Consider the following 115,343-nt stretch of genomic DNA (forward strand, 5'->3'; position numbering starts at 1 on the left):
AATTGCGTTGAAACGTAAAACAACGAGTACTGCAAAAGTAACAAGTACATCGGGTAAAGCAAAAAATATCAACGTAGAAGTACGTAAGAAACAAGTTTTTGCGAAACCGAATCCAGAGTTACTTGCTGCAGAAGCAAAAGCGCGTGCAGAAGCGGATGTGAAAGCACGTGTTGAGCAAAAAGTACGTGAAGAAGCTGAGCAAAAAGCACGTAACAGTGCGGAACAAAAAGCCAATGCAACGTTAGAAGCAATGCGTGCAGCGCATACTTCTGATGGTTCAGGTCAAACAACTGCAAAAGCAGCTGTTGTGGTGAAAAAGCGTAATAGCGATAAAGTAATCAAAGCCCCTGTTATTCGTCCAACAGAAACACCTGAACAAAAGAAAGCACGTGAAGCTGAAGCTGCGAAGTTAAAAGCAACTGAAGAAGCAGTACGTCGTAAAGCGGCTGAAGAAGCTCAACAACGTACACTTGAGCAGATGCGTAAAATGGCATCTAAATACTCAAGTGATGATGCGACGACAACAATTCGTGTGATTGATGATTCTCCATTGGCTGCGGGCCTTGTTGGCCAAGCATATGAAGACTCATTTAATCAAGAAGACCGTGAAATTAAACGTGGTGGTGCAACTAACCCGCGTGGTCAGAAGAAAGGTGGTCGTCATAATCAAGAAGAGCAAAACTTCAGCCGTCAACATCACAAACGTGGTTTAAAGACCAGCCAATCAAATAAACATGGTTTTGAAAAACCTGTTAAGAAACAGATTTATGATGTAGAAATTGGTTCAACCATTGTTGTTGCTGATCTAGCGCAAAAAATGGCTGTAAAAGTTCGTGAAGTTATCAAGATGCTTATGAAAATGGGCGAGCTTGTTACTCAGAACCAATCAATTGACCAAGATACAGCGGTATTAGTAGTTGAAGAATTAGGTCATAACCCAATTCTTGTTTCTGATACACAAGCAGAAGATAACTTACTTGAAGCGGCTGAAGAAGCTCGTGGTGAGCAAACAACTCGTCCACCAGTTGTAACAATCATGGGGCACGTTGACCATGGTAAAACATCATTATTAGATCGTATCCGTCGTGCTAAAGTAGCGGCAGGTGAAGCGGGTGGTATTACCCAGCATATCGGTGCTTACCATGTTGAAACTGAGAAAGGTATTATTACTTTCTTAGATACACCTGGACATGCTGCGTTTACGTCTATGCGTGCTCGTGGTGCGAAGGCGACTGATATCGTTGTTCTTGTTGTTGCTGCTGATGATGGTGTGATGCCACAAACAGCTGAAGCGATTGATCATGCGCGTGCTGCAGGTACGCCAATCATCGTTGCGATTAACAAGATGGATAAAGAGTCAGCTGATCCAGATCGCGTGTTAAATGAATTAACAACTAAAGAAATCGTTCCTGAAGAGTGGGGCGGTGATGTTCCAGTTGCTAAAGTATCGGCACATACAGGTGCGGGTATTGATGAGTTGCTTGATCTGATCTTGATCCAATCAGAAATGTTGGAGCTTAAAGCATCTGCCGAAGGTGCAGCACAAGGTGTTGTTATCGAAGCGCGTGTTGATAAAGGTCGCGGTGCAGTAACTTCTATTCTTGTACAAAATGGTACGTTGAATATTGGTGACTTAGTATTGGCTGGTTCATCTTATGGTCGTGTTCGTGCGATGTCTGATGAAAATGGTCAACGTATCACTTCGGCTGGCCCATCAATTCCAGTGGAAATTCTTGGTTTACCTGAAGCGCCAATGGCGGGTGATGAAGTTCTTGTTGTCAATGACGAGAAAAAAGCACGTGAAGTTGCTGATGCTCGTGCAGATCGCGAGCGTCAAAAACGTCTTGAGCGTGCAAGCTCGATGCGTCTTGAAAACATCATGGCTTCAATGGGCAAGAAAGACATTCCAACAGTTAACGTTGTGCTTAAAACAGACGTACGTGGTACGCTTGAAGCATTACATGTTGCGCTTGATGAGCTTTCAACTGATGAAGTTAAAGTACGCGTAATTGGTTCTGGTGTTGGTGCAATCACAGAATCTGATGTAACTTTGGCAGAGTCTTCTGAAGCTGTATTATTGGGCTTTAACGTACGTGCGGATAACACAGCGCGTCAGAAATCTGATCAAGATGGCATTGATATTCGTTACTACAGCGTGATCTATCAATTAATTGATGACGTAAAAGCAGCAATGAGCGGTAAGCTTGCACCTGAACATCGTGAAACGATCTTGGGTGTTGCTGAAGTGCGTGAAGTGTTCCATTCAAGTAAGTTTGGTGCTGCAGCGGGCTGTATGGTTCTTGAAGGTGTATTACACCGTAACAAGCCTATTCGCGTTCTACGTGATGACGTGGTTGTGTTCCAGGGTGAGCTTGAATCTCTTCGTCGCTATAAAGAAGTGGTTGAAGAAGTTCGTGCTGGTATGGAATGTGGTCTTGCAGTCAAAGGCTATAAAGACATCAAAGCACAAGATAAGATCGAAGTGTATGATGTTCAGTTAATTAAACGGAGTCTTTAATGGCGGGTAGCCAACGCTTAAAGCGCATGGCGGATTCTGTACAACGTGAGTTGTCTGAGCTAATCCGTCAAGAGCTTAAAGATCCTCGCTTAGGTGGTCTAGTGACCATCTCAGCGGTGAAAGTCAGTGCTGACATGGGATATGCTGAAGTTTATGTCACAGTAATGGGGCGTGAGCTTGGTGATGAGCAAAGTGAAGCAGCGAATAAAGAAACTTTAGATGTATTGAATAAAGCTTCTGGTTTCTTGCGTCATGAATTGAGTCGTCGTATCAAGACACGTATTACGCCGAGATTGCGTTTTCATTATGATAAAACCAATGCATATGGTAACTACATGTTTGGTCTGATCGCTGAAGCCGTAAAGGATCTGCCTGAACAAGGGCAAGATGAGAAAGAATAAAGAAAAAAGCCACCTAAGGGTGGCTTTTTTTATGTAATAAATAAAAAATATTACGACAGATTAAATTGCTAATATATTGTAAAAAAACATGATTTTTTGTTATTGTGAATCCGTGTTCTAAAATTTAAGAATATAAAAATTATTTAAAAATATTGTATAGGGGAATTTAGGTGGAACTACATAGCCGTCTTTACTATAAGCATTCAGATGATCAGGTCATGAAACAACTAGAGGCTTTATTTACCACACATCATGGTGATGAAGAAAAGTTTATTCAGTCAAGTTTAGTGATTAATCCAGAAGCAGGTGATACAACGCAAGAGTTGCTTGATCAGATTGATTCTGTTGAGTATGACCTTGCACCAGAAAGTTTGGTTTATGTTGCAGGTTTTGCTGTACTTGATTTTACTCACGGCTCAAATGGTGACGAAAATATTGAGAATATTTTATTATTTTTAAAAGAATTATTACCTGATATTCATGTGCAAGCACGTGGTCAGGGAGATGATGATCCTTGGGAATTTTGGTTTAAATTTGATGGTGATGAATTGGTTCGTGAAGATGATGAACCATTCAATGATCCAGAAGATGATGAGGAAATTAAAGCCTCAATTTATCAATGGTGGCATGAAGGAATGCCAGAACAAATCAAAGAAGGCTTTTTGAATGAAGACTAAGGAGAGAGTTTTGGCGAAGCGTAAAGCACTGCCATAGACAGAAGAAGACCAACTATTGTTGGTCTTCTTTATTTGTGACACGACGATAACGCTGCCACGGTAATGGACGATTTAAAGCTTCAGGAACTTCGCCACTATTTGAACGTAGGCGTAAATGAATCGCAGCTTGCGCCATCAAATTTGCCGATACTGGTGCAGTAATAAAGACAAATAAAGTAATTAATAATTCAGCAAAACCAAAACGACCTTGCGTTGCGCCAAAGATCATTGCTGCAATTAGAAAACTTCCTAATCCTAACGTACTCGACTTCGTTGGGGCGTGCAAACGCATAAATAAGTCTGGTAGTCGAACCATGCCGATCGATCCGACCAGCATGAAGAAAGCACCGAATATAAGGAAGAAAGAAATAATGATTTCAATGATTAATTGCATAGCTCATCTCCTTAGTCAATGACATGACCCGTTGTGAAATAACGAGCAAGCGCAGCTGTCGAAACGAAGCCAAGCATTGCAACCAATAATGCTCCTTCAAAGACATTGGTACTTACCCAATACACACCTAAAACAACAATAAGACATGTCGCATTTAAAAATAGTGTGTCTAAAGCAAGTAGGCGATCGATGACAGATGGGCCGATAATCAATCGGATCAGGCATAGAAACATTGAGATAGTAATGGCAATTAAGCTAATGCCAAGTGCATAAGGTAAAATTGTCATTTGCTTGCTCCTTCTTCAATCTTTACATCAAAGATTTCGAGTAAAGGTGTTTCGTAGCGTTTTTTGATTTCTTGAATATCGAGTTCAGTGTCATCTGAGCTGAGTGCGTGGACGAGAATATCGCCACGCTCTTGATCAATCCCTGCTGAAACCGTACCTGGTGTCGTAGTAATGATCATCGCGAGAAGAGTATTCACTTCTTCATGCTCAGTTTCTAGTGGAACGCGATACCATCTCGGATGGAGTTGATCCATTGGACCCAACACCATTTTTGCCACGCGGAAGTTTGAAACGATAATATCCCAAAGCACAACAAAAAATAGTTTTACTGCTGGTGTCCAGTGAATGTGTGGCGTTCTAGAAATAAATGGTCCAACTAAACGTGGAATAATAATCGCCAATAGGATGGCCACTAATATATCCGTTAAGTCCAGACTATGCGACAGCATTAACCAGCTCAGAAAAACCAAAAAAGACACGAAAGGGTGGGGGAACCAACGGTCAAGCAAAGCTACTTTTTGCATGTTAGTGTTCCTCCATTGGTTTTAACTGAGTGGTATTTGGAATCGTTGGTGCTTCTAACGTTTGTTCTGCAATTTGGCGTTGCTTATATTCAGAGATGTGCTCACCTTGCAGTGTTGGTTTGGAAATCACATCAGGAATAAGTAAAGCATTATGATCTTCTACTTCACCACCATATTTTGTTTCTGGCAAATAGCTTGGATCATAAGGTTGAACGCTGATCGCACGGCCTTGGTTATCCGTCTTTAAAATGGCTTGCTGATAAAGGGCGTGATTTTGGATTTGCTGTGCAGTCAAAGCCATATAGTTTTGAATTGGAGCAGCAAATACTACATAAGCCATTAAAGTACCCAATAGAATATAAATCGCTTTATCATTTCGTTTTGGAGCTACTTCTGGTAAAGCTTGATAAACAGCATAAGCTTCTTCGTTTGGATTTTCCTCTGGTGGTGTAGCTCGCCAGAACAGAATGAAACCAACGCGGGTAAGTGCGATGATACTGAGCAAGCTGACAATTAAAATAACGGCAATAATCCAACCTTGATAAGCTGTTTCAGCAGTTGCTTGTAGGATGAATACTTTACCAAGGAATCCACTAAAAGGTGGTAAACCAGCAAGCATTAAGGCAATGGTAAAGTAGGTAAATGCCGCAGCCTTTTCCTGTTTCATTTTAGGGGAAACTTTGAGGTGGTCTTTAAATGCACCACGCTGTGATGTAATCCAGCCACAGAACAAATAGAATGCTGCTGCAATCAATGTGCTGTGAACTAGATAGTAAAGACCTGCTGCCCATGCTGCTGTATTGAACATCGAGATTGCAATTAGCAATGTTCCGATAGATGACAGCACCATGAAACCTACAAAGCGACGTAAACGATCTACACCGAGTGCGCCAATAACACCGTAAATGGAAGTGACTAGACCGATGACTAATAGACAGTTTTTAAGAATGTCTTGTGCCATTGCATCATCAAACACAGTGCCATTTACACGTAAAATGGCGTAGATGCCAACTTTGGTCATGATGGTAAAAATTGCAGCGACAGGCGTACTCGCAACAGCATAGGTTTTAGGTAACCAGAAGCCTACAGGCAGCATCGCTGCTTTAATGCCAAACACGACAAATAATAGTAAGCCACCTGCAATCGCAAGTTTATGCTGATCATTGTCTAATGTTGGAATAAGGCGACCGACATCAGCCATATTTAAGCTACCGACACTACCGTAAATCATGCCTAAGCCGATTAGAAAGAGTGCAGATGCAAGCAAATTGATGGTGACGTAATGCACACCCAGCTGAAAACGTGGGCGCCCTTGTCCATGCAATAAAAGCACATAAGATGCCATCAATAGAATTTCAAAGAAGACAAATAAGTTAAATAAATCGCCTGTTAAGAATGCACCAGATAACCCCATTAATAGGAAATGGAACATGGCATGGAAATAGCGACCACGCGTATCCCAGTTTTCACTGGCATACCACATAACAGGTACAGCGAGGGCATAGGTCAATAGCAGCATGAAGGCTGAAAGACGATCAAGCACTAATACAATACCAAAAGGAGCAGACCATTCACTGAGTTGATAAACCGTGATTTGTCCTGTACTCGCAATTGAGAAGTAACTTATTGCCAGCCCTAAACCGATTAACGCTGAAACGAAACTAATGCCTCGACGCCAAGGTTGACGCCAGTCTTGCTTTAAAGAACCTGAACCTGGGTTTCCAAGTATCAATAGGATAAAGCTGGTAAAAGCTGGAACTAAGATACTGAGAATAGGAGTATGAGTAAGCCAAAAATTGTAAAAATCGAACATTATGGCTCATCCTCACGTGGGTCATAAGTCAAGGTGGGTTCTTCTTTAGAGTCGACATGATCTGTACCAGATTCATATCGGCTACGCAGTGCAAGCTGTACGATAAATGCAGTCGTTGCAAAGCCAATCACAATTGCAGTTAACACAAGTGCTTGAGGCAGTGGGTCTGTAACTTTGGTTGCTTCAGTCAAGATAGCTGGAGCATTGACCTGTAAACGACCCATTGCGAATAGGAACAGGTTGACAGCATAGCCGATCATGGCCAAACCAAGAACAACAGGAAAGGTTCTCGCACGAAGAATTAAATAGATTCCTGTCGCGGTCAGTAAGCCAATCCCAGATGCAAGTAAAAATTCAATACTAACCATTATTTATCTCCACTTGGGATTGGGCCAGACATGCTTGAATGGCGTGAGTCACCTAAGACTGAAATCAATAACATGGTTGCACCTACAACAGTGATATAGACGCCTAAGTCGAAAGCTGCTGCTGAAGCAAGGTGCATTTTCCCAAGTAGGGGCGGCTCGACATAGATATGTGCACTGGTTAAGAATGGGCGTGCCCAATACCATGCTGCAATACCCGTTAAACCAGCAATGGTTAAACCAGAACCAATCCAAATCTCATATAAACGACCTGATTTGGCTTTTAGCATCTGCTCAGTTTTGTCTTGCCCTAGAACAATGTACTGAATGATCAGTGCCATCGAAGTAATCAAACCCGCAATGAATCCACCACCCGGATAGTTATGGCCACGCAAGAAGATATAGACACTGACAACAAGCGCAAGTGGCAAGATCCAAGAAGCAGTCATTCTTAGCATTAGTGGTGATGGATTAAAACGGTAAGTCAGACCTTGGGTCATGGTGGTGCCATGCGCACGCATACCATCCATCAAGCAAAGCGCACCAATACCTGCAATGCCCAATACGGCGATTTCGCCAAAGGTATCGAATCCTCGGAAATCGACGAGGATCACGTTCACTGCATTTGAACCACCACCGAGCGGAATGGCTTGCTGCATAAAGAACCAAGAAATTGAATTGTGATCTCGAGTTAATAATAACCACGCAATCCAACCAATACCTAAGCCACCTGCGATTGCTAAGCTTGCATCTCTCCAGCGACGTGAACGGCTTGATTCATAAGGTGTAAGTTGTGGCAATAACGACAAACTCATTAATAATAAGACGGTAGTTACAATATCAACGGTGATTTGCGTTAGGGCTAGATCGGGTGCAGATAGAGTTACAAAAGTCATGGTGACAACCAAACCAACTGCACCACTAATCAACACCGCCTTAATACGTTCGTGGTGAAACCACAACATCATCCAGCAGCCAGAGAATAGTGTTAGCCAAAGGACAATCGCAACCCACGGTGCATGTGTCAGTTCACGAGTGCCCGTAGTGAGACCTTGATTGAACAGCGGTAAGCCAACCATCAAAGTACTGAACAAAACGATCCATAGCAGATAGCTTTGTAATGAGCCATTTTCTGTTGCTTGTTTAATCTTTCTGCTATTTAACAGTAAATGTTTTAGGAACAACTCAAATATGATCTTGCCTTGAAACTTACCTAGATAAGGATCAAGGTCAATTTTGCGGATACGCCCATCTTTTGCTAAAGCGAAATAGAAGATAGCACCGCCAATCAAAGCAATCACACTCATGAGTAGTGGTGCATTGACTCCATGCCAAATCGCGAGGTGAACGCCTTCAAATTCAGGTTGTGCCAAGCTTGAGCGAGTCACGCTATTGACCATCGTGCCTGCAAGAAGAGCTGGAAGAATCCCGACTAAAATACACAAAGTTGCCAAAATGATTGCTGGTAGACGCATTCCTAATGCAGGCTCATGTGCATCTTTATTTGGGACTTGTTTACCAACTTCACCATCAAAGAACACGCCGTGAACCAAGCGAATTGAGTAGCTAACCGCAAAGATCCCTGCCAAAGTTGCAACAATTGCCGAAATGACCATCACTGGACCAGACAAGTTTGCAAGTAGTTCAGTAAAGAACATTTCTTTGGAAATAAAACCATTAGTTAAAGGAACACCTGCCATTGAGGCAGCTGTGATCATGGTTAATGTGCCTGTGAAAGGCAGTAATTGCCAAACACCGCTAAGCTTGCGTAAGTCACGTGTGCCCGTTTCATGGTCAATGATCCCAGCAATCATGAACAGTGCAGCTTTAAATGTAGCATGGTTAATGATGTGGAAAATCGCAGCAGCGACAGCAAGGGGAGAACCGATCCCCAGTAAACATACAATTAGACCTAAATGGCTGATTGTTGAATATGCTAACAGACCTTTGAGATCTTCTTTGAAAATTGCAAAACCTGCCGCCATACACAGTGTGAATAGACCGACAAAGGTGACGATATTGTGATACAGCGCAGCACCAATAAAAATAGGTGCTAAACGTGCGAGCAGGAAAATACCTGCTTTAACCATGGTTGCTGAATGCAGATAAGCGGAAACAGGCGTTGGCGCAGCCATCGCATTGGGTAACCAAAAGTGAAATGGGAACTGCGCACTTTTAGTGAATGCACCCAATAAAATTAATAATAAGGTTGGTACAAAAAGGTAATGCTGTTGAATGGTATCTTTCATCAGCACAAGCTGATCTATTTGATAAGTTCCTGTGATTTGCCCGAGTAAGACAAAACCACCGAGCATTGCAAGACCGCCCATTCCTGTAATGGTGAGTGCCATACGAGCGCCGCGTTGCGCAGCATCATATTGACTCCAATAACCCACTAAAAGGAATGATGAAATACTGGTTAATTCCCAAAATACCAATAAGATAATGAGGTTATTGGAAAGTGAGATACCAAGCATTGCCGCCATGAACAGCATTAATAATTGATAAAGTTTACTAAGAGAGTTTTTCGGACTCAGATAATAATAGGCGTAAATATAAATGAGTGTACCGATACCGCTAATCAGCAGACCAAACAATAAACCTAATGCATCTAGGCGAAAACTTAGATTGATTCCAAGTTGAGGAAGCCAATCCCAGCTTTGTTGCAGAGTATTTCCCTGAAGAACAGTTTCTGCCTGAGTAAAAAGTAAAATGAAACAACTAAGGCTGATGCCAATTGCCCCTAGTGCCGTCATGCCCCGCGAAATACGTTGCAATTGTGCGACAAGGGTGGTGCCGAGTATGAGCGGTAATAAGATAATAATCGGTAGCACACTGGTATCCATGTCGATGATTTAGGTCGGGAGCGACCTAAGGGTGAATTTTCTTTTCGAGACTCACAGGCATTCAAAGAGAGCGCCAAAGTTTCAAATCTCGAAACCCAATCAAGTTAACGGAGGCAGCAAGTTGTATTGCACAACTTGAAAATAAAATGAGCTTTATCTTACTATAAAATATGAACAAAAACCCGATGTTATTACATGAAAATAACAACATCAGGCTGAGTTTGGTCGGGAAAATTCAGTCGATAAAACAAATGATTAAAGCGGTGTTTCTTCGGGGGTATCATCAATTTTTAATAAGCTTAATAAATCATTTTTTTCTTGAGGGTTAAGCTCCTGTATTTGATGAAATAATTCATCCACTCGGCTAATCAGTGTTTCTGTTTCCAGTAAGTTGTGCGTTTGCGCGATGTTATTTTCTTCAGTCCAAACTAGTTCGTTATACAGTTGAGAGAGTTGTTGTTGTGACTTTTCTACATTGATTTCGTAGATTTCTTTGGCATCTAAACGTAAACATTGATAATCCACGGCATGTTCAAGCAATTCATCTCGATTGCCTGAAGCGATAATTTGTAGTCTTGGAAATGCTTGATGAAGCCGTTGCAAAATCTCAGCACAATTATTTTGATCAAGCTGATGGTCGATCTGATCAATTAATAAAATGCCTTCACCCTCTATACATGGATCAAAACAATGCGGATTGAGTAAGCACATGCGACGAGTAATATCACCAACAAGTGCAATCCATGTTTTGAGTGAGGCTGAGAGCTGTTGAAATGGAATTAACTGATCACGATAACGTACGATCAATTGTAATTTTGGAACATATTGAATGTAGAGGTCTGTCAAGTCAGGAAAAATGGTATGTAAGCTTTTTTTCAATGCATAAAGATTTGGGGCAGATAGTTGCTTTGGATGATTAGCCAATTCTTGCTGTAATTGATTTAATATTTCCAATTGATTTTGTTGGCTAAAATCATTCCCCATTAAGCGTCGAACAATATGAGCTGAGTGGGCATTTTCTACATCACTTATTTCACGTAACCATTCAAAAAAACGCGCAAAAGTGGTGTAGGGAATCGCCGTAAGATCATAAGCAGAGATTTCTTGTAAAATTCCCGGAACATTTTTGCTTTGTAAATTGATTTCATGGACAAAGCGTTCAGCAGGATAATAAGCAATCAGTGGTAAGCCAAATAAAGGATCTTGTAAGCTGGTTTTTTGATAAAGCGTAACCATTTGATCAAGCTGCTGTGTCTCGACTTGACTGATACCGACACCTTGACTATTAAATGTCTTAAATAATTTCCAAACACAGCTTTGAGTATCTGTTTCTGCGGCTGAGCTGCTTTCCGCCAAACTACCAGTCAGTTCAGTACTCATACGAACTTGCATTTGAATTTTTGCTTGGAGTCGGGTCAGCATAATGTCTTGATCAGAAATGACCACGCCCGCTGTTCGTATATCTTTATAACGTGCCGAGAACCACGTTAATGTTTGGTAAATATTTTTTAATAGCGTGGTTTTGCCTGTAGCTTGATCACCCAAAATAAGTGTGACAGGACGCTCAGCCTGAAATTCGACAGTTAAGTCTCGAAACATTCCAACATGCTTGAAGAGAACAGATTCAAGTTGCATAGGCTCTCACCTCAATCTAAGCGCTTTAACCTGCTGACTGACGAAGACTTGAGGGAGCGCACCGTTTTAATTGTTGTATTAAGTCAAAAAGATGGTGAATATTTAAACTTACTTTAGCACGAGTACAGGCAACGTAAAGTAATCTTAATTCTTCATCTGTAATTTTATGTTCCAGTCCATTCACTTTGAATTGGTAATCATCTTCGATATGGACACGATTCCATTCCAGTCCTTTGGCTTTATGTGCCGTTGAGATCACATAATCAGCTTGTTCAATCGGTGTGATTTTGGCAAGGGCTTTTTTAAGTGGTTCTGTGCCGTGATCATCGACCAATTTAACCAATGGTTTAATATCGCTGCCGTCATTGGTCTCACAATATTCATGTACATCATGCCATGAGTTAAACCAAGCCAGCTCAGGGACATCGGTAATGCGTTTACCTTGTTTCAATAAGCTTGCCGCATCAACAAAACGACTGAGTTTTTGATGATCTGCTTGTAAGCTGACTTTGTCGCCATGCACCAGACCTGAAAGCAGTAACTCCATCGCGCGGGCATTGGTACGGCACAGGATGGCATCACGCATTTTGGTGTGCGGTTTATTCACCACACTCGATTTTACATTTGGATTGCCGAGTAGAGGAACGGTTTCATTGAGTGCACCAAGCAAACTATTTGCCACATCTGCGATTGCATCACCGAAACGGAACGAGGTGGTCAAACGGCTTTCAGGTAGTGGCATTTGTTGCATCGCATTGATTGCACCACGCCAAGCATAGATTTGCTGATGTGCGTCACCGACATAAATCACTTGGGTACTTTTCTGATGCAACAAAATTCCTAACATCAAGGGATCAGCATCTTGTGCTTCGTCAAATAGCACATAATCCGCAGGAATATTCGGTTCAGACAATGCCCATAATTTCAGATAAATGTCATGCCCAATGCCTGCTTGATGATTAGGATCAATCGATTCTAACCAGCGGCGTTCAACAGCTGGATAAAGATGCTGTTGTAAAGATTCGATATCGTCCTGATGCAACCAGTTGGGTGCTTGGATATGACGAGGTGCGGGGTATTGTGAACTGGTTGAACAGAAATAGCTCACCGCATTGGCAACTAGGCTCGCTAAACGGCTTGGCATCAAAACGTATTTTTCATAACGTCCACCCATGAGTCGACGCAATGTAATCGGTTCTAGGCGATATTCTTTGGCCATAAAACTTGGACTAAGACGTGGTAAACGTAATTTATCCGTTACCCCACGTGGCACACTGCGAAAAGCGAGTGAGTGGAATGTTCGACAATTTACATTGCCGTGAAATTTACTCTGCGCTTCTGTTGCGATGGCTTTGTTAAATGCCAAATACATACCACGCCGTTCAGGCATGGCATCACTGATCATTTGTAAGGTTGTCGTTTTACCTGTGCCAGCATAGGCAATCACTTTAAAGGATTGTCCTAAACGAGCATTGTCTATGGCAACAGCTTGCTCATAAGTCGCTTTGGGTTTCTCGATACTCGACACAGGCGATGCTTACGCTTCTTTGCTACGATTGGCTTTTTCGACTAAACCTGATAAGCCTTGGCGACGTGCAAGTTCATCCAACACGACTTGAGGGTCGAGATCAAAGTAGCCAAGCATCACAATGCTGTGGAACCAAAGGTCAGCAACTTCATAGATCAGGTCATGTTTATTTTCAAGTGAAGCATGCACCGCATAATCTTTTGCTGCGATGATGCTTTCGACACTTTCTTCGCCGACTTTTTCTAAGATTTTATTGATACCTTTTTTATATAAACTTGCAACATAAGAGCTATCAGCTTCAGCATTTTTACGTTCTTGCATTAAGCGACCTAAATAGCCCAAAACATCGATTTGTTCGCTGTGGCTATGGTCATGCGCTTCTGTTTTTGCGGATGCACCATAAATTGCAGTTGGATCTTTCAGTTGGGCATCAACGATTTCCCAGCCTTGAGGTGTGAGTTTTCGATAAAAACAAGACTCTCGACCTGTATGACAAGCAATACCGCCGTGTTGTTCTATTTGAAGAATAATAACATCAGCATCGCAATCGAGACGAATTTCATGCACTGTTTGAAAGTGTCCTGATTCTTCGCCTTTGTGCCACAATTTTTGACGTGAACGTGAGTAATAGACTGCCTGATTTTTTTCAGCTGTCAGTTGTAAAGCCTCACGATTCATCCACGCAACCATTAACACTCGACCAGTTTGATGATGTTGTGCAATGGCAGGAACAAGACCATTGGAATCAAATTTAACTTCATCTAACCAGTTTGACATGAGTGGAAATCCATTTGGTGGAAAGCCGTTAGTGTAGCGTTTGTGGCTAGGGTTGGCTATGCTTGTGGGGTAAAAAATCGGTTTGGTATTTTTTGCGTGATACTGATACAAAGAAATTTATATTTTATAAATAGTATTTAGTTCGCTTATTTTTTAGTAAGAAACTCTTTTCTTTGACTAAAATGCAGAGGCATGTAAAAAGATTATATGAATGTTGGCTAAATTAAGAGGATTGAATATTGAATAATAATGAAAATTTGGCTTGTCGTGTTTGTGGGCTTATCCAATGTGAAGAACCGTGGGGGGAAGACGGTAAAATACCTAATTATGCCATTTGTGCCTGTTGTGGAACGGAGTTTGGATATGAAGATTACACAAAAGAATCAGTATTGATCCAACGTAAAAAATGGCTAGATGCAGGTGGAGGTTGGTTGGAGTTAAAAGATAAGCCAAATAATTGGAATATTAATGAGCAGTTGAAAAATATCCCGATAGATTACAAATAACTCAGGTTTTTTCGTAGTTCGAAATTTCAATCAAATTTTGATCGGGATCACGAACATAAACAGAAATAATTTTTCCTACAGCACCCGTTCTTTCAATAGGTCCTTCAATAATTTCGACATTCAGTAATCGTAGATGCTCAATGACTTCATCTAACGGTGTTTCTGCAATAAAGCATAAATCAGCTGAGCCAGCAGTGGGTTGATGAGCTTTAGGTTGAAACTCTTTGCCTGTTTGATGCAGGTTAATTTTTTGAGTGCCGAATTTTAGGGCCTTACGGTTATCACCAAAGGTGATAACTTCAAAATTCAAGGCTGATTGGTAAAACTGACAAGTTATTTCAATATTAGCAACAGTCAGAACTAAATGATCTAAATGGCTAATTTTCATATTTAATTCAAATCCTATTTTTACACTTAGTCATATTCAGGTAATGATTGATTATTTTCAATCAAGACATTTTGATTGTGTTGGTATGCCGCAATCTGTTGATAGCTCATTTGTTGGAACATACCTGTTTTTAAACCTGAAATAGTGATTGCCATTTCTTTACGGAAATACGGGATTTGATACAGCCAAGGGAAAACGAGGTCGCGTAATCCACCTGCCCACCAATGATTTGATTGATAAAGAGGGGTGAGGAGTCGACTGAGAAATTGGTAGAATTGGGTCGAAGAACGACGGTGTTGGTGATACTGTTGCCATAATATCATCCAGTCGATCTGCTGGTTTTTTTGAGCAGTTTGCAAGGACTGAGAAAATGCCCATGCATCCAAAAGTGCCATGTTAGCACCTTGGCCAAGCTGCGGACTCATCGCATGTGCCGCATCACCAATGACCCCGATTCGACCTTGTCCATATTGAGACATCACCACATCACGATATTGGGCAGAAAGCCATTGCGGTTGATGTTGTTCACTCAATAAAAGCTGCTCTAGCCAATCAGCAACATCTGGCCAACGATTAGAAACCTGTTTCAACCAATGTTGCTTTGCCTGTTCATTTTGCAAGAACGTACTTAACTGCGAAGTCGGCAAACTCCAAAACACACTGGATAGCCGTTGTTGTGGTGCGGATGGAATTGCACCTGTAGGCAAGACGCCCATCATAATTTTGGAACGATCATAAAATTGATGCAGAATCTTAGGGTCTAATACGGCGCACTCAGGCACGATACTCCATGCTGCTCCCCAAGGATAAGCTTGATCTACTTTGACCCATGCTTTAGGGCGTAATTGACTCCGTGCACCATTCGCAATCAGTACAGCATCAAAACAAGTATCGAAACTTTGCTGTTGGTAAGAGCCAACTAGACGAACTTCGTTATGGCGTTCTTCGACCTGATCAATGCTATGCCCCATACACCATGTGATTTGATTTGCGTATTCAGCCAGTTTTTCAGTTAATACGTGACATAAGGTCGCACGATGAATCCCGATACCGTAGAAATTTGAGCCAGCTTGATGATAGTGGCTGTTCACTAGCAGTCTTTTGTTAGGAAGTTGCCCCTCTAAGCCTGTAACTTTTGCGCCAAGTTTTAGGGTATGGTCGAGTACACCAAGATGTTCAAAAACAGCTAAACCTGCTGGTTGTAACAGTAAACCAGCACCTACAGGACAAAGCTCATCAACTTGCTCAAAAATCGTAATTTGATGACCTTGTCTAGCAAGTAAAATCGCAGTCGCCAATCCAGCTGTACCTGCACCAATCATTGCAAAATGGACTGTTTTCATTATTTATTCTTTTAAGGGCGTTATAAATTGGTTGAACGGTGATTTTAACTGATCGTAATTAATTTTTGAAAATTGATATAAAAAATCCTCTGCGAAAACAGAGGATTTTTGCTTTATTTCGCCATACGCCATAGCGCTAAAAGACTACTTAACACAATAAGAATAATCGATACAAACCAAGGTGTAATAATCGCAATGGTAAGTAAAATCAACATGATGCTGCCAAAAATCCAACTGCGGCGTTGTTGATGTTGCATTTGCAGGCGCATTTGTTGAATTTCACGCAATTGTTTGTCATGCCATGCAGACTGATTTTTCAATCCATTTAGACTGTCGATGATCAGGCTTGGTAAGTCTTGAGCACCAAGCAATAAATCTGGAATCTGTTGTCCGATTTCTTTGACATTTTTAACGGGGTTCATATTGGCTTTGACCCATTCTGTCAGAATCGGTTTCGCCAGTTTCCAAATATCAAGCTGAGGATAAAGGTCTGTGCCTAAACCCTCAACATGAACCAATGTCTTGAGGAGTAACATCAATTGCGGTGGAATTTCCAAGTGGAAACGACGCGCAATATCCATGACTTGAATCAAGATGCCTGCAAAATCCAGTTGATCCATCGGTTTTGAAACCATAGGGCCGACCGTACGACGCATTTCACGAGCCAGTGTATCTTGATCTGTACCCGGTGGAATCCAGCCTGCTTGATGCACGATTTGAATCAATTGCATGAAGTTGCTATTCATCACAGCAAGCAACATGCGTGCAACGGTCATTTGATCATGTTTAGACAATTCACCCATGATGGCACAGTCCAGCGCGATAAAGCGTGGATTACTAGGGTTAATCGTTTCAACGAAAACATTCCCTGGATGCATATCTGCATGGAAAAAGTTGTCACGGAATACTTGGGTAAAGAAAATCGTCAGACCTTTTTCAGCGAGATCTGCACGATCCATACCTAAACGATCAAATGTTGCCGTATCAGAGATAGGAACACCCGTGATCCGTTCCGCTACCATCACATCTTTACTATCCATATAAACTTCAGGCACATACATCATGCTTGAACCTGTAAAGTAATGGCGCATACGGCGGGTATTGTCTGCTTCTAAGCTCAGATCAAGTTCATTTAAAATGATTTGACGATAATCTTGGATGATCTCTGATAAATGTAAGGCACGTGCAGCTTCTACACGATTTTCTAACCAATCACCCAGCCATGCCAAGATTTCAAAATCTTGCAGAATCTGCCCCCGAATATCAGGACGTGTGACTTTAACAACCACTTCACGACCATCATGCAAAGCCGCAGTATGTACTTGTGCAATAGATGCGGCAGCTAATGGTTGCTCATCGAAGCGTGAAAATAAGGTGCTGACATCTGCCTTAAGTGATTCTTGGATGCGTTGTTTAGCAAGTTGTGTATCGTAAGGTTTGACACGATCTTGTAATAATACCAACTGAGATAAGACTTCAGGTGGAATCAAATCTCGGCGTGTTGATAATAATTGACCCAACTTAATTGCAAGTGGGCCCATTTCTTCCAAAGCTTCCTTGAGCTTAAGTGGATTTTTCTTTTCTCGACTCGACCAAGCAGCGGGGTGCATTTTAATAATATTTAATGCATGACGCGCTTTAACAGGCAATTCTTCCGCGGGGAACAAGGTGTCAAGGCGATAATGTGCAGCAATACGCCAGAGTTCGTGTAACCGTTTAACATGCGGAATCATATAAAATCTTACCTAGTTTTGAGTGGTTTGCTTTTGTTGGTTGAATTGAGTTTGTAACTGTTGCAATTGAGCTTCGAGTCGATCTAATGATTGATTGAGTTGACGCGTCTCTCGATTGAGATCATCCATTTGCCAACGTGGAGCAAATAAACCGCTATCTTCTTTTAAGGCGTCTTCAACAAAAAAAAGCTGACTTTGCAAAGAACGTTTCAGTTGCTGTGGTGCAAGCTGAATTTTACCTAACTCATGTGCGAGTTGAGGGCCAATCCAAGGAGAGAGATGTGCGGCGAGATCAGGTTCAGCTTGCTGCATAATTCGCTGAATATCTTGTAATAAGTGATAATCGCCTTGTAGCGGAATATTACCAATTTGATCCATATCACTGAGTAATAATTTGACCAGTTCCACTACATTTTCAACATGTAATGTTGCTGTTGCATCTGTGATTTTCTGTTGAGGATCAAATGGACGCTGTTCAAAAATAGAGGGGCTTTGGCTTTGCCCTGTGACTGTAGGCTCTAAACGAACTTTATTTTCATCAAAAAACACATCAACTGAAAGTTGTGGACTGTCGATAACCACGCGTAACAGTTGACCTTGTAATTGATTGAGTTGAATGCGAGTAATCGCATCCAAGTCAATCACATGATGAATGAGTCGTTCAACCGCACCGAGTGCTAAAATCGACCACATTGCAAATTCCTTAACGTCAAAACTTTAAAGTTTGAATCCGCGGTGAACCGCAACGATACCACCTGTTAAGTTATGATAGTCACAGCTTTGGAAGCCTGCATTTTCCATCATGCCTTTTAAAGTACGTTGATCTGGGTGCATACGAATCGATTCAGCAAGGTATTTATAACTTTCAGAGTCATTTGCAACGAGTTTACCCATAATCGGAAGTGCCGTGAATGAGTAAAGGTCATACAATTTAGAAAATGGTTCAAACACTGGTTTTGAAAATTCAAGTACCAATAAACGGCCACCTGGCTTCAGCACGCGATACATCGCTTGTAGTGCTGCATCTTTATCCGTCACGTTACGAAGACCAAAACTAATGGTCACTAAATCAAAACTATTGTCTGCAAATGGTTCTAATGTTTCTGCATTGGCAAGAACGAAATCAACGTTGGTGCAGCCCGCATCAATCAGGCGATCACGACCAACATTTAACATTGATTCATTAATGTCAGAAAGAACAACGTGTCCTTGTGGACCGACTTCACGGCTAAATACTTTGGCAAGGTCACCTGTACCGCCTGCAATATCAAGGACATGTTGCCCACGACGAACGCCAGACATGTTGATCGCAAAACGTTTCCAAAGGCGATGAATACCAAATGACATCAAATCATTCATGATGTCGTATTTGCTTGCAACTGAGTGGAAAACTTCTGCAACTTTTTGGGCTTTATCATCACTGCTTACAGTTTGATAGCCGAAGTGTGTAGTTTCTCCAACATTACCTGTATTCGCACCGCGAGGTAGGTTGTATTTTGGAATCGAACCTGTTGGTGTAGACGCAATATTTTGTTGTAAAGATTGTTGCTGACCTTGAGGTGTGCCTTGAGGAAGCGGTGCGCTTAGGAATGGGCTAACTTTGTCTGAACTTTGAGTTTGCTCAACTTCTGGGGTAGGCTGTTGGTTTTCGTTAGACATTGTGTTCTCCTAAACTTTTTGCTCTAGCGGCACGAATCAGCATGCATGATGACAGATTTTGTAATTTTTTACAGGGCTTAGCATATCATTGTTGTGAATAATATACAGAAAGTCACGATCTCAAAAGTGTTTTCATTTTGGTTTTTTGAGTTCTTAAATAAAAATCCCTCTTAAGCGAAGAGGGATTTGAGTAACGAGTTTATGCACGAAATGGATCAGGGTGGCCTGCATGTACTTTGTCGATTATCTCACGCTCTTTTTCGGTAAATGTTTTGATAAATACCGCGGCTGATTTCATCGGTTTCATTGCGGCAAAGCCTTCTTGGATGAATTCATACATTCGATCGAATTGATATTTATGTGCAATACCTTTACACATTTTAAAGGCGGCAAACATCATGGTTGAACGCATGTATTTATCAAGTGTTTGGCCAAGTTCATCCAGTAAATGAAGCTGTTCATAACGTGCCTCACCTTGATCAAGTTTCACAAGGGTTTGACGCATGATGTCATCAGTCAATGCCGTTTCTAATGGATAATCTTCCAAAAGTTGCATTGCAACTTGCTCATCCAGTTGAGTTGCGAGGACTGCAAGGCTGACAGACTTAGTACCCGTTTTAATTGCATTTTCAGGGAGTAAGCTTTCTGCTTTATGAGCATACTTTAATAGGCGTTCGATTTGCTGTGCCATAGCATCAAAATCAGGGCCGCCGTATAAACGATTGAGAAAATATTGCGCCATAAGTTGATTTTCTGGACGGGCAAAAAATTCTTCATGCGTTTGAGCAATACGCTCTTTCATCCATGCTTGTACTTCGTGCAGACGTTGGGCAATCGCTGGGTTTTGGTGATAGTTCAAAGATTGGTATTGTAATAAAAGTTGATCAAATGCAGCGAGTTTTGACATGTTTGAACTCAAAGAAAATAAAACCATAAAATCATAGGCTGCATAATAACGAAGAACCATGACAGCATAAACCGAAAATGTTTAACAATTGGTCACTGTTGTCATTCACTGATTTAACTCTACATAAACTGTACAAGGGTTCTGTAAAGCTCTAAATCGATTTCATTATACTTATTCTTAATAATTAGCCATTTAGAATTAAAGATGAGCGCACAACAACCAAAATTTGAAATACGAGATGAAGATGAACTGTCTTTAGATCTGATTGAAGCACAATACGCTTTAAAAGATAGTCGAGATAAGAAGAATGCCAAAAGTGTTCTGATTTTGGTCAGTGGCATTGAAATGGCGGGCAAGGGCGAGTCAGTCAAGCAATTGCGAGAATGGCTCGATCCGCGATATTTAAAAGTGAAGGCGGATGCTCCAACGCTGCTTTCATCGAACCAAGTATTTTGGCAGCCGTATACCCGATTTATTCCTGCCGAAGGGCAGATCGTGGTGATGTTTGGTAATTGGTACAGCGACCTACTTTCAACTGCGATGCATGTATCAAAACCTTTAAATGAAGAGTTGTTTGATGCCTATGTTGAGCAGATGAGAGCTTTTGAGCATGACTTACAACACAACAATGTGCATGTAATTAAAGTTTGGTTTGACTTGTCATGGAAATCATTACAGAAACGTTTAGATCAAATTGATGCTTCAGAACAGCACTGGCATAAATTACATGGTTTGGATTGGCGCAATAAAAAACAATACGATACCTTAGCGAGTCTAAGTCAAAAATTTACAGATGATTGGTTTGTGATTGATGGTGAGGATGAAAAAGTAAGAGATCAATGCTTCGCACAATATGTGTTGCAAACGTTGCGTGAGCTACCTGATCACCAAACCAAAATTACAGAAAAGTGGCAACAAGCTAAAGTTCCGAAAACCTTACTTGAACCATCCAAAGACAGTTTAGATAAAGATGAATATAAGGAAGAGCTAAACAAACTAACCAAAAAAGTAGCTGATGCGTTGCGTTATGACGAACGTAAAGTGGTGGTGGCTTTTGAGGGAATGGATGCGGCTGGAAAGGGTGGTGCGATTAAGCGCATCGTAAAAAAACTCGATCCTCGTGAATATGAAATTCATAGTATTGCTGCACCAGAGCGTTATGAGTTACGTCGTCCTTATTTATGGCGCTTTTGGAGTAAGTTAAATGATAGTGGCAAGATCACAATTTTCGATCGTACATGGTATGGACGTGTTTTAGTTGAAAGAATCGAGGGCTTTGCTAGTGCTGTCGAATGGCAACGTGCTTATGACGAAATTAATCGTTTTGAACAAAGTGTTGTCGATAGCCAAACCGTACTTGTGAAAATTTGGCTCGCCATTAGTAAAGATGAGCAAGCAGCGCGTTTTAAAGCGCGTGAACAAACGCCACATAAACGCTTTAAAATTACTGAAGAAGATTGGCGCAACCGTGAAAAATGGGATGATTATTTAAATGCGGCTGCGGATATGTTTGAACGAACGAATACTGATTACGCGCCGTGGTATGTGATTGCGACTGATGATAAAAATACTGCAAGGATCGAAGTGCTGAAGGCAATTTTAAAACAGTTGAAAGCGGATTAAGCTTTCAACTGAAAGATATAAAAACATTACGTTTAAAAGTGATTAAGCCACAATGGTATTACGGCTTTTCTGCTGAATACGTTTTGCCAAGTTATAGCAATCTTGAATATGTGCTTCGGTAATTTTACGCATCATGAAATAACCAAGGCTTGCTGCTACAAGTTGACCACCGAGAGGAATAAACTTGGTCACTTGTTTGGTCGCAATCTTGGTAAAAAAACCATTAAACGATTTTTTCATCGCTGTACGTGCTACTACAAAACCTGAAAATTCAAAGCCACGTTTACGTAATTCATCCCAATGTACTTTCTTGGTTTCTGGGTCATAGACACTGATATGTTCAGGCGCTAAGCCAAAGCGAGCATTCACATAAGGAATGATCTGGGTCAGCATGCCTAAATCGACCACAACATCAAAAAATGGAATAGGGACAATTGCTGCACCTGCTGACCAATACGCACGCTTTTTTGTAAGCTCTAAACATTCTTCGCGGATTTGATCCAAGTTCAAGCTCGGATCAATTGAGTCAGGAATTTTTTCAATTTTCATAAAGTTATACCTAAAGTCTATCCCTCGATAGTACATTCAATCGTACTGAGTGGTGAATTTCAAAACAATTTTTTTATTTCCTTGTGTGTTTAACGTGACATAGTTCGATGAAGTTGTATAGTGATGATTGTGTACGGTTTCGTGCAACACAATGCTGATTTATTGACGAGGTTGTAGTTACGCATGGGGATTCATGTTATTCAAAGTCAACGCCTTGATGTGTTATTGCAAGGTGTGATGGCATCAATTAATCAGCCGAGCAACTCGCCATTTCAAGTCTTTAAAACGCAGCATTTTATTGTACCGAGTCCCGCGCAGGAGCAATGGCTCACGCAGAAAATTGCTGAACAACAAGGCATGACTGCCAATTATCAATTTCATCAACGTATTCGCGGTTTTCAATGGTACGCTTATCAACAAGTCCTAGAAAATAAAGAAAAAGTACGTAAAGCCAATATTCCTCGATTGATTTTAAAATGGCGCATTCATCAAGCCTTACAATCTTTTATTCAAGCGGATCAAATTAATCTTGCTGAAGATCATCCTTTATATTCAATCGTACAGCGTATTTACGATAGTGCCGATCAATTAAAACAGGGTAGAGAGAAACAGCTAAAAAAACAAAGTATGTTGTATTGGGTGGCTGAGCAAGTTTCACAACTATTTAACAACTACATGATTTATCGTGGGACTTGCCAACGTGCATGTGAGGGCGAGTGTACCTGTTCAGGTAATTGGTTATCGGCTTGGGGCAGAAACCAAGCCTTGAATATCGAACAACTCATCTCAACCACAGATCAACAAACCTCGGCATTTAGCTTAGATCAAACAGAAAAGCTCGAGGCATGGCAACGTTGGCTATGGCAGAACTATTTCCATGATGACTTTGTCGAGATGCAGAGTATTGATGCTGACTTTTGGCATATTCTTGATCAACCGCACAAACGTGATCAAGCGTTAGCGCAACTGCCCAATCAGGTGATTGTATTTACCATTTTGGATTTACCACCGAGCCAATTGCAGTTTTTACGCCGCTTAGGACAATATTTAGATGTGGTTATTTTGCACTATAACCCGTCTCAAGAGTATTGGGCGGATAGTGTCGATCCTTTGTGGAAGCAACGCTACGATTTAGGGGTGAAAGAGCGCTTTATTGCCAAAAATCCCAAAGCAACGGATGAGGAAATCACGGCGTTTTTTGAACAATTTACGCTGTTCTTTAATGCGCAAGCACGCGAGTCACGTCATCCTTTGCTGACTCGCTTAGGGAAGCAGGCGCGTGACCATTTCTCTTTATTGTCCCAGCTTGCAACAGGTGAGGAAGGCAAGTGGGTGGATGCTTTTGTTGAGCAATTTCCTGAAACTTTATTAGGGAAAATCCAGTCTGATATTTTCTATCTCGCTGAACCTCAAGCTGCGCAATATGAACTTGCCATTGATGATCAATCGATTCAATTGCATGTTTGCCATTCCAGCTTACGTCAACTTGAGGTACTTAAAGAGCAATTGGTCAATTGGCTATCTCAGTCTGATGTCATGCCGCGTCGTCCAAGTGATGTGTTGGTTTTAACGCCAAATCTCGCTGAGCTAGAACCATTGATTCGTAGTGTATTTCCTGCGGTTGCCAATGATCAGGAAGTTTTTTTACCTGTCAAAATTGCAGGTGTCGCCCAGCTTGATGCTTTGAATGCTTGGCGTGCGGTGCTAGGTCGTTTGCAATTGACACAAGGTCGCTTTACCCAAGATGATTTCGCTGACTGGTTAAATTTATCTGCAACGCAACAGCGCTATGGTTTGGATTATAGCCAAGCACAACGGATGTTGGATTTACTCAATGATGCGGGTTTTAAGCGTGGTTTGGATGCAGAGCATCTGCAACAAAGTTTGAGTGAAACCGATCAAGACTATCGTTATAGTTTTAAATTCGCCTTAGATCGTTTGGCGCTGGGTATTGCGGTGCCTGCGCATGTAATGGTGCAACAGACGCTTAGTTATGCGATGGTTCAGTCTAGTGATTTTGAGCTGATTGGAATTCTGATTCAGATTTATCAAGATTTATCTGCGCGACGAAATTGGCTGATGGCACATGAACATGGTCAGCGGTTGCCTGTTGAGGCATGGTTAAAACGACTGAAAGATGATGTGCAGGAGTTTGAGCAAGCGGAGATTGTCGCGTTAAAAGCTGTACGTGAAATCATCCAAAAGCAAGAGCGTATGCTGACTTTGGCCAGTTATTATGAAGATGCTGAAACTGAGCTGCGTCAAATTTCATTGCCATTGCCTTATATCATTGAAGAAATCCAACGAACTTTAGAAAGTCAGTCTGCACAGGTTGAACCAACAGGACAAATCACCTTTAGTCAGATCGGGCAAATCCGTCCAATTCCTTATCGTTTGATTGTGCTATTAAATTTAGATACAGGTAAGTTCCCAAATCGAGACAGCCATATTCCTTTTGACTTAATGGATGCATTGCGTCAGCAATTGGGTGATCGTTCTCGTTTAGAGGATGATCAGGGCGCATTTTTAGATGCAGTATTGCTAGCGCAGGAGCAATTGTGGCTGTTCTATAATGGTTTTGATATCAATGATGGAGAAGTGAGAGAGCCTTCAAGTGTGTTGCAAGGCTTTCGAGATCATTTGGCGTTGATTGTTCAATCCTCCCCAATGCCTCTGTATGAAAGAGGGGAGAGTGAAGAAGTTCCTATGTTTATCAAAGAGGGGTTAGGGGAGATTTGCCCACCTCAACTTTATCCTCTCTATCATGTACACCGTTTGCAACCTTTTGATCCGCTCGGCTTTACGATGGATCGACCTGTACGTTTCCAAGATCAATGGTTTAAGGTTGCTTCACAGATTCAGAAAGCGAAAGGTGAACGACAGGCATGGGTAAATTCAGCGTATCCAGTTGAACAGAGTGAAATGACCATTTTGGAGAGTCAGCAATGGATTCAAGATGTGACCTTTCCAGCACGGCTATATTTAAAAACGTTAGGGGTGGAAAATTTAAGTGCCACTGAATTGGTCGATCAAGCCGAGCCTTTGTTATTAGATGGTCTAGGCAAATATGCGATTCGACATTTTTTACAGCAGCACGATGAAAAAGTGTCACCCAGCATCTTGCAAGATCAGTTGCCTGTCGGCAAGGTACAGCACAGTGCATGGCAGCAAAGCCGTTTAGAACAACAACGTTTAATGGAACGTTTACAGCAATATGCAGCCGCGCCGACAGAAACTACGCAACGTATTTGGCGAGTTTCTAAGCATTTGCAAATGAGTTGTATCACCCCCAAGCAAGATGTGCAGGATTGGGTGAGCTTAGATGCTTCTAGTGCGCGTGCCAAACGTTTGGCTAAAGTGTGGTTGGAATATTTGCTCTGGCTGGTTGTTTCGAATCAGGGCCAAGCCATTGAGAAACGCCGTATCGTGGTGTTCAGTAATCAAACGGTGATTTGTGAAGGCGTAAGTTCAACCCAAGCAAAAGATTATTTACAAGCATGGTTACAGCTTTGGCAAAATGCGCAACAACAACCCGTGGTTTTGCCAGCAGCACTATTATTAAAACCTTTGGAAAAAGCCAAACCTTATGAATGGATTGAGCAAGATACTCGACAAATTTTGGATGAAAATAGTCAAAAACAAGTGTTAAAAGATTGGAATGATACAGGCGATTTTTCAGGTTTTGACATGACACAAAATGAAGCTTGTAAATTACATCGAGATTGGCAGTTTATTTTACAAGAGCAAGATGCCACTGCTTTATTGAACTATGCTTGTGATCAGTATTCATTTGTCTTGTATCAACCGATTTTTGAATTTTTGCGTGTGGAGTAAGGCATGAGCTCTCTATATCCAGTGTCTTATCAACCGATTCGTGATATTCAATTTCAAGGGTTGCATTTGATTGAGGCATCGGCAGGAACAGGTAAAACCTATACTTTGTCCAGTTTGATGGTACGCATTTTTTTAGAAAAATATTTACCAAATCAGGTGATTGCAACGACATTTACTCGTGCTGCTGCTGCTGAGTTAAAAACGAGAATCCGACTACGTCTCGTTGAAACTTTAGATTATTTAGAACCTTTCCGAGATGTACTCGAGCGAGATATTCAAGTTCAGGCAGCACAAGAATCTGATCCTTTGAAACAGCATGTGCTACAGCATTTTGCGCCACGGATTGCCTATGCCTGTGAACGGCTCAAGTTGGTGATTGATCAACTCGATGAGTTATTTGTTGGGACACTGGATAGTTTTAGTCAAAAGTTATTGCGAGAGTTTGCTTTTGAAAGTGGTAAAATTGAAAGAGCACAAATCACAGAAGATGCGAAAACCTACACACGACAATTGATTCATGATGTATTACGTGAATGGATTCAAACACAACCGCAGCAAGTGATTGATGCACTTTATAGTGTCGGTAGTTTAAAAAGTGTTGATCATTTTGTCGGGATGGTGGAAAGCTCGCTGAACTTTAGTTCGGCGCAATTTAAATTACCTGATCTACCTGAAATTGAGCTAACTCAATTGCAAGCTTGGCAACATCAGGCGCAGCACATTGATTTGAGTACCTTGTCTGATTATTTCTCATTGGATGGCGCATATTATTCACATATTAATGGTACCTCTTTCCGTAATCATGCCTTTCACAAACTCTTTGCGGAATCTCTACCATTACTATTAGATGCATTATCAAGTGTTGAAAATGTGCAGGTATTTGATGCGTATTTTGCCAACGCGCGAGATGCGGTATTTAAGTTTTTAGATAAGCTTGAACAGCAAAAAATCTTTAAAAAATGCCCAGCAGACATTAGCGATACTTTTTATCAACATGCAACGGTATTGCAGATTCAGTCGTTATTTCAATCTGTGCTGCAAACACAACAACAGTTTGAGCAGTTGGATGTGTTTTTAAAAGCTTATTTGTGCATTGAAGTGAAAAAGCGCTTGCCGCAAGTGTTACAGCAAAAAGGCGAAACCACCTTTGCCCAACAAATCAAAACCTTATCTGATGCTTTAAAAGGGGAGCAAGGGCAACGTTTTGCTGTCTTTGTCCAAGCGCGTTATCCCTTAATTTTGGTCGATGAGTTTCAAGATACCAACCAAGATCAGGATGATATGCTCGCGAGTATTTGGCGACATCCGCAGCGTTTCCAGAAAGGCTGCATGATTATGGTCGGTGATCGTAAACAAGCGATTTATGGCTTCCGTGGTGGCGATATGCTGACCTTCCTGAATGCCTACCAAGATATTATGGCGAAGCAAGGGCATGAATATAAATTGATTCATAATCATCGTTCGGTCAAAGAGCTGGTGGAAGTGGTCGATGTATTATTTCAGCGTCAGATGGATTTTGGTGAGCAGGTCATGTATGACCCGATTCAAGCAGGTTCACGACCTCATCCTGCTTTGATTGAACAGCAGCAATCCAATCCAAAGCCTTTACGCTGGTTGCAGTTGCAAGAGGGGAATGAACAAGCCACGCAAGTCGCTTGGCAAATTCAGCATCTATTGAATCAAGCGCATTTAAAACAACTGTATTTACAGAATGATCAGCCGATAGTAATCGCTGAAGATGATATTGCGGTGTTGTCGCGCAGCCATCGCCAACTGGATGAAGTGCAATATGTGTTGCAGCGTATGGGTATTCGCGTCAATCGACCTACCAAACGCAGTGTATTTGATTCCGCTATTGCGCAGGATGTGGGCGCATTACTCACGGCCTTGCTGCATCCTTATGATGAGGCGAAGTTGAAACGCGCTTTACTGAGTCGTCTATTTGGCTTCGATCTAAAACGATTGATGGAGTTAGAACACAGTGCAGAGGGTTTAAGCCATTATATTCAGCAGTTCGATGAGATTCGTGAAATTTGGCTCAATCAGGGATTTTTATCTGCATGGCAACGCTGTCTCAATCAGTTTGGTATTTGGCAGCAATTGGTTGCGACACAAAGCCGAGACAATGAGCGAGCCGTAGTGAATCTACGTCATCTCACCGATATTTTGAGTCAACATAGTGAGCACGTACAAGGCATTCAAAACCTTTATCATTGGTATTTAAAACAACTGCACTCACCGAGTGATCGTGATTGGGAACTTGAACATAAGCTTTCCAGTGATGCAGGTGTGCAACTGATGACGATACATCAGTCCAAAGGTTTAGAGTTTAAAATTGTGTTTTTATTATGCGCAAATAAACCCTATTCAGAAATACAAAAGACTTTAAATTTTTCGATGACAGAGGTTCAATTGCCTGAAACGGGGCAAACTCGAACTCAACGTGTTGTTGCGATTGCGGATAAAAATTTCCTACAGCAAACTGAGATTGATCAGCATCAACAACGTGCTTTAGCAGAACAAAATCGCTTATGGTATGTGGCTTTGACCCGTGCCAGTCATCGTGTTTATGCCGTATTTGAGCCTGAAAAAGGTGAGAAAAATAAGTTTTCAGGTCTCGCTTTTTGGAAAAATCAAGGTGAGCATTTTCAACATACCTATAGTGCCGATGAAGCTTTAATTTTAGAGCGACCTCTCGCAGTTCGAACACAGCAAGAGCAACAGCACATGATATTGAATGCTCAACCCTTACCAGAACAACGCTTTTATGCACGTGGCAAAACCAGTTTTAGTTATTTGGCACAGCATTTAAAACATAAGGTCAATCGGACTGATGTATTGGCAAATATGGATGCAACGGTTGAGCAGGCTGAGGATGAGCTGGATATTTTTGCTGTAGAACAACAGATAACCCAAACTGAATCAATCGCATGGATTAAGCAGCATTTCCCGAAAGGGACTTTAGCTGGTAATTTTCTACATGAAATCTTTGAACAGATTGATTTTCAACAACCTCAAACTTGGGGTGAGGAAATTCGTCGTCGTTTTAAAAATGCCTATCAAAGTTTATGGACAGCTTTGTTGGAAACCTATCAGCAACATTTTCCAGATCAGCAAAATAGTGAACAACAACTATATCAGTGGATTGCGGATTGGATTGCTGAAGTTGTACAAACACCATTGAATCAAGATTTTCAGTTGCAGCAACTCAGTACAGGGCAATACCTATCCGAGTGCCCATTCTATTTGGCGTTATCCGATCGTGTCCTCGCGATGCAACGGGTGCAAAAGCTATTTGAGGAATATGGAATCGAAATGCCTGAATTACTTGAGGCAAAGTCTGCACGTTATCTCAATGGCTCTATCGACTTAGTTTATTTTGACGGGCAGCGTTATCACATTGCCGATTATAAAAGTAATTATCTAGGTGCATCGCAACTTGATTATCAATCAACACAGATTGCAGAAAGTATGTCGCTTTCGAGTTATTGGTTGCAGGCCGCTTTATATTTAGTTGCGTTGCATCGTTATCTCAGCATTAAGTTGCAAGATTATAAGATTGAGCAACATTTGGGTGGCGCATCTTATCTCTATTTACGTGGTATGAATGGTCAAGCTCAGCAAGGCTATTTTTACTGGAAACCTGAGGATGAGTTTATCCTGCGTTTAGACGCAATTCTTGGGTATTTCTCTGAAGATAAACCAGGGAAAGTGGTGTAGATAAAGTGGATATTTTTAAATTAAACAAAAGCTTATCTTGTGAATAAGTATGTTTATAACCTTGTGGACAAGCGTGTGGGTAAGTTTGAGGATAACTCTGTGGACAATAAAAGTAATGCTCAATCGGAGCAAATGACTTGGTTAAATATGTGGAGTCACTACCTCACACAAGCACCATTTACTCAGTCTGCTCAACCAGAAACCGCTGCACAGGTGTTGCAACAATTGGTTGAAGCGAGCCTGCAAGGGGATAGTTGTATTGATGTTGATTCAACACAGCTCGAAGCGCTGGGTGATTTGGCGATTTCTAGTGATATCGCAACAACCCAAGTTGCTCCATGCGTCTATGATCAGCAGGGCTTGGCATTATACCGATATTGGCAGCTAGAGCAACGCCTCGCTCATCAGATTTGTCGATTAAAGCGACAAATGGTGCCTCATATTGATGTTTCTATTTTTCAAACCTTATTCAGTGATCAACATCAACAAGCCGCTTTAACTATGGTCATGCAGCAGTGGCTTAGTATTATTACGGGCGGGCCTGGGACTGGAAAGACCTATACACTGGCAAGGATTATTGCTGCGCTCAACCAAACGATTCCAGATATCCGAATTGCAATGGCAGCACCGACAGGTAAAGCTGCACAACGAATGCAAGAAGCGCTGCAAAACTCATTCAATGATCCAAAGCTTTTGGAATCAGGTCTGATCACGGATGAACTTCGTCATCAAAATACGCAGACTTTGCATCGTTTATTGGGAATCGGGAATCGGCCAACACCACGTTTTAATCAAAAACAACCGTTGCCTTATGATGTGATCGTCGTTGATGAGGCTTCAATGCTCGATTTGAATCTAGCGACATTACTATTTGAAGCGGTTCCTGAACATTGTCGAATTATTTTATTGGGTGATGCCAATCAGTTGGCCTCTGTAGATGTGGGTTCTGTATTGGCAGATTTACAACACGTTGAGGCTTTGGCTGAAAACCGTGTCCAATTGATGACCAGCCGTCGATTTTCAGGGGATGCCAAGATTGGACAATTTGCAAGATTCATCCAAGATCAGCAAGATTCGGCTGAGCATCATACCGTGTTGGAAAAACTCGAACGCGACATCGTCAAGCCAACTGTACTCCAAGCCATCACATTAACGCTGGGGATGCCTGATCAGATTCAATTGGAATATTTACCTGAGCAGCTAGAGGGTGATGCTGAACAATATCAACAAAAGTTGATGCATGGTTTTCAGGGCTATGTAGATGCCTTGCTGACGTATCTAAAAGCCGATGATACTGAACAAGACATGATGACGGTGATACGGGCATTTGATGATTATCGAATCCTCACTGCTGTTCGACATGGGCCGTTAGGGCTAGAGCAACTGAATCGTTATGCTGAACAATGGCTGAATCAGCAACTCAAACAAATCGCCGTTGGGGATTGGTATATTGGCCGTCCTGTGATGATGACGTATAACGACTATCAGTTAGGGATTTCAAATGGTGACATTGGGATTTGCTTTAAGCACAGAACGCAAGCTCAACAATTTGAAGTTTTCTTTCCTAGTCTAAATAAATGGATTGCAGCACATCGTTTGCCACGTAATATGCAAACAGCTTTTGCACTAACAATTCATAAATCACAAGGTTCTGAATTTACGCATACTGCGATTGTGTTAGATGCACATGCGGAGAAATTATTGAGCCAAGAGTTAATTTACACCGCGATTACGCGTGCGAAAAAAGTGGTTACACTTTTGGCTGATCAAAAGTCGTTACAACAAGCACTGACAATTCGTACAGTACGTCGCAGTGGTTTAGTGCAAAAGATCAATTTGAATAGATTGTGAACTTATTCTTTAAAATTCACTGTTTTGTAAGTAAAAGCTTACATGGATTCGAGATATTGTCGCTAGAGTGAGACAGGTGTTTTTGAGATTATGTACACACAAAGAGCCTAGCAAGGAAAGTTAGGTAAATCGCAAAAATATAATAATAAAGTCAGTAGACAGCGAACTTACAGTGAAGTAAGTGATAAAAGAGGAAACTTACAGCCGCTAAGCCTTGTAGTTTTGGGAGAGACTACAGGGCTTTTTTATTTGTTATAAATTTTAATCACAACATGCTGATATTTATTGTATTAATTTTAATCATTTAAATCTGATTTCATTTTAAAAAATTGATCCATATTTCGACAAAGATTTACTGGTATTAATTTGCTATTCAGTGGAAATGTATCAGAATCTACAAAAGTTATAAGGCTATTGTCAGACAGTTTTTTTTCATTATTAAGTTAAATGTTATACAGACCTGTACGTTTTTGCTTACACAGAGATAAGAAAAATGCTATTTTTCTCCACAATTGATTCTGACAGAATAGCAACTATAGAGAGGGGAACAAGCTCTACAACAACAGAACGTAAAAAGATGATGATGTGTGAGAAGCATCCAGAGGGTTCGAGTGTTATTAAATAAAAAGACAAAAAATAAAAATAAACTAAAATTATAACGATAAAAACTAAGCGCAAAGGCCCAAGCGAAAACTTGGGCTTTTTTGTGCGCGTTTGAAAGTAGATTAAACTAAATCGGCTTCGGTACGGTCTGTTGCAAACAATGAACGACGTTGATTTTTTGGAATTTTCGGACAATTGGTGGAGATTTGATACAGCGTTTTGGCTAAAGCTGGTAAATGCGTACCGACGACTGATTTCCCTGTCGTCAGCAGTGATACACTGATGTCACGCTCAGGGTCAGCCCAACATAAAATATTCGAGAAACCAATATGACCAAATGCTTGCCCAGACATTGGCCCGAATAAACCAACAGGATTACTCCCTAACATTGGGCCAAGTGCGTAGCGCATAGGTGCAAGTAGTGTACGATCTAAGCTAATCCCAGAGGTTGGCAGCGTAGAGCGGAACACAGTTTTGGCACTCATGATTTGTTTACCTTGATATTCACCACCACTGAGCAGCATTTCAAAGAAACGACCAACCTGATCAGCACTGGTATAAATGTTTCCTGCTGGGCAGATAGTATCCATGAAACGGTTGTCATTGGTCACATCAACTGCCAGTTGTAAACCACCACCGAGTACATGATTGAGATATTGATCTGTACCTAAACTGGGATGTACACCAGTTGCATAATTCATTGCAACATCTGCACGATATTCAGGTTTTAAACCATAGTTGAAATAATCCAATCCCATTGGTTTTTCAATTTGTTCTGCTAAAAACTCACGAACGCTTTGCCCTGTAACACGATGAACGATTTCACCTAAGATATATCCTGCTGTAACAGCATGGTAGGCAAGATGAGTACCTGAAGGAGAAACGGGTTTAGCTGCACAAAGACGTTTTAAAATTTCATTTTGATCGAATAAAAGTTCAGGCGTGACTTCGCCTTCTATACGTGGAATTCCACCACGATGAGAGAGTAAATGGAAAATAGTGGCGCGACGTTTACCATTTACACCGTATTCAGGAATGTAATAGCTAATCGGATCAAGTAAATTCAGATCACCGCGTTCATCTAGCATATGAATCAACATCGCTGTAACCATTTTTGATGCTGAAAATAGGCATACAGGCGTGTCTGGCGTTGCAATTTTGGCATCAGATGCTAAGCCATCAGGAGAGTTTCCTTGTGCATAGCCAATACTGCGATTTAAAACGACTTGCCCCTGACGACGTAAACATAGTGTGATGAGTGGATAGTTTCCTGTTTTATATAAACATTCCACACTATTCCAAATTTTTTGAACTTGTCTTTCAGTCATCCCACCTAATGCTGCCGCAACTTCATCTTTTGAGCGAATCACTTGATTGAGGTCATGTGGTACATAACAGGTATTTGTTGATAAAATTTTCACGATTCCCTCGCAATATTTTTCGTTTTCTTTCGTCTCTGTCATAAATTGAAAACAGACTCATGATAGTGTGCCTATTTTGTTCAATGCTGTCAGCTGCCGAATTGCCAGCAAACACAAAACATTTTTGCAATATAACGATAGATCACTTAAAATAGGCGACTTGCTGTAGTGATGCACGGCAGTCAGTTGGCTTCAACTGATTATTATCATTTTTATTTTTTAAGCATCTCGGAGAAATCGAATGGCTTTAACTAACGCAGATCGCGCAGAGATCATCGCTAAATTTGCTCGTGCTGAAAACGACACTGGTTCACCAGAAGTACAAGTTGCTTTATTGACTGCTCAAATCAATGATTTACAAGGTCACTTTAAAGCTCACAAACACGACCACCACAGCCGTCGTGGTTTGATTCGTATGGTTAACCAACGTCGTAAATTACTTGACTACTTAAACGGTAAAGATCACGGTCGTTATGTTGCTTTGATCGGCGCATTAGGTTTACGTCGTTAATTCGATTTTACTTTGTTTTCGGTATTTCGCATGTTGCTATGCTTTATTGCTGAAAAGAGAGTCTCATCTAATTTACTTTAGATGACTTTAGAAGGGGCGCTTGTTCGCTCCTTCTTTGCGTTTAATATTTTTAAAATATTTGGTCTAGTGTGATGGCTTCTAAGCTTTGTCATTTATCTATATTGTTGTAGTCTGAATGCCAAACCTTAGGGGTCTCACTAGAATAACGTTTTAAAAGAAACTAGGAAAATACAATACATGTCAATGTTTAATATCGTTCGTAAAGAATTCCAATTTGGTCAACATCAAGTTGTTTTAGAAACGGGTCGCGTTGCACGTCAAGCAAATACAGTTTTAATCACAATGGGTGGTGTAACTGTTCTTGTTGCTGTTGTTGCACAACCAAAAGCAAAAGCGGGTCAAGATTTCTTCCCATTAACTGTTAACTATCAAGAAAAACAATATGCAGCTGGTCGTATCCCTGGTGGTTATGGCAAGCGTGAAGGTCGTGCATCTGAAGCTGAAACTTTAATTTCACGTTTGATTGACCGTCCAATCCGTCCATTATTCCCAGAAGGTTATTTCAACGAAATCCAAGTAACTGCAACTGTTGTTTCTTCTGACAAAACCATGGATGCTGACATTGCTGCAATGTTAGGTACATCTGCTGCATTGTCTATTGCAGGTACGCCGTTCCGTGGTCCAATTGGTGGCGCACGTGTTGGTTTGATCAATGGTGAATATGTTCTTAACCCAACACTTGAACAACTTGCACAATCTGACCTTGACCTTGTCGTTGCAGGTACAGAATCAGCTGTACTTATGGTTGAGTCTGAAGCGAAAGAACTTTCAGAAGACCAAATGTTAGGTGCTGTACTTTTCGGTCATGACGAAATGCAAATTGCTGTACAAGCAATCAAAGAATTTGCTGCAGCTGTTGGTGCGAAAGAATCTGAGTGGGTTGCTCCAACACACAACGAAGAATTACGTGCAAAATTAAAAGAAGCTTTTGAAGCAAAAATTTCTGAAGCGTATACGATTGCAGTAAAACAAGATCGTTATGCAGCTTTAGATGCACTTTATACAGAAGCAAAAACTCAATTCGTTCCTGAAGAAGATGTTGATGGCATCGCAGACGAAGTTGATTTCTTATTCGAAGATCTTAAATACCGTACCGTACGTGACAACATCTTGTCTGGTAAGCCTCGTATCGATGGTCGTGATACTAAAACCGTTCGTGGTATTGACGTTCAAGTGGGTGTATTAGGTCGTGCTCATGGTTCAGCATTGTTTACACGTGGTGAAACACAAGCACTTGTAACTGCAACTTTAGGTAACACACGTGATGCCTTGATGGTTGATACCTTAGCGGGTACGAAAACTGACAACTTCATGTTGCACTATAACTTCCCTGCATACTCAGTAGGCGAAACTGGTCGTGAATCAGGTCCTAAGCGTCGTGAAATCGGTCACGGTCGTTTAGCACGTCGTGGTGTTCAAGCAGTTCTTCCGCCAGTTGATCGTTTCCCTTACGTACTTCGTATCGTATCTGATATTACTGAATCAAATGGTTCATCTTCTATGGCGTCTGTTTGTGGTGCATCTCTTGCGCTTATGGATGCAGGTGTTCCACTTAAAGCACCAGTTGCTGGTATTGCAATGGGTCTAGTAAAAGAAGGCGAGCGTTTCGCAGTTCTTTCTGACATCTTAGGTGACGAAGACCATCTTGGTGATATGGACTTTAAAGTAGCAGGTTCTGCAAACGGTATTACTGCACTTCAAATGGATATCAAGATCGAAGGTATTACTGAAGAGATCATGGAAGTTGCATTAAACCAAGCATTTGCTGGTCGTATGCACATCTTAAATGAAATGAACAAAGTCATTTCACGTGCTCGTGCTGAAATCAGTGCTCACGCGCCAACATTTGAAGTGATCAACATCAATCCAGACAAGATCCGCGATGTAATTGGTAAAGGCGGTGCAACAATCCGTCAAATTACAGAAGAGACTAAAGCTGCGATTGACATCGAAGACAACGGTACAGTTCGCGTATTTGGTGAAACTAAAGCAGCGGCTAAAGCTGCAATTGCAAAAATCCAAGCGATTACTGCTGAAGTTGAGCCAGGAACGATTTATGCAGGTAAAGTAATTCGTATCGTCGAGTTCGGTGCATTTGTAAATATCCTACCGGGTACTGATGGCTTACTTCACATTTCGCAAATCTCAAATGAGCGTATTGCCAACGTGACTGACGTATTAAAAGAAGGTCAAGAAGTAAAAGTACAAGTTGCGGATGTCGACAACCGTGGTCGTATCAAGTTAACAATGAAAGATATCGAACAAGCTTAATCGTTTCGATATACAAAAAGCCCGCCTTGCGCATCGCCAAAGCAATTGCTTTGGCTTGCTCAGGGCTTTTTTTATGGCATTATTATTTTAATTAAAATATTGAATATTATCGTTATGCAGCTTTATTATTTTTATCGTCATAACAGTGAAAACACAATTTTTATTAGTGCAGAACAACAAACAGAGCATAGCCTTGAGTTTCTTTGGGTTGATAGTTTAAGGCAAGATCTTGTCAATCATACTGAGACTTGGCAGCAGAATATTTATGAACATACAGGTTTGACGTTAAATGAATTCCATATGCGCGATCTACTCAATATTGAACATCCATGCGCATTTGATACGGTAGAAGAATATGATCTATTGGTTTTTAGGAAACTGATCAGTCCTGATGACCAAATCTATGAAAATGATAATTCAGTAGAGTCGCATGAAAGTGTTTTTGGATTAGCGACGACACCGATGAGTTTTGTGCTCAGTCAAAATATTTTAATTAGTCTCAGAGAGCAAGGTAACAAAGCAGTCGAAAATTATATTCAACGAATCCAAACGATTATGGAGCGTCCGACAGCTGAGCAAAACAAACCAAGAAAGTTACCGAATACACCCGCTGATTTGTGTCTACGGTTACTAAATAGCATGATTGATGGTTATTTGAATTTACGCACGCCATTGACGCGTCGTGTTGAGCATTGGCAACAACAATTATTGCAAGGAAATCGTCGTTTTAAGCAATGGCATCAATTATTCCATGAGGATATGGCATTCCAACAAATTGAAAACTTATGCGAAGAGCAAATTGAAACCTTACAAGAGTTTCGGGATGAGTTGGTTGATAATTATCATCATGTCGTGGGTGAGCATAAGCATAAATCCCAAGACATCTTATTGGTACGTTTAAATGATTTAATGAGTCATGTGGAGCGTGTGCAAAAACATACTTTACGGCTGAGAAATGCGATCCAGTCTGCTATAGATTTACACTTTTCTGCCATCGCCAATCAAACCAATGAGAATATGCGTATCTTGGCGATTATTACGGCTGTGTTTGCACCGCTAACTTTACTGACGGGTATTTATGGAATGAACTTTGAGTTTATTCCTGGATTAAAATCACCTGTTGGGTTTTGGATTATGTTGGCTGTGATGCTTCTGAGTACGGTGTTATTGCTTTACTATTTTTATCAGCAACATCTGGTTGGACGAGGAGAGCGTAGTGTGATTGATCTGCTAGCGCAACAACATAAGCAGCGTAATTTAAACCTACTTTGGTTTTTAGATTATGAACCGATCAAGCAAACCTTAAAAGAAGTGGAGAAAATGACTAAGTTGAAATAGATATCACTTAGTCATTGATATGAGTTTAATGAAAATGCTTCAGTTGTTTACGGAGCTGCTGTACTTCATCAATTAAATCCAACATCACCGCGACAGCAGATAAACTCGCATCAAAGTCACGTTGTAAACGATAGGCACGTCTTGCGCGACTGACATCTTCACCAATGAATTGATAATTTTGTGGATCAACTTTGATCTGCAAAATATCATAATCAATTAACTTCAACACCCAGTCAGTACTTTGACCGCAAGCTTCTGCGAAGTGCTCAAGATCAAGTGCCAATTGTTCATCAATGATTTCAACTTGGCAGTGACCGTCATATTGAATTTCTTTGTATTGAATGGTTGTCATGATCTTACTCCTTATGAGGCACGTGGTCTAAATGAAGCAAAGGCATCGGCAAATTGTTGATAAGCTTGCTGCTCTTGCTCACTGTGCGCTGGCGGTAAAACAATATTAATAATTAGATAGAGATGACCAGCAGTTTTATTCGGAATCCCTTTATCTTTTAAACGTAGTTGTTGTCCATTTTTGGCATTTTTCGGTAAATTCACTTTCAAGTGCCCAGCAGGTGTATTTACTTCAATACTTTGTCCTAGTCCTGCTTCCCATGGACTTACATCAATGGTTTGATAAACATCAGCGCCTTCTACACGGATGCGATCGGTATCCTTATATTGGATTTCAATATAGAGATCACCATTTTCACCGCCGTTGATTCCAATTTGACCTTGTCCATTTAAGCGGATTTGCTGACCTTCTTTCATTCCTTTTGGAATTTTAACTTCTAAAGTTTTACGCTGGACTTCAGGTTCACCATATACATTATAGGTTGGGATTTGTAAGGTGATTTGTTGAGTTGAACCATGATAGGCGATGTCTAAATCAACCTGAATACTGGCATGTTGGTCTTCACCCTTGTAACTACGTTGCTGGCGTTGAGAACGTTGTTGACCGCCACCAAAGCCAGAACCAAAACGGCCAAATAAATCTTCAAATCCACTGAAATCAGCACCATCACCAGAACTTTGGCGATAGAACTGAGAACCATCAAATCCGCCTCCTCCTTGGTTGAATCCTCCTGCGCCTTGTCCAAAGCCACTAAAACCTTGTGGATGATCCAGCATTTGATCATATTCAGCCTTTTTAGTGGCATCGCTTAGCGTGTCATAGGCAACATTAATCGCTTGCATTTTTGCTTCAGCATCGGCTTCTTTACTCACGTCTGGATGATATTTACGGGCCAGTTTCCGATACGATTTTTTAATTTCATCTGCTGAGGCATCTCTGGAAACACCTAGCTCTTCATAATAATTTTTTGCCATGATATTTAATTAAGATAATTATGTGTTTCCTTCATTATGAAACGAATCCGAGCAATTTCAATAGCTACGATTGTATAAGACTTGTTGTTTAGCGATGTTGATTGTTGGCGTATTGGCTAAACCAAATACTTACTAAAACCAGTATGATTCCGATGATCTGTAATGTTGTAAGCGACTGGTCTAAGAACCACCAACCGAGTAAAACTGCTGTGAATGGGCTAAGCAGTGAGAGTGAGGAAATCACATTGGCATTTAAAAATTGAAGACCTCTAAACCATAGACTATAACTAAATGCAGCTCCCATGAGACTAAGCCATGTTAATCCTAGGAGATTAAGGGAAGAAGGCATATGAATGGGCTGATCAAACAACCAAATCAGTGGTAATAGCAGTAAACCACCTGCGGTAAGCTGCCATGCACTGAGGGTTAAGGCTGAAACGGGTGCTTGCCATTTCTGAGTTAAAATCATACCGAGTGCCATAGAGGTCGCCCCCGCAAGACCTGCAACAATACCGATTGGGTCAAGTGTGGTGTCTGCTGTAAGAACGAGCAGTGAAACACCACCCATTCCGATTAGTGCAGCAAAAATAGCCAAAGGTCGAATTTTACTTGAGAGCAAAACAGCCGAGAGCATAATAATGATCAAAGGTTGTGATGACAGCACAGTACCTGCGACACCACCAGGCAAACGATAGGTAGCAACAAATAACAAGCTAAGAAAAAGTGTGATATTTAAAGCACCGAGAATAAATGCATATAACCACCAACGACCTGTTGGAAGCTGCCGAGTCAGTAGTAGGAGCAACAATCCAGCAGGCAAAGCACGCAACATAGCAACGACCATCGGGGAGAAGTTAGCTAAAGTCGCTGTCGTAACAATATAGGTACTGCCCCATATCAATGGGGCAATTGCTGTGATTAAAAGATTGGCATGATGCGTTTTCATAGGATATCTAACACCTCACTGAGTGGGCGGCGTGGTTTTTGCGGCCAATTACCATCTACTGAGCGTCCGACTGGGAGCATCAGTACTGGAATTTCATCTGCTCCAAGTGAAAATAGGTTGCTGACTGCTTGGTGATCAAATCCAATCATAGGGCCTGAATTCCAGCCCATTGCTTCTGCTGCATACATCAGCGTTGCTGTTCCTAAAGTTGCTGAACGAATTGCTTCATCTCTTGCAGTTTCAGGATGACTGTAAAGTGCTTGTGCATTCTCTTGCCAATCATTTGCCATGGTGTTAGGCATGAGGCCCGTTTCTAGAAATGGCTCTAGGCGTTGAGATAGATGCTCCGCATTCGGAAGCTGACCACAAATGATAAAAGTGACAGCTGCATCCATGACTTTTCTTTGCTCATAACTCAAGGTAAATAGTTGTTGTTTGAGCGTTGTACTTTGAACTGCGATGAAACGCCAATTTTGTAGGTTAAATGCGGTCGGTGCTCGAGTCGCCAATCGAACAAGTTGTTCAATTTCTTGCTGCGATAAAGTGTGGTTTGGGTCAAAGCGGTTCACAGAAACACGCTGTTCAATGAGTTGGAGAGCTTGCTGCATAGTGATTTACTCAATTCAAAAGAATAAAAAAAGTATAGGTACTTGCTCATTAGTGAACAATTGGGTAGTTTTGAAATTAACTATTTACTCATTGGAAATAATAGAGTGGATCGATATACATTATTTCAAGTGTTTCGGCAGGTTGCGGAACAGGGAAGTTTTGCAGCAGCAGGACGTCAGTTAGGCCTATCCGCTCCAACAATCAGTAAAAGTATGGCTGAGTTGGAAGCGCATTTGGGTGTGCGTTTAATTCATCGAACGACGCGTCGCATGTCTTTAACGGAGGAAGGTAAAATCTATCTAGAACACTTAGTTCGTGGGCTTGATGCTTTGATTGAAGCTGAAGAGATGATTTTTAATGCCAAAGCATCACCGCATGGCGTGCTTAAAGTCAGCGCTCCCATGACTACAACCTTAATTTATCTTTCTGAAGCCATTCCTGATTTTTTATCTGCTTATCCTGACTTAAAGCTTGAGATGCATTTGGATGATCGGCGAGTTGATCTCGTACAGGAGGGTTTTGATCTTGCAATTCGAGGTTATGGTCAGTTGGATGACTCTCGTTTGGTTGCAAGAAAGCTGACGGTTATGCCATTAGTGTTATGTGCGACACCATATTTTTTTGAAATACACGGTACACCGCAAACGCCTATTGATTTGCGAGAACTAGAACACATCCGTTTTCCCTATGGACACCAAGCCGATGTATGGACATTTCGTAAAAATGATCAGGTGGAGGAAGTTTCGGTAAAGGCACGTTATTCTGTGACATCAAGTTTAGCGGTTCGAGATGCGTTAAGGGCGGGTTTTGGAGTCAGTTTAATCCCTCGGCCGTATGTACAACAGGATTTACAAACTGGCGTTTTGCAGGAGGTATTACAGGACTGGTCAACAACGGAGGTCACACAATATGCAATTTATCCATCAAGACAACACTTAGCACCCAAGATCCGTGTTTTTATAGATTTTTTAGTTGAACAATTTAAAAAGATGGATAACTGATAATGCCATTGTATGTATTATTTTTAATATTGATAAAGGATTGAAGCGATGGAGAAAGCAAAATGTACTTTCTCCACCAAAATTGATTAACTCAAATGTTCACCAAATAAACCCAATGCTTCTTCAGCAGTGAATTCATAACGGGTATTACAGAACTGACAGTCCATTTGAATTGGATTCTGTGCTTCTAAAGTTTCATGTACGGCATCGACACCAATTTGGATCAAGGCATTGGCACAACGCTCTTTAGAACAAGTACAGCCAAACTTTAATTGTTCAATCTCTGGGAGACGAACTTCTTCTTCATTGTAGAGACGGTACAAGATTTCATTCGCCGAAAGATCAGTTAGTTCTTCTGGTTTTAGCGTTTCAGTCAGCATGGTCAAACGCGGCCATAGATCTTCATCAACAAGTTTTTGCTCTTCTTCATCATTACGAGGCAATAGCTGAATCAGTAAACCACCTGAACGTTGAGCATTAGTTGCCAATACAATCCGAGTCGGGATTTGTGCAGACAAATCATAATATTGCATCAAACAACCCGCCAATGTGGGTTGGTCAAGCGGTACGATCCCTTGATAGCGTTCGCCGTGTTCAGGTTCAATATTGATGAACAGCACAGGATTTGAAAGTGCAGCAAGTACAGTTCTGCTATCGCTACCCTCTAAAAACCGTGGATCTTCTTCATAATCAGCAAGAGCACGAACTTCACCGAGATGATTACACTCAGCCATTGCCCACTTGAATGTGCCATTTGCCTGAATTTGTAAGCTAATTCGGCCACGAATTTTAAGCGTACTTGCGAGTAATGCGGTTGCACTGAGCATTTCACCTAACAGGCTTTGTACCGCAGGCATATAATCTCGTTGTGCAAGAATAGTTTGTAGTGTTTCTTCTAAATGAACCACTTCACCGCGAACAGGGCAGTCTTCGATATAAAAGCGTTGGCGTAAATCAGACATATTTTTCTCCAATACCCCGTATAGGGAAAACAAAGCAACGCTTTGCTTTGAAAAGCTCTTTCAGCTTTATAAGAAGGTGAATGGTTATGCAGTCAATAATGGTGTCTGTTTAGCAAAACTCAAGTTGTTTCATTGGATGAATTTGCATCACTTTGTTTGTTTTGGTTACTGTTCAAACGATCCTGAGACAAAGTTTTTGTATTTTCAAACAAATACTCAAGTTCAGCGATTGCATTTGGATAAGTCTCAACCGAATCATCATCTTGATGTGATCCATGTTGCTGCTCCAGTAAGCTTTGATCTTCTACGCGGAAACATTCGATTTGCGTATGTGCATCAGTTGCAGATAAGCCTGTTTCAATTAAAGCTTGTGCTGCCATTTCAAGTGATGATGCATAAGTTTCACGCCATACGTGTTGAATACCTAAGTTATCTAATAGATGAGCATGATGGCGATCACGTGCTCGTACAAAAAGATTCAGATCAGGGTAGTTAAGACGTAAATGTCTTGCCAGATTCATGCAATCTTCGACATCGTCGATTGCTAAAATCAGAAGCTTACAATATTCAATTCCAGCTGCGCGTAAGTTCTCAACTTGAGTGACATCAGCATCTAAAAAATAATGCCCATATTGCTCAATAAATTCGGCATCAGGTTGGTTACTGTCAATGACGCTAAATTTTAGACCTTGAGCATGCAGCGCCCGCCCAATCACTTGCCCAAATCGACCAAAGCCAACAATGACTATAGGATGCTGAGGAACTTCTGCTACTGTGATAGGTGCTTTTTTCTGAATGATGGGTAATATTTTGTTATGCATGAGCCAGTAAAGGAGTGGCGTCAGCAACATAGAACCTATCGCGATTAAGAACATAGGTTCTAGCAGATCTCTGGAGAGAAGCTGCTCATCTTCTGCAAGTTTGAACAAAATGAGTGAAAGTTCACCACACTGTGCCAAAGCGACGGCAACAAGCAGACTGTTCTCCATTCGGCGATGTTGGAAATAATAAATCGTACCAATCACGAGTGCTTTGACTAAAACCAGCACAAGGATTGCAACGAAGATAAAAATAGGCGATTGATACAATGGAACTAATGAAATACTTAAACCAATCACAAGAAAAAATAAGCCAATTGCAATGTCTTTAAAGGGTTCAATAACCCTTGCAACTTCAGCTTTAAACTCAGTTTCAGCTAAAAGTAATCCCGTAAGGAATGCACCAATCAACACATGGATATTTAAAACCTCCATGAGCAGAATCACCGACAAAACCACAAATAAGCCGAGTGCAGGAATCAATTCAACGCTTTTACGACGAACTAAATAACGAAATGCAGGGCGAACAATGTAGCGACTGGCGAGAAATAAGCCCGAGATTGTGGCAATAATTGCTGCAAAATACGCGATTCCATGACGTGTTGAGGCTGTGTCTTCAAGCAGAGGAAACAGAGCAATCAAAACCACGGTCACAAATATTTGAAATTGTAGCGAAGCTAACGATGCCTGCCCAACGGATGTATTGAGTTGTTGCTTTTGCTGTAATAATTGTTGGACGATATTGGTGGAGGCAAATGCCAACATACATCCAATCAGAATACTGCTGAATAAATCATGAGTGAGCGCAAAACTTATACTGCTGAATAGGACGGATAAAACAGCAAGTGCTAAACCGCTATTTTTAATGATACTACGACGCTCTATCCATAGTTTTTGTGGACGGAAAGCAAATCCAGCAAAAAACATCAGCATAATCATTCCAAGATGCATGATTGGCTGAATAAGCTGTTGGTCGTCGATGAACCCTAATCCTTGAGAACCAAGCAACAGCCCTGCAATTAGATAACCTAAAACGGTGGTTGAGCTATAGCGTTTTGCGAGCGGAACAAGAATTAAAGTCGCAATCAGTAAAAAAATGATTTGTAGCAGTAAAGACATTTATTGCCTCAAATTTTTATGTTTTTAAATAGAGAATTTAACTAAACTCTTGTGGATCAACGTCAATCGATAGCCTGAGCTGATGCTGACGAGGTAAATGTACCACTTGTTGCCACCATTGACGCAAATAAAAATGCAGTTTTGCTCGATCGGCAGATAAAATCACCATATGCGCACGATAACGTCCTGCTTTACGCTCCATTGGTGCAGGGATAGGGCCCCAAATATCGACAATTTCAGCGGCCATTGTTCTCAGCTGTTGTGCTGCTTCACTCAAGAATTGTTGGCTATATTCTCGATTTTTTGATTCGACTCGTACCAATGCTGCATATCGATAAGGTGGCAGCATAGCAATTTTACGTTCAGCCAGCATTTGCTTTGCCACAGTTCGATAATCATGCTCAATCAATGTGGTCAGCATAGGGTGATCGGGACGTAAGCTTTGTAGATAAACATTACCTTTATGTTCTCCACGACCTGCACGCCCCGCGACTTGGACAATTAACTGTGCTGTACGTTCAGGTGCGCGAGGGTCAACACTCAGTAAACCTGCATCAATATCTAAAATCGCAACTAAAGTGACATGTGGAAAATGATGCCCTTTCGCTAGCATTTGTGTGCCCAATAAAATACTCGGCTTATTTTGTTGGATACGATCGTAAATCTTCTGCCAACTGCCGACCCGACTGGTGCTGTCTCGATCTACCCGAATCACATCATGATGTGGAAACAGCTCCTGTAAATGTTCTTCCAGTTTTGCTGTGCCTGCACCGATACTTTTTAAGGTTGGTTTTTGGCATTCAGGGCAATGATCAGGTAGGCGATGAATCGTACCGCAATGATGGCAATGCAAATAATGATAAGGCTGAGAATGCAATGTAAAATGCGCATCACAATGTGGACAGTTTGCTTGCCAACCACAACTTTCACACATCAAGATCGGCGCATAGCCACGTCGATTTAAAAAAATCAGCACTTGTTCTTTTTTTTCTAACGTCAGTTTGATTTGATCAATCAAGTTTTGGCTGATGCCGTGCTGCTTCTTTGCGATTTTTAAATCAATCACATGCATTTTGGGTAATACCGCAATACCTGCACGCTGATTCAGCTCAAGCAAATGTAATTTGCCTGATTCTACGAGATGGTAGCTATCTAAGCTTGGGGTCGCTGAACCTAAAATCACAGGGCAACCTTGTAAATGTCCTCGATATAATGCGACATCTCGTGTGTGATAGCGGAAGCCCTCTTGCTGTTTAAAGGAGAGGTCATGTTCCTCATCCAAAATAATCAAGCCAAGATTTGGCATCGGTGTATAAATTGCGGAACGTGTACCGATCACAATCGATGCTTTGCCGGTCTGTGCATGTTGCCATGCTTGTAATCGTTTCGAGTCATTTAACCCTGAATGGAGTAAGGCCACATCACAATGAAATCGTGATTTAAATCGAGCAACAGTTTGTGGCGTCAAGCCGATTTCAGGAACGAGTACGAGAACTTGCTTGCCTTGTTTTAGTACCTCATGCATAACTTGTAAGTAGACTTCAGTTTTACCACTTCCCGTCAAACCATCGAGTAAAAAGGCTTGGTAATGATGCTGTGCTTTCACGATCTGTTGGATCGCTTTTTTCTGATCTTCATTTGGTGTCAACGGCATTTGCGCCAGTTGCACAGGCATCGGCGTAAAATCATGTGGTTCTAAACGACATTCAATCAGTTGCTTCTTTTCTAATGCTTTGAGTGTGGCAGTTTCGACACCACTCAGGTTGAGTACATTTTCGGTTGTACCATGTGGGTGTAATTTTAAGACTTGATAAGCATCATATTGTTTTTGAGAGCGTTTCAATAATGCATTCGGGTCATCGTGGGGCAGGATTTGCCATTGATGAAATAAAATATCCAGTGCGCGACCTTGCCTCAGTAAACTGGGTAAGGCACTTTGCATGACTTCACCAATTGGAAATTGATAATACTGTGCAGACCATGTCAATAAAGTTAAAACTTGTTGGTCTAAGATAGCTTCCTTATCGAGTAATTCAGTGATGGCTTTTAATTTGAACTGTCCTGTAAAAGCTTCGTCGGGATCGACCTTTTCGGTAATGATGCCAACTAGATTTTGTCTTCCGAAAGAGATTGCTACACGCGCGCCGATTTGCGCTTGGGCATATTGCTCCGCGTTGACTGTATAGTCAAAGGTGTCATAGACATATACGGGTATTGCAACTCGAATACGGTAGAGCGTCGCGTTAGAATTTTCGGTAGGCATATAGGCTTCATTCATGTTTAAAATCGCATGACTTCATGTCATAGAATTATGCTAAAGTGCTGCTGGTTATGTCGATGAATTTCTTGTGGAACTCTCGTTCCTCATCCGCAATACGGATACCACGGTAACAACAACTATTTTGGGACAATTAGAACAGAACCATGCCTGCTTATCAATTTACTGCATTAGATGCTTCTGGAAAGCAACATAAAGGCGTACTTGAAGGGGATTCTGCACGCCAGATTCGTCAACAGTTGCGTGATAAAGAATGGACACCCATTTCAGTTGACGCCGTTGAGCAAAAAGATAAGCAACAACAACGTGCTTGGTTTAGAAAGAGTTTTAGTGCCTATGATCTTGCTTTAATGACTCGTCAGCTTTCAGTGCTTGTCGCAGCAGGTATTCCACTGGAAGAAGCACTCAGAGCAGTAAGTAAGCAAAGTGAAAAATCGCATGTTCAAAATCTTCTCATTGCAGTGCGTTCGAAGGTACTGGAAGGTCATTCACTGGCACAAAGTATGCAACAGTCAGGTCGCTTCCCTGAGCTGTATATTGCAACGGTGGCAGCAGGCGAACGTTCGGGGCATTTGGATTTAATTCTAGACCAACTTTCTGACTATACTGAAAACCGTTTTGCCATGCAGAAGAAGATCCAAGGTGCAATGATCTATCCGATTATCTTAATGCTCATGTCATTTGGAATTGTGATGGGATTAATGACTTATGTTGTCCCTGAGATCGTCAAAACTTTTGAACAAAGCAAGGAAGCATTGCCGTGGATCACTGTAGTTTTAATGAAAGCAAGTGCATTCATTCGGCAGGCATGGATTGCGATGCTGATTCTTGCTGTGGTTGCGATGATTGTATTTACGCGATTTTTGAGAACAACAGCAGGACATTACGCATTTGACCGATTAACACTCAAATTGCCACTATTTGGTAAACTTTCGCGTGGTATAAACGCTGCACGTTTTGCTAGTACGCTCTCTATTTTGACGCGTTCAGGTGTTCCTTTAGTTGAAGCATTACGAATTGGTGCAGAGGTAAGTAATAACTGGGTAATTCGGGATTCCATCGAAGTTGCCATGGAGCGTGTAACAGAAGGTGGTAATTTGGCAACACAGTTAGAACGTTGCGGTTATTTCCCCCCAATGATGGTACAAATGATTCGAAGCGGTGAGGCATCGGGTGAGCTAGATCGGATGCTAGACCGAGCATCGACGATGCAAGATCGCGAAGTCACAGCTTTTATTTCGACATTGTTGGCGTTGCTAGAACCTTTGATGCTGATTTTTATGGCTGCGATTGTGTTGGTGATTGTGATTGCGGTAATGTTGCCAATTATTAATATGAACAATATGATCTAGGAAATTTGATGTTTGAGATGAAAATGAAGAATTCAATCCATGAACAGCATGCTGAGAATAATTTTAATCCTGCCACTCGAAGCATGGCTTCTCGCCTTGCGGTATCTTGCCACTCGAAGCATAGCTTCTCATCTTGCGCTGATGATCCTCGCACTCACAACACAGTTGCTCGTCTTGCGACCCGACCGAGCAATACTCGGTTTTCTCGGGTCTCAGGATTCACCCTAATCGAGGTGATGGTGGTGATTGTGATTTTAGGCGTTTTAGCTGCACTGATCGTCCCGAATGTAATGGGACGTGGTGAAAAAGCAAAAGTAGATACCACAAGTATTACTTTAAAAGGTGTTGCTGGCGCATTAGATCAATACAAATTAGATAATGGACGTTACCCATCAATGCAAGATGGTGGTTTGGATGCATTGGTCAATCAACCTGCTTCTGCAAAGAATTGGTTGCCGGGTGGTTATGTCAAAGGTGGTTATCCTAAAGATAGTTGGGAAAACGATTTACAGTATGTCATCCCAGGTCGAGATGGGCGCTCATTTGATTTATATTCTTTTGGCGCTGATGGTAAAGAAGGTGGCGAAGGGAATGACGCTGATATTTATTATCAACCTTAATATTTGATTAAAACAATCACTTCATTTTTAATTAAATAAATTGAGAGTGAAGTGATAATGTTTCTTGATTCGATAAATGTGTTTAAGGCCTTAAAAAATATATATTTATTATAATAATTGATATGTGAGATTTATAATAAGAATTATTCCCATATTTAATAGTTACAAGAAACAGAAAATAAGAAGAAAAATAGACTTTTTCTTTATATCAAAGCTTTGCATAATAAATTCAGACCATTTAAATCAGGTATGGGGGAGTCGGATGAAAGCATTTTTTGTGTTGAATGAACTGAATCAGTTTCATTGGGCAATGCTCAAATCTGTCGCCCTTATTCTCAGTTTATTACCAATGAGTCAAGCTGCATTAAGTTTATGGCAAGCGGCTGAAGGCAGTAGTCAGATTATGATAGGGTTCTTCGCGTTGACGATGTTAAGTGCATGGTTTGTACTTTGTTTCTTGAGTGCTTTAAAAACAAGTGTTTGGCATAACGAGGAAATGATCTCAAAATATGAGCAAATATTATTTAAAGCTTATGGTTATGTGCCAATGCTATTTTTATCAAGCTTAGTGGCTTATTTATCAGTTCAATTATCACTGGCTTTATAGTCTAAACAACAAAAAATTTTCATTCATCAAAAAAGAGCGTTTTATTTAAAAACGCTCTTTTTATTTTATCGACGAGATTTGAACGAAATATCTACTTTCTTCGGGCGATAAATCCAACCCATCATCAGTAATAACAGTGAGAAGATTAAAATCGGATAATCACTGAGTCGGTTGTAAAGTGTTTGCCCTTGCATAGCAGGTAATTCACCGCGTAACACAAACTCTTCATCCATCGGTGCTTGTTTGACGATATGACCATTCTGATCAATAAATGCAGTCACACCTGTATTGGTGGCACGAATAAACCAGCGACCATTCTCTTTCGCACGCATTTGTACCATCTGTAGATGCTGCCAAGGTCCAGCTGTTCCTGTAAACCAAGCATCATTGGATACGGTAATTAAGAAATCACTATCTGATGCATTACGACGAGTTAAATTAGGATAAGCAACTTCATAGCAAATCGCGGCTGCCAAGGCGTGTCCTTTAACCATTAACGGTTTTTGATTGGCTTCACCGCGTGAAAAACCACTCATACTCACGTCATTTTGCATTGCTGGAAGCACCCATTTCAGTAAACCTGACAATGGAATGTACTCGCCAAACGGAACTAAGCGTTGCTTTTTATATAAACCATAGGAATCACTGCCTGACGCCATGATACTGTTGTAATACAGTGGTTCACCAACTTGCTGTGATTTTGCCATATCCCAATAGGGAATACCTGTCACCCAAGCAGTATCTGATTTTTTCGCTTGAACATCCATTGCTTTTAAAAACTCTGGAATATCAGTTTGGAAGAGTGGAATAGACGACTCTGGCCATACAATCAGATCACGTCCCCATTCAGCTCGACTCAAAGCGGCATAAATTTCTAAAGTCTTAACTTGATATTCCGTTAACCATTTAAGGTCTTGAGGAATATTGCCTTGAATTAACGAAACGCTGAGTGGTTTTGCTGCTTTGGGTTGCACGAATTGAATAAATCCAGCTCCCCAAGCACCTAGAACCAGCAGAGCAGAGGGAATAACCCAAAAGAAACGTTTATTTAGGATTTCAACTAAAGCACATGCAAGTACGATCACAACGAAGGAAACCGCATACACCCCAAATAAAGGCGCATAGCCGTCAAGTAATCGCTCAGTAAATGCATAACCTGCAAACAGCCAAGGGAAACCAGTAAATACCCATGTTTTCGCCCATTCAAAGAGTACCCAAAGTGGCGCAAAGGTCAAAGGTGTTTCTGGAAAGAACCGACGATAGAGCCATGTTTGAAACGCTGTAAATAAGCCCATTGCTGTTGCCATAAAGACAATCATCAAAATGCTTAAGAACGCATTGGTATCACCGTAGGTATGAATGGAGGTATAGAGCCAAAACGCGCCGACAAACCATAAACCAAAGCCATAAGCCCAACCTAAAACAAAGGCTTGTCTAGGCCCTCGCTGGCGTAAAACCGCATACAATAATGCTGGTGATAAAATCGCAAGCCACCAAAAATAATAAGGTGCGAGCGCCAAGCTAAAGATTGCACCCGAAATGAGTGCAATCAAAAGTGGAAAAATAAAAGGGAGCTGTTTTTGTGATTGGGATGGATTTAACAGCTTTTCAAAATAGCTTCTCATTGACGTACAGCTCGAATCAGATGAATAGTGCGTGCATCTGCTTCGATAATGGTGAATTGCCAATCGCCAAGTTCAATCGTTTGTCCTTGTAGATCGCTGACGAGACCAATTTCTTGTAGAAGCAGACCGCCCATAGTTTCAACTTCATCGTCAGAAAAATCTGCATCTAAAATAGTGTTGAAATGTTCGATTGGTGTAAGTGCTTGAACAATCCACGTATTTGCAGTTGTTGGGTCATTGTCTGGAACAATATAGAGCGCTTCTTCATCTGCAATATCATGTTCATCCTCGATTTCACCGACGATTTCTTCAAGAATATCTTCGAGTGTGACTAAACCAGAGGTTGACCCATATTCATCAATGACGATTGCGATATGTGTTTGCGTATTTTTAAGCATACGCAACACTTGATCCGAACGCGCACTCTCGGGTACGAAAACAGGTTGGCGCATCAATGCACGAATATCAACATTGACATTACGTTCAGTGAGAAATGGTAAAAGGTCTTTTGCTAGTAGAATACCAACCACGTTGTCACTTTGATCAGCCGAAAACACAGGGAAGCGTGAATGTGCTGATTCAATTAAGACATCTAAAATATCAAAGAGTTGATCATCCTCTTGTAAGCTAATAATTGCTGTACGTGGGGTCATCACCTCTCGAATTTTTGTTGCTGGTAGATCTAGAACACCCTCAAGCATAGCAACAGTATCTGGCTCTAAAAAGCGACGCGAGTTTTGAACTAACTTGAGTAATTCATCGCGGGTTTCAGGTGCGGTACCTAACCATTTTCTTAAGCCACGCATACCCCACGACGGACTGGATTCCTCGACCATGATCTTTCCTAAAGACTCTCTATATCAATTAGATGATTTTCATCATACCGAAGATAAAGCGGATATGCATCAATAAAACGATGCAAAAAACGTACAGTTTTTCAAAATATTGTTGGTGATTTTTATATAGTCACTTTATGTTAAAATATGAAAATTAGAATATTTGAGTTTAATGATGTCTGAAGCAGCAAAAGTTCCTAGTGTTCAGCTAAATACCAGAGGTCTACGTTGTCCTGAGCCTGTAATGATGTTGCATCAAGCAATCCGTAAAGCCAAAGCAGGTGACATTGTTGAAGTATTGGCAACTGACCCTTCTACATCTTGGGATATTCCAAAATTTTGTATGCATTTAGGACATGAGCTTTTGCTCAAAGAAGAAAGCCTTGATGAAAATAGCAATACTGAATATCGTTATTTGGTGCAAAAAGGCTAATTCTTTTTTTTAATATTACTTACCTCCCGTATTGGGAGGTATATGCAAAATCATATTGCGAACAGCGGTTATTTTTCACCATGAAACTTTTCAATCCAGTGATTTAACCAATAATCCACACTCACATAACGACCACCACCCAGCACAATTAACGCAAGTAACATCACAAAATAGGTTGCTGCAAACTCGATACCATTATTTAAAATAACAAATGAGCCACTCGATGTGAGCCAGTCATAATTGCCATAAGTCATTAAAATCTCTCTTGCTTTCTCTAATTTTTCAGCAGACTCCATCACTTGCATATTGGCAAAAGGTGCTTGTGGGTCGGCAATCGCTTGCCAACCATTCGGTAGATGCACAGTAAATATCGCGACGAGCATTGTGATCATCAACGGAATACTGATCCATCGAGTTGCTAAACCCAGTGCAAGTAAAATAGCACCACCTAGCTCAGCAGAAGTTGCTAGTGTTGCCATCAGTGTTGGAAAGGGTAAGCCTAAGCCCCAATCGGGGTTACCAAACCATTCAACGGTATCTGCAAAATGAGCAAGCTTATTCGAACCTGCCATCCAAAACACTGGGACAAGAAATAACCTTAACGAAAGTGCTGCAATTCCGTCGAAATGTTTTAAATGCGAACAAAAATTCTGATAGCGTAACAATAAAGGATAAATAAATTTATTCATGAGGATTTCACACCGACTCGTATTGAATAGTTATTAGTCGGTTGAGGATTTAGTTTCTTACAAGAAAAAAATTATTTTTTAACTGTAATAAATTGAGTGGTCGCTCGTCTAATAACATGTACCTAAGTACAAAACCCCAAATTGATTTAAAAGGAACTTCAAAATGAATAAGTTAAATTCGATGACTTCAGTCGCTGCTTTAGTTGCACTATCTATGGTTGGTGCAACAACACATGTCTCTGCGGCTTCAACGACAACTGAAACCCATGTGACCAAAGCTGCTGATGGTAAATGTGGTGAAGCAAAATGTGGTGCAAATAAAGCCAAACAACAGCACAAAACAACTGAAGCAAAATGTGGCGCTGACAAAAAAGCAGCTGATGCGAAATGTGGTGCTGACAAAAAAATGGCTGATGCGAAATGTGGCGCAGATAAAAAAATGGCTGATGCAAAATGCGGCGCACACTAATCAATTAAATAATCGGTGATGACAACAACTTTAATAACGTTGTTGTCATCATTGAAAAGGAATGCAAATGGTTGCTTTCACTGGTGCTGGACTAGGTTTAAGACGTGATTTTATTGATACGTTTTTACAAGCAGACCAACATCCTGATTTTATAGAAGTTGCACCTGAGAACTGGATGGGTTTTGGTGGGCGACATGCAAAGTTATTGGCGCAATGTTTGGAAAAGTCGCCATTAGTTTGTCATGGGCTTTCCTTATCTATCGGTGGGCCGCATCCACTTAATCTTGAGTTTGTGCACCAAGTACGAGATTTTTTAAAACAACATCATGTACTGACTTATTCTGAGCATTTGAGTTATACCAATGATGGTGGTTATTTATATGATCTGTTGCCGATTCCGATGACAGAAGAAGCCGTGGACTATGTGGTTGAACGGGTCTTGCGTGTACAAGATATTTTAGGACAACGTTTAGTTCTGGAGAATGTTTCAACGTATCTCATGCCGAATGCAGAAATGAGCGAAAGTGATTTTGTTCATGAAGTGATTACACGCGCAGACTGTGAATTATTGCTTGATGTAAATAATGTCTATGTGAATAGTAAGAACCATCAAACAGATGCATATGCTTTTATTGATGCGATGCCGAAAGATCGGATTCGATATTTACATATTGCTGGTCATGAACAAGTGAGTGATGATTTGTTGATTGATACGCATGGGGAAAATGTCTGTGATCCTGTGTGGGAATTGTTGGCATATACCTACCAAACTGGTGGTGTAAAGCCGACCTTGTTAGAACGTGATTTTAATATTCCGACGTGGCAGCAACTTCAGCATGAGCTAAATATAATCAAGGATTTACAACATCAATTTAGCTATCCACAATCACTTCATACCAATACCTTAAATATTATAAATGAGGTAAAAGTATGAAGATGAATGAACGTCCTTTGCAGCAAACTCAGCAGGCATTTTGTGCATGGGTTCGTGACCCTCGATCAGATCTTCCAGCAGAATTTGCAACAGAGCGAATGCAGGTTTATCGAACCTTATTGTTCAATAATGTCAGTTCATTTATTAACTTGGTGTATCCGATTGCCCGAACGCTATTATCTGAGACGAAATGGCAGGCTTTGCTGCAAGATTTCTTTCAAAATGCTCAAAATCAATCACCATTTTATAATGATATTTCGTTGCAATTTAGAGAATATCTGGATGAGCAACAACATCCAATCTCACAAGAATATCCGTGGTTAGCAGAGTTATTACAATTTGAATGGCTGGAACTCTATTTAGATACGGTTGAAATCGAAGAAAAGACATTTTCACAGACTTCCGCTTGGCAATTGAATACACACATTTGGATTTTGGTGTATCAATATCCTGTTTATCTTTGGACGATGGAACATCAGGACTTTGAGTATTCACCGAGCGCAGTGATGGTTTGGCGAAATCATCATGATCAGGTTTGTGTTGAAACATTATCTCCATTATTCGCTTGTTTGATTGAACAACTCAATCAGAAAGCCTTGACTAAACCAGAGCTTAAGCAGTTGATAGACACGACGTTGCCAGACTTATCTGCACCAGAAGTAGAGCAACAACTGAAGCTATTATCTGAACGATTAACTGAGTTAGATTTATTGTATATCCCAGAACAATAGGATGAGGTCAGGAGATGGCTCAGGCTGCTACCAACAATGACGAGTTCATTCAACAGCTACAAAATCCTGTTTTTTTGCATGATTTAAGGCAGCAAATGATGAAGTTTGCAGTATTGCAGCTTTCCTCATTTCATCAAGCGGAAGACGTGGTGCAAGAGGCTTTAGTGAGTGCTTTGCAGCATGTTGAATCATTTTCAGGGCGTGCAGCATTTAAAACGTGGGTGTTTGCGATTCTGAAAAATAAGATCGTTGATTCGATTCGACAAAAAACACGTCTGGTTAGCATGAGTGAGCTATTTCATGATGATGACAGCGAGTTAAGCGTGGATGCGCTGTTTGATGCTGCTGGACATTGGCAAAAATCAGAGATGCCAAAAGCATGGCAAAATCCTGAAGAAATGATGGAGCAACAAGATTTTTGGATGATTTTCGATGCTTGTTTGAATCATTTACCTGCAAAGTATGCACAAGTTTTTATGTTGCGGGAAATGATAGAACTCAGCTCTGATGAAATATGTGAAAAGCTGGAACTTACGGTTTCTAATCTCAATGTTTTAATGTATCGCAGCCGAGCACGATTACGTGAGTGTTTGGAAAATAAATGGTTACTTCAGGAGGATTGCTCATGTTGACCTGTCGACAAGCAACGCAGTTACTTTCTGAACAACAAGATCGACAACTGTTGTTGAAAGAACAGAGTGGTTTGCAATTTCATTTGATGATGTGTCGTTCATGTCGACGTTTTGGTAAGCAAATGAAAACGATGAGTGTATTGTCTAAAGCATATAAACGATTTGATGAAGAGCAGAAAGATTAAAATAAAAAGCCTCAATGAATTGAGGCTTTTTATTTAATTATGTGGCAGACATTATGCGTTACCACATGATCTAAAAATTACATGTTCGGGTATGAGAAGCGACTAAAGCTTCGCAAGAACTATCCGAATATTACATATTCGGATAGTTAGGACCACCACCGCCTTCAGGCGTTACCCAAGTGATATTTTGTGACGGATCTTTAATGTCACATGTCTTACAGTGGACACAGTTTGCAGCATTGATTTGGAAACGTTTAGAACCGTCATCATTTTCCATGATTTCATAAACACCAGCAGGGCAGTAGCGTTGAGCAGGCTCATCCCATTTTGGTAAGTTCACATCTACTGGAATAGATGGATCAGTCAACTTTAAGTGTGCTGGCTGATTTTCTTCATGTACGGTATTCGATACGAATACAGAAGATAAACGGTCAAAGGTCAACTTGCCATCTGGTTTTGGATAGTTTGGTTTAAACGTTGACGCATCCACAGTTTTCAGTGCTGCAAAGTCTTGTTTAAGATCATGCAAAGTAAATGGCACTTTAAGGATGTTTTGATCGATAAAGTTAAACGCACCACCAATCCACTGACCAAACTTGTGCATTGCAGGCCCAAAGTTGCGTGAGTTATATAACTCTTCTTTTAACCAAGAGTTGTTATATTTGTCAGTATAAGCAGTTAATTCTTTGTCGAAGTGATCGTCGCCTTCAAGAACACGAGCAATCGCAAGATCACCACCTTTTGCAACACCCGCAGCAATCGCTTCGAATACTGCCTCACCACACAACATACCTGACTTCATTGCAGTGTGTGAGCCTTTGATTTTTGAGAAGTTCAAGAAACCAGCGTCATCACCAATCAAGCAACCGCCTGGGAAAGTCAGTTTAGGTAAAGCATTAAAGCCACCTTTCACAACAGCACGAGCGCCGTAAGAAATACGTTTACCACCTTCTAGGAATTGCTTGATGGTTGGGTGTGTTTTCCAGCGTTGCATTTCCATGAATGGATACATGTGCGGATTTTCATATGATAAATCCACGATCATACCCAAAGTCACCTGATTGTTTTCAGCGTGGTATAACCACCAGCCACCAGATGAACCTGTTTCAGATAATGGCCAGCCAGCACCATGCATGACTAAACCTGGCTTATGTTTAGCAGGATCGATTTCCCAAAGTTCTTTAATCCCGATACCGTAGTGCTGAGGATCAGCATCTTTATCAAGATTGTATTTTGCAATCAGGCGTTTACCAAGGTGACCACGGCAGCCTTCAGCGAACAAGGTATATTTAGCGTGAAGCTCATAACCCGGTGTGAAGTTGTGTGTTGGCTCACCATTTTTGCCAATCCCCATATCACCTGTTTGAATGCCTTTTACCGTACCATCTTCGTGGTAAAGTACTTCAGCAGCAGCAAAGCCTGGGAAGATCGAAACTTCTAATTCTTCAGCCTTTTGACCTAACCAACGCACGACATTACCAAGAGAAATGACATAGTTCCCTTCGTTGTGCATTGATTTAGGAACCATCCAATACGGCATCTTTTGTGCTTTGGTATCAGACAATAAGAAATAAGTTTCGTCGCCCGTAACAGGAACATTCAGCGGAGCGCCTTCTTCTTTCCAGTTCGGGAACAATTCATTCATGGCACGCGGTTCAAGTACAGCACCAGAAAGGATATGCGCACCAACTTCAGAGCCTTTTTCAACCACACAAACAGAAAGATCTGGTAGGTTGTTTTCAATCGCTAATTGACGAATTTTAATCGCAGCAGATAAACCCGCAGGTCCAGCGCCTACGATCACTACGTCAAACTCCATCGCTTCGCGTTCGATGTGTTCCATGTAGGACTCCTCATATTTTAAGGGTGGCAACCGTAATCATTGCTATTCGGTGCTGCCATGAGTGTTCTTAATTGCCAAGCACAAAAACTAGCTATTGCGCTTGCAAACGTTTGGGATAGTATAGTTTTAAACCTTGATCTCGCCAATTGGCTGAGCGGTCATATTTTCTCGTCAGCAAGGCATAAACTATGATAAATGAAAATGATTCTCCACAAAACTCTTTAGAAAATCAGGGAAAAACCGTGTTGTCTGATGATAAAAACTTAATGAACATTACACAATACTTAAAAGATGTACAGCAAAGTCACAAAAGGTCAATTCCACCTTTAGACCAATGGCATCCAAAGCATTGTGGCAAAATGGATCTACGCGTAAAAGCTAACGGAGAATGGTGGCACGAAGGTCAATTGGTCAAACGCCAAGCACTGTTAGATCTGTTTAGCAAAGTGCTTTGGAAAGAAGATGGAAAATTCTACTTAAAAACCCCTGTTGAGCAGATCGAAATTGAGGTAGAGGATGAACCTTTATTGATCAATCAGGCTGATCAAGTTGAGATTGAGGGTAAGCTTTATTTACAGTTGACCACAACCAATCAAGATGTCGTGATCGTAGATGAGGAACATCCGATTTTTATGCGGGAATATCAAGGGGAATTGCGTCCATATGTGCATGTACGCTTTGGTATAAATGCATTAATTCAACGACAAAGTTTTTATCATCTCGTGAATTATGGCTGTCTGTCAGAAACTGAAAATGGTGAAGCTGTTTTAACGTTAAAAAGTGGTGATTTGGTATTGCATTTGAGCACCTGAGGTTTAAGCTTAAAAGAGTGAATTAATCATTGTGTCAATATATCTGTATGACTGCCGTTCAACCTATTGCTGAAGTACTTCATCCTATGCCACATGCATCATCAGATGCACCAATTGGGGTTTTTGATTCAGGAATAGGAGGGCTTTCGATAGCACAGGAAATTGCACGACATCTGCCAAATGAGCGCATCATTTATTATGCAGATACGGCGCACGTTCCTTATGGTGCACGTTCTGACCAAGAAATTCGTGAATTAACGGCACATGCAATTGAATGGTTATATCGGCAAGGCTGTAAGATTGCTGTAGTTGCTTGTAATACTGCATCTGCGTTTAGTTTGGATTATTTGCGGGAACACTATGGGGAAAATTTTCCTATTGTTGGGTTAGTACCAGCGTTAAAACCAGCTGTGCTGCAAACACAATCTAAGGTTGTCGCTGTGTTAGCAACTCCTGCAACATTCCGAGGTCGATTGATCAAAGATGTGATGACGAAGTTTGCTGAACCTGCGGGGGTAAAGGTGTTAACCGTGACCAGTTTGGATCTTGTTCCGTTTGTAGAAGCTGGGCAGCAGATGAGTGATGGTTGTTTACAGGTATTACAGCAGATATTACAACCTGTTGTAGACCAGGGCGCAGATTTTCTCGTACTTGGTTGTACGCACTATCCATTCTTGAAAGATGCTATTCATCAAATTTTTGCTGAAAAGCTGAAATTAATTGATTCAGGACAGGCAGTTGCGCGACAAACAGCATATATTTTGATAAAAAATAGGTTATTATGTGACAAAATAAGTCATAATATTACACGTATTGAATGTTTTGTTAGCGGTCAAAATGCGGTTGAGTTGGAGCCAGTACTCCAACACTTGATACCAGAACAACTGACATGGACGATTCAAGATCTGGTTGAAGTTTAGTTTTTTGATTCTAAATTTCTAACCATACTTAAGATTTTATGGGGTTATCTGTTCATAAATTACAGGCTCAAGGGCTTGGGTTTATAGATAAGTAAAATGAGGCTCAGCCTATGCAAGATACTCGTTATCAAGTTTTTATTTCTACGTCTGGCAATGAAATGCAACCAGAGCGGGCAGTATTAACTCAAACTTTGGTTGGAATGGGGTTCTTTTCGTGGGGCTTGGAACAGCGCACACCTTTAAGTACCTCGATTGCACGTCGTCAGATTGATGACTGTGATTATGTCGTGATCCTGCTAGGTAGTCAGTATGGTGAGCAGTCAGTCTCTGGTGTTGGCTATATGCATCTAGAATATATCTATGCAATGACCAAACAAAAACCAGTGATTGTTTTCATGCATGAAGATCCTGATTCACGTGAAACTGGTTTGCATGATAATAAACCTGAGCTGAAAGAAAAATTTAAAGAGTTTAGAAAACAACTTCAGCATGAGGTTGATCAAGTTTTCTGTTATCGGACATTGAGAGATTTAGAGCTTGCTGTGCGTTCGAGCATGCCACAAATGTTGGAGCGCTATCCGGTTGTGGGTTGGGTTCGTCCTCAAAATACTCAAGTCTTACAAGACGAAATTGATGCATTACGTACCAAAGTCAAACAACTCGAAGCAGAAGTTGGTGGGCGTGAAGCTGATCCAATTGCTTCCGTACCAAAAGTTTCTATGCATGAACTGTATTCATTTGAATATCGTATGCATGCTTACCAAGATGGCAATTTCAAAGAAATAAAAACCTTTCGTAAAATAACTTGGGCACAACTACTCAATGTCTTAGGTGCGTCGTTTATTATTCCAACACCAGAAGAATATTTTTCAAAACGTATGAATGAATACTTAAATGAAACTGGTTTAGAGGATGCACGTAAAGAGATGCCACGAGCGCATGCCGTATCTCGTGCGCAGATTAATATCCGTGCTTTGCATGAGATCAAATTGCAGATGCGACAAAATGAGTGGATTGTTCCTGCTGGGCGTGATGATCGACAACGGATGTTATGGCAGTTGACGCATAAAGGTCAGAAGCTATTGGAAAGTAATATGTTGGATAGTAATCGGGTTTTTCAGTTTAAGACCATGCATTAAACCAATTTAAAAAAAAATCCTAAAACTGCTAAAGTAATGAGAGAAATTTACTTATAGCGGAAGCGGTTAATGTCAGCGATACAAAAACCAAAAGTCACTGTGGTTTTGGCTAATTTAGGTACGCCAGATGAAGCCACTGTGCCAGCAGTGCGTCGTTTCTTAAAACAATTCTTATCTGATACGCGAGTGATCGAAATTCCAAAACCAATTTGGTGGGTGATCTTGCATTTATTCGTTCTGACGTTTCGCCCAAAGCGAGTGGCTGAAGCCTACGCCTCAGTATGGTCAAAAGATTCACCGATGCGGGAAATTGTGCTTGAGCAAGCGCAGTTAGTCAAACAACGCTTACAAGATGAAAATCATCAGTTTGATTTAACGGTTGTACCTGCCATGACTTATGGTCAACCGAGTATTTATGACGTACTGGATCAATTAGAAAAAGACCCACAAGAACATGTCATTTTATTACCATTATTTCCGCAATATTCAGCAACGTCGACAGCACCACTTTATGATGCTTTTGCAAAATGGATTCCTAATCAACGCCATTTACCTGGTTTGACGTTGATTAAAGATTATTATCAGCATCCCCTATTTATTCAGGCACTTGCCGAAAGTGTTCTTGAATATCAAACGCATCATGGCAAAGCACAGAAACTCCTCATGTCTTTTCATGGTATTCCTCAGCCTTATGCTGATAAAGGCGACCCGTATGCGGATCGTTGTCGAACTACAGCAGGTTTAGTCGCTGAAGCGTTGCATTTAAATGATGATGAATGGGCGATTAGTTTCCAATCGCGATTTGGTAAGCAAGAGTGGGTGAAACCTTATACAGATCAATTGCTGCAACAATGGGGTGAGCAAAAAGTAAAATCTGTACAGGTACTTAGTCCTGCATTTTCAGCAGATTGTTTAGAAACACTTGAAGAATTAGCCATGCAGAATAAAGAAATTTTCCAACATGCAGGTGGTGGAGAATATGCATACATTCCTGCCTTGAATGCGCAACAGTCGCATATAGATTTGCTTGCGAGTCTAGTTCAAGCTAATCTTGATGCTCTTACTCATACCTTAGCCCATCGTTAAATCGACGCTTATTTCGCCAGAGGTTTTTATGCTGCAAGTCAAAATTGTGCCCGTAACTGCATTTGCTCAAAACTGTTCCATTGTTTGGGATAGTGAGAGTAAAGAAGCTGTTTTGATTGATGCGGGCGGTGATGCAGCGGTACTCAAAAAAGAGGTGGAAGCATTAGGTTTAAAGGTCAAGGCACTTTGGCTAACACATGGGCATCTTGATCATGCAGGTGCGGTGGGTGAGTTGGCTGAGACATGGAAAATCCCTGTGATTGGGCCGCATAAAGAAGATCAGTTTTGGTTAGACATGATCCAAGAAGTGTCGGCACGTTATGGTTTTCCGATTCCTCAACCTGTCAAAGTTGATCAGTGGTTGGAGGGTGGAGAAGTCCTTAAACTGGGTGATGATGAATTTGAGGTTCGCTTTGCACCAGGGCATACCCCTGGTCATGTGATGTTCTATAACGCTCAACATGGTTTGCTTTGGACTGGAGATGTACTGTTTAAGGGTTCGATTGGACGTACAGACTTTCCGAAAGGCAATCATCAACAGTTACTTGATTCGATTCAACGTGAGTGCTTTAGCTTGCCTGATGAAACGCAGTTTATTTCAGGTCATGGCCCAATCAGTACCATCGGTTATGAAAAGAAATTTAACCCGTTTGTTGCGAGCAAAGCGGGCTAATCCTCATAGTCATCTTCGTGACGTTGTAAGCCTGCTTGAGGTGCATCTTGAGTGGGCAATTTATATTCTTCACTTGCCCAAGCACCTAGATCGATTAATTTGCAGCGCTCAGAGCAAAATGGGCGAAATTCATTGCCTTCCCAAGTGCTAGCTTCACCACAACGTGGGCATGGAAATGTACGAGGCATAGAAAACTCCTACAGCAAAACTAAATACATTAGGCAAAAGCAAAGTGACTTGTTAGACTTATGCCCGATTTATAGATAGTTTGATGTGATTATGTCGATTCGTCAATTTCAAGCGCATAAAATGCAAGCTCCACGAGATTTTCAGCAAATTCCAAATACACCAATTTGCGTTGAAATTGGTGCTGGTAAAGGTAAGCATGCCTTACTTTTTACAGGACAAAATCCTCAAACCACGTTATATGCAATTGAGCGTACTAAAGAAAAATTTTTGGCGATGCAAAAACAGCATCAACTTGAAGTGCGTGAATATTTAAACCCGATTCATGCGGATGCATTACCGTGGATCGTCCATGCTTTATTTCCAGCACAAGTTGAACATTTCTTTATTCTCTATCCCAACCCAGAACCTCATAATCCAGCACAACGCTGGTTAAATATGCCTTTTTTTGAGTTTCTAATTTCGCGCTTAAAGCCGAATGGTACGATTACATTTGCCAGTAACATTCCCGAATATATTGATGAAGCGGAACAGCAACTAATTGAATTGTGGAAGCTGCCGTATGAAAAACAAAAAATTGCTAGCGATTCGGCACGGACTCATTTTGAAATTAAGTACCTAGAACGCGGTGAATTATGCCAGCAATTGCTGATCACTAAGCCTCAGGAATATGTCACGCGTTTTGATGATTTCATGCCATTACAAGGGCAGATCATGTCTGAGAGCAGTGATGCCGAATAAGCGCATTGCCATTATTGGCGCTGGCCCAGCAGGTTTGATGGCAGCCGAAGTGCTCAGTCAATATGACTATACGATTGATGTGTTTGAGCAAAAACCTTCTGCTGCACGCAAGTTTTTGATGGCAGGCAAAACAGGATTGAATATTTCCCACAATGAGCCTGTCGCGGATTTTATTCAACGCTATGATCAAGCGGAATGGCTTGCGCCTTGGATCAAACAGTGGGATGCAGCGTGGATTCAAAATTGGATGCATGGTTTAGGCATCGAATCCTATATTGGCAGCTCTGGACGAGTTTTCCCCGTTGAAATGAAAGCAGCGCCTTTACTTCGCGCTTGGCTAAAACGTTTGATGACAACGAAGGTAAAATTTCACTATCGCCATCGCTGTGTAGAATTATCTAAAAATGAACTCACGATTGAAAATCAGACTCAGCGTTTTACGGCAAGTTATGATGCGATAGTTTTGGCATGTGGTGCGGTGTCTTGGGCACAGTTGGGCAGTGATGGCTTATGGCAAGATTGGTTAGCAAAGGACGAAATTGAAACTTTTCAACCCAGCAATGTTGGAGTACTGAAAACATGGTCGCCATTCATGCAAGATTGTTTTGGGCAACCACTCAAACGCGTTGATGCATGGGTGAATGCAGAAAACAAAACGCATGGCGATATTGTGATTACACACTACGGTTTAGAAAGTGGTGTGATCTATAAGTTAGGGCGTGATTTAAGAGCCTTAAATGCCAACCATCAAGCCTTACAACTTTATTTGGATTTGCTGCCCGATGTCAGTCTGGAGCAGTTAGAAAATAAGTTACAAGGTAATAAAAAGCAGTCCTTAACCAATATTTGGCGTAAAGCGGGCTTAGATCAAGTCAAAATCAATTTAATTCGTGAAGTCGTTGCTAAAGCGCAATGGTCTGATGCTAAACAAATGGCGCAGCATGTTAAACAGTTATGTATTCCTTTGGATGGATTCCGTCCTATTGAAGAAGCCATTAGTTGTGCAGGCGGCGTGAAGCAAGCGGCACTGTCTCAGCAGTTACAATTGCAATCTAATCCTTATGTGTTTTGTTGTGGTGAAATGTTGGATTGGGATGCACCCACAGGTGGTTATTTACTGACAGCTTGTTTTGCAACGGGGCGGGCAGTAGGACAAGGTGTTCATCAACTTTTGAGTGACTGAAACAGCTCACTTTTTTATGCTATATCCGATATTATTTTGACTAAAAATATTCTAATTTATGACGAGCTAATATGAATACTGAACACACTTTAGAAGAGCAAAATACAGAAATTATTCAACCATTTCATCCAAAAAATTTATTCAATTTATTTTTTAAACCTAAGACATTTTTCTCGCAATCCAATCACTATCACCATAAAAGTATTATGCTGATGGCCTATTCGATTGGTGTTGTCGCTGTAATGGATCGCATTGATCAGAAGCTATTAAGTTCTGAGCTTGGTCAATCTTCATCTTTTACAGATTCCTTGACAGAGACATGGTTCGCATACTGGCTTTGGGTGCTGGGGATGGGCATTTTGTCGGCTGCATTGGCTTGGGTCATACAAGGCTGGTGGTATAAAAAGCGTCTGCAATTTTCTGGTGTTCAGGATGCTGATCCGCAACTTGCTCGACATGTGTTTGTTTTGCAGGCATTAGTTTATGTATTGCCGATCATTGTTGTCACTTTGATTCAAACATTTCTCTATAAAAATTATGTCGATGCCTATAATAATTCGACGTTTTTAGCTGTGATAACAATTCCATTTTTATTGCTTTCATGTTGGGTAAGTTATCGTGGAGCGACACAGGTTTTTAACACCAATGCTTGGGCTAAGTTTTGGTTCTTGGGCATGCCTGTCGTTTTCTACATTACGATTGGTGGTTTATTTGCAGCATTAGTAAATTAATTTAAAACGTAATGCTTTTCAAAGTTCTAAGCATAGCATTCAAATTTTCAATACTTTTGTTTTTACCATTTGCTTGTTATTTCTATTTTATTAATGCTAATTTTTAGAAAACTTTGATTGGGATAATAACTATGTCTTTAGCTGCGCCGATTTTTCAAGGAAGCTGTTTGTGTGGTGGTATTCATTATGAAATCCACGGGGAGATCGGTGATGTTATACAGTGCCATTGTCAGCGCTGTCGTAAAGCTAATGGCACAGCTTTTGCGACCAATGCACCGATCAGTAGCGCAGCATTTAAAATTACTCAAGGCGAAAATTTAGTTAAAAAATTTGCAGCATCAGGTGTATATCGTTGGTTTTGTGGTGAGTGTGGTTCTCCATTGATTAGTTCACGAGATGCACAACCTGAGTTATATCGTTTAAGAATAGGGACCTTGGATACACCTTTGCAGCAAAAGCCTCAGATGCATATTTTTGTTGGCTCTAAAGCAGAGTGGGACTGTATTGCAGATGATTTACCTCAGTTTGAGGAGCGCCCATAAAGTAAGCATTGCTTTTTGATGATTCGGCAATGTATTTGATTTCTTGGTCCGTGTTTTGGGTATAAATATGATTTTTGATACGGCATCACTTTCGCCAACAGAGGTTTATCGGTTATTGGTTGGAGGCATCACACCAAGACCCATTGCGTGGATTAGTACCTTATCTACTGAGGGTGTAGCCAATATTGCCCCTTATTCTTTTTTCAATGTTGCAAGCTGTAATCCTCCGATTCTGTGGTATTCACAAGTCAATCCACAAATTGGTCAAGATAAAGATACTTTGAGAAATTTAATCGCAACGAAGCAATGTGTGATTCATATTGCCAATACTGAATTATTGGAAAAGATGAATTTATCCTGTGCACTGTTGCCGCCGGAACAGAGTGAATTTGAGTTCGCTAAGATTGAATCTTGTGAGAGTCATTCTGTTCAGCCATTGGCTGTAAAAGATGCACCGATTCGATATGAATGCCAATTAAGAGAAGTTTTACAACTGAGTAGTTTAGCTTCTGGCGGTACAGTTGCATTGTTAGATGTAAAGGCAATTTATGTGGCTGATCATCTTTGGGATGGCACAATGATTGATCAACAGAATTTACACAGTGTTGGGAAAATGGGTGGGGATTTTTATAGCTTAACCAATGAATTGCGTAAGTTATCTAGACCATAAAACTCAATTTCAGAGTTAATAAGGTAGGAAAAAATCCCTGCTTAATGATTATTTTGCAGTTAAAGCATCATTTTTAAAGCTTACTTCTTCCCAGCCAATTTTCAGAAATTGACGAACTACACTGGATAATGCTGGCGGGCTAATCTGCGTGATTTCAATAGATTGGCACTGATTAAACTGAGCAAAGCATTGTAAGGTATCAAAAAATGGCGGCAACCAAGATGACATGTCAATCTGTGTATTTTCGATATGCAAATGAATAAGTTCAAATCGACCATTTTTACGATGTGCTTTGCAATCTACTCGACCAATAAAAATATCGCCAAATAAGATCGGCAAACAAAAATATCCATACTTACGTTTGGCTTGTGGCGTGTAGCACTCGAGACGAAAATCAAAGTCAAAATGGGTTTTGATTCGTTCACGATGAATAATGGCATTGTCAAAAGGCGAGAGCAGTGACAGATTGCTATGTGGTGTATTTTTGATTTTATCTTGCAAACCAGTCAGGACGTAGATTGTAGGAAATTCAGCAATATTTAATTTTTGGATTACACCTTCTTCAAGCATGTGCTGTAAAACTAATACAACATTTTTCCGCAGGGTCGGCTCGGTTTTTAAATGGGTGATTTGTTTGATCGTCGTAAAGCCATAAGCGCGTAAATAGGTCTTAACCAAGTATTCAGCATATTCAAGCGGGTCTGGACATGTAGTATTAATATGATTGGGCAACACTCTTTCGCTCAAATCATAGACTTTCTCGATGCCGTTTCGAGCACTAATCATCAAATCACCTTGCATAAAAAGCTGCTCAAGCGCCATTTTGGTTGGTTTCCAATTCCACCAGCTGCCTTGCTTTTTGCTTAAGCTTTCAAAGTCTCTCGCTTTTTGAGCGCCTTCAATGCGGATTCGATCATAAACATGACGCATGACTTGTGCGTCCGCTTGATAATAACGTGATTCTCGATTTTTGATGCTGTGCATTTTGGGCAGCGCGTATCTAAAATCTTGTATCGGCAAATAAGATGCTGCATGAAACCAATATTCAAAAATCTGACCCTCTGCAACCAATTGGTCGAGCCATTGCGGTTGATAGTCAGGAATACGTGTCCAAAAAGTGTGATGATGTGCTTTTGCCACCATTGATAAGGTATCAATTTGCACATAACCCAATTGTGTCAGTGTTTGAATGACGGCTGCCTTACCTGTTCCAAAGGCTAATTTTTGATGAAGGCCTTGTGCTGCTAAAGTGATGTTCCTGAGTTGTTGTAATACATTGTTTTGATTGATCAGCATTATTTTTCTCAGATTATTTTTAAAATTATGCAGTGGACAATATAAATGCTCAAGGGAGCATCAAAGCAAAGCAGGCGAACAGTGTTCGCCCCCTAGCGTCATGGCTGTCTTGAGCCAATAAGATCATTATTTTGCAGTTAAAGCTTCGCCTTCAAACTTTACGCCATTCCAGCCATTTTGCATAAACTGACGAATGTTTTGATGGTCTGTTGCTTCTGGCGTCGCGAGAACAGATGCATAATGTTCTGCAAATAAGCTCAGCGTATCTTGTTGATTTAAACCTTCTAGCTTTGCAAAAGTGAGTACTTTAGCGCTGCCTTGATTCTCGGTTGCTGCATTGAATTGTGCACCATTCTGAAAAGCCGTAGGTGTATGTTGGTAACGTGCTTCAATAAACGCCAATACATCTGCAAACTTTGCAGAACCATCTTTAAGTTGTGCCAATAAGCTTTGAGCCATTTTAAATTCCATGTTGATTGAATCAATGACAAACATGATAGCATTGAAAAGAACGAAGAAAAGCATTCAACTATATTTGAAAGGGGGCATCATTTTAATTCAACTATTAACGAAGTATATATTATTAAATATCATCTAAATTTCTTTTAAATTCCTTTAACTCACATATTAAATTCTTAATATCAATAGAATCCCAACCTCTTTGCAAGCAAGAGTCGACTAGTTTTTGAGCTGAATTTTTCAATATTAAACCAAAATCTTGTTTTTTAGCTATACATTCGACTTCAATAAAATCATTAGTATTGCTTTGATTCATACATGAAATTTTAATTAAATTAAAATCAATCGCCGTAATATTTATCACCATTGGACCGTCCATAAATAATAAGTCCACTTTTTTTTCGCAACTACTGAGTAACTTTGAGTATGCAGTTAACCACCACCCCATAATTACAACAGCAAAATCAGACCAATTATTTTCTGGAAATTGAAAATTATCTAAATCAAAAAAAATTGGTGCTGTTATCAATTCTTTTTTTGATTTTCTTAATAAAGAAAAGTCAATAATCAAGTCTAGATTTGTATTATTTAGTATTTTGGTCATGCTATTTTCAATCTCTTTGGTCTATGTGTTTAATATACTTACCAAAAGATCTTTTTCAAAGACACAGTTTTATGCGGTTGAAGAAAATGTTTTGTCTGTATATAGCTAAATTGTGGATAACTTTATGTTTATACACAGTGTTGAGTTGTCTAAAAAATATGTTATTTTAGAGCAAAGGAGATGGTATTCCTCCTATCACAAACCGCTCCATTTTTTACTAGATGAGAGCTAATGATGCCTACGTTACCCTGAACAGGGGCGTAGGTTTGTGCGTGCTCTGTTCTTCATTTTGGAGTTCGCAGATGATCAGTCCTCAGAAAAATAAACCCATGTTGAATGTTTATTTATCTCCAAATCAGTGTTTGGAGTGAGTCATGTATTATCCTTTAATTTCGATTGCATTAGGTTCAATGTTTGGTGCTTGGTTGCGCTGGTTTATTGGACTCAAGCTCAATCCAATTTTTCCTAATATCCCACTGGGAACAGTCGCCGTAAATTTTGTTGGTGGTTTTATCATTGGATTTGCAATTTCATATTTTTCTCAAAGTTCACTCAGTCCCAATTATAAACTTTTTGTGATTACAGGCTTTTGTGGTGCGCTTACAACATTTTCAACCTTTTCAGCTGAGATCGTGACCTTATTACAAAGTGGTAAATTGGGTTATGCATGTGCCGCAATTGCGATTCATGTTTTAGGCTCATTGTTATTTACGATTTTAGGAATGAGTTTACATCAGTGGTTAAGCGCGGCCTAGTTGGGGGAATAGTCAAAATGAATGGATTTTTAATTACTTTTTATACTGCCCAAAATCGAACTTATCAGGGGCAGTCCATGAATGAGTGGTTGTTTAGTGTCGCGAAGCAAATGAATCTAAGAGGTGCAACAATGTTAAGTGCTGTCGAAGGTTTAGACCATCACGGTCAATTGCATTCTGGACATTTCTTTGAACTTGCGGATCGCCCAGTACAAGTTCAGTTTGCTGTGACAGAGGATCAAGCAAAGGAATTGTTAGATTATTTGAATAGCAAAGAAATCTCTTTGTTTTATGTCAAAGCACCCATTGAGTTTGGTTTCGTTGGACAATCTGAAAACGAGATTTGAATTTTAGGCATAAAAAAAGAAGTCTAAGCGGAGGAGATTGCCTTAGACTTCGAATAATTACAGCCTAATGGGTGAAACTTAAAATAAGATTAACCCTTGCGGTTAAAACGACCAAAGCGTTTATTAAAGCTTGCAACACGACCTTCATTGCTCGCCTGACGTTGTTCACCTGTATAAAACGGGTGTGATGCGCTTGAAATATCCAGCGTAACGTATGGATAAACTTTACCTTGATATTCTTTAGTTTGCTTGGTTTGAAGCGTACTACCAATTAAGAAATAAGCATCCGCATTGGTGTCATGAAATAGAACTTGTTGGTATGTAGGGTGGATATCTTTACGCATTTTCAAATACTCCTAATTTATAAGGAAATGTTATAATATAACAATATGTGGAGTCAATTTATGAAACTTCAAGCTGTATTATTTATACATTTAAATAATACAGCTTCTTTTAAATTCGCCGATGAAAAGTAGGATGGGTTTAATAATTTGGTACCAGTTCTTCAAAAAGATCATTCAAATTGTCATGCACTTTCAGGTGAATGAGATTCCAGTAATGCCCAGAAATCGTTCGATTCACCATCAGCGTATCAGGTGATGGTTTAAAGACATCCCAATATTTTAATGATTTCTTCACCAGTCTCATGCCATCGTGATGAGATGAATTTTCAGCAAAATCGTAATGTGTGCTTAATGGACGCAGCAGGATTTCGATCCACTGGACATAAAGCTCGCTTGGAAATTTTTGCTTTTCAGCAATCGAATGTAGCTCAACCAGTAGATTTTCAACCTGATTAATATCTTCTTGGCGAGCTGCATTTACCAATGCTTTAAAATGCTGAATGATTTCAGGTGAAAGGGTTTTTACACTGCCGTAGTCATAAATGATGATGCTGCCATCTTCTCGGAATGCAAAATTCCCTGGATGGGGGTCACAGTGAAAACGTTTTAAGAAAAACATTTCTTGACCCAAAGCACGAATTAAACGTCGACCAATTTGATTGCGTGTTTCGACTGACCATGTACTCGCCGTTTCAATAGATTCGCCTTGCTCTAAGCTGAGTGTGAGTACGCGACGAGAAGAATACTCTTTATAGACCGTCGGTATAATGACTTGGTCATCGAGTTTTTCATGAAATGTTTTAAAGACTTCGAGATTTTGTGCCTCAATTTCATAATTAAGTTCAGCAGATAAACTATCTTGAATTTCTTTAAAAAGTTGGTCTTGTAATTTTTTATCAATTTTTAAAACACCCATGAGACGAAGTGCAAGGCGGACTTGTTTTAAATCACTTTCACATGCATCGTCGACCCCTGGATATTGTACTTTTACCACAACTGATTGACCATTCGGTAGCACTGCACGATGCACTTGTCCAATTGATGCAGCAGCAAAAGGCTCTGCTTCAAAAGAGCTAAATACTTCAGTTAAGGGTTTACCTAGCTCTTTTTCAACTTGCTGTTTAATTGCAGTGAAAGGCATTGCTGGCGCTTGGCGTTGTAGTTTGGCAATTGCTTTAGCGACTTCGGGTGGGAAAATATCTTTGTACTGTGAGGCGATTTGACCGACTTTCATTACCGCGCCTTTCATTTCACCTAAGGTATCAGCAATTTGTAATCCGATATCTTGAAAGAGTTGGCTTCGTGCTGCATTTTTTTGTTCTTCGTCTGCATTGAGATTGCGAATGGAGTTGGCGACGCTTTTGGTCGCAATACTTGCGGTCATACCAGCGAGTTTTAGAAAACGTTTACTGGGTGAACTTGCATGCTTCGCCATTTCGCTTGACCTCATACGATCCAGTTTTAAATTGATACTTTGATCATAGGCGACAAAACTTAAATTGCCTATAACAAAATGTTAAGTGATGTAATTTAAAAATCTCCCCTAAATTATCTTTAAAAGAGGGGAGTGCTTGAGCATCTAAGGTGATTTTAGGTTGTTGAGTACATTTTATTTTTATTCTTCTTGATATTTTAATTCTCTTGAGAGCTGTGGTGAGACTCACAGCTTCACTAGAAAAAATATCTAAAGGAGGTTGGCTAAGCGTTTATTGTTTAAATACAATCGCCCAATAAGTAATACACATGCGATGGTTAAACCAATAATCAATCCTAACCAAACACCTGCGACACCCCAAACGGTATAGCGTGCTAAATACAGCCCGATTGGAAAGGCGATCACCCAATACGCCATCAACGTAATCCACATCGGTGCTTGTGTATCTTGCATACCACGCAAGCATCCTGCGGCACTGACTTGCCAAGCATCCATGAGTTGATATGCCATGGCAAACCAAAGTAAATACATAGCAACAGGAATCACTTGAAGGTCATCTGTGTAAATTGCCACGATGTATGGGCGTGCAACCGCGATCAATGTCATCGTACAGGCTGCAAAGAATGTTGCGCTCAATAACCCTACTTTTTGAACTTGTCGCATGGCAAGCCAATTCTTTTCACCATAATACATTCCCACACGAATGGTGAGTGCAATGGCTAGAGACAATGGAATCATGAACAATTGAGAAGTCACGGAAATGGCAATTTGATGTGCAGCAATTGCATTTTCGCCTAATGGGCTGAGGACCAATGCGCCTGTACTGAAAATACTAACTTCGAAGAAAACTGCGAGTCCAATTGGAAAACCAAGCTTGAGTATTCTTTTGACCCAATACGGATCAATTTTTTCCCATTGAGTGAAAATAGGTGCTTGTTTATATGCTTTTGCTTTAGAGATGTAGATCGCCAAAGTGATGAACATTAACCATTGTAGAATTGCTGTAGCAAAACCGCATCCAGCACTCCCCAATGCAGGAATTGGCCCAAATCCATACATAAAGATAAAGTTCAGCGGGATGAGGACAAGTAACGCGATTAGGCTAATTGCCGTAACAGGACGTGGATGGCCTAAGGCCTCGGAGTAACTGCGTAATGCTGCATACATCATTACCGCGGGCATACCAAAGCCAATCGCATGCAAGAATAAGCTCGCTTTAGGTAATAAGGCTTCTGGTACGCCGAAAAGTGGTAGAAGCATTGGCATCGCCTGCAAGATCAGCATTGCCAAAATACCGAGGATGAAAGCGACCCACAAAGATTGGCGAGCAATCGTTGGAATTTTTTCAGGTGTTTTCGCACCACGCGCTTCCGCAACGAGCGGCGTAGCGGCAATCATAATCCCTGCAAACAGCAACATAACAGGAATCCATAAACCGACACCAACAGCAATCGCTGCAAGGTCAGCAGCGGAAAGATGCCCTGCCATAATGGTATCAATCAGGCCTAAACCAGCTTGAGCAAATTGAGTAATCAGAATAGGAAGCATCAAATGGAATAATTGCTTCAATTCATAGCGCGTCGTGGAAGTGTGAGACACAAAAAATACTCTTATAAAAATAAAGGAGAGTTAGGGGCTACGGCCCTAACGCTGTAAGGTGAGTAACACACCGATAAAAATAATAATACCGCCAAGCAAACGCTGCCAGTTTATAGGCGTTTTGTCCGTACCTATCCAGCCAAAATGATCAAGTAACATTGAAATCACCAGTTGCCCAAAAATGACTAAACCAGAAAAAGTCAAAAAACCGAGCTTAGGCGCAGTATAAATGCTCATACTAATGGCATAAACCCCAAGGCAACCGCCGATCCATAAATACCACGGAATATTTGAAAGTTCACTTAAATTTGGTTTAGATACATCCTGAAAATAGACTAAAAAAGCCAAAATAACTGTGCCAACAAGAAATGAAAGAAATGCGGCCTGAAGCGGAGAATGTAAATGTTCTCGGAATTGAGCATTGATTGCTGTTTGAAATGCCATTGCAATTCCAACACCTAACGCAAGGGGGAGAATAAATAGCAATTGGCTAGAGATTTTCATCATATTATCAATCTAATTGTTCTTTGTAATCACAGTCTAACTGAATCGTGAAGTGATGATAATAAGCTGATTGAGAGAGTCATGTTAAAATAGAAAAGTTCTGTTATTGAGCTTCTACTTTGAGTCATTTAAATCCAGCAAAAATTCCACTTTCTCTGTATATCCATATGCCTTGGTGTGTGCGTAAATGTCCTTATTGTGATTTCAATTCGCATGCTGTTCCTGATGGGCAGTTATCTATGGATTTGGAGCAACAATATCTTGCGGCTTTGGTGGCTGATTTTGAAACACAGATAGAAATGGCTCAAGGTCGTGCAATTCATAGTGTGTTTATTGGTGGTGGAACGCCGTCTTTAATCTCAGCACAAGGCTATCAGTGGTTATTCGATCAACTTAAAACTCGATTGGATTTTGAAGCCGATTGTGAAATTACACTGGAAGCCAATCCGGGAACAGTTGAGCATGATCCTTTTGCAGATTATCTTGCGACTGGAGTTAATCGTTTATCGCTCGGTGTACAAAGTTTTGATGCTGATCATTTACAGCGCTTAGGGCGGATTCATTCAGCAGATAATGCTTTGGATGCAATTCAGCAGGCGCGTCAGGCAGGCTTCGAGCGTGTCAATGTCGATTTAATGCATGGTTTACCAGAGCAGACAGAAGAACAAGCGCTCAAAGATCTAAAATTAGCTGTAACGCATGGAGCGACGCATATTAGCTGGTATCAGTTAACCATTGAGCCAAATACTGTTTTCTTTAGAACTCAGCCTATATTGCCACAAGATGAAGTTTTAGAGCATATTCAGGAGAAAGGTGAGGCCTATCTTATTGCAAATGGCTATGTAAATTATGAAGTCTCTGCATGGCGTAAGGAAAAGCCATCTACACACAATCTAAATTATTGGCAGTTTGGAGACTATTTGGCAATTGGGGCTGGGGCACATGGTAAAGTGACGCGTTCTGATGGGATTTACCGCTTTCAGAAGACACGCTTGCCCAAAGATTACTTAGCTAAAGTTCCTGCTGATCATGTGCAAATGAAACGAATTGAATCAGACGAATTACCCTTTGAATTTATGATGAATGCGCTACGTTTAAATGAAGGTGTGCCTGCTGAACTTTATGAAGAACGGACAGGTTTAGCGTTGCGTGATTTGGATGATGTTCTAACACAATTACGCGACAAAAAATTATTGCTTGAAGACCCTGCTATCTTAGCTTGCACAGCACAAGGGCATATTTTCTTAAACTCAGTCCTAGAAGCATTTTTATAATGTAATGATAGGAATGCTTTGAGCAAGGATGCTTAAAGCAATTTAAATTTATTTGTCATCATTTGGAAAAATAAATTAGACAAAATAAAAAGCCTCATCATTTATGATGAGGCTTTTTAGAATATGGTGGGTCGTCCGCGACTCGAACGCGGGACCAACGGATTAAAAGTCCGCTGCTCTACCAACTGAGCTAACGACCCTGAACGAGGATAAGTAAAATATTTTTTACTTTGTCATAAAGGAAAATCTATGATTTTCTATGACGTTAAACCTCTTGCAGGCATTTGTAAAATACATTTTACAAACTAACAAAACATTAAATGGTGGGTCGTCCGCGACTCGAACGCGGGACCAACGGATTAAAAGTCCGCTGCTCTACCAACTGAGCTAACGACCCATCTCGTTTTGATGTTGCGTATTCTAGCAACTTATTCAGCTAACACAAGAGGAAATTTAAAAACATGTGCATGATTGTTTATAAAAAGCACGATTTCCTCTTGTTTAGCTAAAAAATAAACTAGAAACGGTATTGATAACTTTGAATATTGTCAAAAATCTCAGTACTTACATCACAATAACTTGTTGCGCTCGGTAATAAAACCAATAAACGTTCAGAAGTTTTGCTTGGATTAAACGCTTCTTCTTTAAGTTTATTCTTTTGGTATTTGAATGTACCTGTCGTTTCAACTTTTGCTTGTATGCGTAAGAAAACAGGAATTGCGTATGACGGTAAGCATTTTTTAAATACGTTCACCATCTCTGCTAAATCTGTTTCATTGAGCTCTACACCGTCAACAAGCGTGATTGCTGCCATACCAGCACGACCATTGGTATTTGGGATTTCTACACCGTATACGACAGCCTCAGCGATCTTGTCATATTCACAAACCATGTTTTCAACTTCGGTTGTAGAAACATTTTCACCTTTCCAACGGAAAGTGTCGCCAAGACGGTCTACAAATTGTGCATGGCGGAAACCGATATCACGTACCAAATCACCTGTATTGAAATATGAATCACCTTTAGTGAACACATCTTTCAAAATCACAGATTTATTTTTCTCAGGGTCTGTATAGCCATCAAAAGGAGAACGGCTAGTGATCTTACCGATAAGTAAACCAACTTCGCCTGTTTTCACTTTCTTGCAGTAACCTTTTTTGTCACGTACAAGTTCATTTTTCTCTTTATCAAATTCAACGATTGCATAAGGCGTTGGAGAAAAACCTACAGTATTATCAAAGTTGAAAATATTACTGAAGCCAACGTTACCTTCGCTTGATGCATAAAGTTCGAGGACTTCTTGAACACCAAAACGATCTTTGAATTTGCCCCAGATATTTGGACGCATACCGTTACCAATCATTTTGGTTACACGGTGAGCACGATCCAACTCTGTTTCTGGTGCATCAATTAAGTAACGGCAGAGTTCGCCTACATAACCAATCGCAGAAGCATTGAATTTTTGAACATCTTTCCAGAAGCCGCTAGTCGAGTATTTACGACGTACCGCAAGTGTTGCGCTGCCTGCAATCACACCACACCAACACACAACAACACCTGTTGCATGATAAAGCGGTAGTGTTACATACATCACATCATCTTTACCTAGATTCAAGATATGGCCATAAGTTCCATATGCCAATGTCCAACGGCTGTGCGTAAAGATCACTGCTTTTGGTAAGCCTGTCGTACCAGAGGTGTAAATATAGAATAAGCCATCTTTACCCGTAACCGTACGCGTGGTTGATGGATTGAACTTTGGAAATTGATCAATTTGTTGAGCAAGGTTGATATAGCCTTGAGGGGCAGTACCTGAATTTTTACGCGTTTCTTGATCTGCAAACCAATGAAAACGATCTGGAGCAACATTTAAGTCTGCACGGGTTTCGTCTATCGCTGCGCGAACTTCTTCACCCGCAATGACTGCAATTGGATTAACCAAGTTAATACTGTGAGCCAGTACTTTACCAACTTGTGATGTGTTGACTAATGCGATTGTGACGCCGATTTTGGCTAAAGCCACGATCGAAGCAATCAGTTCAGGACGGTTTTCAACCATCACTGCAACAACATCACCTTTTTTAGCACCAATAGATAAATAGTAATGCGCAATTTGGTTTGCCCATTCATTTAACGCTTGATAGCTGTAGCTTTGATCTTCAAATAACAGTGCGATACCTTGTGGATTACGTTTTACAGCTTTTTCAAAGGCAATCCCCAAACCCGCTGGAGAAGTTGGTGTTCGCAAGTATGCTTGTTTAAGACCATTCAGGATATGAGGTACTTTAGTGATGAAGTTTGGAAGTCGAGTTGCGACATCACCAAGAGTAATAATATCGGTCTGCGTAGTTTGGCTCATATCAATCCTATTTATTTTTCGATCAATCCAAAAATGGCTATCTGTATGGAACACAACCATTTAACATCATTGTTGTTGATGCTGTTTTTAATGGTAAGTCCCTAGAGCAATCAACCTAATTTGACAAAATAACAAAAAAGCCTAGTCATCGAAATGACTAGGCTTTTGCTTATTGTGTGCAATTTAGCAAATTACTCATTGCTAGCTGTGCTCTTTTTCGGTGGACGACCACGCGGGCGGCGAGGGCGGCTCGATTTTTCTTTCTCGATTTGAGCAGCTTCGTCTTCAGCATCCACCTTTTCCGTAACGGCTTCAGATTTCTCTTCAGCTTTTACTTTTTTGGGTGCTGCTTCTACAGCCACAGTTTCTTCAACGACAACGGCTTCTTTAGCCGTCTCTTCTTTCGTTGCTGCAACTTCAGTTTCTGGTGCTTTTTCTACATCAGTTGTTGCTAACTCTAGAGGTTGTTGCTCTGGTGCTGCTGGCTCTGCAACCACTTCAGTTTCAGCTACTACTGGCGCAGGTGCTTCTTCCTTAGCCTCAGTGCTTTCAACTGTTGTAGGTGTAGCGTTTGAAGCGATATGAGCTTCTTTGGCTTGTTCCGCAGCGAGTTTTGCCAAACGACGACGTTCGCGTGGATCATTCGCAACACGAGCAGCTGGAGCTTCAGGAGGTGTTAATGCAAGCACTGGTGCAGGCTCAACGTCCTCAGTCGGTTTTTGACTAGGAAGCTCAGCATCACGAGTTACAGGACGTTTTTCTTCAACTACTGTTGTTTCAGCAACTAGCGTACTTGCATATTGTTCAGAGAACTTTTGTAAAGCACGGTTGAAGGTTGTAACAAGACCAAATTGCTCAATCAAAATTGTGCAATCTTCACCATAGACATGACGAATCAAGCTACCAAGTGTGTGTTGACCCAGCGTAGGAATTTGCGACGGCGCAACTTTCGCAGCGGCTTTTTGCTCAGTTTGAGCGCCACGTTGACGGCGACGAGAGCGAGGATCATTACTTGCACGTTTTACAGGCGCTTGTGCTTCTTCAGGAGCAGGCGTTGTTTCAACGACAACTTGTTCTTCTTGAACAGGTGCAGTCTCAACGGTCTCGACTACGGCAGGAGCAACGGACTCAGCTTTTGGTGCAGCTTTTTCCACAGCTGGTTGTTGTGGGTTAATTGCCACAATTTCACTTTGACCTTGGTCAATATTCACGATCAAGGCAGTGTTCATTGACTCTGCACGTGGCGCATCAACAACATCAACTTTTACTTGTTGAGGATTGTTTGTTGATTCTGCTTGAGCAGGCGTCTCATTTAAGACACTTTGATCGCGATGACGGTTTGGACGATTCGGTCGTTGCTGATTATTACGATCACGACGTGGCACTGGCGCAGCATCATTACCGTTTGCAGCTTCATGATGCTGTTGCTGGTTTTGAGGTTCGTGCTGCTGTTGGCGTTTTTGCTGACGTTTTAATTCACGTTGCTCTTGACGCTGTTCTTGGCGTGAAAGCTGAACAACTTCTTCATGAACTTGATTTTGTTGTTCATGTGCTTGTGAATGCTGTTCACGTTGCTCTTTGTGCTTACGTTTTTTCTGGTTTTGATTTGGACGATGCGGTTTTTCATCCTTTTCAAATTGCTCACGTGTTTCTTGTTTCGCTGGTGCTTGAGCCATGTAAGCATTGTTGTTACCTGCTTGAGCAGTAGTTTCTACTGTTGCAGGTGTGTTGACTTGACCAAATTGACCACGGCTTACTGCGCCGTTGTTGATCATTTGCTCAATCGCTGCTGCTGCATTTTGCGCAGAACGTGATTGGTCAGTCGTTTGAGCTTGTTTTTGAACAAACAAATTCTCTAACCATGCACAAGGGCTAGCTGATTTTTGAGCTGCCGCTTGGTTTTGTTTAGGCTGAGCTGTTTGCTGTTGCTGAGCAGCTTTCTTTTGTGGTGCTGCATTGTTTTGAGCAGGTGCAGGGTGGTTATGCTCAGCATCTTCTAAATGCCATTCAGAAGATTCATACCCCAATTCTTTTTCGCTTGAACGAGTCGCTTCAGTACGTTCATAGCTAGATGGTGCAAAGCCTGCTGGGTTGTATTGAATTTCGTAGTGTGGCGTTTCTAAATGCGGATGAGGAAGTACTGTTACACGTACATTAGAAGTTTGTTCTAAGTAAACAAGGCTGTGACGCTTTTCATTCAATAAGAATGCAGCGATTTCAACAGGCACTTCAACTTGTACTTCACCTTGACGCTCACGTAGCGCGATTTCTTCAACTTTACGCATAATTGAAAGAGACAACGAACGTAAGTCACGAACCATGCCTGTGCCATGGCAGCGTGGGCATACATAACCTGTTGCTTCTTCCAAAGATGGACGCAAACGTTGACGGCTCATTTCCATGAGACCAAAACGTGAAAGTTGACCAAACTGGATACGTGCACGATCACTTTGTGTTGCTTCACGAAGTTTCGCTTCAACCATACGCTGGTTACGATCTTTGGTCATATCGATGAAATCGATTACGACTAAACCGCCAATATCACGTAAACGAAGTTGACGTGCGATTTCTTCGGCTGCTTCTAAGTTGGTATTTAATGCAGTCTCTTCAACATCGTGTCCGCGTGTTGATTTTGCAGAGTTAATGTCGATAGATACCAATGCTTCTGTTTGGTCAATCACGATTGAACCGCCAGATGGAAGTTTTACTTCACGCTCATACGCAGTCTGGATTTGGCTTTCGATACCAAAATGAGCAAATAAAGGCTCATTCAAGGTATAAGTTTTTAATTTGTCGAGCTGACGAGGCATCACTGCTTTTACAAAGTTATAAGCTTCGTTATAGGCTTGCTCGCTGTCAATTAAAATTTCTGCAACGTCATCACGTAAGTAATCACGAATAGCACGTGTCACTACACCTGCTTCTTGATGAACCAACATCGGAGAAGGGCCAGAACTTGCAGAACTTTGAATTTGAGCCCAAAGGTCTAACAAATGTTGTAAGTCGAGTTGTAACTCTTCTTGTGTACGACCGATACCAGCAGTACGAACGATCACACTCATGCCACGAGGAACATTGAGTGATGCTAAAATTTCTTTTAACTCTTCGCGTACTGAACCTGAAATTTGACGGCTGATACCGCCACCTTTCGGATTGTTTGGCATCAAAACGAGATAACGACCAGCAAGTGAAATGAACGTCGAAAGCGCAGCACCTTTGTTGCCACGTTCTTCTTTTTCAACTTGAACCAGTAGCTCAGTCCCTTCAGTGATCAATTCACGAATGTTTGATGTTTGACGAGGATCAGCTTTGAAATATGAGTTTGCGATTTCTCGCATTGATAAAAAGCCTTGACGCTGTGCGCCGTACTCAACGAAAACCGCTTCTAAAGATGGTTCAACGCGAGTGACATGGCCTTTATAGATATTTGATTTTTTTTGTTCACGAGTACGATTCTCTAAATCGAAATCGTAAAGACGATTACCAGTGATAAGTGCAACGCGAACTTCTTCGGCGTGAGTTGCATTAATCAACATACGTTTCATGGGTGTGACACCTAATAGTGATGCACACAAACAACGGGCTCATTACGTTTGAGCAAACATCAAATTGGCGCGATCAAGACTCAGAAGCAACTTTATGTACGATGCTCTGAAACCACTGACTGTTAGTATCCAGTTTGGGCTTTGATACCGTTATTTCGATGTTAGCAATATTGCTTCAATCTTAGGGTAATTGATATTTCATCCATGTTTTGCATCTGTGAAATATCACTCAACCCGACATAACCAAAGTTTCCTGTACGCTTCACTGGCGGGTGAGCGGTGCATTGGATGGTGACTTTCACTGTCATTAAGCATTGAAGTCGATCCATCTGGAAGTCTCGATACGGAATGATCATCGTATCTCTGCCTGGCAGTTCCAATGCATCAACGCTTTAGCCTGAATGCGACATCAGGGAGCAAATTGTCTGATGTGGATCAGTTTACGTTTAATAACCAGCAAATTGCTGGCGACATATTTTTTCTGAACAAACTGTATGTGCAGATGCACAATTAAACGCAACAGTTTGCCATTTTGCCGATATAATAAGCCTTCGGCGTCGGCATAATTCTTTAGGACCTATCCGAGTTGTTGGTGAATATCTCTTCGATTTAAAATTTTATCTAAAATAAAATTTCCGATTTGATACTCACTTACGGTGGTATCCGTGCGCTGAATATACCAAACCTTGCAGCATCTGCCTATGGGCTAAGTTTAGGTTTCTTGTGAAATAACTTAGCTAAATGATCATTTTTTAATCATATTTAGCAAATCTTGGATTAATCGAGCGTATGAATTCTACACAACAATGGCAAAGTGTCACTTGGTTTGACGTGGATGAGCATCAAGACGGGCAGCGAATAGATAACTTTTTATTTACCCGATTAAAAGGTGTTCCCAAAAGTCGAATCTATCGTTTGATTCGTGAAGGACAAGTACGCGTTAATAAAAAAAGAATAAAAGCAGAGACTCGTTTAAGTATTGGTGACCAGATCCGTGTCGCACCGATCCGTTATGAACAAAAAGACGAAACAGCTGCACCAGTGAGTGATAGTGTGGCACAAAGCCTACTCAGCCGAGTCGTGTATGAGGATGAAGGTCTATTAGTCGTGAACAAACCTTCAGGCATTGCTGTGCATGGTGGTAGTGGTGTGGCTTACGGTTTGATTGAAGCTTTACGCGCTGCGACAGGGAAAAAGTATTTAGAACTGATCCATCGTATTGACCGTGATACTTCTGGTTTGGTGATGATCAGTAAAAAGCGTAGTACGCTGAAATTACTGCAAGATTTACTTCGTGAACATAAAATTAAGAAAACCTATGCTGCAATTGTTAAAGGTCAGGTCAGCTTAGATCAGCAGTTGATTGATGCACCTCTGTTGCGTTATGAGCTGGCCAATGGCGAACGTCGTGTGCGTGTCAGCAAAGACGGTAAGCCAAGTAAAACGGAATGGAAAGTCATTGAACGTTATAAGGCAGCAACCTTAGTACATGCTTCACCATTATCGGGACGTACACATCAAATTCGTGTGCATGGTTTAAGTATTGGTCATCCACTGGTGGGTGACGATAAATATGGACATAACAGTGCCTATACAGGGCCAGAAGCAAGACGTTTATGCTTACATGCATTGCGTTTAGAAATCCCTAATTATCCTGTGATTGAAGCACCAATGCCTGATGATATGCAGCAAGTGGTCGATGAGTTGAGAAAGCAGAAATGAGTCAAAAAATCGAACTGGTGATTTTCGATTGGGACGGAACCTTATTCGATTCGGTAGGGCAAATTGTGGCAAGTCTGCAATATGCAGCACAACAATTTCAACAACCACTTACGGATGAAGCAGCTAAAAGTATTATTGGTCTAGGTTTACCTGAAGTAATGCAAACATTATTTCCTCAAGTACCACATTTGCAGCAAGATATTTTGCAATGTTATGCGGATCATTACGTTGCCAATTCTAAAGGCGATGCTTGGTTTGCAGGTGTGGCTGAATTACTGACTGAGCTTAAGCAGCAGGGTTTAAAGCTTGCGGTTGCTACTGGAAAAAGTCGTAAAGGTTTAGATCGAGTGTTAAGTCAAACGGAGAGCCATAACATTTTTGACATTACTCGTGCTGCGAGTGAAACCAAGTCGAAACCTGATCCATTGATGTTAGAGCAAATCTTAGCGGAATTAGATGTGGCTGTTGAACGTGCGATTATGGTGGGGGATACCAGTTATGATCTCGAGATGGCACAAAATCTAAATATGCCACGTATTGGCGTGAGCTATGGTGTGCATAGCATTTCAATCTTAGAGCAGTATCAACCCTTAACAATTGCAAATAATGTGTCTGAGTTACATCGTTATTTACAAACAAGCATACAAGCTACAGTGTTAACTGAGGCTTAGTAGATTATATATGAAGCTTGTTCCATCATTTTATAAGTCATTTATGATGGAACAAGCCTAAAAATAATAACGATGGAGAGGAACTTCCATTTTCAGCTTTTGAATAATAACAATAGGAATTTCATGTCACGCTCAATTCGTTTGCTCAATCTGCTGCAACTTTTAAGAGAATATCATTATCCAGTCACAGCACAGGTGTTAGCAGAGCGATTGCAGATCAGTCAGCGCAGTGTGTACAGAGATATTGAAACCTTACGTGATCAAGGTGTGAATATTGATGCGGCGGCGGGTTTAGGCTTTCAGCTTAAAGAAGATTTTTTGTTGCCGCCAATGACCTTGAATGAAACCGAAATTGAGGCCATTTTCCTAGCGTTAAATTGGCTAAATGATATTCCAGATCAAGCTTTAAAATCTGCTTCCAAAGCCGTTCTAGCGAAGTTAAATGCCGTGTTACCTGAACACTGCCAGCATTTATTAGAGCAAACCACATTGAGATCAATTACAGCATGGCTACCTGTCAATGAAATGCTGGTGGAACAAGTTCGTTTAGCGATTCGACAACAAGTTAAAATCACCGTGGATTACGCTGATGAACAGCAAAGAATCAGCTCTAGAGTTTTGTGGCCTTTTGCTTTAGGTTATTTTAATGATCGCATCGTGCTTGCAGCTTGGTGTGAACTGCGTGATGGTTTTAGGCACTTTCGAATTGATCGCATCCAGCAATTGAGCCTCAGCCAAGAACTTTACCCAGAATTTAAACAACAATTATTTCAACAATGGTGGACACAAGAAGTTTGTCGTGCGACTACTGACAAAAACTGACAATCACAGCCATTAAATTTAGATAAAACCAACAAACAAGGAAATATCAAAATGGCACTTAAACTTTATACCAATAATATGTCTCGCGGTGTGGTTGTAGACTGGTTACTGATTGAATTAGGTGTTGAGTGTGAACGCATTGAGGTGGCTTATCAGACAGAAATGAAGTCACCTGAGTATCTAAAAATCAATCCATTTGGCAAAGTCCCTGTTTTGGTCGATGGTGATGTGGTGGTGTATGAACTTGATGCAATTTGCGCTTATTTAGCAGATAAATTTGCAGAGAAAGGTTTAGCACCAGCATTGAATGATCCCAAACGTGGGCTGTATTATCGTTGGTTATTCTTTATCTCTGGTCCTTGGGAAGCCGCATCTACCAATAAAATGCTGGGCATTGATGTGAAAGCAGAGCAAAAAATGTCTGTCGGTTATGGTGACTATGAAGATGCTTATAATGCTTTTGTGCAGGGGGTGGGTGAGGCGAGTCCTTATTTATGTGGTGAGCAATTTACCGCAGCAGATGTTTCGGTAGCGGCAATGCTATTTTGGCAATTAAAAATGAATGAAGTGCAATCACATCCAGCGATTGAACGTTATTTAGAACACATTTCCAAACGACCAGGTTTCCAAAAGTTTGCTGCGGTTTTTAGCAATGCTTAAGTGATCATCAATCAAAAGCCGACGAAGTCGGCTTTTTTTAACTTGCATAAAGTGGAAATTGATCCAAATCAAAAACCAGCCGAATTTCTTCTAAGAATTGTTCAGTCGTTTCATTCGATGAGATTTTATTGAAGCTCATAAATACATCTAAGCAAGGCAATGCATGATTTAAGGCTTTCACTACGACCTTCTCGGTTGCCAATGCTTGCATATATGATGGCAAAATAGCACAACTTTGTCCTGAATCTACGGCTTCGATGCTTTCCGCAATACCGTTGGCTTCATGGATGGTTTTGAACTTAATTTGATGCTGATCGATAAACTGCAAAATCGTTTTTGCGAGTGGCTGAGATAGTTTGTGTGAAAGAATCGTAAGGTCTAAGCCGTTGAGTTGATCCGTTGTGATTTCATCTGCATTCGCTAGAGGATGTCGTTTGGGTAGCATAAAAATCAAAGGCTCTTTCAGTACGAGTTGGCTCGCAAAGGTATCATTTTGAAAATCTTGATTTATAAAAATAATGTCTAAATCGCCTTTCTTTAATTCATTAATTTGATCACTTTCTTTTAAGTTGAGTGTTCGGATTTGAAGCTTAGGAATTTTGACTCTCAAGCGTGGAATAATATAAGGAAAAATCCGTATTTCAGCCGATGGCACAAAACCGATACGAAGAAATTGTACTTTTGCCGCTGCGACTTGGCGAGCCATTGTTACCGCTTTATCCGCTTGATTTAAGGTTAAGCGAGCTTGTTCCAAAAATACATGACCCTCTTCGGTCAGCTCTACTTTGCGTTTGGTACGGTGAAACAACTGCACACCAACATCATCTTCCAGATCTTTGATTTGCTGGCTCAAAGATGGTTGAGCGGTGTGAAGTTTGATTGCAGCTTTGCTAAAACTAAGTTCTTCTGCAACGGTGATGAAATAGCGTAAATGTCGTAATTCCATAAGACTGATCCAAGTATGTCTTACTGTTATTTTTAAAAGTATGGGTATTCGAAAGTCGTTCTGTGTGGCGGATTATATAGTAGCTGCTTTTTTATACAATATGCTTCATTTTAAAATATAAAAAATGTATTAAAAAATTAAGCATTCGATAGGAGTAATCTAGATCATGAAGCTTAGCAATAACTTAAATTTGTATTGACTCAAGTAAAGAAAATCAGCATAACTAAAAACGTTATGTTAGGATCAAATTTGATCGTTTAACTGTAATCAAACCCTCTCAAAACTCATACAATAGATTGATTTGAAAAAAGTTAGAGTGATATTCCGTTATCATTTTAAGCTTATTCATTGATGCTAAAGATGATCAGATTTCATTATAGAAGAAGTACATGAAAGATAAGCCGACATTAACCTATCAATTGCCGACCCAATCTTGCTTGAGCCATACTTTTGGGAAACCTCCATTTCCACATGAAACATCTGATCATTGTGGTGTTGATCGCTTTTATAATTTGGAAAAGCGTCTAACCCCTTTTGATCGAAAAGGATTACTGACTTGGCTTGCGACACGTAAATCTTATACGTGGAATGTTGACCGTTCGCATGAATGGAACATGCGTAACCATATGTTGGAGCTTCCGCAAAATCGACCCGAAGCAGACCTCAATAACTGGCAAATCTGGTTTGTTGGTCATGCCACAGTCTTGATTCAAATTGGGCCATATAACTTTTTGACTGATCCAGTTTGGTGTGAATATGTGAGTCCTAAACAAGGGCAAGGGCCGCAGCGTGCTTGTCCTGCTGGAATCGCACTTGAGCATTTACCTACGATTCATGGCGTACTATTGAGCCACAATCACTACGATCATATGGATCTTGCGACTTTAGAATGGTTGCATGAAAAATTCGAGATGCCAATCTACACAGGCTTAGGCAATAGTCACTATATGCCCAAACATTTGCATGTGATTGAAATGGATTGGTGGCAAGAAATTCCGTTCCATGATGAGTTGAAGATTGCATACACACCAGCGCAACATGCCTCAGGACGTGGAATCCGAGATCAAAATAGAGCACTTTGGGGGGGATTTTCGTTATTGGCAAAAACTGGACACTGTTTCTTTGCTGGTGATACAGGTTATGCAGGCCACTTTAAACAGATCCATGAGCGTTATGGAGATGCACGAGTTGCGCTACTACCAATCGGGGCGTATGAGCCACGAAAATTGATGCGTTATGTACATATGAACCCGCAAGATGCGTTCCATGCACATTTGGATTTACACGCACATCGTTCCTTGGCGATTCATTATCGAACTTTTCAGCTTACGGATGAAAAGCGCGATGCGCCAGAGCATGAACTACAGCAAGCGATGAAGTCTTCTTCAAAATTGGTTAATCCTTTTTATTGTATTCGTGAAGGTCATTTTATTCGGGCTTAACTTTTTGAGCATCAATGCACCAAAGTGCGATGACTGAGAGACTACCTAACCCCAAATTCATAACGACAGGATTGAATGCTTGATAAATCCTGTCTGGATAAATCAATAGAACGCAGAGCAATAAGAGGGTCAAACCCAATAAATTCAGATAATGTAAATACTGATGTTTGATAAATAAGAATAGACTTCCAAAAATAATTTCTGCAATCCCTGATAAAACAATCATATCGGTGATATAGGATGTCGGGATATGTATGAACTGCCATAATACCTTTTCATCAGCGACTTGAAAGATGAATTTGGGAAATAACCCTTGATAAATCCAAAGTAGCGCAATCATCAACTGACAAAATTTTAAGATACGATGAAGCGCCATTTCAGCATTCTTCATTTTAATTTCTCATCTAATAAAAAGTGCGATTCCACATCTGAACCAACAACATAGCAGTGCTCAGTTTTGCCAAATAGCCGATAACGATTTAATGCGATGCGACGATAGGCAAAGTCGCGTAACTTTTTTGGAAGCAGTTTGCCGTATTTTAAACTGGAATAAGGGAAATCGAGACGCTGCATGATCCGCAAAAAAGCAGTTGATTCGGTATAAAGCTGACCTTTTTCTAGCAAAATCATGGTTTCAAAATGGTCAGTTGGAAATTGATATTTTCTAAGAATTTGTTGTCCTAGTTGAGACTGAACAGAGACTAATTTGAATTGAGTTTGATGGTCATGTTTGATCATGAAGTCAGCCCAAGCGGAGCAGAGCACACACTGCGCATCGAATAGGATCATGTTGTGTTCTTGAATCAATTGTTGGATTTGATTTGGCATGATTATTTTTCTACTAATATTTTGCGTTTTATATAAAAATAAAGAACCACGAGGGTTCTTTATTTTCTTTCATTTAAAATATCATATGGATTAGGCGAGATCAAAACGATCTGCATTCATCACTTTGACCCAAGCTTTAACAAAGTCTTTTACGAATTTCTCTTTGTTGTCATCTTGTGCATAGACTTCAGCATAAGCACGTAGAATGGAGTTTGAACCAAATACTAAGTCCACACGACTTGCTGTCCATTTTACTGTACCGCTGTCACGCTCAACGATGTTGTAGTTGTTACGGCCTGTTGGTTTCCAGTTGTACTGCATGTCCGTCAAGTTTACGAAGAAATCGTTGCTGAGCACACCAATACGATCTGTGAGTACACCTTGAGGGTTGTCGCCATAGTTCGCACCAAGTACACGTAAGCCACCAACTAAAACAGTCATTTCAGGTGCAGTTAATCCCAAAAGTTGAGCTTGGTCTAGCAATAACTCTTCTGGTGTCGTTGCATAGTGTTGTTTCTGCCAGTTACGGAAACCATCATGTAACGGCTCTAAAGGTTCAAATGAATAAACATCTGTTTGTTCGGCAGTTGCATCGCCACGACCTGCTGCAAATGGCACGGTAATTTGAACACCAGCTTTATGTGCTGCTTGTTCAACAGCCGCTGTACCACCAAGTACGATGAGATCAGCAATACTTACTTTCTTGCTTAAGCTGGCTTGGATTGACTCCAACACTGCCAAGACTTTTTGTAAGCGTTCAGGTTCATTAGCTACCCAGTCTTTCTGTGGCGCTAAGCGGATACGTGCACCATTTGCACCACCACGGAAATCCGAGCCACGGTAAGTGCGTGCACTATCCCAAGCGGTTGTGATGAGGTCACTAGCCGATAGACCACTTGCAAGTAACTTCGCTTTGAGTTCCGCGACTTCACCATCAGTTAAGGTGTAATCTACTGTCGGAATTGGATCTTGCCAAATTAAATCTTCTGCTGGTACATCCGCACCTAAATAACGACTTTTTGGCCCCATATCACGATGCGTCAGTTTGAACCAAGCGCGAGAGAATACTTCTGCAAGATAAGCTGGGTCACGATAGAAGCGTTCAGAAATCTTACGGTATTCTGGGTCAATTTTAAGTGCCATATCCGCATCAGTCATGATCGGGTTGCGGCGAACATTCGGATTGTGGGCGTCAACTGGTTTATCTTCTTCTTTAATATTGATTGGTTCCCACTGATGCGCACCCGCAGGGCTTTTACGCAATTCCCAGTCATAAGTGAAAAGTAAGTAGAAAAATTCATTATCCCATTTAGTTGGATGAGTCGTCCAAGCACCTTCGATACCACTGACCATGGTGTTACCAGCATTGCCTGTGCCTTCTGAGTTATGCCAACCTAAGCCTTGGAACTCAACGTCAGCGCCTTCCACATCAGCGCCTAAGTTTTCTGCTTTACCGTTACCATGTGCCTTACCAACAGTATGACCACCCGCAGTTAAAGCAACCGTTTCTTCGTCATCCATCCCCATACGGTCAAATGTGGTACGCATATCTTGTGCAGTACGCAATGGATCAGGTACACCATCTACACCTTCTGGGTTGACATAGATTAGACCCATTTGTACTGCTGCAAGTGGATTTTCAAGAGATGCACGATCTTGATCGTTGTCATAACGGTTTTTAGTTGCATCTAACCATTTTTTCTCACTGCCCCAGTACACATCTTTTTCAGGTGCCCAAATATCGACACGGCCGCCTGCGAAACCAAAGGTTTTTAATCCAGCAACGTCATATGCCACTGTACCTGCGAGTACGATTAAATCGCCCCATGAGATTTTGTTGCCGTATTTTCTCTTGATTGGCCATAACAAACGGCGGCCTTTATCTGTATTGACGTTATCAGGCCAGCTGTTTAATGGCGCGAAACGTTGATTACCTGTATTTGCACCACCGCGACCATCTTGTTTACGATAGCTTCCTGCAAGGTGCCATGCGGTACGAACCATCATCCCGACATAACTGCCCCAATCCGCTGGCCACCAATCTTGGCTAGTATTGATCAATTCACGTAGGTCTTGTTTAACAGCTTCTAAGTCAAGCTCAGCAAATGCTTTGGCATAATCAAAATCTGGATCCATTGGATCAGTTTTTTTATCGTGTTGATGTAAAATATCGAGGTTTAAAGCATTCGGCCACCACGCCATTGGGCCACCGCTCATTTCCGTATTGCCGCCGTGGAGAACAGGGCATTGTCCTGAGGACGTTGTATTTGCTTGTACTTTATCGTCTTGGCTCATGATCTTTCTCCATCAAAATGACTTGTGAGCGAAGTCACTTCAACTATTTACCGTTCAAAATTATGAATGTTTTAGTGATTCATCCTGCAAATTGGGTATCGAGTTAAGAGATGCCTAAATTTGGTTTCACATGAATCAGTTCACATTCTTTGTACTTTTACTCTAGGTTTATGAAACCTTTTTTTCCAATGGATTAAAGTTGATGTCTTAAATGCTTTATTCGATTGAAGTTGCATAAATCTTAAACATGAACTGTGTTGTTGTGGATGTATAAATTGTTAAAAAAAGATAAAACATAATGAAAAATAAAGAATTATTGAATTATTTTACTTTCGTCGAGTATCCGTCGAAGCTAAGCCGAGAATGCTTTAAAAATATTTGGCTTTTTAAAATAATAATGGCTGTCATCTGTTGCAGTTATGTAAAAGTCAGCTATTTTCATCGAGCTAGGAACTAATTCCATTATCTCAAGTGATTCGTTACAAATAGTCTGCTGAGTTAATATTTTAATTGTTGATGATGCTTTGAGTTGAAGATGTGTAAGTGGAGTAGTTTTTGGAGTTGGTTATGGTATTTTTGTTTGATTAATGAAGAGATTTCAAAAATGAAAAAAATAGCACTGAGTCTTGGTCTATCTTTGACAGCTTTAACGGGTTGTAGCTCTATGCCACAAACAGATCATATCAAAGCAAATCACTCTAACGCCGTAACGGTAGAATTTGTTGGGCAAGGAAATTACAGCGTTCAACCACAACAGGGCACAGTAAGTCTATATGCTGTCGAAAGCCGTATGGCGGATGTCCCAGCAACCCTGATTCAACAAAAGAAAGTTCAAGTATCACAAGTCCCTTTTCGTGTTGAATTGAGCTTACCTACGGATCATCTGAAGTTGATTCGACCACCAGTAAGAAGTGATGCGGAAGTTACTTATTACGTGACATGGGAGTCTGATATGAAGAATCTCTCAGGTAAAGATGCAATTGTGATTGATTATGATCGTAAGTTTCCGCGAGTTACATTGAATGGGACTAAGCAGCAAATCTACTTACGTGAAACTAAGTAAAATTTAAATACTGATATAAAAAAGAGCGATATTCTAAGAATAATCGCTCTTTTTCTTTATTTTTAAAAATGCGTTAGGCACCGACTAAACGGTTGGATTTAACCATATCGCCAAGCCCATGTGTCTTAAAGTAATGTTCTAACCAACTTTTTACGACCAGAGGATTATTCATTTGCAGAACATCATCTAATAATCTTTGAGCATCTGTCATAGGCACATGACAAATTGCTTTGCGTACACGCAAGATGTTACTCGAACTCATAGAGAGCGTATTAAAGCCCATCGCCATTAATAAAATTGCTGATAGTGGATCACCAGCCATTTCACCGCAGACGCTTACAGGCTTTTCATGAATATGACATTCTTCAACTAAACGTTTTAAGGCACGTAATACCGAAGGGTGGAAGTGCGAATATACGTTAGCAACATGCGGATTATTACGATCTACAGCAAGTAAGTACTGAGTCAAATCATTTGAACCCACCGAGAAGAAATCAACCAGTTCGGCAAACTCACCAATTTGTAATAGTACGCTTGGTACTTCAACCATAATTCCGATTTTAGGACGTGTGATTTTGACTTGCTCTTCTTCTTGGACCGCAATCCAGTCACGCTCAAGTAAATACAACACTTCTTCTACTTCACTGACACTAGTCACCATCGGAAGAAGAATATGTAAATTATTCAAACCAATACTGGCTTTGAGCATCGCGCGAATTTGTGCTGAAAAAATCTCAGGATGATCGAGGGTGAAACGTAAACCACGCCAACCTAAAGCAGAATTTTCCTCTTCAATGCTGAAATAAGGAAGGTCTTTGTCCGCGCCAATATCCAGTGTACGCATAATCACAGGTTTATTGGCAAAATGGCTGAGCTGTTGGCGGTAAATGGCGCGTTGTTCTTCTTCACCAGGGAAGCGTTCACGTAGCATAAATGGAATTTCACTACGATATAAACCAACACCTTTTGCACCACGTTGTACGCCGCGCACAACATCGATCATTAAACCCGTATTGACGAATAACGGAATAGCAACACCATCAGGCGTTACAGCATCTTTAGTTTCGTACTGCTTTAAATCTTTTGCAATTTGTTCTTCTTCTTTTTGAACTTCTTTATAACGTTGACGTAAACGACGTGGTGGATTGACAAAGACACGTCCTTGATACGCATCCACAATCATTTCAATATCATCAAGCGTCGTGATTGGGAGCTCAGTCACACCAACAACCGTTGGAATACCGAGAGCGCGCGCCACGATCACCATATGTGAATTGGCAGCACCTTCAGAAGTTACAATTGCAGCAATATTATCGACAGGAAGCTCGACCAACGCAGCAGTACTGATTTCTTCGCCGATCAGGATACTATCTGGACTCAGTTCTCGGTGACTAGAATCGGCTTCTTGTAAACATGCGAGAATGCGACGACCAAGATCTTTTAAGTCGGAAACACGCTCACGTAAATAGTCATCTTCCATTTGCGCAAATAGCGCAATATGTTTATCGATAACTTTACGCACAGCACCTTGCGCCCAACTTCCTGCTCGAATGTGCTCTTTAATTTCACTCGGCAAGACATTTTCATCCAACATTCGTAAGAACACGCTAAACAATGCACGTTCTTCTGACATGAGTGAGTCTTGCATTTTTTCATCTAAGGACTGAATTTCAAGACGAACAGAAGCAATCGCTTGATCCAAAAGTTCTAATTCATCGCTGATATCTTCAGCTTCACGATCAGGAATTGCAGTTAGATCGGCTGGGGGATATAGCACAATTGCTCGACCTAGCGCGATACCGCCAGCACCCGAAACCCCTTGGAATGTTTTATAGGTTGATCCATTACTCGGTTTACGAAATACATCAATATTCCCGACTGCATGAGCATGTGCGATCACACCAGATAGTTGTGCGCAAAGGGTAACAAGAAAGGATTCTGCGGCTTCGCTAAAGTCTTGTGATTCTTTATTTTGAACGACTAAAACGCCCATTACTTTACGGCGATACATTACAGGAACGCCAAGGAATGAGTTATATAGTTCTTCACCTGTCTCGGGTAAATAAGCAAAGCGTTCATGCTTTGGCGCATTGTCTAAGTTGACAATTTCTTCTCGTTGACCGACTAAACCAACCAGACCCTCACCAACATTTAAGGAGACATTGCCAACGGCTTCTGGTTTTAAACCTTTCGAAGCCATAAGCACATAGCGGCGATTTCGTTCATCCAATAAATAAATAGAGCAGACATCAACATGCATTGCTTCAGCCACATGATTGACCATAATGTCCAAAGATTCATGCAAACTGACGGACGCATTAATTTCTTGTACGATGCGTCTAAGCGTGTCGAGTTGCATGTTTGACATGGATGTTTACTCCAATTTATTGAATCGTTATAGGCCTAGTTATAACAGCTCTAATGTCAAAAATCATTGCTTAAAATGATGATTCTACGACAATTAACGCTGAGGTAATTGTAAACACAATTCCATCATGGCTTTGCGGTAAACATCACGTTTGAAGTTGACCACTTGACCCAATGGGTACCAATAACTCACCCATTGCCATTCATCGAATTCGGGTGGGTCTGATAGGTTTAACTGAATATGATGAGGCGATGCCGTTAACTTCAGTAAAAACCACTTTTGCTTTTGTCCAATACATACCGGATCTGAATCTGACCGAATGTATCGATGTGGCAAACGATAACGCAGCCAACCTTTTGTTTGCGCTATAATTTGGACGTGTTCGGGCAATAAGCCGACTTCTTCTCTCAGTTCACGATAAAGTGCCTGTTCAGGGGTTTCTCCAAACTGGATACCTCCTTGTGGAAATTGCCAAGCATTGTGACCAATGCGCTTTGCCCATAAGACTTGTCCGTCATCGTTTGCCAAAATGATCCCGACGTTGGGTCGGAAACCTTCTGAGTCGATCATTTGGCTACCTAAATTTTGTCTATATCGTTGACTTTGATCTCGGGGACAGTCACTCTTCACGTCCAACTCGAAAAAGGTCAAAGTAAAATGTTTAAAATTGCTATGATCTTAACGAATTTCTATCGACTAGCGGAGATAGATTTACATTTTTTTTCTTAATTTTCAGTTTAAACGAGAAATTCTATGCAATTGGCTTTGTTTGATTTAGATCATACGCTGTTAAATACTGACTCTGACCATTCATGGGGTGAATTTTTGGTCAATGAGGGTTTGGTTGATCCAGTTCATCATCGTCAAATGAATGACAAGTTTTATGAAGATTATAAAGCAGGGCAACTTGACCCAATTGCGTATAATGAATTTGTTTTTGAGTTTTTAACCAAGCATGACAATCAGTACTTAACTGAGTTACATCAACTGTTTATGCAAAAAGTCATTCGCCCGAAAATGAGACCTAAAGGTTTTGATGCAATTAAAAAACATCAAGACTTAGGTCATGCGATTGTCGGGATTACTGCGACGAGTGACTTTATTACAGCACCTATTTTCCGTGAGTTTGGGATTACTGAAATTATTGCGACTAGTGCAGAAGTGATTGATGGGCAATACACGGGAAAAGTCACAGGTGTGCCTTGCTATCAACAAGGCAAATTGACGCGATTAGATCAATGGCTAGCTGGCCGTACCGTTGAGGAGTCTTGGGCTTATTCAGATTCAATCAATGATCGCTTTTTACTTGAATACGCGACCCATGCGATTGCGGTGAACCCAGATGACCGTTTGGAAAAACTCGCGCAAGAACAGGGCTGGGAAATTCAAGATTGGTCAATCTAACTGAGTCAGCATAATTTGAATGAATTATTAAAACCTCCCTTTCGTCAGGGAGGTTTTTTTGTCATATAAATGTCACTTTTAAATTTTAAGATGTCAGTATGAAAATAAAAATAAATCAGGAAGCACAAACTTCCAATCAACTCAGCGAATTGCTGAGATTAAAAAGACAACAGCCGATTATAAAAACACGTTGGATCATTTTACCTTTTATCATATTCGGATTGATGTATGCGTGGCAGCAGCAATTTTGGACAGCTTGGGTGATTATTCCAATACTTTGGTGTGTGCTTGTTATCAATATTTCATTGCTTACCCGATCTCAACGCGCTCGATTACAGAAGATTGAACAACTAAAAATAGAGCCGATTTTTTGGAATAAACTTCGCCAGTCTCATCCTGAGCTGACTTTGAAACAACAACAATTAATAGAAGTGGGTTTTAAGGATTATTTGGCGCTGCATGTTATGCAAAAGCAAGCTTATGCAATGCCATCAAATGCGGTTGATGCACTTTGGCATGTCATGTTGGAATTCCCTCAGCAGTATCAGCATTTATGTCGCGCAACACTTGGCCGAGTCCTCAATCACAATCCATATCATTTAAATACTGAATCAGAACAACAGCAAAAACAGTTATTCGAATCATGGAAAATAAGCTGTAAATTACATGGGTTCGAACCCAAGCATAGTGCTGTCATACCTCGTTTGTTCGTGATAGATCAAGCCTTAGGTTGGGTTGATGGTCAATACTTTGACTTGGATGAAATGAGCAAAGACTATTCTAAATACCAACAAGCTCAGTCTTCTTCAAGTTGTGGAAGTAGTTGTAGCAGTTGCGGAGGCGATTAATCTTTTTGCATCATTTGAATGAGTTCTTCTGCTGCTTTAGATTGAATACGTGCAGGATGCCAAACCATACCCAGTTGGCGATTCATATTTAATTGTAAATCGAGCTGTTTCAAATCCTGATTGAGTAACGTCTTTGGTAGAACTGACCATCCCAGACCAATCGAAACCAACATGCGAATTGATTCTAAGGGATTGTTGCTCATGGTGATTTTAGGCTTTAGCCCTTTGTTTTCAAATTCAGCTAACGTAATTTGACTGGTATAAGTATGCGCTGATGGCAATAAGCTCGGATAAGCAATTAAGTCTTCTAATGTAAGGTTGCTTTGTTGCGAGAGTGGATGAAATGGTGATGCAACAAAAACTAAAGGGTCATTCCAAATGGTTAAATAATTAAGTCGATCATCTCCCGTCGGTGGAAGGGTTAGAAATGCAAGTTCTAATTCACCTGCAAGTACCTGTTCATGTGCTTGTTCTGAATCAACAAAATGTACATCTAAAGTGACTTGAGGAAAGAGCTGTACGAAAGCTTTTAGTGGCTCTGCGAGATGGTGCAAACCAATATGATGACTTGTACCAATCTTTAAACGACCTTGTACCTGTGTTTGTTCATGACTTAGTGTGTGGTGGATTTCACCGAGCTCATTGAGCCAAGTTTTTACTTTTGGAAGTAAAGAATGCGCTGCATGAGTTGGTTGAATACCGCGGCCTGCGGATTCAAATAATTTCACACCAAAATAATCTTCTAGACTATGAATCCGTTTCGTTACCGCTGGCTGAGTAATGAATAGCTGTTCGGCAGCAATGGAAATTGAACCCGTTTCCATCACTTTAACAAATGCTTCAAAAGCGGCAAGATTCATAGTTTAGACTCGAAAATCATTAAAATTTAGATGTTTGTTCTGAGACATATATAGCTGACTATTTTAGGTAAAAGCGCTGAACAAATATAGTTTAAGCTGTATATGTATAATTAAAAGTTAGGCTTTTTGCTCAGTTCTATTCCAAATTTTTTCATGGAAGAAGAATGCAAAGGCTTGTACTGTAGGTTCAAGCAAGCTCAAAGTCACTGCCATGATCAGATTTCCTGTTACAACATAGGCAACCAGCATTGCTACTGTGATATGCATGAAGTAGTAACTTAACGTTTTTTTTAAAGTTCGTTGATTGTTAATCACGAATTGCTGAATATTTGCCATCGCTGTCACCATCTTAAATCTTATTTATATAAATAATAATCATTATCATTTAAAAAGTAAAAAAGAAATTTGTGATAAACCACATTGATTAAAACAATCGCTGACATAGAATGAAAAGTAGGGGATAAAGATGCTTATTTTTTGTAAATAAAATAGTTATATGGAAAATATTATAACCATAGAGGGATTGGTTGAAGATTTATCAATTCAACCAAGCCACTTAAAACTCGATATGATGAGCTATCGTGCACGTTATGTAAAAAGTAAAAAGTTCACTTGCAAGATAAATGGATACATTTTTCAGGGAAATTTTCAGGAATTATTTTTTGAAGAGGGAAGTCTTGTTCGAATTGTAACATATGCCTATGATGATGTTTCTTTACGGCATCATATTGATGCGTTATTAAATCTTAAAACGGCAATTCTTCATATTCCAGCTTGGATGGGCTATGGATTCAAGTATTCCTTATTAGATATAGCTATTATTTTTCCAATATTAATATGGTTAAGCATAGTCATCTCTTTTAGTTTACTTTTTGGAGGTTCATCAGTTGCCATTACTTTAGCTATGCTGCTAGCTAAGCTATTTTTGATCCTATATTTCATTATTCAACTGCTATGTATCCCTTTGTTTTGGGGATTGGTTCGTGCTGATAAGGAATTATTAGGTGATATCGGTTTTTCTCAAAATACTATTGCTTTGCAACGAATCTTCTTCTTCAGACGTGGAAAATTAAGATTTGAGCATTCATATGGTGAAGTTTATTTAAACGGGAAATACTGTCATGGAATTCATGACTGCTTTAAATTGCTGGAGGTTTATCCCGAATTTAAACTGTCAGATGTATATGTTGAATAATTTATTCTAATTAAAGTTAACCTCTTCTGTTGGTTAACTTGTTTTGTTGCTTTTTAATGAGTTGATAGCTAAATTTTTAAAACTGTTTTATGTATTCCTAAAAGTTTATTAATTTATAAAAATGATAAATTAGATTTATGTGAAACGATTGCTATAATCAATTTAAGATTAAGAATACCCAGTCCAATGACAAGCACGATGGAGAGCGATGACATGGCAGGCAAGACATTGTATGACAAATTATGGGATGACCATTTAGTAAAGCAGCGCGACGATGGTTCGAGCTTGATTTATATTGATCGTCACTTATTACATGAAGTCACAAGTCCTCAGGCATTTGAAGGCTTACAGCTTGCCAATCGTCAACCATGGCGCTTAAACGCTAATGTCGCAACACCAGATCATAACGTTCCTACCTCTAAAAAGGAACGTGAACAAGGTATTGCAGGGATTGAAGATGATACCTCACGTATCCAAGTTCAAACCTTAGATGATAACTGTAAAACTTTTAATATCACCGAGTTTGGTATCAACGATATTCGTCAAGGGATTGCGCATGTAGTTGGGCCAGAGCAAGGTTTGACCTTACCTGGTATGACCGTTGTTTGTGGCGACTCACATACAGCAACACATGGCGCTTTTGGTTGTTTAGCACATGGTATCGGTACATCTGAAGTTGAGCATGTATTGGCAACACAATGCTTAGTACAAAAGAAATCTAAGAACATGTTAGTGCGTGTTGATGGTGTATTGGGTACAGGCGTCACGTCAAAAGATGTTGTTTTGGCAATCATTGGCAAGATTGGTACAGCGGGTGGTACTGGTTATGCGATTGAGTTCGGTGGTCAAGTCTTCCGTGATATGTCGATTGAAGGGCGTATGACAGTATGTAATATGGCAATCGAAGCGGGTGCACGTGTGGGCATGGTCGCTGTAGATGATAAAACGATTGCTTATGTCAAAGACCGCAACTATGCGCCACAAGGCGAAGAATGGAATCAAGCAGTCGAGTATTGGAATACGTTGCATTCAGATGAAGATGCCGTATTCGATGCGGTTGTTGTATTGAATGGTGCAGAGATCGAACCACAAGTGTCTTGGGGAACTTCACCTGAAATGGTAATTCCTGTTTCTCAAGCTGTTCCGACTTTAGAACAAGCAAAAGATGATGTGCAGCGTAATGATTGGACGCGTGCTTACCAATACATGGGCTTAACTGCAGGTCAAGCATTGGCTGATATCCAATTAGACCGCGTGTTTATTGGTTCATGTACCAATTCTCGTATAGAAGACATTCGTGCTGCTGCTGAGGTTGTGAAAGGTCGTAAAGTCGCGTCAAGTATTAAACAAGCGATGATCGTGCCGGGTTCAGGTTTAGTGAAACAACAAGCTGAGAATGAAGGTTTAGACCAAATCTTCTTAGAGGCAGGTTTTGAATGGCGTGAACCAGGTTGTTCAATGTGTTTGGCGATGAATGCAGATAAATTACAACCAGGTGAGCATTGTGCATCGACTTCAAATCGTAACTTTGAAGGTCGTCAGGGTAATGGTGGGCGTACACATTTAGTGAGTCCAGCGATGGCGGCAGCGGCGGCGATTGCAGGTCATTTTGTTGATGTTCGTTCATTCTAAGGGAGCAAAGTCATGGAAAAATATACTGTAGAACAAGGTATTGTTGCGCCTTTAGACCGTGCCAATGTCGATACGGATTTAATTATTCCGAAGCAGTTTTTGAAATCAATTAAACGCACGGGATTTGGCGATAACTTATTTGATGAGTTACGTTATTTAGATGAGGGTTATTTAGGACAAGATATTAGTAAGCGTCCAAAGAATCCTGACTTTGTTTTGAATAAACCACGTTATCAAGGTTCAACCATTTTATTGGCTCGTACCAATTTCGGTTGTGGCTCAAGTCGTGAACATGCACCTTGGGCACTCAATGAATACGGTTTCCGTACCGTGATCGCACCTAGCTTTGCTGATATTTTCTTTAATAACTGCTTTAAGAATGGCATGTTACCAGTGATCTTGTCAGAAGAGACCGTTGATCAGTTGTTTAAAGAGTGCGAACAAGAAGGTTATCAGCTTACGATTGATTTAGATGCACAAGAAGTACGTACACCGAAAGGCGAAGCATTTAAATTTGAAATTGATCCATTCCGTAAACATTGTTTACTCAATGGTTTGGATGATATTGGTTTGACGTTGCAAGCTGCGGATGACATCCGTGCTTTTGAGGAAAAAGCAAAACAAGCACGTCCTTGGGTATTTAAGGATATCAAAGCTTAAGTCTCACTTACATTTTTTTAATGTAAACATGACTAAATGTCGAGGGACATTTTAAACATAGCCGTAGCGCAGAGATTGAACTCTTGTTAACATGCTAGCGAAGAAGATTTGTTTGCATAATATGAGGACTGGGCTTGAATAATGAAAACAAAACTCGCTCGCAGTATTTTGCTGTGTTTAAGTGTCGGTACAACGTTAACTGCGTGTCAAAACACAACGACTGTGGTTGACCAAGTTCGTATTGCACAAAATACATTAGAAGACAAAGCGAACAATGCGACTTTATATTGTTCAGGCGTGGATAATTGTGAATTCGAAAGAATTAATGATATTGGTGTGATTGATGCTAAATCGCATCGTGTAAGCCAACAAGCCATAGAAAAAGGCATTGTTCGATTGCATGGTTCGATTTTAAGTCTAAATCAACAGGTTTACTTAAGTGTGCCTGCTAAGCAATATGAAGTTGTTATTCGTTTTTATCCAATTTCCCCAGATCGTGCTGAAACTTTTCATATCATCCATGCGTTTAAACCACGTACACGCTATACCTTTAAAATGTACCGAGATAGAGCAAATCGTGTAGAAAACTTGCTTAATGCATCAGCTCCAGATCCTTTGTGTGTTGATCTATTGCAAGAAGAGCGCATGATTCGTCGATTCTGCCGTCCGTATGATGTAAAGACAGGTTTGGGCGAATTTGTTGAAAAAAAGATTTAATCAAATAGCAGCTTGAATGCTGTGTGGATGAAATTGGAAAAGTAGATGTCAAAACATATTTTAATTTTAGCGGGTGATGGGATTGGTCCTGAAATTGTTGGTGCTGCTGAGAAAGTACTGACAAAGGTCAATGATAAATTTAATTTAGGTTTGACATGGGAACATGGTTTACTGGGTGGCTCAGCAATTGATGCCCATGGTGAACCATATCCAGCAGTGACAAGTGCACAAGCTCAAAAAGCAGATGCGATTTTATTGGGTGCTGTAGGCGGACCTAAATGGGACACGATTGAACGTTCAATTCGTCCAGAACGTGGATTGTTGAAAATCCGTAGTGAATTAAATTTATTCGCAAATTTACGCCCAGCGATTCTTTATCCTCAATTGGCAGATGCTTCGAGCTTAAAACCAGAAGTTGTTGCTGGTTTAGATATTTTGATTGTTCGTGAATTAACAGGTGGTATTTACTTTGGTCAACCACGTGGTATCCGAGAATTAGAAAACGGTGAGAAGCAAGGTTATAACACTGACGTTTATTCAGAAAGTGAAATTAAACGTATTGCTAAAGTTGCTTTTGAATTAGCTGGCTTACGTGGTGGAAAAGTTTGTTCTGTCGATAAAGCAAACGTATTGGAAGTTACTGAGCTTTGGAAGCAAACAGTGACTGATTTACAGCAAGCACAGTATTCAAATATTCAGCTTTCACATATGTATGTCGATAATGCAGCAATGCAACTTGTTCGTGCACCAAAACAATTTGATGTCATCGTAACAGGTAACTTATTTGGCGATATCTTGTCTGACGAAGCAGCAATGTTAACGGGTTCAATTGGTATGTTACCTTCAGCATCTTTAGATGAAAATGGTAAAGGTATGTATGAACCTTGCCACGGTTCAGCTCCAGATATCGCTGGAAAAAATGTTGCAAACCCACTTGCAACGATTTTATCTGTTGCGATGATGTTACGTTATACTTTCCGTGAAGAAGCTGCGGCAAAAGCGATTGAAGATGCAGTAGGTCAAGTTTTAGACCAAGGTTTGCGTACAGCAGATATTATGTCAGAAGGAATGAGCAAAGTCGGTACAGATGCAATGGGCGATGCTGTTGTTGCTGTGTTAGGCTAAAAATCTGATCTATAAAAAATGCAGCGTGTGCTGCATTTTTTATTTGTTGTTAGCAGGCCTTTCCTTCATAACGAATAGAACGTGCAATTTGTTGCTGATCAAGCTCAAAAATAATATGGCAGTAAAAATTGACATCGTAAGATTGGCTATATGTCGTACCTGTTGAAAGGCGAGAACCATCTGAAGTTCCCATATTCATTGGAATAGGAATATTAATTGGACGAAGTACGGTAAAAACTAACTGCTGGTCATTTTTGGTTGACTGTTTTAGAGTTTGGAAGCCTAGGCTCTTGAGATTAAGATTTTGCTGAATGTTATCTGCAGATTGACCGATATAAGGTTGTAAGTAGTCTTGTAGTTGAACCGAGCGCCAGCCAGGGGTTGCACAGCCTTGTAAAACAAGCGCTATAGATAATATATAAAATTTATAATTCCGCATGAATATTCCTTTATTTCTAAAATAAATCTTTGAATTTATTATAATCGATCACTATTCTAATCGGGAAACAAAAATATACAAACTTGTCTATTTCTGAGTAATGTTCAAGCATAACAAAATGTGATTAGATATGTCGCATAATTAAGTTATCGAGAAAATTTGATGCATAAGATAGTGCTTGGTCTTTTGTGTTATGTCGTTGCGACATTAAGCTATGCAGATAATTGTGATAAAGCGCGTAATACTTATGATGATATTTACTGTACTAATAAGATTTATGCCAGTGCTGATGCTGACTTAAATAAGAATTATCAGCAGTTACGCAAACATCTCAATGAAACGCAACAAAAGATTCTAAAAAAGTCGCAGCTGGCTTGGATACGCCATCGGGATGCAAGTTGTACCGATTCGCAGCAAAACAGCGTTGATGTGGAATGTCGTTTGACTACAACTCAGGAGCGCAACCATTGGCTATTAGAGCGCCTACGCGAGTGCCAAACTGTAGGGTGTAAAACCACACGTCTGAGCGAATAATTTAAGAATAAGCGTAAAAAAAGCCACAATCATGTGGCTTTTTTGCATTCACTAATCTGACTTAGCGCGCACGATAAGTGATACGACCCTTAGTTAAGTCATAAGGTGTCATTTCAACTTTAACACTGTCACCTGTCAAAATACGGATATAGTGTTTACGCATTTTACCAGAAATGTGTGCAATAACTTCGTGACCGTTTTCTAAACGTACACGGAACATCGTATTAGGAAGCGTTTCGGTGACAACGCCTTCGAACTCAATGAGTTCCTCTTTATTGGCCATAGCCTACCTGATGATCAAATTGGAAAGGCGCAAATTATAGTCAATTTATTTGAAATTTACAAGACGCTCTCTTAGCAAAGCTTGTACAGATGAATTGGAAAAAACTGTCAGACAATCCTCATTTTTTTTTAACAAAAGAAGCAGAATAGTGTTGTCAGTTTGGTCAATCAACGTTAATCTAAAATTATTGTTTATTGTCACAATAACGTATCTACAGGGAAGGGCACTGCGTGGGTCAGTTAACAGATGCATCAGTTGTATTGCGCTTTGGTTATCAGGCAATTCGTAAAGCAGGATTACCAACTGAAGAGATTCTAACAAAAGCAGGTGTTGCACTAAATCAAGTTGATACAAATGCAAGAACCCCACTGAGTGCACAAAATGCATTCTGGATTGCGGCACAGGAAGTGAGCAATGACCCAGATATCGGTTTGCATTTAGGTGAGCATTTACCACTGTATCGTGGTCAAGTGATCGAGCATTTGTTTATCAGTAGTGAGACTTTTGGTGAGGGGCTCAAGCGAGCTTTGGCTTATCAGCGGTTAATTAGTGATGCTTTTGACGCTAAGTTGGTGATCGAAGATGGGCGTTGTTATTTAAGTAATGGCGAACAGTACTGGTCTGATAATTTAGTGAATCGCCATTTTTCTGAATGTGCGATGTCAGGAATCTTACGTTTTTTTAAATTTATTACGGAAGGTCAGTTTCAACCGATTTTCATTGATTTTAATTTCAATGAGGGTGCGGATGATGACGAGTATTTCCGTGTTTATGGATGTCCAGTTAGTTTAGGTCAGAGAGAAACGCGCTTATATTTTGATATGGCAGTTTTGGACTATCCTTTATGGCAGGCTGAACCTGAATTACTACAATTACATGAGCAGCTTGCAATTGAAAAGCTGCAAGAATTGGCCCGTTATGATTTAGTGGGTGAGGTGAGACGTGCCATTGGCTCAACACTTGAAAGTGGTGAGACAACGTTAGAAACAGTGGCTGCACAACTTAGTATTACGCCACGCCGTTTAAGAACACAGTTAAGCGAAGCGAATACTAGTTTTCAGCAAATTCTATCGGACTATCGTTGTCGTTTAGCGAAAAAGTTATTGGCAAATACCAATGAAAGTGTGGAGCGCATTGTATATTTAACAGGTTTTTCTGAACCAAGTACGTTCTACCGAGCGTTTAAACGTTGGACGAATGAAACACCAGTTGAATATCGTAAACGAAAGCAACGCTAATACTAATAAGAGTATAGGAATTCTAAAGCCTTATCGTTATTGATAAGGCTTTTTTTATTCTGGTAAATTTAACCATTGTGGCCCAAGGGGTGGCTGAGGCAATTCAAATTGATCAGGGTAATAGCACTGGATGAAGTATAAGCCATCAGGTGGTGCAGTAACGCCAGCAGCTTTACGATCTTGCGCTGCAAACATGGTATCAATGTGTTCAATTTCATACATACCTTGGCCAATTTCAAGCAAACATCCCATGATATTTCGAACCATGTGATGTAAGAAGCCATCTGCTTGTATGTCTAAGACCAAATAACGACCATGTTGGAATAAGCGGCAGTGCTTAACATGGCGAACGGGCTGATTTGATTGACATGCAGCAGCTCTGAATGACTCGAAGTTATGTGTACCTTCAAACTTAGATGCGGCTGCAATCATTTTATCAACATCAAGTTCCGAATAGATGTGTGTGACCTGTTTATATAGCAGGGCAGGGCGATGAGGTGCGTTATAAACAATATATCGATAACGTCGAGCAGTCGCTTTAAATCGGGCATGGAAGTTTTCATCCATGCGTTTGATCCATTGGATTGAAATATCTTTCGGTAACTGACTGTTTGCCCCCATCATCCAGCCGCGCTCTGGTCGAATAGCTTCTGTATCAAAATGAGCGATCATGTTGGTCGCATGAACCCCAGCGTCGGTACGTCCAGCAGCATGAACAATAATCGGTTGATTAGCAATTTTACTGAGGACTTTCTCAATGGTTTCTTGCACACTTACAACGCCAGCTTGTTGAGTTTGCCAACCACGGTATTGAGTACCGCAAAATTCAATACCGATTGCATAACGTTGCATATTTGAACCTCAAGATAAATGCTGATTCCATTGATCAAAACGTTGATCAGGGGATGGGTATTTTAAATACATTTGCAGCGCTTTTGCATATAAATCAGCATGGCTTAGACAATCATTGACCAAAACTTTCGCTGTATTTACCCAAGAACTAATCGCATAACGTTGATCTAATTGTCCAAAAGTGACTTGAGAACTAATGATACAAATACATCCTTTGCTAAATAGAGCTTCAAATAATGTAATGAGTTGATCATTGATTGCGATATTGCCTGTACCAAATCCTTGTAAGATTAAAAAGTGAGGAGGATTGGATAAGATATTTTCAAGTTGTTGTTGTAATTGGAGTTGTCCAATCGGTTGAAGCATTAGATTGAATACACTTAAATGAGCGGCTTTTTCAATATGTTCATTCTGTACAACGAGCGTTTTGGTCGCAGTCTTACAATCTAGGTTTGCATCAACTCCAGCAAATGCATTTAAATCGGTAGTATGAACTTTAAGTGTGGTTTGAGCATGGAAAACTTGGTTATTGAATCCAAGATATACTCCTGCTGGAAGTACTTGCACCTGTTCTAAGGTTAAATAAAGGTTGCCAGTTGCATCAGTGGATTCTCTGGTATCGTTACCATCGATATTAAGTAGAGGATATTGACTACCTGTGATGATGGCATGGCAAGAGTGAGCTAAGAAGCGCGCAAGGGTCGCTGCTGCATAACTGAGCGTATCTGTACCGTGAATAATCACAAAATGTTGATAATCCTTCAATTGCAGTTGTTGTATTTGTTGTATGAGAGGAAGCCAATCTACAGCTGTACAAGCACTACTGTCTTTGATACTTGGTGCTGCAAAGCAGTCTACATTTAAATGTGGCGGAATAACCTTTTCGAGTAAAGGTAAAAAATGCTGTTCAGGCATTGGCATGAGTGGTTCGCCAACACAGCCAAAAGTTCCACCCATGTAGATTAAAGCGATTTTTTTCATCATAAAAAAAGCAGTCTTAGAGACTGCTTATATTAGACTGATCAAATTCAGGAAGCTATTTTATTCAGTAACTTTTCTGAGCTTTGTTGTTGATCAGCATCAAAAATAGACTGACTGTTTTGTAATAAAGTACGAGCAGATTCGTAAGCGCCTAATTCGATATATTGCTCAGCTAAATCTAAATTCAGTTGAGCTTCATTCAGTTGTTGCAAATCAGGGAATGATTGAACAAGCGGATCGTTGCTAACAACAGACGAGACTTGTGTTGCGGGTTCTGATGTTGTGAGCTCTGTAGTCTGTTCCGCAGCAACTGGCGTTGGTTCAGCAAGGTCAAACGAAAATTCTGTTTTCTCTGCAAGAGTTTCTGGTTGATCTACTGGTGTTTGAGTCGTTGGTTCAAAACTAAAGTCTAGACTAGGAGCTTCTTCTACTTTAGGTGCTTTTGCTGGCTCAGGCGAGGTTTCTAAAGAAAAGTTGAAATCTGATTCAGTCTTATCTGCTTCTTCAACTTTGGTTGCTTCTGGAGTCGCTGTATTTGGCTCTAGACTAAAAGAAAATTCAAGAGGGGTTTGTTCTTTAACTTCTGTAGTCTCTGGTTCTGTAGGGCTAGGAGATGCCTCTAGAACTTGCGTTTCTTTCTGTTCAAAAGAGAAATTAAAGTCTAATGGTTGAACCTCTGGTGTAGGTTCAGCAGGTTTTTCTTCCTCGACTGGCGCGACGTATTCAGTTTGCAAGTCATCAAAAGATTGATTTGACGGTGCTTGAACTAAGGCATCAAAGTCTGCTGTATTATTTTGTGGTGCAGCTGCGTCGGTCGTTGTTGGACGTTGATTAAAGTTGTTGGTATTTGAATGAAAATCAATTGAGTCTGGTTGTTTATTTTTTTCGTATTCACTTTTTTTAGCTTCAGCTGTCTTTGTAATGTCATTGATACCAAGCTCATGTACATACTTGATGAGCTGATTAATCGCAAAATCATCTTTCTGCGCAATATGAATATCTAATAAAAATAGATACAGCTCATGTTGCGAGTCGTCTGTATTCAATGCATGGTTAATTTGTGCTTCGGCGGCTTGATAGTTATTCGTTTGAATGAGTTGTTCAATTTTGTCTTTAAACGTGTCTGGTACGGCAGTTGTCGGTTTGACTTGTTTAATAGGTTCTTGGGGACTTAATGCTGAGGGGGCATTTTGCTTTGTTGTATTTTTCTTAGTCGCTTTATTTGCTGCGCCTTTTTTAGGAGTGGCGGAATTTTGATGATCTCCACGTTTCTTTAAAACGATTGCGACTACCAATACAATGACGAGTAGTACAATTATTATAGTTGACATGATCTATACCCCTTAAAGATAGAGCCGCTTTTGCAAATTTATGAGAATCTTCTCGTAACTCAGTGTGTTGGCTTTTTAGTTTCCTACTGCGCTTTCAATCTTTCTTGTAGCTCGGCAAGTCGAGCATTTAGGAGTTGAATTCGCTGTTCCTTCTGACGTAGTGCCAACTCTAACTGCGTTACGTTTCGTTGTAATGTAACGGTTTTTTCCCGAGCTGTCATAATTTTTAATGATAAGTCAGTACTGGTTTTTTGTTGTAATGTGTCTTTTTTCGCACTTCCTGTGCTTGAATCTTGATTGCTTTCAGCTACCAGTGACATTTCCGCTTGTTGTAGGCGATATTTTGTTTTGCCTGTGGTCGTGCTAGGTATTTGAGTTGCTGTTTGATTTGTGCGACTAGGAATAGAGTTGAGGTTAAAATTTAATTGTGCACCTTGTCTAAGTCTATTTGCATTACCACCAATAAATGCGTGTTCATTTTGCGCTTTAATCTGCTTCATGACTTGAGTAACTGATTGATTGGTTTGGTTCGATATTTTATATGCAATACCCCATAAAGATTCATTTTGTTGAACTGTGTGCTTCTGTTTTGTTTGATTAGAAGTAGATGATGACTTATTTGAGGTCTTGCTTTTAGACTGGGTGTTGTCTTTTACGGTCTGTTGAGTTGTTGTCTCTTTTTGCTTTGTTTGAGTGTTTTGGACTTTTCTTGTTTCACCTTCAGTTTTGACCGAATCTTCGAAAGCATTATTGTGCTCATCTTTTTGTGAGTCACCTGATGTTTGAGATGCAATTTCAGAAGAATTTGTTACTGGTATTTGAGTATTTTCTGTGGATGCTTGTTCATTTGTTGGCGCTGTTACAACTGAAACAGCTGTTGCTGAAATAGTTTCTGAATTATCTGTACCTAGAGTAGGAGGAAGTTCATACGGAGCATTTAAAAGTTTCTCTTGTTTTAGAGTTGGCTCTTTAGTCGCTACTGATGCGGTGTTAAAACGAGTACTTTCAGGTAAATCGAGAGCAATATCTTTTTCACTCACAATAAACTTAGGCGTTAACGCTTTTTCATTACTTACTGCCGCTGCTTGAACTTTTTGTATGTTTGATCGAATTGGTTGTCTAATGTGCTTTAAATGTGATGCACCATCTTCTTGTATTTTAATAATAATATTGAGTTCAGCATCTGTCATAGGACGAGAAGAGGTAATGACAATGACACCTTCGCCTCGGTTATTTCGACGGGTAAAGAAATTCAGTGCTGATGGTGGCTGGTGAGTTGCACCAATCATAACGAGGTCTTCTGGTGTTGCTAGGCTGACTTCTAATTTTGCATTTGGATCTGCCTGATGAAAACTCATTTCGGCATAAAGTAATTCGCCAGGTGCAGACTGGATTTGTAAAGGATCGAGCGTAATTGCATAAAGATGTTGCGAAGATAAGATGGTTAAAATGGCAATTTTTAATTTGTTATAAACAGTCATCTCGATCCATGAAAAAGTGATGTTATAGTCAGTTCAAAAGTATACATTACCGTGATGTAAATGAATTGTAAATTCTTCATGTTTGATTACATAAAAAAAGCCGATCAAATGTGATCGGCTTTTGATTTCTATCAATTTTTGCTTACGCGTTCTTGTATTCAACCAAAATACGTAGCATACGGCGTAAAGGTTCTGCAGCACCCCAAAGCAGTTGGTCACCCACTGTGAATGCACCTAAATATTCTTTACCCATATTTAACTTGCGTAGACGGCCTACAGGTACAGTTAAAGTACCAGTAACGGCAACAGGAGTAAGATCAGTCATCGACGCTTCACGTGTATTTGGAACAACTTTAGCCCACTGGCTAGAGCTACGAATCATGTCTTCGATTTCATCAAGTGCTACATCTTTTTTCAATTTTAATGTAATTGCTTGAGAGTGACAGCGCATCGCACCGATTCGTACACAGTGACCATCAATAGGAACGATCTGTTGATTGCCCAAAATTTTATTGGTTTCAACTTGACCTTTCCATTCTTCCTTAGACTGACCGCTTTCGAGTTGCTTGTCGATATAAGGAATCAACGAGCCAGCGAGTGGTACACCAAAGTTCGCTTTAGGGAAGCCTTCACCGCGTTGCAAATCTGCGATTTGACGGTCAATATCAAGAATTGCAGACTTTGGATCATCTAGTAATTCTTTAGTATTGTTATACAAGTAGCCCATACCTGTGATGAGTTCACGCATGTTTTGCGCGCCTGCACCTGAAGCTGCTTGATATGTCATCGAAGTTGCCCATTCCACTAAATTGTTTTGGAATAGAGAACCTAAGCCCATCAGCATCAATGAGACTGTGCAGTTACCACCAACAAAAGTTTTAGTGCCATTCACTAAACCATCTTTGATGACATTTAGGTTGACAGGGTCAAGAACGATAATTGCTTCATCATCCATACGTAATGTAGATGCAGCATCAATCCAGTAACCATCCCAACCTTCTGCTTTAAGTTTTGGAAAAACTTCAGATGTGTAGTCGCCACCTTGACAGGTTAAAATGACATCCATTTGCTTCAGACTTTTAATATCTGTTGCATCCATAAGTGCTGGGGCAGTCTTACCACCAAATGAAGGTGCTTCGCCACCTGCATTACTGGTAGAAAAATAGAATGGCTCAATATGAGCAAAATCATTCTCTTCAACCATACGTTGCATCAGGACAGAACCAACCATCCCACGCCAACCGACCAGACCTACTTTCATGTCATTGTGCCTCGGTATGTAAAAAACTTTAAAGGGGTTTGAGTGTATCAAAAGCGACCACAACTGCAAGCTTTACGTAAATAAAACGATAATTTAATTGAGTGGAATAACTTGTTTGTATTAGATACAAAATTGATAAAGCCATAACTTTATTAATAAATTCCCTCTATCCTCAAGAGTAAAATTAACATGATATGGATTGAGATTTGTGCAGTAGTAGTTATTTGGCTGAGTTTATGGTCACTGATTCCTCGAGATGAATGGTGGTTTCGAGGAGCTGATTTTCCAAGATTACAAATATTAGCAGTGGGTTTAGTCACATTACTTGGCTTGTTGTTGATTAAGTCCGAGTGGACATTATTCAGAGAGCTATTATTAGTTGGGTTAATTGCGGCTGTTGCTTACCAATTAAAAATGGTTTTGCCTTATACGCCGATTTGGAAAAAACAAGTTAAACACGTTACTAAACAGCAGTTAAATGAATCACAGCAGATTTCGTTGCTGGTTGCGAATGTGCTTACACCAAATGATAAGTATGAATTGCTGCTCCAGCATATTTACCAGTTACAACCAGATATTGTATTAACGCTTGAATCAGATGAGTTGTGGCAGAAAGCATTGCAGCCTATAGAACAAGAGTATCGCTATAAAGTTGCAGTCCCATTAAATAATTTATATGGAATGCATTTATATAGTCGGCTTCCTTTGTTGGAATCAGAAATTAAATTTATTTTAAGCGATGAAATTCCGTCAATACATGCCTGTTTAGAGTTGCGTTCAGGGGTACAAGTTCAACTTTATTGTTTACATCCTAAGCCACCAAGCCCCACTGAAGCGAAAGATTCAACTTTGCGAGATGCTGAATTATTAATCGTTGGGGATCAAATTAAAGATTTAGATGAAAGTTGTATCGTGATGGGGGATTTGAATGACGTGGCTTGGTCTAGGACAACGCGATTATTTCAACGCATCAGCGGCTTACTTGATCCACGTGTTGGTCGATATTTTATGAATACCTTTCATGCGGATTATCCTTTACTAAGATGGTCTTTAGATCATATTTTTCATAGTACTGATTTTGGTTTGGTTGAAATGAAACGCTTGTCTCATATAGGTTCGGATCACTTTCCGATTTATGTGGTACTGCAAACAGGTAAGGTGTTTGAACAACAACAGCAATCACTAGACGAAACACCATCTGATGCTGAAGAAGCCGAAGATGCTATTCAAGAGGGTATTGAAAAGGCCGAAAAGCAAGAAAAAATGGTTGTTGATGAGCTAGCACAGCCTTATAAATAAGCTAGCTGATTAAACAGCCTTGATGTAAGCAATATCGTACATGGATTTAGTCCTACAGCGAATAGCCCAGTAAGACCAAAAGGTTTATTCTAAATACATCAGCACAGGGAAGCAGGAATGGAATTCCGATCTATGGATAGCTAGCGCTGAGATGGAAAAGCATTATGGATATGATGCATGCGATGGACGCAAGATAATAAAAAATGTGAAAGCACAACCTCATTTGCCCGAGTTTCGTAGGATGCGAAACTCGGGTTTTAATTTTTTAATAGATCTTTTCATAGCCCTCAGGTTGCGTTTTAAAACGACGGTGAAACCACATCCATTGTGTTGGTGCGATACGTAACTGCGCTTCAATGATTTTATTGACGCGAATGGCATCTTCAACCTCATCTTCGCTTGGCATGTTCTCAACCATAGGCTCAATCAGTACTTTGTATTTTGGATTGCGAATATCACCATAACGATAAAAATACAGTGGGATCGCAACGGCTTTTGAGATTTTTAATAAACGGCGATGTGCGGTAACAGTTGCCGCAGGGACACCAAAAAATGGTGCCATAACCCCTTGTTTCAAGCCAAAGTCTTGGTCAGGACTATACCAAATCGCGCCACCATCTTTTAAACGACGGACTAAGCCGCGCATGTCATCGTGATCAATTTGTTGTTGGTATATCGTGGCACGACAACGATAAATCAGCATATCCAACATCGGATTATTTTGCGGACGATAAACCACATCAGGGTCAAAATATTGTGCGCATATATAACCCCCTGCATCGAGCAGCGTACTGTGTGTCCCTAACAGTAATATTCCTTTGCCTTGTGCTTTGGCTTCTGTAATGTGTTCTAAGCCTTCAATGCTATGTCGTCCTTTAAACCATTTTGGACAATACCAAGCATTTAAGGTTTCAAATACACCTAACATCATATCGACAAAGACTTGCTTTGCTTGTGCTTCAACTTCAGCAGTTGACCATTCAGGAAAGCAAAGCTCTAAATTTCGTAGTGTCGTTTTGCGGCGCGATTTAAGTAAATGCCAGCATAATGTTGCCAAACCATGTGCCAATCGCCATTGAATTGCCCATGGCAAAATTGCCAATAACATAAGAAAAGTAATGGCGATCCAAATTTTCCAATATTTAGGAAGTAAAAACTCCCATTGAAATTCGCCAGGAATATAAGGCTGTTTTTGACTCATAAACTTAGATGCGTGGATGATGTTAAATTTTGCAGCAGTGTAGCATGAAGTGAGCCTGAGAATATGCCAACAAGTTTTTGTTCGGTTGCTACTCGGCGGAAATTGAATGATAAGTTCTTTGCCTTTATTTTAGCTGTAATACAATGCAGATCACATCAGACTCAATCCAGATTGAGTTGAGGATCAATAAAACAAAAAAGGGAAAGGATGATGAATATTCAGGAAATATCACAAGGAAAGAAAGTCGATGTTCAGAAAATGATTGAGTTTTATGATCAATTAGATGGGGTTGACTGTTCATTTATGTATGGTCGCTGGAAAGGATTTGAGGTAGTAACAGGTCATCCGATGAATGGACTATTGGAGCTGGCAAGCTGGTATGGGAAGCTATTTATTGATCAGGAAACGGTATATCCGCTAGTGATACTCAATACGAAGAAAACAGCATTATTTTTCCTTGATCCGAAATGGTTGCCTCTAAATATTGATTTTAGCCTTCTGAAAAATAACAGTAAGTATCTAGCTGGTGCTTTGAAACTATTAAAAACTAAAGACAGTAAAGCACGTTTAAGAATGACTGAGTTTCGAGGGACAATATCGGCAACAATGATTTATGATGAAAAGCCCATTCACGATGTGTTTCGAAAAATAGATGAGAATACCGTATTAGGCTGGATGGATCTAAAACAGCAAGCTCAGCCCTATTTTTTTATTCTGCAACGCGATAATCAAAGTTCGCTTGGCTTTGAATAATCTAACTCTCTGTGAGGATTTATCTTTTGCAAATTGAATCTGAGATCAAGTTGTACTTACACTTTTTAAATCTAAAAAGATAAAGCGCATGCTTTTTGTCGATATATCAATGACTACAAAACGGGAGCAAATCTTGAAAACGATAAAAATCATAAAAGATGACATTACTCAAATTGCTGTGGAGGCGATTGTGAATGCAGCCAATACTTCTCTCTTAGGCGGTGGCGGTGTGGATGGTGCCATTCATCGTAAAGGTGGCGCAGCGATTTTGGCAGATTGTCAAAAAATAAGAGCAAAGCAGGGAGGTTGTGCTGTTGGTGAAGCGGTGATGACGACAGCGGGAAATTTGCCTGCGAAATATGTCATTCATACCGTTGGACCGACTTGGGTCGATGGACAGCACGATGAGGCTTTATTATTGGAAAATGCTTATTTGAATAGTTTTAGATTGGCTGAAAGCTTGGAACTTAAATCTATCGCTTTTCCAAATATTTCAACAGGTATATATCGTTTTCCTAAACAGCTTGCCGCACAGATTGCATTTACAAGCATTGCTGATGAGCTTAGAAATGGACGAAGTGTAGAAGAGGTTATATTTGTTTGTTTTGATGATGAGAATTTTAATATGTATCAAGTAATCAAAAATGCACTGAAATTAGATGACATTGCAGTAATTTAAATCGAGCACCTATCTCAATGATAGGTGCCTGATGATTTAATTATCCTTTAGATGCGTTTTCTAACTCATCCCAACGCTCTAATTTTTCTAGCAATAATTCTTCGATTTCTGCTAAACGTTGACTTGCTGAAGTTGCGGCATTCGCATCCGAAACAAACCATGAACCATCTGCTAATTTTTCTGATAGTTCAGTTTGTTCAGTTTCTAGTTTTTCAATCTCAGCTGGAAGTTGTTCTAACTCACGCTGATCCTTATAACTGAGTTTTACTTTTTTAGGCGCAGCTGTTGCCGCCGCAGCTTCTGCTTTGGCTTGAGCTTTTTTTACATCACTTTTTTGATCTACGACTTTCTGATCTGGGCGTTGCTCCAAGTAATCTTGGTAACCACCGATG

At 40.5% G+C, this 115,343-nt stretch carries 108 protein-coding genes, 2 tRNA genes and 1 riboswitch (2 of these 111 cut by a window edge); of the genes, 52 read left to right on the forward strand and 58 right to left on the reverse strand.

What is annotated here, in order from left to right; translation table 11 throughout:
• The 3 genes from infB to IO68_RS23670 form a co-directional block, all read left to right on the forward strand.
• Window positions 1-2,518, forward strand: partial view of a translation initiation factor IF-2 gene (gene infB, locus IO68_RS23660; RefSeq protein ID WP_007480110.1) — the 3' portion only. The gene continues 188 nt to the left of window position 1, outside the view; 2,518 of the gene's 2,706 nt are visible here — the last part of the coding sequence; the start codon falls outside the window, past its left edge; its stop codon occupies window positions 2,516-2,518.
• Entirely contained in the window at window positions 2,518-2,919 is a 402-nt protein-coding gene (locus IO68_RS23665) for a ribosome-binding factor A (RefSeq protein WP_004876497.1), read from the forward strand. The genes infB and IO68_RS23665 overlap by 1 nt, the downstream gene beginning before the upstream one ends.
• 170 nt (window positions 2,920-3,089) lie before the next feature.
• Entirely contained in the window at window positions 3,090-3,596 is a 507-nt protein-coding gene (locus tag IO68_RS23670; protein WP_023013137.1) for a hypothetical protein, read from the forward strand.
• 52 nt (window positions 3,597-3,648) lie between these two features.
• On the opposite strand, the gene IO68_RS23675 is transcribed toward IO68_RS23670, so the two are convergent.
• The 9 genes from IO68_RS23675 to hisIE all read right to left on the reverse strand — a co-directional run bounded on the left by IO68_RS23675 (window position 3,649) and on the right by hisIE (window position 13,804).
• On the reverse strand, window positions 3,649-4,029 hold the full coding sequence (locus IO68_RS23675) for a Na+/H+ antiporter subunit G (RefSeq protein ID WP_004876500.1): 381 nt from the start codon (window positions 4,027-4,029) through the stop codon (window positions 3,649-3,651).
• Between the two features lie 11 nt (window positions 4,030-4,040).
• Window positions 4,041-4,316: a monovalent cation/H+ antiporter subunit F gene (locus tag IO68_RS23680; RefSeq protein WP_004876501.1), complete on the reverse strand. Its 276-nt coding sequence runs from the start codon at window positions 4,314-4,316 to the stop codon at window positions 4,041-4,043.
• On the reverse strand, window positions 4,313-4,840 hold the full coding sequence (locus tag IO68_RS23685; protein ID WP_023013138.1) for a Na+/H+ antiporter subunit E: 528 nt from the start codon (window positions 4,838-4,840) through the stop codon (window positions 4,313-4,315). The genes IO68_RS23680 and IO68_RS23685 overlap by 4 nt, the downstream gene beginning before the upstream one ends.
• Before the next feature lies 1 nt (window position 4,841).
• Window positions 4,842-6,653, reverse strand: a complete 1,812-nt coding sequence (locus IO68_RS23690) for a monovalent cation/H+ antiporter subunit D (protein ID WP_019385812.1) — start codon at window positions 6,651-6,653, stop codon at window positions 4,842-4,844.
• Complete coding sequence (locus IO68_RS23695; RefSeq protein WP_004876507.1) at window positions 6,653-7,021, reverse strand: Na+/H+ antiporter subunit C; 369 nt, start codon at window positions 7,019-7,021, stop codon at window positions 6,653-6,655. The genes IO68_RS23690 and IO68_RS23695 overlap by 1 nt, the downstream gene beginning before the upstream one ends.
• Window positions 7,021-9,864, reverse strand: coding sequence for a monovalent cation/H+ antiporter subunit A (locus IO68_RS23700; protein ID WP_031234773.1), 2,844 nt, complete (start codon window positions 9,862-9,864; stop codon window positions 7,021-7,023). Before IO68_RS23700 ends, IO68_RS23695 begins: the two co-directional genes overlap by 1 nt.
• Window positions 9,865-10,119: 255 nt before the next feature.
• On the reverse strand, window positions 10,120-11,499 hold the full coding sequence (locus IO68_RS23705) for an ATP-binding protein (RefSeq protein WP_023013140.1): 1,380 nt from the start codon (window positions 11,497-11,499) through the stop codon (window positions 10,120-10,122).
• A gap of 25 nt (window positions 11,500-11,524) precedes the next feature.
• Entirely contained in the window at window positions 11,525-13,027 is a 1,503-nt protein-coding gene (locus tag IO68_RS23710) for a UvrD-helicase domain-containing protein (RefSeq protein ID WP_023013141.1), read from the reverse strand.
• Between the two features lie 9 nt (window positions 13,028-13,036).
• The gene (gene hisIE, locus IO68_RS23715; RefSeq protein ID WP_023013142.1) at window positions 13,037-13,804 is read right to left on the reverse strand and encodes a bifunctional phosphoribosyl-AMP cyclohydrolase/phosphoribosyl-ATP diphosphatase HisIE; all 768 of its coding nucleotides are present in this window, start codon (window positions 13,802-13,804) and stop codon (window positions 13,037-13,039) included.
• A 239-nt stretch (window positions 13,805-14,043) separates the two neighbouring features.
• On the opposite strand from hisIE, the gene IO68_RS23720 reads away from it, so the two are divergent.
• Window positions 14,044-14,310, forward strand: coding sequence for a hypothetical protein (locus IO68_RS23720; RefSeq protein ID WP_023013143.1), 267 nt, complete (start codon window positions 14,044-14,046; stop codon window positions 14,308-14,310).
• A gap of 1 nt (window position 14,311) precedes the next feature.
• Here the strand turns inward: IO68_RS23720 and IO68_RS23725 are convergent, their stop codons facing one another.
• From IO68_RS23725 to IO68_RS23750, 6 genes are all read right to left on the reverse strand, one after another.
• On the reverse strand, window positions 14,312-14,698 hold the full coding sequence (locus IO68_RS23725; RefSeq protein WP_023013144.1) for a VOC family protein: 387 nt from the start codon (window positions 14,696-14,698) through the stop codon (window positions 14,312-14,314).
• A 26-nt stretch (window positions 14,699-14,724) separates the two neighbouring features.
• Window positions 14,725-16,041: an FAD-dependent oxidoreductase gene (locus tag IO68_RS23730; protein WP_023013145.1), complete on the reverse strand. Its 1,317-nt coding sequence runs from the start codon at window positions 16,039-16,041 to the stop codon at window positions 14,725-14,727.
• 113 nt (window positions 16,042-16,154) lie between these two features.
• Window positions 16,155-17,774: an ABC1 kinase family protein gene (locus IO68_RS23735; RefSeq protein WP_023013146.1), complete on the reverse strand. Its 1,620-nt coding sequence runs from the start codon at window positions 17,772-17,774 to the stop codon at window positions 16,155-16,157.
• 12 nt (window positions 17,775-17,786) lie between these two features.
• A complete protein-coding gene (locus IO68_RS23740) occupies window positions 17,787-18,467 on the reverse strand; it encodes a hypothetical protein (protein WP_023013147.1) in 681 nt (226 codons plus the stop codon).
• A gap of 24 nt (window positions 18,468-18,491) precedes the next feature.
• On the reverse strand, window positions 18,492-19,433 hold the full coding sequence (gene ubiE / locus IO68_RS23745) for a bifunctional demethylmenaquinone methyltransferase/2-methoxy-6-polyprenyl-1,4-benzoquinol methylase UbiE (RefSeq protein WP_007480095.1): 942 nt from the start codon (window positions 19,431-19,433) through the stop codon (window positions 18,492-18,494).
• A gap of 199 nt (window positions 19,434-19,632) precedes the next feature.
• Entirely contained in the window at window positions 19,633-20,340 is a 708-nt protein-coding gene (locus IO68_RS23750; RefSeq protein WP_023013148.1) for an FFLEELY motif protein, read from the reverse strand.
• A 204-nt stretch (window positions 20,341-20,544) separates the two neighbouring features.
• On the opposite strand from IO68_RS23750, the gene IO68_RS23755 reads away from it, so the two are divergent.
• Window positions 20,545-21,963: a polyphosphate--AMP phosphotransferase gene (locus IO68_RS23755; RefSeq protein ID WP_023013149.1), complete on the forward strand. Its 1,419-nt coding sequence runs from the start codon at window positions 20,545-20,547 to the stop codon at window positions 21,961-21,963.
• 42 nt (window positions 21,964-22,005) lie between these two features.
• Here the strand turns inward: IO68_RS23755 and IO68_RS23760 are convergent, their stop codons facing one another.
• Window positions 22,006-22,512 carry a hypothetical protein gene (locus tag IO68_RS23760; protein WP_004876530.1) on the reverse strand — a complete coding sequence of 169 codons (507 nt, stop codon included), beginning with the start codon at window positions 22,510-22,512 and terminating at the stop codon, window positions 22,006-22,008.
• A gap of 183 nt (window positions 22,513-22,695) precedes the next feature.
• On the opposite strand from IO68_RS23760, the gene IO68_RS23765 reads away from it, so the two are divergent.
• The 3 genes from IO68_RS23765 (at window position 22,696) to recD (ending at window position 31,917) form a co-directional block, all read left to right on the forward strand.
• On the forward strand, window positions 22,696-26,346 hold the full coding sequence (locus IO68_RS23765) for an exodeoxyribonuclease V subunit gamma (protein ID WP_023013150.1): 3,651 nt from the start codon (window positions 22,696-22,698) through the stop codon (window positions 26,344-26,346).
• Between the two features lie 3 nt (window positions 26,347-26,349).
• Complete coding sequence (locus IO68_RS23770; RefSeq protein ID WP_023013151.1) at window positions 26,350-30,066, forward strand: UvrD-helicase domain-containing protein; 3,717 nt, start codon at window positions 26,350-26,352, stop codon at window positions 30,064-30,066.
• A 132-nt stretch (window positions 30,067-30,198) separates the two neighbouring features.
• Window positions 30,199-31,917, forward strand: a complete 1,719-nt coding sequence (gene recD / locus IO68_RS23775; RefSeq protein ID WP_413540711.1) for an exodeoxyribonuclease V subunit alpha — start codon at window positions 30,199-30,201, stop codon at window positions 31,915-31,917.
• Window positions 31,918-32,642: 725 nt separating this feature from the next.
• On the opposite strand, the gene IO68_RS23780 is transcribed toward recD, so the two are convergent.
• Complete coding sequence (locus tag IO68_RS23780; RefSeq protein ID WP_031234776.1) at window positions 32,643-33,941, reverse strand: EstA family serine hydrolase; 1,299 nt, start codon at window positions 33,939-33,941, stop codon at window positions 32,643-32,645.
• A gap of 241 nt (window positions 33,942-34,182) precedes the next feature.
• On the opposite strand from IO68_RS23780, the gene rpsO reads away from it, so the two are divergent.
• The 3 genes from rpsO (at window position 34,183) to IO68_RS23795 (ending at window position 38,142) form a co-directional block, all read left to right on the forward strand.
• On the forward strand, window positions 34,183-34,452 hold the full coding sequence (rpsO, locus tag IO68_RS23785; RefSeq protein WP_004876536.1) for a 30S ribosomal protein S15: 270 nt from the start codon (window positions 34,183-34,185) through the stop codon (window positions 34,450-34,452).
• Between the two features lie 264 nt (window positions 34,453-34,716).
• Window positions 34,717-36,804 carry a polyribonucleotide nucleotidyltransferase gene (gene pnp, locus IO68_RS23790; RefSeq protein WP_171054773.1) on the forward strand — a complete coding sequence of 696 codons (2,088 nt, stop codon included), beginning with the start codon at window positions 34,717-34,719 and terminating at the stop codon, window positions 36,802-36,804.
• Window positions 36,805-36,918: 114 nt separating this feature from the next.
• Entirely contained in the window at window positions 36,919-38,142 is a 1,224-nt protein-coding gene (locus IO68_RS23795; protein WP_007480085.1) for a magnesium transporter CorA family protein, read from the forward strand.
• A 25-nt stretch (window positions 38,143-38,167) separates the two neighbouring features.
• Here the strand turns inward: IO68_RS23795 and IO68_RS23800 are convergent, their stop codons facing one another.
• The 4 genes from IO68_RS23800 to IO68_RS23815 form a co-directional block, all read right to left on the reverse strand.
• Complete coding sequence (locus IO68_RS23800) at window positions 38,168-38,494, reverse strand: chaperone modulator CbpM (protein WP_004876542.1); 327 nt, start codon at window positions 38,492-38,494, stop codon at window positions 38,168-38,170.
• A gap of 11 nt (window positions 38,495-38,505) precedes the next feature.
• Entirely contained in the window at window positions 38,506-39,468 is a 963-nt protein-coding gene (locus tag IO68_RS23805) for a DnaJ C-terminal domain-containing protein (RefSeq protein ID WP_023013154.1), read from the reverse strand.
• 88 nt (window positions 39,469-39,556) lie between these two features.
• Complete coding sequence (locus IO68_RS23810; RefSeq protein WP_023013155.1) at window positions 39,557-40,414, reverse strand: DMT family transporter; 858 nt, start codon at window positions 40,412-40,414, stop codon at window positions 39,557-39,559.
• Window positions 40,411-41,022: a nitroreductase family protein gene (locus IO68_RS23815; RefSeq protein ID WP_023013156.1), complete on the reverse strand. Its 612-nt coding sequence runs from the start codon at window positions 41,020-41,022 to the stop codon at window positions 40,411-40,413. Before IO68_RS23815 ends, IO68_RS23810 begins: the two co-directional genes overlap by 4 nt.
• A 105-nt stretch (window positions 41,023-41,127) precedes the next feature.
• Here IO68_RS23815 and IO68_RS23820 point away from each other — a divergent pair, with 105 nt between their 5' ends.
• Window positions 41,128-42,024 carry a LysR family transcriptional regulator gene (locus IO68_RS23820; protein WP_023013157.1) on the forward strand — a complete coding sequence of 299 codons (897 nt, stop codon included), beginning with the start codon at window positions 41,128-41,130 and terminating at the stop codon, window positions 42,022-42,024.
• A gap of 86 nt (window positions 42,025-42,110) precedes the next feature.
• Here IO68_RS23820 and hslO read toward each other — a convergent pair whose 3' ends face one another.
• The 3 genes from hslO to IO68_RS23835 all read right to left on the reverse strand — a co-directional run bounded on the left by hslO (window position 42,111) and on the right by IO68_RS23835 (window position 47,186).
• A complete protein-coding gene (gene hslO, locus IO68_RS23825) occupies window positions 42,111-42,986 on the reverse strand; it encodes an Hsp33 family molecular chaperone HslO (protein WP_004876552.1) in 876 nt (291 codons plus the stop codon).
• Window positions 42,987-43,105: 119 nt separating this feature from the next.
• Window positions 43,106-44,923, reverse strand: coding sequence for a cation:proton antiporter (locus IO68_RS23830; RefSeq protein ID WP_023013158.1), 1,818 nt, complete (start codon window positions 44,921-44,923; stop codon window positions 43,106-43,108).
• A 37-nt stretch (window positions 44,924-44,960) separates the two neighbouring features.
• The gene (locus tag IO68_RS23835) at window positions 44,961-47,186 is read right to left on the reverse strand and encodes a primosomal protein N' (RefSeq protein WP_023013159.1); all 2,226 of its coding nucleotides are present in this window, start codon (window positions 47,184-47,186) and stop codon (window positions 44,961-44,963) included.
• 161 nt (window positions 47,187-47,347) lie between these two features.
• On the opposite strand from IO68_RS23835, the gene gspF reads away from it, so the two are divergent.
• The 3 genes from gspF (at window position 47,348) to IO68_RS23850 (ending at window position 49,780) form a co-directional block, all read left to right on the forward strand.
• A complete protein-coding gene (gspF, locus tag IO68_RS23840) occupies window positions 47,348-48,553 on the forward strand; it encodes a type II secretion system inner membrane protein GspF (RefSeq protein ID WP_019385791.1) in 1,206 nt (401 codons plus the stop codon).
• Between the two features lie 8 nt (window positions 48,554-48,561).
• Window positions 48,562-49,173 (forward strand): type II secretion system major pseudopilin GspG, encoded by a 612-nt coding sequence (gene gspG / locus IO68_RS34285; RefSeq protein ID WP_019385790.1) that lies wholly within the window; start codon window positions 48,562-48,564, stop codon window positions 49,171-49,173.
• A gap of 262 nt (window positions 49,174-49,435) precedes the next feature.
• Window positions 49,436-49,780 (forward strand): hypothetical protein, encoded by a 345-nt coding sequence (locus IO68_RS23850; protein ID WP_004876561.1) that lies wholly within the window; start codon window positions 49,436-49,438, stop codon window positions 49,778-49,780.
• A 65-nt stretch (window positions 49,781-49,845) separates the two neighbouring features.
• Here IO68_RS23850 and lnt read toward each other — a convergent pair whose 3' ends face one another.
• Together lnt and IO68_RS23860 are read right to left on the reverse strand one after the other, a co-directional pair.
• Window positions 49,846-51,405 carry an apolipoprotein N-acyltransferase gene (lnt, locus tag IO68_RS23855; RefSeq protein ID WP_023013160.1) on the reverse strand — a complete coding sequence of 520 codons (1,560 nt, stop codon included), beginning with the start codon at window positions 51,403-51,405 and terminating at the stop codon, window positions 49,846-49,848.
• Window positions 51,402-52,241 carry an HlyC/CorC family transporter gene (locus IO68_RS23860; protein WP_007480070.1) on the reverse strand — a complete coding sequence of 280 codons (840 nt, stop codon included), beginning with the start codon at window positions 52,239-52,241 and terminating at the stop codon, window positions 51,402-51,404. The genes lnt and IO68_RS23860 overlap by 4 nt, the downstream gene beginning before the upstream one ends.
• A 175-nt stretch (window positions 52,242-52,416) precedes the next feature.
• Between IO68_RS23860 and tusA the strand changes: the two genes are divergently transcribed.
• Window positions 52,417-52,674 carry a sulfurtransferase TusA gene (tusA, locus tag IO68_RS23865; RefSeq protein ID WP_004876567.1) on the forward strand — a complete coding sequence of 86 codons (258 nt, stop codon included), beginning with the start codon at window positions 52,417-52,419 and terminating at the stop codon, window positions 52,672-52,674.
• A gap of 68 nt (window positions 52,675-52,742) precedes the next feature.
• Here tusA and IO68_RS23870 read toward each other — a convergent pair whose 3' ends face one another.
• Window positions 52,743-53,363: a DoxX family protein gene (locus IO68_RS23870; RefSeq protein WP_023013161.1), complete on the reverse strand. Its 621-nt coding sequence runs from the start codon at window positions 53,361-53,363 to the stop codon at window positions 52,743-52,745.
• 163 nt (window positions 53,364-53,526) lie between these two features.
• Here IO68_RS23870 and IO68_RS23875 point away from each other — a divergent pair, with 163 nt between their 5' ends.
• The 5 genes from IO68_RS23875 to IO68_RS23895 all read left to right on the forward strand — a co-directional run bounded on the left by IO68_RS23875 (window position 53,527) and on the right by IO68_RS23895 (window position 56,314).
• Window positions 53,527-53,832 carry a hypothetical protein gene (locus IO68_RS23875; RefSeq protein ID WP_004876572.1) on the forward strand — a complete coding sequence of 102 codons (306 nt, stop codon included), beginning with the start codon at window positions 53,527-53,529 and terminating at the stop codon, window positions 53,830-53,832.
• Between the two features lie 67 nt (window positions 53,833-53,899).
• Window positions 53,900-54,766, forward strand: coding sequence for a DUF692 domain-containing protein (locus IO68_RS23880; protein WP_023013162.1), 867 nt, complete (start codon window positions 53,900-53,902; stop codon window positions 54,764-54,766).
• On the forward strand, window positions 54,763-55,497 hold the full coding sequence (locus tag IO68_RS23885; RefSeq protein WP_023013163.1) for a DUF2063 domain-containing protein: 735 nt from the start codon (window positions 54,763-54,765) through the stop codon (window positions 55,495-55,497). The genes IO68_RS23880 and IO68_RS23885 overlap by 4 nt, the downstream gene beginning before the upstream one ends.
• Before the next feature lie 14 nt (window positions 55,498-55,511).
• Window positions 55,512-56,129 carry an RNA polymerase factor sigma-70 gene (locus IO68_RS23890; RefSeq protein ID WP_007480063.1) on the forward strand — a complete coding sequence of 206 codons (618 nt, stop codon included), beginning with the start codon at window positions 55,512-55,514 and terminating at the stop codon, window positions 56,127-56,129.
• A complete protein-coding gene (locus tag IO68_RS23895) occupies window positions 56,123-56,314 on the forward strand; it encodes a zf-HC2 domain-containing protein (protein WP_023013164.1) in 192 nt (63 codons plus the stop codon). Before IO68_RS23890 ends, IO68_RS23895 begins: the two co-directional genes overlap by 7 nt.
• A gap of 130 nt (window positions 56,315-56,444) precedes the next feature.
• On the opposite strand, the gene IO68_RS23900 is transcribed toward IO68_RS23895, so the two are convergent.
• Window positions 56,445-58,157, reverse strand: a complete 1,713-nt coding sequence (locus IO68_RS23900) for an electron transfer flavoprotein-ubiquinone oxidoreductase (protein WP_019385783.1) — start codon at window positions 58,155-58,157, stop codon at window positions 56,445-56,447.
• A 188-nt stretch (window positions 58,158-58,345) separates the two neighbouring features.
• Between IO68_RS23900 and IO68_RS23905 the strand changes: the two genes are divergently transcribed.
• The 5 genes from IO68_RS23905 (at window position 58,346) to IO68_RS23925 (ending at window position 62,787) form a co-directional block, all read left to right on the forward strand.
• Complete coding sequence (locus IO68_RS23905; RefSeq protein WP_007479174.1) at window positions 58,346-58,969, forward strand: DUF1285 domain-containing protein; 624 nt, start codon at window positions 58,346-58,348, stop codon at window positions 58,967-58,969.
• A gap of 47 nt (window positions 58,970-59,016) precedes the next feature.
• Window positions 59,017-59,889 (forward strand): glutamate racemase, encoded by an 873-nt coding sequence (gene murI, locus IO68_RS23910; RefSeq protein ID WP_023013165.1) that lies wholly within the window; start codon window positions 59,017-59,019, stop codon window positions 59,887-59,889.
• A 110-nt stretch (window positions 59,890-59,999) separates the two neighbouring features.
• On the forward strand, window positions 60,000-61,028 hold the full coding sequence (locus tag IO68_RS23915; RefSeq protein WP_023013166.1) for a DUF4062 domain-containing protein: 1,029 nt from the start codon (window positions 60,000-60,002) through the stop codon (window positions 61,026-61,028).
• A 69-nt stretch (window positions 61,029-61,097) separates the two neighbouring features.
• Window positions 61,098-62,114, forward strand: a complete 1,017-nt coding sequence (hemH, locus tag IO68_RS23920) for a ferrochelatase (RefSeq protein ID WP_023013167.1) — start codon at window positions 61,098-61,100, stop codon at window positions 62,112-62,114.
• Window positions 62,115-62,142: 28 nt separating this feature from the next.
• A complete protein-coding gene (locus tag IO68_RS23925; protein ID WP_023013168.1) occupies window positions 62,143-62,787 on the forward strand; it encodes an MBL fold metallo-hydrolase in 645 nt (214 codons plus the stop codon).
• On the opposite strand, the gene IO68_RS23930 is transcribed toward IO68_RS23925, so the two are convergent.
• Complete coding sequence (locus tag IO68_RS23930) at window positions 62,784-62,975, reverse strand: DNA gyrase inhibitor YacG (protein ID WP_007479167.1); 192 nt, start codon at window positions 62,973-62,975, stop codon at window positions 62,784-62,786. The two genes, IO68_RS23925 and IO68_RS23930, sit on opposite strands and share 4 nt — an antisense overlap.
• A gap of 85 nt (window positions 62,976-63,060) precedes the next feature.
• Between IO68_RS23930 and IO68_RS23935 the strand changes: the two genes are divergently transcribed.
• The 5 genes from IO68_RS23935 to IO68_RS23955 all read left to right on the forward strand — a co-directional run bounded on the left by IO68_RS23935 (window position 63,061) and on the right by IO68_RS23955 (window position 66,840).
• On the forward strand, window positions 63,061-63,714 hold the full coding sequence (locus IO68_RS23935) for an SAM-dependent methyltransferase (RefSeq protein WP_171068567.1): 654 nt from the start codon (window positions 63,061-63,063) through the stop codon (window positions 63,712-63,714).
• A complete protein-coding gene (locus IO68_RS23940) occupies window positions 63,704-64,897 on the forward strand; it encodes a TIGR03862 family flavoprotein (protein WP_023013170.1) in 1,194 nt (397 codons plus the stop codon). The genes IO68_RS23935 and IO68_RS23940 overlap by 11 nt, the downstream gene beginning before the upstream one ends.
• Window positions 64,898-64,968: 71 nt before the next feature.
• Window positions 64,969-65,628 carry a hypothetical protein gene (locus tag IO68_RS23945; RefSeq protein ID WP_023013171.1) on the forward strand — a complete coding sequence of 220 codons (660 nt, stop codon included), beginning with the start codon at window positions 64,969-64,971 and terminating at the stop codon, window positions 65,626-65,628.
• A gap of 131 nt (window positions 65,629-65,759) precedes the next feature.
• Window positions 65,760-66,170: a GFA family protein gene (locus IO68_RS23950; protein ID WP_023013172.1), complete on the forward strand. Its 411-nt coding sequence runs from the start codon at window positions 65,760-65,762 to the stop codon at window positions 66,168-66,170.
• Window positions 66,171-66,237: 67 nt separating this feature from the next.
• The gene (locus tag IO68_RS23955; RefSeq protein ID WP_023013173.1) at window positions 66,238-66,840 is read left to right on the forward strand and encodes a flavin reductase family protein; all 603 of its coding nucleotides are present in this window, start codon (window positions 66,238-66,240) and stop codon (window positions 66,838-66,840) included.
• Between the two features lie 48 nt (window positions 66,841-66,888).
• On the opposite strand, the gene IO68_RS23960 is transcribed toward IO68_RS23955, so the two are convergent.
• The 3 genes from IO68_RS23960 to IO68_RS23970 all read right to left on the reverse strand — a co-directional run bounded on the left by IO68_RS23960 (window position 66,889) and on the right by IO68_RS23970 (window position 69,199).
• A complete protein-coding gene (locus IO68_RS23960; RefSeq protein ID WP_023013174.1) occupies window positions 66,889-68,136 on the reverse strand; it encodes a winged helix-turn-helix domain-containing protein in 1,248 nt (415 codons plus the stop codon).
• A 126-nt stretch (window positions 68,137-68,262) separates the two neighbouring features.
• Window positions 68,263-68,595 carry a HopJ type III effector protein gene (locus IO68_RS23965; protein ID WP_023013175.1) on the reverse strand — a complete coding sequence of 111 codons (333 nt, stop codon included), beginning with the start codon at window positions 68,593-68,595 and terminating at the stop codon, window positions 68,263-68,265.
• A gap of 124 nt (window positions 68,596-68,719) precedes the next feature.
• A complete protein-coding gene (locus tag IO68_RS23970) occupies window positions 68,720-69,199 on the reverse strand; it encodes a hypothetical protein (RefSeq protein ID WP_023013176.1) in 480 nt (159 codons plus the stop codon).
• A gap of 167 nt (window positions 69,200-69,366) precedes the next feature.
• Window positions 69,367-69,447, forward strand: a riboswitch (Fluoride riboswitch).
• Between the two features lie 126 nt (window positions 69,448-69,573).
• On the opposite strand from IO68_RS23970, the gene crcB reads away from it, so the two are divergent.
• Window positions 69,574-69,954 carry a fluoride efflux transporter CrcB gene (crcB, locus tag IO68_RS23975; protein ID WP_007479149.1) on the forward strand — a complete coding sequence of 127 codons (381 nt, stop codon included), beginning with the start codon at window positions 69,574-69,576 and terminating at the stop codon, window positions 69,952-69,954.
• A 17-nt stretch (window positions 69,955-69,971) separates the two neighbouring features.
• Window positions 69,972-70,301, forward strand: coding sequence for a DUF190 domain-containing protein (locus IO68_RS23980; RefSeq protein ID WP_004876610.1), 330 nt, complete (start codon window positions 69,972-69,974; stop codon window positions 70,299-70,301).
• 89 nt (window positions 70,302-70,390) lie between these two features.
• On the opposite strand, the gene IO68_RS23985 is transcribed toward IO68_RS23980, so the two are convergent.
• The 4 genes from IO68_RS23985 to IO68_RS24000 all read right to left on the reverse strand — a co-directional run bounded on the left by IO68_RS23985 (window position 70,391) and on the right by IO68_RS24000 (window position 74,186).
• Entirely contained in the window at window positions 70,391-70,645 is a 255-nt protein-coding gene (locus IO68_RS23985; RefSeq protein ID WP_007479144.1) for a type B 50S ribosomal protein L31, read from the reverse strand.
• Window positions 70,646-70,784: 139 nt separating this feature from the next.
• Complete coding sequence (locus tag IO68_RS23990) at window positions 70,785-72,080, reverse strand: ABC1 kinase family protein (RefSeq protein WP_023013177.1); 1,296 nt, start codon at window positions 72,078-72,080, stop codon at window positions 70,785-70,787.
• A gap of 249 nt (window positions 72,081-72,329) precedes the next feature.
• Window positions 72,330-73,679 carry an MATE family efflux transporter gene (locus tag IO68_RS23995; protein ID WP_004876616.1) on the reverse strand — a complete coding sequence of 450 codons (1,350 nt, stop codon included), beginning with the start codon at window positions 73,677-73,679 and terminating at the stop codon, window positions 72,330-72,332.
• 45 nt (window positions 73,680-73,724) lie between these two features.
• Window positions 73,725-74,186, reverse strand: a complete 462-nt coding sequence (locus IO68_RS24000) for a DMT family transporter (protein WP_004876619.1) — start codon at window positions 74,184-74,186, stop codon at window positions 73,725-73,727.
• A gap of 116 nt (window positions 74,187-74,302) precedes the next feature.
• On the opposite strand from IO68_RS24000, the gene hemW reads away from it, so the two are divergent.
• Window positions 74,303-75,457 carry a radical SAM family heme chaperone HemW gene (hemW, locus tag IO68_RS24005; protein ID WP_023013180.1) on the forward strand — a complete coding sequence of 385 codons (1,155 nt, stop codon included), beginning with the start codon at window positions 74,303-74,305 and terminating at the stop codon, window positions 75,455-75,457.
• 124 nt (window positions 75,458-75,581) lie between these two features.
• On the opposite strand, the gene IO68_RS24010 is transcribed toward hemW, so the two are convergent.
• The 5 genes from IO68_RS24010 to IO68_RS33570 all read right to left on the reverse strand — a co-directional run bounded on the left by IO68_RS24010 (window position 75,582) and on the right by IO68_RS33570 (window position 81,690).
• Window positions 75,582-75,657 (reverse strand) — tRNA-Lys (locus IO68_RS24010).
• A 121-nt stretch (window positions 75,658-75,778) separates the two neighbouring features.
• Window positions 75,779-75,854: transfer RNA gene (locus IO68_RS24015), tRNA-Lys, on the reverse strand.
• 120 nt (window positions 75,855-75,974) lie between these two features.
• Window positions 75,975-77,816 carry a long-chain-acyl-CoA synthetase gene (locus IO68_RS24020; protein WP_023013181.1) on the reverse strand — a complete coding sequence of 614 codons (1,842 nt, stop codon included), beginning with the start codon at window positions 77,814-77,816 and terminating at the stop codon, window positions 75,975-75,977.
• A gap of 191 nt (window positions 77,817-78,007) precedes the next feature.
• Entirely contained in the window at window positions 78,008-81,361 is a 3,354-nt protein-coding gene (locus IO68_RS24025; RefSeq protein ID WP_023013182.1) for an Rne/Rng family ribonuclease, read from the reverse strand.
• Window positions 81,362-81,522: 161 nt separating this feature from the next.
• Window positions 81,523-81,690, reverse strand: a complete 168-nt coding sequence (locus tag IO68_RS33570) for a hypothetical protein (RefSeq protein WP_227502882.1) — start codon at window positions 81,688-81,690, stop codon at window positions 81,523-81,525.
• A 460-nt stretch (window positions 81,691-82,150) separates the two neighbouring features.
• Here IO68_RS33570 and IO68_RS24030 point away from each other — a divergent pair, with 460 nt between their 5' ends.
• The 4 genes from IO68_RS24030 to IO68_RS24045 all read left to right on the forward strand — a co-directional run bounded on the left by IO68_RS24030 (window position 82,151) and on the right by IO68_RS24045 (window position 85,236).
• Window positions 82,151-83,083, forward strand: coding sequence for an RluA family pseudouridine synthase (locus tag IO68_RS24030; protein WP_007479130.1), 933 nt, complete (start codon window positions 82,151-82,153; stop codon window positions 83,081-83,083).
• On the forward strand, window positions 83,080-83,754 hold the full coding sequence (locus IO68_RS24035) for an HAD-IA family hydrolase (protein ID WP_023013183.1): 675 nt from the start codon (window positions 83,080-83,082) through the stop codon (window positions 83,752-83,754). The genes IO68_RS24030 and IO68_RS24035 overlap by 4 nt, the downstream gene beginning before the upstream one ends.
• Window positions 83,755-83,877: 123 nt before the next feature.
• The gene (locus IO68_RS24040) at window positions 83,878-84,576 is read left to right on the forward strand and encodes a helix-turn-helix transcriptional regulator (RefSeq protein WP_023013184.1); all 699 of its coding nucleotides are present in this window, start codon (window positions 83,878-83,880) and stop codon (window positions 84,574-84,576) included.
• A gap of 51 nt (window positions 84,577-84,627) precedes the next feature.
• Window positions 84,628-85,236, forward strand: coding sequence for a glutathione S-transferase family protein (locus IO68_RS24045; RefSeq protein WP_023013185.1), 609 nt, complete (start codon window positions 84,628-84,630; stop codon window positions 85,234-85,236).
• A gap of 37 nt (window positions 85,237-85,273) precedes the next feature.
• On the opposite strand, the gene IO68_RS24050 is transcribed toward IO68_RS24045, so the two are convergent.
• The gene (locus IO68_RS24050; RefSeq protein WP_023013186.1) at window positions 85,274-86,182 is read right to left on the reverse strand and encodes a LysR substrate-binding domain-containing protein; all 909 of its coding nucleotides are present in this window, start codon (window positions 86,180-86,182) and stop codon (window positions 85,274-85,276) included.
• Between the two features lie 389 nt (window positions 86,183-86,571).
• On the opposite strand from IO68_RS24050, the gene IO68_RS24055 reads away from it, so the two are divergent.
• A complete protein-coding gene (locus IO68_RS24055) occupies window positions 86,572-87,624 on the forward strand; it encodes an MBL fold metallo-hydrolase (protein WP_004876636.1) in 1,053 nt (350 codons plus the stop codon).
• Here IO68_RS24055 and IO68_RS24060 read toward each other — a convergent pair.
• From IO68_RS24060 to katG, 3 genes are all read right to left on the reverse strand, one after another.
• A complete protein-coding gene (locus tag IO68_RS24060; RefSeq protein ID WP_023013187.1) occupies window positions 87,611-88,015 on the reverse strand; it encodes a DoxX-like family protein in 405 nt (134 codons plus the stop codon). The genes IO68_RS24055 and IO68_RS24060 overlap by 14 nt on opposite strands.
• Complete coding sequence (locus IO68_RS24065) at window positions 88,012-88,452, reverse strand: thiol-disulfide oxidoreductase DCC family protein (RefSeq protein WP_004876639.1); 441 nt, start codon at window positions 88,450-88,452, stop codon at window positions 88,012-88,014. Before IO68_RS24065 ends, IO68_RS24060 begins: the two co-directional genes overlap by 4 nt.
• 90 nt (window positions 88,453-88,542) lie before the next feature.
• Entirely contained in the window at window positions 88,543-90,747 is a 2,205-nt protein-coding gene (gene katG, locus IO68_RS24070) for a catalase/peroxidase HPI (protein WP_023013188.1), read from the reverse strand.
• A gap of 604 nt (window positions 90,748-91,351) precedes the next feature.
• On the opposite strand from katG, the gene IO68_RS24075 reads away from it, so the two are divergent.
• A complete protein-coding gene (locus IO68_RS24075; RefSeq protein WP_007479113.1) occupies window positions 91,352-91,810 on the forward strand; it encodes a hypothetical protein in 459 nt (152 codons plus the stop codon).
• A 73-nt stretch (window positions 91,811-91,883) separates the two neighbouring features.
• On the opposite strand, the gene ptsP is transcribed toward IO68_RS24075, so the two are convergent.
• Both ptsP and IO68_RS24085 read right to left on the reverse strand, forming a co-directional pair.
• Window positions 91,884-94,178, reverse strand: coding sequence for a phosphoenolpyruvate--protein phosphotransferase (gene ptsP, locus IO68_RS24080; RefSeq protein ID WP_007479111.1), 2,295 nt, complete (start codon window positions 94,176-94,178; stop codon window positions 91,884-91,886).
• 93 nt (window positions 94,179-94,271) lie between these two features.
• Window positions 94,272-94,748 (reverse strand): RNA pyrophosphohydrolase, encoded by a 477-nt coding sequence (locus IO68_RS24085; RefSeq protein WP_004876647.1) that lies wholly within the window; start codon window positions 94,746-94,748, stop codon window positions 94,272-94,274.
• A 183-nt stretch (window positions 94,749-94,931) separates the two neighbouring features.
• Here IO68_RS24085 and IO68_RS24090 point away from each other — a divergent pair, with 183 nt between their 5' ends.
• Together IO68_RS24090 and IO68_RS24095 are read left to right on the forward strand one after the other, a co-directional pair.
• A complete protein-coding gene (locus tag IO68_RS24090; protein WP_004876649.1) occupies window positions 94,932-95,582 on the forward strand; it encodes an HAD family hydrolase in 651 nt (216 codons plus the stop codon).
• Between the two features lie 98 nt (window positions 95,583-95,680).
• Window positions 95,681-96,430: a hypothetical protein gene (locus tag IO68_RS24095; protein WP_023013190.1), complete on the forward strand. Its 750-nt coding sequence runs from the start codon at window positions 95,681-95,683 to the stop codon at window positions 96,428-96,430.
• Here the strand turns inward: IO68_RS24095 and IO68_RS24100 are convergent.
• Both IO68_RS24100 and IO68_RS24105 read right to left on the reverse strand, forming a co-directional pair.
• A complete protein-coding gene (locus IO68_RS24100; RefSeq protein WP_023013191.1) occupies window positions 96,427-97,290 on the reverse strand; it encodes a LysR family transcriptional regulator in 864 nt (287 codons plus the stop codon). The two genes, IO68_RS24095 and IO68_RS24100, sit on opposite strands and share 4 nt — an antisense overlap.
• Before the next feature lie 117 nt (window positions 97,291-97,407).
• The gene (locus tag IO68_RS24105) at window positions 97,408-97,626 is read right to left on the reverse strand and encodes a DUF2061 domain-containing protein (protein WP_019385749.1); all 219 of its coding nucleotides are present in this window, start codon (window positions 97,624-97,626) and stop codon (window positions 97,408-97,410) included.
• Between the two features lie 160 nt (window positions 97,627-97,786).
• Here IO68_RS24105 and IO68_RS24110 point away from each other — a divergent pair, with 160 nt between their 5' ends.
• From IO68_RS24110 to leuB, 5 genes are all read left to right on the forward strand, one after another.
• The gene (locus IO68_RS24110) at window positions 97,787-98,485 is read left to right on the forward strand and encodes a hypothetical protein (protein WP_023013193.1); all 699 of its coding nucleotides are present in this window, start codon (window positions 97,787-97,789) and stop codon (window positions 98,483-98,485) included.
• A 213-nt stretch (window positions 98,486-98,698) separates the two neighbouring features.
• Complete coding sequence (leuC, locus tag IO68_RS24115) at window positions 98,699-100,117, forward strand: 3-isopropylmalate dehydratase large subunit (protein ID WP_007479101.1); 1,419 nt, start codon at window positions 98,699-98,701, stop codon at window positions 100,115-100,117.
• Between the two features lie 12 nt (window positions 100,118-100,129).
• Window positions 100,130-100,777: a 3-isopropylmalate dehydratase small subunit gene (gene leuD, locus IO68_RS24120; RefSeq protein WP_023013194.1), complete on the forward strand. Its 648-nt coding sequence runs from the start codon at window positions 100,130-100,132 to the stop codon at window positions 100,775-100,777.
• Between the two features lie 141 nt (window positions 100,778-100,918).
• On the forward strand, window positions 100,919-101,494 hold the full coding sequence (locus tag IO68_RS24125; protein WP_023013195.1) for a hypothetical protein: 576 nt from the start codon (window positions 100,919-100,921) through the stop codon (window positions 101,492-101,494).
• A gap of 45 nt (window positions 101,495-101,539) precedes the next feature.
• Complete coding sequence (gene leuB, locus IO68_RS24130) at window positions 101,540-102,619, forward strand: 3-isopropylmalate dehydrogenase (RefSeq protein WP_004876664.1); 1,080 nt, start codon at window positions 101,540-101,542, stop codon at window positions 102,617-102,619.
• Between the two features lie 49 nt (window positions 102,620-102,668).
• Here the strand turns inward: leuB and IO68_RS24135 are convergent, their stop codons facing one another.
• The gene (locus IO68_RS24135) at window positions 102,669-103,058 is read right to left on the reverse strand and encodes a hypothetical protein (RefSeq protein WP_023013196.1); all 390 of its coding nucleotides are present in this window, start codon (window positions 103,056-103,058) and stop codon (window positions 102,669-102,671) included.
• 162 nt (window positions 103,059-103,220) lie between these two features.
• On the opposite strand from IO68_RS24135, the gene IO68_RS24140 reads away from it, so the two are divergent.
• Window positions 103,221-103,592 carry a lysozyme inhibitor LprI family protein gene (locus IO68_RS24140; protein ID WP_026094231.1) on the forward strand — a complete coding sequence of 124 codons (372 nt, stop codon included), beginning with the start codon at window positions 103,221-103,223 and terminating at the stop codon, window positions 103,590-103,592.
• Between the two features lie 61 nt (window positions 103,593-103,653).
• Here IO68_RS24140 and infA read toward each other — a convergent pair whose 3' ends face one another.
• Window positions 103,654-103,875 (reverse strand): translation initiation factor IF-1, encoded by a 222-nt coding sequence (gene infA / locus IO68_RS24145; protein ID WP_001284370.1) that lies wholly within the window; start codon window positions 103,873-103,875, stop codon window positions 103,654-103,656.
• A 230-nt stretch (window positions 103,876-104,105) separates the two neighbouring features.
• Between infA and IO68_RS24150 the strand changes: the two genes are divergently transcribed.
• On the forward strand, window positions 104,106-105,113 hold the full coding sequence (locus IO68_RS24150; RefSeq protein WP_023013197.1) for an AraC family transcriptional regulator: 1,008 nt from the start codon (window positions 104,106-104,108) through the stop codon (window positions 105,111-105,113).
• Between the two features lie 54 nt (window positions 105,114-105,167).
• Here IO68_RS24150 and truA read toward each other — a convergent pair whose 3' ends face one another.
• From truA to asd, 5 genes are all read right to left on the reverse strand, one after another.
• Entirely contained in the window at window positions 105,168-105,965 is a 798-nt protein-coding gene (gene truA / locus IO68_RS24155) for a tRNA pseudouridine(38-40) synthase TruA (RefSeq protein ID WP_023013198.1), read from the reverse strand.
• Window positions 105,966-105,974: 9 nt separating this feature from the next.
• Complete coding sequence (locus tag IO68_RS24160) at window positions 105,975-106,949, reverse strand: asparaginase domain-containing protein (RefSeq protein ID WP_031234779.1); 975 nt, start codon at window positions 106,947-106,949, stop codon at window positions 105,975-105,977.
• A gap of 44 nt (window positions 106,950-106,993) precedes the next feature.
• The gene (locus tag IO68_RS24165; RefSeq protein ID WP_023013200.1) at window positions 106,994-108,277 is read right to left on the reverse strand and encodes a hypothetical protein; all 1,284 of its coding nucleotides are present in this window, start codon (window positions 108,275-108,277) and stop codon (window positions 106,994-106,996) included.
• 83 nt (window positions 108,278-108,360) lie between these two features.
• On the reverse strand, window positions 108,361-109,758 hold the full coding sequence (locus IO68_RS24170) for a FimV family protein (protein ID WP_023013201.1): 1,398 nt from the start codon (window positions 109,756-109,758) through the stop codon (window positions 108,361-108,363).
• Window positions 109,759-109,900: 142 nt separating this feature from the next.
• Window positions 109,901-111,019 (reverse strand): aspartate-semialdehyde dehydrogenase, encoded by a 1,119-nt coding sequence (gene asd, locus IO68_RS24175; RefSeq protein ID WP_004876674.1) that lies wholly within the window; start codon window positions 111,017-111,019, stop codon window positions 109,901-109,903.
• Between the two features lie 189 nt (window positions 111,020-111,208).
• Between asd and IO68_RS24180 the strand changes: the two genes are divergently transcribed.
• On the forward strand, window positions 111,209-112,318 hold the full coding sequence (locus tag IO68_RS24180; protein WP_023013202.1) for an endonuclease/exonuclease/phosphatase family protein: 1,110 nt from the start codon (window positions 111,209-111,211) through the stop codon (window positions 112,316-112,318).
• 265 nt (window positions 112,319-112,583) lie between these two features.
• On the opposite strand, the gene IO68_RS24185 is transcribed toward IO68_RS24180, so the two are convergent.
• Window positions 112,584-113,519 carry a lauroyl acyltransferase gene (locus tag IO68_RS24185; protein WP_023013203.1) on the reverse strand — a complete coding sequence of 312 codons (936 nt, stop codon included), beginning with the start codon at window positions 113,517-113,519 and terminating at the stop codon, window positions 112,584-112,586.
• A 210-nt stretch (window positions 113,520-113,729) separates the two neighbouring features.
• Between IO68_RS24185 and IO68_RS24190 the strand changes: the two genes are divergently transcribed.
• Together IO68_RS24190 and IO68_RS24195 are read left to right on the forward strand one after the other, a co-directional pair.
• The gene (locus IO68_RS24190) at window positions 113,730-114,272 is read left to right on the forward strand and encodes a DUF4334 domain-containing protein (RefSeq protein ID WP_023013204.1); all 543 of its coding nucleotides are present in this window, start codon (window positions 113,730-113,732) and stop codon (window positions 114,270-114,272) included.
• A gap of 133 nt (window positions 114,273-114,405) precedes the next feature.
• Window positions 114,406-114,951: an O-acetyl-ADP-ribose deacetylase gene (locus IO68_RS24195; RefSeq protein ID WP_031234780.1), complete on the forward strand. Its 546-nt coding sequence runs from the start codon at window positions 114,406-114,408 to the stop codon at window positions 114,949-114,951.
• A 40-nt stretch (window positions 114,952-114,991) separates the two neighbouring features.
• Here the strand turns inward: IO68_RS24195 and IO68_RS24200 are convergent, their stop codons facing one another.
• On the reverse strand, window positions 114,992-115,343 hold the 3' portion of the coding sequence (locus tag IO68_RS24200; protein ID WP_004876685.1) for an ATP-binding cassette domain-containing protein. 1,550 nt of this gene lie beyond the right edge of the window; 352 of the gene's 1,902 nt are visible here — the last part of the coding sequence; its start codon lies beyond the right edge, outside the window; the stop codon is at window positions 114,992-114,994.

The organism is Acinetobacter sp. COS3 (assembly GCF_000475335.1).
Taxonomy (GTDB): Bacteria; Pseudomonadota; Gammaproteobacteria; order Pseudomonadales; family Moraxellaceae; genus Acinetobacter; species Acinetobacter venetianus.

What these genes read in the sequence shown, in the direction of transcription:
- IO68_RS24160 (WP_031234779.1), bottom strand. Translation starts at nt 106,949, where the DNA reads ATGATGAAAAAAATCGCTTTAATCTACATGGGTGGAACTTTTGGCTGT.
- IO68_RS24040 (WP_023013184.1), top strand. Translation starts at nt 83,878, where the DNA reads ATGTCACGCTCAATTCGTTTGCTCAATCTGCTGCAACTTTTAAGAGAA.
- IO68_RS24085 (WP_004876647.1), bottom strand. Translation starts at nt 94,748, where the DNA reads ATGATCGACTCAGAAGGTTTCCGACCCAACGTCGGGATCATTTTGGCA.
- IO68_RS23875 (WP_004876572.1), top strand. Translation starts at nt 53,527, where the DNA reads ATGAATAAGTTAAATTCGATGACTTCAGTCGCTGCTTTAGTTGCACTA.
- IO68_RS24135 (WP_023013196.1), bottom strand. Translation starts at nt 103,058, where the DNA reads ATGCGGAATTATAAATTTTATATATTATCTATAGCGCTTGTTTTACAA.
- IO68_RS23760 (WP_004876530.1), bottom strand. Translation starts at nt 22,512, where the DNA reads ATGAAAATTGAAAAAATTCCTGACTCAATTGATCCGAGCTTGAACTTG.
- IO68_RS23965 (WP_023013175.1), bottom strand. Translation starts at nt 68,595, where the DNA reads ATGGCTCAAAGCTTATTGGCACAACTTAAAGATGGTTCTGCAAAGTTT.
- IO68_RS24065 (WP_004876639.1), bottom strand. Translation starts at nt 88,452, where the DNA reads ATGCCAAATCAAATCCAACAATTGATTCAAGAACACAACATGATCCTA.
- IO68_RS23665 (WP_004876497.1), top strand. Translation starts at nt 2,518, where the DNA reads ATGGCGGGTAGCCAACGCTTAAAGCGCATGGCGGATTCTGTACAACGT.
- IO68_RS23890 (WP_007480063.1), top strand. Translation starts at nt 55,512, where the DNA reads ATGGCTCAGGCTGCTACCAACAATGACGAGTTCATTCAACAGCTACAA.
- IO68_RS23880 (WP_023013162.1), top strand. Translation starts at nt 53,900, where the DNA reads ATGGTTGCTTTCACTGGTGCTGGACTAGGTTTAAGACGTGATTTTATT.
- recD (WP_413540711.1), top strand. Translation starts at nt 30,199, where the DNA reads ATGACTTGGTTAAATATGTGGAGTCACTACCTCACACAAGCACCATTT.
- IO68_RS24180 (WP_023013202.1), top strand. Translation starts at nt 111,209, where the DNA reads ATGATATGGATTGAGATTTGTGCAGTAGTAGTTATTTGGCTGAGTTTA.
- IO68_RS23850 (WP_004876561.1), top strand. Translation starts at nt 49,436, where the DNA reads ATGAAAGCATTTTTTGTGTTGAATGAACTGAATCAGTTTCATTGGGCA.
- IO68_RS23695 (WP_004876507.1), bottom strand. Translation starts at nt 7,021, where the DNA reads ATGGTTAGTATTGAATTTTTACTTGCATCTGGGATTGGCTTACTGACC.
- IO68_RS24110 (WP_023013193.1), top strand. Translation starts at nt 97,787, where the DNA reads ATGGAAAATATTATAACCATAGAGGGATTGGTTGAAGATTTATCAATT.
- IO68_RS23835 (WP_023013159.1), bottom strand. Translation starts at nt 47,186, where the DNA reads ATGCCTACCGAAAATTCTAACGCGACGCTCTACCGTATTCGAGTTGCA.
- IO68_RS23735 (WP_023013146.1), bottom strand. Translation starts at nt 17,774, where the DNA reads ATGATTCCGCATGTTAAACGGTTACACGAACTCTGGCGTATTGCTGCA.
- IO68_RS23750 (WP_023013148.1), bottom strand. Translation starts at nt 20,340, where the DNA reads ATGTCAAAACTCGCTGCATTTGATCAACTTTTATTACAATACCAATCT.
- IO68_RS24000 (WP_004876619.1), bottom strand. Translation starts at nt 74,186, where the DNA reads ATGATGAAAATCTCTAGCCAATTGCTATTTATTCTCCCCCTTGCGTTA.
- IO68_RS23675 (WP_004876500.1), bottom strand. Translation starts at nt 4,029, where the DNA reads ATGCAATTAATCATTGAAATCATTATTTCTTTCTTCCTTATATTCGGT.
- IO68_RS24185 (WP_023013203.1), bottom strand. Translation starts at nt 113,519, where the DNA reads ATGAGTCAAAAACAGCCTTATATTCCTGGCGAATTTCAATGGGAGTTT.
- gspF (WP_019385791.1), top strand. Translation starts at nt 47,348, where the DNA reads ATGCCTGCTTATCAATTTACTGCATTAGATGCTTCTGGAAAGCAACAT.
- IO68_RS23985 (WP_007479144.1), bottom strand. Translation starts at nt 70,645, where the DNA reads ATGCGTAAAGATATCCACCCTACATACCAACAAGTTCTATTTCATGAC.
- IO68_RS24030 (WP_007479130.1), top strand. Translation starts at nt 82,151, where the DNA reads ATGAATTCTACACAACAATGGCAAAGTGTCACTTGGTTTGACGTGGAT.
- IO68_RS23930 (WP_007479167.1), bottom strand. Translation starts at nt 62,975, where the DNA reads ATGCCTCGTACATTTCCATGCCCACGTTGTGGTGAAGCTAGCACTTGG.
- IO68_RS24095 (WP_023013190.1), top strand. Translation starts at nt 95,681, where the DNA reads ATGAAAATAAAAATAAATCAGGAAGCACAAACTTCCAATCAACTCAGC.
- IO68_RS23945 (WP_023013171.1), top strand. Translation starts at nt 64,969, where the DNA reads ATGAATACTGAACACACTTTAGAAGAGCAAAATACAGAAATTATTCAA.
- IO68_RS23765 (WP_023013150.1), top strand. Translation starts at nt 22,696, where the DNA reads ATGGGGATTCATGTTATTCAAAGTCAACGCCTTGATGTGTTATTGCAA.
- IO68_RS24055 (WP_004876636.1), top strand. Translation starts at nt 86,572, where the DNA reads ATGAAAGATAAGCCGACATTAACCTATCAATTGCCGACCCAATCTTGC.
- IO68_RS23810 (WP_023013155.1), bottom strand. Translation starts at nt 40,414, where the DNA reads ATGAAAACGCATCATGCCAATCTTTTAATCACAGCAATTGCCCCATTG.
- gspG (WP_019385790.1), top strand. Translation starts at nt 48,562, where the DNA reads ATGTTTGAGATGAAAATGAAGAATTCAATCCATGAACAGCATGCTGAG.
- IO68_RS23940 (WP_023013170.1), top strand. Translation starts at nt 63,704, where the DNA reads ATGCCGAATAAGCGCATTGCCATTATTGGCGCTGGCCCAGCAGGTTTG.
- IO68_RS23980 (WP_004876610.1), top strand. Translation starts at nt 69,972, where the DNA reads ATGAATGGATTTTTAATTACTTTTTATACTGCCCAAAATCGAACTTAT.
- IO68_RS23885 (WP_023013163.1), top strand. Translation starts at nt 54,763, where the DNA reads ATGAAGATGAATGAACGTCCTTTGCAGCAAACTCAGCAGGCATTTTGT.
- IO68_RS23830 (WP_023013158.1), bottom strand. Translation starts at nt 44,923, where the DNA reads ATGTCTTTACTGCTACAAATCATTTTTTTACTGATTGCGACTTTAATT.
- hisIE (WP_023013142.1), bottom strand. Translation starts at nt 13,804, where the DNA reads ATGTCAAACTGGTTAGATGAAGTTAAATTTGATTCCAATGGTCTTGTT.
- ptsP (WP_007479111.1), bottom strand. Translation starts at nt 94,178, where the DNA reads ATGTCAAACATGCAACTCGACACGCTTAGACGCATCGTACAAGAAATT.
- pnp (WP_171054773.1), top strand. Translation starts at nt 34,717, where the DNA reads ATGTTTAATATCGTTCGTAAAGAATTCCAATTTGGTCAACATCAAGTT.
- IO68_RS23955 (WP_023013173.1), top strand. Translation starts at nt 66,238, where the DNA reads ATGATTTTTGATACGGCATCACTTTCGCCAACAGAGGTTTATCGGTTA.
- rpsO (WP_004876536.1), top strand. Translation starts at nt 34,183, where the DNA reads ATGGCTTTAACTAACGCAGATCGCGCAGAGATCATCGCTAAATTTGCT.
- IO68_RS23915 (WP_023013166.1), top strand. Translation starts at nt 60,000, where the DNA reads ATGCAAGATACTCGTTATCAAGTTTTTATTTCTACGTCTGGCAATGAA.
- IO68_RS24090 (WP_004876649.1), top strand. Translation starts at nt 94,932, where the DNA reads ATGCAATTGGCTTTGTTTGATTTAGATCATACGCTGTTAAATACTGAC.
- IO68_RS24060 (WP_023013187.1), bottom strand. Translation starts at nt 88,015, where the DNA reads ATGAAGAATGCTGAAATGGCGCTTCATCGTATCTTAAAATTTTGTCAG.
- IO68_RS23755 (WP_023013149.1), top strand. Translation starts at nt 20,545, where the DNA reads ATGAGCGCACAACAACCAAAATTTGAAATACGAGATGAAGATGAACTG.
- IO68_RS24165 (WP_023013200.1), bottom strand. Translation starts at nt 108,277, where the DNA reads ATGTCAACTATAATAATTGTACTACTCGTCATTGTATTGGTAGTCGCA.
- IO68_RS23870 (WP_023013161.1), bottom strand. Translation starts at nt 53,363, where the DNA reads ATGAATAAATTTATTTATCCTTTATTGTTACGCTATCAGAATTTTTGT.
- leuD (WP_023013194.1), top strand. Translation starts at nt 100,130, where the DNA reads ATGGAAAAATATACTGTAGAACAAGGTATTGTTGCGCCTTTAGACCGT.
- IO68_RS23815 (WP_023013156.1), bottom strand. Translation starts at nt 41,022, where the DNA reads ATGCAGCAAGCTCTCCAACTCATTGAACAGCGTGTTTCTGTGAACCGC.
- IO68_RS24035 (WP_023013183.1), top strand. Translation starts at nt 83,080, where the DNA reads ATGAGTCAAAAAATCGAACTGGTGATTTTCGATTGGGACGGAACCTTA.
- lnt (WP_023013160.1), bottom strand. Translation starts at nt 51,405, where the DNA reads ATGAGAAGCTATTTTGAAAAGCTGTTAAATCCATCCCAATCACAAAAA.
- IO68_RS23700 (WP_031234773.1), bottom strand. Translation starts at nt 9,864, where the DNA reads ATGGATACCAGTGTGCTACCGATTATTATCTTATTACCGCTCATACTC.
- IO68_RS24025 (WP_023013182.1), bottom strand. Translation starts at nt 81,361, where the DNA reads ATGAAACGTATGTTGATTAATGCAACTCACGCCGAAGAAGTTCGCGTT.
- IO68_RS23730 (WP_023013145.1), bottom strand. Translation starts at nt 16,041, where the DNA reads ATGAAAACAGTCCATTTTGCAATGATTGGTGCAGGTACAGCTGGATTG.
- tusA (WP_004876567.1), top strand. Translation starts at nt 52,417, where the DNA reads ATGTCTGAAGCAGCAAAAGTTCCTAGTGTTCAGCTAAATACCAGAGGT.
- leuB (WP_004876664.1), top strand. Translation starts at nt 101,540, where the DNA reads ATGTCAAAACATATTTTAATTTTAGCGGGTGATGGGATTGGTCCTGAA.
- IO68_RS23895 (WP_023013164.1), top strand. Translation starts at nt 56,123, where the DNA reads ATGTTGACCTGTCGACAAGCAACGCAGTTACTTTCTGAACAACAAGAT.
- IO68_RS24125 (WP_023013195.1), top strand. Translation starts at nt 100,919, where the DNA reads ATGAAAACAAAACTCGCTCGCAGTATTTTGCTGTGTTTAAGTGTCGGT.
- IO68_RS23970 (WP_023013176.1), bottom strand. Translation starts at nt 69,199, where the DNA reads ATGACCAAAATACTAAATAATACAAATCTAGACTTGATTATTGACTTT.
- IO68_RS23860 (WP_007480070.1), bottom strand. Translation starts at nt 52,241, where the DNA reads ATGGTCGAGGAATCCAGTCCGTCGTGGGGTATGCGTGGCTTAAGAAAA.
- IO68_RS23900 (WP_019385783.1), bottom strand. Translation starts at nt 58,157, where the DNA reads ATGGAACACATCGAACGCGAAGCGATGGAGTTTGACGTAGTGATCGTA.
- IO68_RS23690 (WP_019385812.1), bottom strand. Translation starts at nt 6,653, where the DNA reads ATGTTCGATTTTTACAATTTTTGGCTTACTCATACTCCTATTCTCAGT.
- IO68_RS23705 (WP_023013140.1), bottom strand. Translation starts at nt 11,499, where the DNA reads ATGCAACTTGAATCTGTTCTCTTCAAGCATGTTGGAATGTTTCGAGAC.
- IO68_RS23960 (WP_023013174.1), bottom strand. Translation starts at nt 68,136, where the DNA reads ATGCTGATCAATCAAAACAATGTATTACAACAACTCAGGAACATCACT.
- IO68_RS24050 (WP_023013186.1), bottom strand. Translation starts at nt 86,182, where the DNA reads ATGGAATTACGACATTTACGCTATTTCATCACCGTTGCAGAAGAACTT.
- IO68_RS24100 (WP_023013191.1), bottom strand. Translation starts at nt 97,290, where the DNA reads ATGAATCTTGCCGCTTTTGAAGCATTTGTTAAAGTGATGGAAACGGGT.
- IO68_RS23795 (WP_007480085.1), top strand. Translation starts at nt 36,919, where the DNA reads ATGCAGCTTTATTATTTTTATCGTCATAACAGTGAAAACACAATTTTT.
- IO68_RS23905 (WP_007479174.1), top strand. Translation starts at nt 58,346, where the DNA reads ATGATAAATGAAAATGATTCTCCACAAAACTCTTTAGAAAATCAGGGA.
- IO68_RS23925 (WP_023013168.1), top strand. Translation starts at nt 62,143, where the DNA reads ATGCTGCAAGTCAAAATTGTGCCCGTAACTGCATTTGCTCAAAACTGT.
- ubiE (WP_007480095.1), bottom strand. Translation starts at nt 19,433, where the DNA reads ATGTCTAACGAAAACCAACAGCCTACCCCAGAAGTTGAGCAAACTCAA.
- IO68_RS23725 (WP_023013144.1), bottom strand. Translation starts at nt 14,698, where the DNA reads ATGAAAATTAGCCATTTAGATCATTTAGTTCTGACTGTTGCTAATATT.
- IO68_RS24170 (WP_023013201.1), bottom strand. Translation starts at nt 109,758, where the DNA reads ATGACTGTTTATAACAAATTAAAAATTGCCATTTTAACCATCTTATCT.
- hemH (WP_023013167.1), top strand. Translation starts at nt 61,098, where the DNA reads ATGTCAGCGATACAAAAACCAAAAGTCACTGTGGTTTTGGCTAATTTA.
- IO68_RS24140 (WP_026094231.1), top strand. Translation starts at nt 103,221, where the DNA reads ATGCATAAGATAGTGCTTGGTCTTTTGTGTTATGTCGTTGCGACATTA.
- IO68_RS24075 (WP_007479113.1), top strand. Translation starts at nt 91,352, where the DNA reads ATGAAAAAAATAGCACTGAGTCTTGGTCTATCTTTGACAGCTTTAACG.
- asd (WP_004876674.1), bottom strand. Translation starts at nt 111,019, where the DNA reads ATGAAAGTAGGTCTGGTCGGTTGGCGTGGGATGGTTGGTTCTGTCCTG.
- katG (WP_023013188.1), bottom strand. Translation starts at nt 90,747, where the DNA reads ATGAGCCAAGACGATAAAGTACAAGCAAATACAACGTCCTCAGGACAA.
- hslO (WP_004876552.1), bottom strand. Translation starts at nt 42,986, where the DNA reads ATGTCTGATTTACGCCAACGCTTTTATATCGAAGACTGCCCTGTTCGC.
- IO68_RS24020 (WP_023013181.1), bottom strand. Translation starts at nt 77,816, where the DNA reads ATGAGCCAAACTACGCAGACCGATATTATTACTCTTGGTGATGTCGCA.
- leuC (WP_007479101.1), top strand. Translation starts at nt 98,699, where the DNA reads ATGGCAGGCAAGACATTGTATGACAAATTATGGGATGACCATTTAGTA.
- IO68_RS23770 (WP_023013151.1), top strand. Translation starts at nt 26,350, where the DNA reads ATGAGCTCTCTATATCCAGTGTCTTATCAACCGATTCGTGATATTCAA.
- IO68_RS23685 (WP_023013138.1), bottom strand. Translation starts at nt 4,840, where the DNA reads ATGCAAAAAGTAGCTTTGCTTGACCGTTGGTTCCCCCACCCTTTCGTG.
- murI (WP_023013165.1), top strand. Translation starts at nt 59,017, where the DNA reads ATGACTGCCGTTCAACCTATTGCTGAAGTACTTCATCCTATGCCACAT.
- IO68_RS23680 (WP_004876501.1), bottom strand. Translation starts at nt 4,316, where the DNA reads ATGACAATTTTACCTTATGCACTTGGCATTAGCTTAATTGCCATTACT.
- truA (WP_023013198.1), bottom strand. Translation starts at nt 105,965, where the DNA reads ATGCAACGTTATGCAATCGGTATTGAATTTTGCGGTACTCAATACCGT.
- IO68_RS23800 (WP_004876542.1), bottom strand. Translation starts at nt 38,494, where the DNA reads ATGACAACCATTCAATACAAAGAAATTCAATATGACGGTCACTGCCAA.
- IO68_RS23740 (WP_023013147.1), bottom strand. Translation starts at nt 18,467, where the DNA reads ATGTGGTCGATTTTAGCACTCGGTGCGGTTGAACGACTCATTCATCAT.
- crcB (WP_007479149.1), top strand. Translation starts at nt 69,574, where the DNA reads ATGTATTATCCTTTAATTTCGATTGCATTAGGTTCAATGTTTGGTGCT.
- IO68_RS24190 (WP_023013204.1), top strand. Translation starts at nt 113,730, where the DNA reads ATGAATATTCAGGAAATATCACAAGGAAAGAAAGTCGATGTTCAGAAA.
- IO68_RS24105 (WP_019385749.1), bottom strand. Translation starts at nt 97,626, where the DNA reads ATGGCAAATATTCAGCAATTCGTGATTAACAATCAACGAACTTTAAAA.
- IO68_RS23805 (WP_023013154.1), bottom strand. Translation starts at nt 39,468, where the DNA reads ATGGCAAAAAATTATTATGAAGAGCTAGGTGTTTCCAGAGATGCCTCA.
- IO68_RS23950 (WP_023013172.1), top strand. Translation starts at nt 65,760, where the DNA reads ATGTCTTTAGCTGCGCCGATTTTTCAAGGAAGCTGTTTGTGTGGTGGT.
- IO68_RS24045 (WP_023013185.1), top strand. Translation starts at nt 84,628, where the DNA reads ATGGCACTTAAACTTTATACCAATAATATGTCTCGCGGTGTGGTTGTA.
- infA (WP_001284370.1), bottom strand. Translation starts at nt 103,875, where the DNA reads ATGGCCAATAAAGAGGAACTCATTGAGTTCGAAGGCGTTGTCACCGAA.
- IO68_RS33570 (WP_227502882.1), bottom strand. Translation starts at nt 81,690, where the DNA reads ATGGATCGACTTCAATGCTTAATGACAGTGAAAGTCACCATCCAATGC.
- IO68_RS23990 (WP_023013177.1), bottom strand. Translation starts at nt 72,080, where the DNA reads ATGGCGAAGCATGCAAGTTCACCCAGTAAACGTTTTCTAAAACTCGCT.